General features: G+C 63.9%; 108 protein-coding genes and 4 pseudogenes. 62 read left to right on the forward strand and 50 right to left on the reverse strand.

Features of this window, described 5'->3' with window-relative positions; translation table 11 throughout:
• The 4 genes from NVV79_RS13495 to NVV79_RS13510 form a co-directional block, all read right to left on the reverse strand.
• Positions 1 to 707, reverse strand: a 707-nt coding sequence (locus tag NVV79_RS13495) for an ABC transporter ATP-binding protein (RefSeq protein ID WP_303990718.1), incomplete at its 3' end; no start/stop codon positions are given.
• A gap of 12 nt (positions 708 to 719) precedes the next feature.
• Positions 720 to 1,511 carry an ABC transporter permease gene (locus tag NVV79_RS13500; protein WP_303990477.1) on the reverse strand — a complete coding sequence of 264 codons (792 nt, stop codon included), beginning with the start codon at positions 1,509 to 1,511 and terminating at the stop codon, positions 720 to 722.
• The gene (locus NVV79_RS13505) at positions 1,508 to 2,374 is read right to left on the reverse strand and encodes an ABC transporter permease subunit (protein WP_303990479.1); all 867 of its coding nucleotides are present in this window, start codon (positions 2,372 to 2,374) and stop codon (positions 1,508 to 1,510) included. The genes NVV79_RS13500 and NVV79_RS13505 overlap by 4 nt, the downstream gene beginning before the upstream one ends.
• Positions 2,375 to 2,635: 261 nt before the next feature.
• Complete coding sequence (locus NVV79_RS13510; RefSeq protein ID WP_303990481.1) at positions 2,636 to 3,745, reverse strand: ABC transporter substrate-binding protein; 1,110 nt, start codon at positions 3,743 to 3,745, stop codon at positions 2,636 to 2,638.
• Between the two features lie 613 nt (positions 3,746 to 4,358).
• On the opposite strand from NVV79_RS13510, the gene NVV79_RS13515 reads away from it, so the two are divergent.
• From NVV79_RS13515 to NVV79_RS13550, 8 genes are all read left to right on the forward strand, one after another.
• The gene (locus NVV79_RS13515) at positions 4,359 to 5,621 is read left to right on the forward strand and encodes an imelysin family protein (RefSeq protein ID WP_303990484.1); all 1,263 of its coding nucleotides are present in this window, start codon (positions 4,359 to 4,361) and stop codon (positions 5,619 to 5,621) included.
• Positions 5,622 to 5,802: 181 nt separating this feature from the next.
• Positions 5,803 to 7,269, forward strand: a complete 1,467-nt coding sequence (locus NVV79_RS13520) for a di-heme oxidoredictase family protein (protein ID WP_303990487.1) — start codon at positions 5,803 to 5,805, stop codon at positions 7,267 to 7,269.
• Entirely contained in the window at positions 7,269 to 8,336 is a 1,068-nt protein-coding gene (locus NVV79_RS13525) for an imelysin family protein (protein WP_303990490.1), read from the forward strand. The genes NVV79_RS13520 and NVV79_RS13525 overlap by 1 nt, the downstream gene beginning before the upstream one ends.
• 2 nt (positions 8,337 to 8,338) lie before the next feature.
• A complete protein-coding gene (locus NVV79_RS13530; RefSeq protein ID WP_303990492.1) occupies positions 8,339 to 9,430 on the forward strand; it encodes a DUF1513 domain-containing protein in 1,092 nt (363 codons plus the stop codon).
• Positions 9,431 to 9,586: 156 nt separating this feature from the next.
• Entirely contained in the window at positions 9,587 to 10,486 is a 900-nt protein-coding gene (locus NVV79_RS13535; protein WP_303990495.1) for an alpha/beta fold hydrolase, read from the forward strand.
• Positions 10,487 to 10,650: 164 nt separating this feature from the next.
• Positions 10,651 to 11,040, forward strand: coding sequence for a nuclear transport factor 2 family protein (locus tag NVV79_RS13540; RefSeq protein WP_303990498.1), 390 nt, complete (start codon positions 10,651 to 10,653; stop codon positions 11,038 to 11,040).
• A gap of 9 nt (positions 11,041 to 11,049) precedes the next feature.
• A complete protein-coding gene (locus NVV79_RS13545; RefSeq protein ID WP_303990501.1) occupies positions 11,050 to 11,337 on the forward strand; it encodes a putative quinol monooxygenase in 288 nt (95 codons plus the stop codon).
• An 87-nt stretch (positions 11,338 to 11,424) separates the two neighbouring features.
• Positions 11,425 to 12,297, forward strand: a complete 873-nt coding sequence (locus NVV79_RS13550) for a sugar phosphate isomerase/epimerase (RefSeq protein ID WP_303990503.1) — start codon at positions 11,425 to 11,427, stop codon at positions 12,295 to 12,297.
• Here the strand turns inward: NVV79_RS13550 and NVV79_RS13555 are convergent.
• Positions 12,294 to 13,184: a LysR family transcriptional regulator gene (locus tag NVV79_RS13555; RefSeq protein WP_303990506.1), complete on the reverse strand. Its 891-nt coding sequence runs from the start codon at positions 13,182 to 13,184 to the stop codon at positions 12,294 to 12,296. The genes NVV79_RS13550 and NVV79_RS13555 overlap by 4 nt on opposite strands.
• Before the next feature lie 102 nt (positions 13,185 to 13,286).
• Between NVV79_RS13555 and NVV79_RS13560 the strand changes: the two genes are divergently transcribed.
• From NVV79_RS13560 to fabV, 3 genes are all read left to right on the forward strand, one after another.
• Positions 13,287 to 14,168: an aldo/keto reductase gene (locus NVV79_RS13560; RefSeq protein WP_303990509.1), complete on the forward strand. Its 882-nt coding sequence runs from the start codon at positions 13,287 to 13,289 to the stop codon at positions 14,166 to 14,168.
• Between the two features lie 9 nt (positions 14,169 to 14,177).
• Entirely contained in the window at positions 14,178 to 15,164 is a 987-nt protein-coding gene (locus tag NVV79_RS13565; RefSeq protein ID WP_303990512.1) for an aldo/keto reductase, read from the forward strand.
• Positions 15,165 to 15,308: 144 nt separating this feature from the next.
• Positions 15,309 to 16,478, forward strand: a complete 1,170-nt coding sequence (fabV, locus tag NVV79_RS13570; RefSeq protein ID WP_303990515.1) for an enoyl-ACP reductase FabV — start codon at positions 15,309 to 15,311, stop codon at positions 16,476 to 16,478.
• Here fabV and NVV79_RS13575 read toward each other — a convergent pair.
• Positions 16,475 to 17,884: an aminotransferase class V-fold PLP-dependent enzyme gene (locus NVV79_RS13575; RefSeq protein ID WP_303990518.1), complete on the reverse strand. Its 1,410-nt coding sequence runs from the start codon at positions 17,882 to 17,884 to the stop codon at positions 16,475 to 16,477. The genes fabV and NVV79_RS13575 overlap by 4 nt on opposite strands.
• A 44-nt stretch (positions 17,885 to 17,928) precedes the next feature.
• Positions 17,929 to 18,951, reverse strand: a complete 1,023-nt coding sequence (locus NVV79_RS13580) for a substrate-binding domain-containing protein (protein WP_303990521.1) — start codon at positions 18,949 to 18,951, stop codon at positions 17,929 to 17,931.
• A gap of 500 nt (positions 18,952 to 19,451) precedes the next feature.
• Between NVV79_RS13580 and NVV79_RS13585 the strand changes: the two genes are divergently transcribed.
• From NVV79_RS13585 to NVV79_RS13610, 6 genes are all read left to right on the forward strand, one after another.
• Positions 19,452 to 20,720, forward strand: a complete 1,269-nt coding sequence (locus NVV79_RS13585; protein WP_303990523.1) for an ABC transporter substrate-binding protein — start codon at positions 19,452 to 19,454, stop codon at positions 20,718 to 20,720.
• A gap of 90 nt (positions 20,721 to 20,810) precedes the next feature.
• The gene (locus tag NVV79_RS13590) at positions 20,811 to 21,791 is read left to right on the forward strand and encodes a carbohydrate ABC transporter permease (protein ID WP_303990525.1); all 981 of its coding nucleotides are present in this window, start codon (positions 20,811 to 20,813) and stop codon (positions 21,789 to 21,791) included.
• Positions 21,791 to 22,636: a carbohydrate ABC transporter permease gene (locus NVV79_RS13595; RefSeq protein ID WP_303990527.1), complete on the forward strand. Its 846-nt coding sequence runs from the start codon at positions 21,791 to 21,793 to the stop codon at positions 22,634 to 22,636. Before NVV79_RS13590 ends, NVV79_RS13595 begins: the two co-directional genes overlap by 1 nt.
• 11 nt (positions 22,637 to 22,647) lie before the next feature.
• Positions 22,648 to 23,655 (forward strand): ABC transporter ATP-binding protein, encoded by a 1,008-nt coding sequence (locus NVV79_RS13600; RefSeq protein WP_303990528.1) that lies wholly within the window; start codon positions 22,648 to 22,650, stop codon positions 23,653 to 23,655.
• 177 nt (positions 23,656 to 23,832) lie between these two features.
• Entirely contained in the window at positions 23,833 to 24,615 is a 783-nt protein-coding gene (locus tag NVV79_RS13605; protein ID WP_303990530.1) for a ThuA domain-containing protein, read from the forward strand.
• A gap of 190 nt (positions 24,616 to 24,805) precedes the next feature.
• A complete protein-coding gene (locus tag NVV79_RS13610; RefSeq protein ID WP_303990533.1) occupies positions 24,806 to 25,849 on the forward strand; it encodes a Gfo/Idh/MocA family protein in 1,044 nt (347 codons plus the stop codon).
• Positions 25,850 to 26,074: 225 nt separating this feature from the next.
• On the opposite strand, the gene NVV79_RS13615 is transcribed toward NVV79_RS13610, so the two are convergent.
• Entirely contained in the window at positions 26,075 to 26,545 is a 471-nt protein-coding gene (locus NVV79_RS13615; RefSeq protein WP_303990536.1) for a hypothetical protein, read from the reverse strand.
• 185 nt (positions 26,546 to 26,730) lie between these two features.
• On the opposite strand from NVV79_RS13615, the gene NVV79_RS13620 reads away from it, so the two are divergent.
• Positions 26,731 to 26,982: a GlsB/YeaQ/YmgE family stress response membrane protein gene (locus NVV79_RS13620; protein WP_303990539.1), complete on the forward strand. Its 252-nt coding sequence runs from the start codon at positions 26,731 to 26,733 to the stop codon at positions 26,980 to 26,982.
• 161 nt (positions 26,983 to 27,143) lie between these two features.
• On the opposite strand, the gene NVV79_RS13625 is transcribed toward NVV79_RS13620, so the two are convergent.
• The gene (locus tag NVV79_RS13625) at positions 27,144 to 28,748 is read right to left on the reverse strand and encodes a bifunctional UDP-sugar hydrolase/5'-nucleotidase (protein ID WP_303990541.1); all 1,605 of its coding nucleotides are present in this window, start codon (positions 28,746 to 28,748) and stop codon (positions 27,144 to 27,146) included.
• A gap of 313 nt (positions 28,749 to 29,061) precedes the next feature.
• Between NVV79_RS13625 and NVV79_RS13630 the strand changes: the two genes are divergently transcribed.
• Genes NVV79_RS13630 through NVV79_RS13640 form a run of 3 tightly spaced genes read left to right on the forward strand, consistent with a single transcriptional unit; the run spans position 29,062 to position 30,846 of the window.
• Complete coding sequence (locus tag NVV79_RS13630; RefSeq protein ID WP_303990544.1) at positions 29,062 to 29,523, forward strand: GtrA family protein; 462 nt, start codon at positions 29,062 to 29,064, stop codon at positions 29,521 to 29,523.
• A complete protein-coding gene (locus NVV79_RS13635) occupies positions 29,520 to 30,149 on the forward strand; it encodes a class I SAM-dependent methyltransferase (protein WP_303990547.1) in 630 nt (209 codons plus the stop codon). The genes NVV79_RS13630 and NVV79_RS13635 overlap by 4 nt, the downstream gene beginning before the upstream one ends.
• A 49-nt stretch (positions 30,150 to 30,198) precedes the next feature.
• Positions 30,199 to 30,846 carry a ThuA domain-containing protein gene (locus NVV79_RS13640; RefSeq protein WP_303990549.1) on the forward strand — a complete coding sequence of 216 codons (648 nt, stop codon included), beginning with the start codon at positions 30,199 to 30,201 and terminating at the stop codon, positions 30,844 to 30,846.
• A gap of 145 nt (positions 30,847 to 30,991) precedes the next feature.
• On the opposite strand, the gene NVV79_RS13645 is transcribed toward NVV79_RS13640, so the two are convergent.
• Positions 30,992 to 31,624: a DUF1109 domain-containing protein gene (locus tag NVV79_RS13645; RefSeq protein WP_303990551.1), complete on the reverse strand. Its 633-nt coding sequence runs from the start codon at positions 31,622 to 31,624 to the stop codon at positions 30,992 to 30,994.
• Positions 31,621 to 32,172 carry a sigma-70 family RNA polymerase sigma factor gene (locus tag NVV79_RS13650; protein WP_303990554.1) on the reverse strand — a complete coding sequence of 184 codons (552 nt, stop codon included), beginning with the start codon at positions 32,170 to 32,172 and terminating at the stop codon, positions 31,621 to 31,623. The genes NVV79_RS13645 and NVV79_RS13650 overlap by 4 nt, the downstream gene beginning before the upstream one ends.
• 165 nt (positions 32,173 to 32,337) lie before the next feature.
• Here NVV79_RS13650 and NVV79_RS13655 point away from each other — a divergent pair, with 165 nt between their 5' ends.
• The 3 genes from NVV79_RS13655 to NVV79_RS13665 all read left to right on the forward strand — a co-directional run bounded on the left by NVV79_RS13655 (position 32,338) and on the right by NVV79_RS13665 (position 34,411).
• Positions 32,338 to 32,694 carry a hypothetical protein gene (locus NVV79_RS13655; protein ID WP_303990556.1) on the forward strand — a complete coding sequence of 119 codons (357 nt, stop codon included), beginning with the start codon at positions 32,338 to 32,340 and terminating at the stop codon, positions 32,692 to 32,694.
• Positions 32,695 to 32,777: 83 nt separating this feature from the next.
• Complete coding sequence (locus NVV79_RS13660; RefSeq protein WP_303990558.1) at positions 32,778 to 33,626, forward strand: cytochrome b/b6 domain-containing protein; 849 nt, start codon at positions 32,778 to 32,780, stop codon at positions 33,624 to 33,626.
• On the forward strand, positions 33,623 to 34,411 hold the full coding sequence (locus NVV79_RS13665) for a molybdopterin-dependent oxidoreductase (RefSeq protein WP_303990560.1): 789 nt from the start codon (positions 33,623 to 33,625) through the stop codon (positions 34,409 to 34,411). The genes NVV79_RS13660 and NVV79_RS13665 overlap by 4 nt, the downstream gene beginning before the upstream one ends.
• Before the next feature lie 139 nt (positions 34,412 to 34,550).
• Here the strand turns inward: NVV79_RS13665 and NVV79_RS13670 are convergent, their stop codons facing one another.
• Positions 34,551 to 35,492 (reverse strand): ABC transporter substrate-binding protein, encoded by a 942-nt coding sequence (locus tag NVV79_RS13670; RefSeq protein ID WP_303990563.1) that lies wholly within the window; start codon positions 35,490 to 35,492, stop codon positions 34,551 to 34,553.
• A 561-nt stretch (positions 35,493 to 36,053) separates the two neighbouring features.
• Between NVV79_RS13670 and NVV79_RS13675 the strand changes: the two genes are divergently transcribed.
• The gene (locus NVV79_RS13675) at positions 36,054 to 37,565 is read left to right on the forward strand and encodes a DEAD/DEAH box helicase (protein ID WP_303990567.1); all 1,512 of its coding nucleotides are present in this window, start codon (positions 36,054 to 36,056) and stop codon (positions 37,563 to 37,565) included.
• Between the two features lie 90 nt (positions 37,566 to 37,655).
• Entirely contained in the window at positions 37,656 to 38,546 is an 891-nt protein-coding gene (locus NVV79_RS13680; RefSeq protein WP_303990568.1) for a 2-dehydropantoate 2-reductase, read from the forward strand.
• 160 nt (positions 38,547 to 38,706) lie between these two features.
• Here NVV79_RS13680 and NVV79_RS13685 read toward each other — a convergent pair whose 3' ends face one another.
• The 7 genes from NVV79_RS13685 to NVV79_RS13715 form a co-directional block, all read right to left on the reverse strand.
• Complete coding sequence (locus tag NVV79_RS13685) at positions 38,707 to 40,119, reverse strand: trehalose-6-phosphate synthase (protein ID WP_303990570.1); 1,413 nt, start codon at positions 40,117 to 40,119, stop codon at positions 38,707 to 38,709.
• Between the two features lie 22 nt (positions 40,120 to 40,141).
• Positions 40,142 to 40,912 carry a trehalose-phosphatase gene (gene otsB / locus NVV79_RS13690; protein WP_303990573.1) on the reverse strand — a complete coding sequence of 257 codons (771 nt, stop codon included), beginning with the start codon at positions 40,910 to 40,912 and terminating at the stop codon, positions 40,142 to 40,144.
• A gap of 259 nt (positions 40,913 to 41,171) precedes the next feature.
• Complete coding sequence (locus NVV79_RS13695; protein WP_303990575.1) at positions 41,172 to 41,948, reverse strand: META domain-containing protein; 777 nt, start codon at positions 41,946 to 41,948, stop codon at positions 41,172 to 41,174.
• Positions 41,949 to 42,123: 175 nt separating this feature from the next.
• Positions 42,124 to 42,612: an ureidoglycolate lyase gene (locus NVV79_RS13700; RefSeq protein ID WP_303990578.1), complete on the reverse strand. Its 489-nt coding sequence runs from the start codon at positions 42,610 to 42,612 to the stop codon at positions 42,124 to 42,126.
• A gap of 2 nt (positions 42,613 to 42,614) precedes the next feature.
• A complete protein-coding gene (locus tag NVV79_RS13705) occupies positions 42,615 to 43,436 on the reverse strand; it encodes a bifunctional allantoicase/(S)-ureidoglycine aminohydrolase (protein ID WP_303990581.1) in 822 nt (273 codons plus the stop codon).
• Positions 43,437 to 43,451: 15 nt separating this feature from the next.
• Complete coding sequence (locus NVV79_RS13710) at positions 43,452 to 44,135, reverse strand: glutathione S-transferase family protein (protein WP_303990583.1); 684 nt, start codon at positions 44,133 to 44,135, stop codon at positions 43,452 to 43,454.
• Positions 44,136 to 44,186: 51 nt separating this feature from the next.
• Positions 44,187 to 44,522, reverse strand: a complete 336-nt coding sequence (locus NVV79_RS13715) for a helix-turn-helix transcriptional regulator (protein ID WP_303990584.1) — start codon at positions 44,520 to 44,522, stop codon at positions 44,187 to 44,189.
• 50 nt (positions 44,523 to 44,572) lie between these two features.
• On the opposite strand from NVV79_RS13715, the gene NVV79_RS13720 reads away from it, so the two are divergent.
• Genes NVV79_RS13720 through NVV79_RS13730 form a run of 3 tightly spaced genes read left to right on the forward strand, consistent with a single transcriptional unit; the run spans position 44,573 to position 45,615 of the window.
• Entirely contained in the window at positions 44,573 to 45,043 is a 471-nt protein-coding gene (locus NVV79_RS13720; RefSeq protein ID WP_303990586.1) for an SRPBCC family protein, read from the forward strand.
• A gap of 6 nt (positions 45,044 to 45,049) precedes the next feature.
• Positions 45,050 to 45,412, forward strand: coding sequence for a VOC family protein (locus NVV79_RS13725; RefSeq protein WP_146289958.1), 363 nt, complete (start codon positions 45,050 to 45,052; stop codon positions 45,410 to 45,412).
• Between the two features lie 56 nt (positions 45,413 to 45,468).
• Positions 45,469 to 45,615: a hypothetical protein gene (locus NVV79_RS13730; RefSeq protein WP_303990589.1), complete on the forward strand. Its 147-nt coding sequence runs from the start codon at positions 45,469 to 45,471 to the stop codon at positions 45,613 to 45,615.
• Here NVV79_RS13730 and puuE read toward each other — a convergent pair.
• A complete protein-coding gene (gene puuE / locus NVV79_RS13735; protein WP_303990592.1) occupies positions 45,612 to 47,027 on the reverse strand; it encodes an allantoinase PuuE in 1,416 nt (471 codons plus the stop codon). The genes NVV79_RS13730 and puuE overlap by 4 nt on opposite strands.
• A gap of 151 nt (positions 47,028 to 47,178) precedes the next feature.
• Here puuE and uraH point away from each other — a divergent pair, with 151 nt between their 5' ends.
• From uraH to NVV79_RS13795, 12 genes are all read left to right on the forward strand, one after another.
• Positions 47,179 to 47,535, forward strand: a complete 357-nt coding sequence (gene uraH, locus NVV79_RS13740) for a hydroxyisourate hydrolase (RefSeq protein ID WP_303990595.1) — start codon at positions 47,179 to 47,181, stop codon at positions 47,533 to 47,535.
• Position 47,536: 1 nt separating this feature from the next.
• Positions 47,537 to 49,003, forward strand: coding sequence for a xanthine dehydrogenase small subunit (gene xdhA / locus NVV79_RS13745; protein WP_303990597.1), 1,467 nt, complete (start codon positions 47,537 to 47,539; stop codon positions 49,001 to 49,003).
• Complete coding sequence (gene xdhB, locus NVV79_RS13750; RefSeq protein ID WP_303990598.1) at positions 49,000 to 51,330, forward strand: xanthine dehydrogenase molybdopterin binding subunit; 2,331 nt, start codon at positions 49,000 to 49,002, stop codon at positions 51,328 to 51,330. The genes xdhA and xdhB overlap by 4 nt, the downstream gene beginning before the upstream one ends.
• A 184-nt stretch (positions 51,331 to 51,514) precedes the next feature.
• Complete coding sequence (gene xdhC, locus NVV79_RS13755) at positions 51,515 to 52,375, forward strand: xanthine dehydrogenase accessory protein XdhC (protein ID WP_303990601.1); 861 nt, start codon at positions 51,515 to 51,517, stop codon at positions 52,373 to 52,375.
• Between the two features lies 1 nt (position 52,376).
• Complete coding sequence (locus NVV79_RS13760; protein ID WP_303990603.1) at positions 52,377 to 53,909, forward strand: ABC transporter ATP-binding protein; 1,533 nt, start codon at positions 52,377 to 52,379, stop codon at positions 53,907 to 53,909.
• Positions 53,893 to 54,225 (forward strand): hypothetical protein, encoded by a 333-nt coding sequence (locus NVV79_RS13765; protein ID WP_303990605.1) that lies wholly within the window; start codon positions 53,893 to 53,895, stop codon positions 54,223 to 54,225. Before NVV79_RS13760 ends, NVV79_RS13765 begins: the two co-directional genes overlap by 17 nt.
• Positions 54,222 to 54,974 carry an ABC transporter permease gene (locus NVV79_RS13770; protein WP_303990608.1) on the forward strand — a complete coding sequence of 251 codons (753 nt, stop codon included), beginning with the start codon at positions 54,222 to 54,224 and terminating at the stop codon, positions 54,972 to 54,974. Before NVV79_RS13765 ends, NVV79_RS13770 begins: the two co-directional genes overlap by 4 nt.
• Positions 54,975 to 55,898, forward strand: coding sequence for an ABC transporter permease (locus tag NVV79_RS13775; protein WP_303990609.1), 924 nt, complete (start codon positions 54,975 to 54,977; stop codon positions 55,896 to 55,898).
• A 99-nt stretch (positions 55,899 to 55,997) separates the two neighbouring features.
• Positions 55,998 to 57,038: a BMP family ABC transporter substrate-binding protein gene (locus tag NVV79_RS13780; RefSeq protein WP_303990721.1), complete on the forward strand. Its 1,041-nt coding sequence runs from the start codon at positions 55,998 to 56,000 to the stop codon at positions 57,036 to 57,038.
• Positions 57,039 to 57,202: 164 nt separating this feature from the next.
• Positions 57,203 to 58,429: a urate hydroxylase PuuD gene (locus NVV79_RS13785; protein WP_303990612.1), complete on the forward strand. Its 1,227-nt coding sequence runs from the start codon at positions 57,203 to 57,205 to the stop codon at positions 58,427 to 58,429.
• Entirely contained in the window at positions 58,426 to 59,721 is a 1,296-nt protein-coding gene (gene guaD, locus NVV79_RS13790) for a guanine deaminase (protein ID WP_303990614.1), read from the forward strand. The genes NVV79_RS13785 and guaD overlap by 4 nt, the downstream gene beginning before the upstream one ends.
• Positions 59,722 to 59,784: 63 nt before the next feature.
• Positions 59,785 to 61,944: a malate synthase G gene (locus NVV79_RS13795; protein WP_303990723.1), complete on the forward strand. Its 2,160-nt coding sequence runs from the start codon at positions 59,785 to 59,787 to the stop codon at positions 61,942 to 61,944.
• A gap of 140 nt (positions 61,945 to 62,084) precedes the next feature.
• Here the strand turns inward: NVV79_RS13795 and NVV79_RS13800 are convergent, their stop codons facing one another.
• Both NVV79_RS13800 and ade read right to left on the reverse strand, forming a co-directional pair.
• Positions 62,085 to 63,707 carry a CocE/NonD family hydrolase gene (locus tag NVV79_RS13800; RefSeq protein WP_303990617.1) on the reverse strand — a complete coding sequence of 541 codons (1,623 nt, stop codon included), beginning with the start codon at positions 63,705 to 63,707 and terminating at the stop codon, positions 62,085 to 62,087.
• A 3-nt stretch (positions 63,708 to 63,710) separates the two neighbouring features.
• A pseudogene (gene ade / locus NVV79_RS13805) lies at positions 63,711 to 65,421 on the reverse strand (adenine deaminase).
• A gap of 120 nt (positions 65,422 to 65,541) precedes the next feature.
• Between ade and NVV79_RS13810 the strand changes: the two are divergent.
• Together NVV79_RS13810 and NVV79_RS13815 are read left to right on the forward strand one after the other, a co-directional pair.
• On the forward strand, positions 65,542 to 65,700 hold the full coding sequence (locus NVV79_RS13810; RefSeq protein ID WP_303990620.1) for a hypothetical protein: 159 nt from the start codon (positions 65,542 to 65,544) through the stop codon (positions 65,698 to 65,700).
• Positions 65,700 to 66,695 (forward strand): DNA topoisomerase IB, encoded by a 996-nt coding sequence (locus tag NVV79_RS13815; RefSeq protein WP_303990623.1) that lies wholly within the window; start codon positions 65,700 to 65,702, stop codon positions 66,693 to 66,695. The genes NVV79_RS13810 and NVV79_RS13815 overlap by 1 nt, the downstream gene beginning before the upstream one ends.
• A 3-nt stretch (positions 66,696 to 66,698) precedes the next feature.
• Here NVV79_RS13815 and NVV79_RS13820 read toward each other — a convergent pair whose 3' ends face one another.
• Positions 66,699 to 68,915, reverse strand: a complete 2,217-nt coding sequence (locus NVV79_RS13820; protein WP_303990625.1) for a bifunctional diguanylate cyclase/phosphodiesterase — start codon at positions 68,913 to 68,915, stop codon at positions 66,699 to 66,701.
• Between the two features lie 189 nt (positions 68,916 to 69,104).
• Between NVV79_RS13820 and NVV79_RS13825 the strand changes: the two genes are divergently transcribed.
• Both NVV79_RS13825 and NVV79_RS13830 read left to right on the forward strand, forming a co-directional pair.
• Positions 69,105 to 70,151, forward strand: a complete 1,047-nt coding sequence (locus NVV79_RS13825) for an NAD(P)-dependent alcohol dehydrogenase (protein WP_303990627.1) — start codon at positions 69,105 to 69,107, stop codon at positions 70,149 to 70,151.
• A gap of 147 nt (positions 70,152 to 70,298) precedes the next feature.
• Entirely contained in the window at positions 70,299 to 70,781 is a 483-nt protein-coding gene (locus tag NVV79_RS13830) for an MgtC/SapB family protein (protein WP_303990630.1), read from the forward strand.
• A gap of 324 nt (positions 70,782 to 71,105) precedes the next feature.
• On the opposite strand, the gene NVV79_RS13835 is transcribed toward NVV79_RS13830, so the two are convergent.
• Positions 71,106 to 71,552, reverse strand: coding sequence for a hypothetical protein (locus tag NVV79_RS13835; protein WP_303990633.1), 447 nt, complete (start codon positions 71,550 to 71,552; stop codon positions 71,106 to 71,108).
• A gap of 281 nt (positions 71,553 to 71,833) precedes the next feature.
• On the opposite strand from NVV79_RS13835, the gene NVV79_RS13840 reads away from it, so the two are divergent.
• Together NVV79_RS13840 and NVV79_RS13845 are read left to right on the forward strand one after the other, a co-directional pair.
• Positions 71,834 to 72,592: a hypothetical protein gene (locus NVV79_RS13840; RefSeq protein ID WP_303990635.1), complete on the forward strand. Its 759-nt coding sequence runs from the start codon at positions 71,834 to 71,836 to the stop codon at positions 72,590 to 72,592.
• Positions 72,489 to 73,562 (forward strand): lipopolysaccharide assembly protein LapB, encoded by a 1,074-nt coding sequence (locus NVV79_RS13845; protein WP_303990638.1) that lies wholly within the window; start codon positions 72,489 to 72,491, stop codon positions 73,560 to 73,562. Before NVV79_RS13840 ends, NVV79_RS13845 begins: the two co-directional genes overlap by 104 nt.
• Here NVV79_RS13845 and NVV79_RS13850 read toward each other — a convergent pair.
• From NVV79_RS13850 to NVV79_RS13865, 4 genes are all read right to left on the reverse strand, one after another.
• Positions 73,559 to 73,891 (reverse strand): SMR family transporter, encoded by a 333-nt coding sequence (locus tag NVV79_RS13850; protein ID WP_303990639.1) that lies wholly within the window; start codon positions 73,889 to 73,891, stop codon positions 73,559 to 73,561. The two genes, NVV79_RS13845 and NVV79_RS13850, sit on opposite strands and share 4 nt — an antisense overlap.
• 79 nt (positions 73,892 to 73,970) lie before the next feature.
• Entirely contained in the window at positions 73,971 to 75,260 is a 1,290-nt protein-coding gene (gene murD, locus NVV79_RS13855) for a UDP-N-acetylmuramoyl-L-alanine--D-glutamate ligase (protein WP_303990640.1), read from the reverse strand.
• The gene (locus NVV79_RS13860; RefSeq protein ID WP_303990641.1) at positions 75,250 to 75,579 is read right to left on the reverse strand and encodes a hypothetical protein; all 330 of its coding nucleotides are present in this window, start codon (positions 75,577 to 75,579) and stop codon (positions 75,250 to 75,252) included. The genes murD and NVV79_RS13860 overlap by 11 nt, the downstream gene beginning before the upstream one ends.
• A 14-nt stretch (positions 75,580 to 75,593) precedes the next feature.
• The gene (locus NVV79_RS13865) at positions 75,594 to 76,580 is read right to left on the reverse strand and encodes a hypothetical protein (RefSeq protein WP_303990642.1); all 987 of its coding nucleotides are present in this window, start codon (positions 76,578 to 76,580) and stop codon (positions 75,594 to 75,596) included.
• Positions 76,581 to 76,727: 147 nt separating this feature from the next.
• Here NVV79_RS13865 and NVV79_RS13870 point away from each other — a divergent pair, with 147 nt between their 5' ends.
• Entirely contained in the window at positions 76,728 to 77,150 is a 423-nt protein-coding gene (locus tag NVV79_RS13870; RefSeq protein ID WP_303990643.1) for a YciI family protein, read from the forward strand.
• A gap of 19 nt (positions 77,151 to 77,169) precedes the next feature.
• Entirely contained in the window at positions 77,170 to 77,592 is a 423-nt protein-coding gene (locus tag NVV79_RS13875) for a YciI family protein (RefSeq protein WP_303990644.1), read from the forward strand.
• Between the two features lie 4 nt (positions 77,593 to 77,596).
• On the opposite strand, the gene NVV79_RS13880 is transcribed toward NVV79_RS13875, so the two are convergent.
• Complete coding sequence (locus NVV79_RS13880) at positions 77,597 to 78,490, reverse strand: metallophosphoesterase (RefSeq protein WP_303990645.1); 894 nt, start codon at positions 78,488 to 78,490, stop codon at positions 77,597 to 77,599.
• Between the two features lie 111 nt (positions 78,491 to 78,601).
• Here NVV79_RS13880 and NVV79_RS13885 point away from each other — a divergent pair, with 111 nt between their 5' ends.
• Positions 78,602 to 79,078, forward strand: coding sequence for an NUDIX domain-containing protein (locus NVV79_RS13885; RefSeq protein ID WP_303990656.1), 477 nt, complete (start codon positions 78,602 to 78,604; stop codon positions 79,076 to 79,078).
• 197 nt (positions 79,079 to 79,275) lie between these two features.
• Here the strand turns inward: NVV79_RS13885 and NVV79_RS13890 are convergent, their stop codons facing one another.
• Positions 79,276 to 80,235, reverse strand: a complete 960-nt coding sequence (locus tag NVV79_RS13890; RefSeq protein ID WP_303990658.1) for a glutathione S-transferase family protein — start codon at positions 80,233 to 80,235, stop codon at positions 79,276 to 79,278.
• A 350-nt stretch (positions 80,236 to 80,585) separates the two neighbouring features.
• On the opposite strand from NVV79_RS13890, the gene NVV79_RS13895 reads away from it, so the two are divergent.
• The 3 genes and pseudogenes from NVV79_RS13895 (at position 80,586) to NVV79_RS13905 (ending at position 83,152) form a co-directional block, all read left to right on the forward strand.
• Positions 80,586 to 81,143: a GNAT family N-acetyltransferase gene (locus NVV79_RS13895; protein ID WP_303990660.1), complete on the forward strand. Its 558-nt coding sequence runs from the start codon at positions 80,586 to 80,588 to the stop codon at positions 81,141 to 81,143.
• A gap of 375 nt (positions 81,144 to 81,518) precedes the next feature.
• Positions 81,519 to 81,971: pseudogene (locus tag NVV79_RS13900) on the forward strand (CoA pyrophosphatase); the annotation flags it as partial.
• Positions 81,968 to 83,152 (forward strand): CCA tRNA nucleotidyltransferase, encoded by a 1,185-nt coding sequence (locus NVV79_RS13905; RefSeq protein ID WP_303990662.1) that lies wholly within the window; start codon positions 81,968 to 81,970, stop codon positions 83,150 to 83,152. The pseudogene NVV79_RS13900 and the gene NVV79_RS13905, both read left to right, overlap by 4 nt.
• Before the next feature lie 115 nt (positions 83,153 to 83,267).
• On the opposite strand, the gene NVV79_RS13910 is transcribed toward NVV79_RS13905, so the two are convergent.
• The 4 genes from NVV79_RS13910 to hemF are packed head-to-tail and all read right to left on the reverse strand — an operon-like array spanning position 83,268 to position 85,587.
• Entirely contained in the window at positions 83,268 to 83,465 is a 198-nt protein-coding gene (locus NVV79_RS13910) for a DUF1059 domain-containing protein (protein ID WP_303990664.1), read from the reverse strand.
• 55 nt (positions 83,466 to 83,520) lie between these two features.
• Positions 83,521 to 84,030 carry an AAA family ATPase gene (locus tag NVV79_RS22655; protein ID WP_369684732.1) on the reverse strand — a complete coding sequence of 170 codons (510 nt, stop codon included), beginning with the start codon at positions 84,028 to 84,030 and terminating at the stop codon, positions 83,521 to 83,523.
• Positions 84,027 to 84,692, reverse strand: a complete 666-nt coding sequence (locus NVV79_RS22660; RefSeq protein WP_369684733.1) for an AAA family ATPase — start codon at positions 84,690 to 84,692, stop codon at positions 84,027 to 84,029. The genes NVV79_RS22655 and NVV79_RS22660 overlap by 4 nt, the downstream gene beginning before the upstream one ends.
• Position 84,693: 1 nt before the next feature.
• Positions 84,694 to 85,587 (reverse strand): oxygen-dependent coproporphyrinogen oxidase, encoded by an 894-nt coding sequence (gene hemF / locus NVV79_RS13920; protein WP_303990666.1) that lies wholly within the window; start codon positions 85,585 to 85,587, stop codon positions 84,694 to 84,696.
• Positions 85,588 to 85,751: 164 nt separating this feature from the next.
• Here hemF and NVV79_RS13925 point away from each other — a divergent pair, with 164 nt between their 5' ends.
• Positions 85,752 to 86,636: an alpha/beta fold hydrolase gene (locus tag NVV79_RS13925; RefSeq protein WP_303990668.1), complete on the forward strand. Its 885-nt coding sequence runs from the start codon at positions 85,752 to 85,754 to the stop codon at positions 86,634 to 86,636.
• A 5-nt stretch (positions 86,637 to 86,641) separates the two neighbouring features.
• On the opposite strand, the gene NVV79_RS13930 is transcribed toward NVV79_RS13925, so the two are convergent.
• Positions 86,642 to 87,112 (reverse strand): tRNA (cytidine(34)-2'-O)-methyltransferase, encoded by a 471-nt coding sequence (locus NVV79_RS13930; RefSeq protein WP_303990670.1) that lies wholly within the window; start codon positions 87,110 to 87,112, stop codon positions 86,642 to 86,644.
• 244 nt (positions 87,113 to 87,356) lie between these two features.
• Here NVV79_RS13930 and petA point away from each other — a divergent pair, with 244 nt between their 5' ends.
• The 5 genes from petA to apt all read left to right on the forward strand — a co-directional run bounded on the left by petA (position 87,357) and on the right by apt (position 90,911).
• Positions 87,357 to 87,881, forward strand: coding sequence for a ubiquinol-cytochrome c reductase iron-sulfur subunit (petA, locus tag NVV79_RS13935; protein WP_303990682.1), 525 nt, complete (start codon positions 87,357 to 87,359; stop codon positions 87,879 to 87,881).
• 14 nt (positions 87,882 to 87,895) lie between these two features.
• On the forward strand, positions 87,896 to 89,146 hold the full coding sequence (locus tag NVV79_RS13940) for a cytochrome b N-terminal domain-containing protein (RefSeq protein WP_303990685.1): 1,251 nt from the start codon (positions 87,896 to 87,898) through the stop codon (positions 89,144 to 89,146).
• Between the two features lie 80 nt (positions 89,147 to 89,226).
• Positions 89,227 to 90,006: a cytochrome c1 gene (locus NVV79_RS13945; RefSeq protein WP_303990726.1), complete on the forward strand. Its 780-nt coding sequence runs from the start codon at positions 89,227 to 89,229 to the stop codon at positions 90,004 to 90,006.
• Positions 90,007 to 90,149: 143 nt separating this feature from the next.
• On the forward strand, positions 90,150 to 90,344 hold the full coding sequence (locus NVV79_RS13950) for a hypothetical protein (RefSeq protein ID WP_303990688.1): 195 nt from the start codon (positions 90,150 to 90,152) through the stop codon (positions 90,342 to 90,344).
• A 33-nt stretch (positions 90,345 to 90,377) separates the two neighbouring features.
• Positions 90,378 to 90,911: an adenine phosphoribosyltransferase gene (gene apt / locus NVV79_RS13955; protein WP_303990689.1), complete on the forward strand. Its 534-nt coding sequence runs from the start codon at positions 90,378 to 90,380 to the stop codon at positions 90,909 to 90,911.
• A 277-nt stretch (positions 90,912 to 91,188) separates the two neighbouring features.
• Here apt and NVV79_RS13960 read toward each other — a convergent pair whose 3' ends face one another.
• The 9 genes from NVV79_RS13960 to NVV79_RS14000 all read right to left on the reverse strand — a co-directional run bounded on the left by NVV79_RS13960 (position 91,189) and on the right by NVV79_RS14000 (position 96,899).
• Complete coding sequence (locus NVV79_RS13960) at positions 91,189 to 91,593, reverse strand: GFA family protein (protein WP_303990692.1); 405 nt, start codon at positions 91,591 to 91,593, stop codon at positions 91,189 to 91,191.
• 89 nt (positions 91,594 to 91,682) lie between these two features.
• On the reverse strand, positions 91,683 to 92,075 hold the full coding sequence (locus tag NVV79_RS13965) for a VOC family protein (RefSeq protein WP_303990727.1): 393 nt from the start codon (positions 92,073 to 92,075) through the stop codon (positions 91,683 to 91,685).
• Positions 92,076 to 92,163: 88 nt separating this feature from the next.
• The gene (locus NVV79_RS13970) at positions 92,164 to 92,427 is read right to left on the reverse strand and encodes a hypothetical protein (RefSeq protein ID WP_303990695.1); all 264 of its coding nucleotides are present in this window, start codon (positions 92,425 to 92,427) and stop codon (positions 92,164 to 92,166) included.
• 160 nt (positions 92,428 to 92,587) lie between these two features.
• On the reverse strand, positions 92,588 to 92,758 hold the full coding sequence (locus NVV79_RS13975; protein ID WP_303990698.1) for a hypothetical protein: 171 nt from the start codon (positions 92,756 to 92,758) through the stop codon (positions 92,588 to 92,590).
• 354 nt (positions 92,759 to 93,112) lie between these two features.
• On the reverse strand, positions 93,113 to 94,132 hold the full coding sequence (locus NVV79_RS13980) for a TerC family protein (protein WP_303990700.1): 1,020 nt from the start codon (positions 94,130 to 94,132) through the stop codon (positions 93,113 to 93,115).
• Positions 94,133 to 94,413: 281 nt separating this feature from the next.
• Entirely contained in the window at positions 94,414 to 94,794 is a 381-nt protein-coding gene (locus tag NVV79_RS13985) for a hypothetical protein (protein WP_303990702.1), read from the reverse strand.
• Entirely contained in the window at positions 94,791 to 95,348 is a 558-nt protein-coding gene (locus tag NVV79_RS13990; protein WP_303990704.1) for a MaoC family dehydratase, read from the reverse strand. Before NVV79_RS13990 ends, NVV79_RS13985 begins: the two co-directional genes overlap by 4 nt.
• The gene (locus tag NVV79_RS13995; RefSeq protein ID WP_303990705.1) at positions 95,345 to 95,824 is read right to left on the reverse strand and encodes a MaoC family dehydratase; all 480 of its coding nucleotides are present in this window, start codon (positions 95,822 to 95,824) and stop codon (positions 95,345 to 95,347) included. Before NVV79_RS13995 ends, NVV79_RS13990 begins: the two co-directional genes overlap by 4 nt.
• A 202-nt stretch (positions 95,825 to 96,026) precedes the next feature.
• Positions 96,027 to 96,899 (reverse strand): AraC family transcriptional regulator, encoded by an 873-nt coding sequence (locus NVV79_RS14000; RefSeq protein ID WP_303990707.1) that lies wholly within the window; start codon positions 96,897 to 96,899, stop codon positions 96,027 to 96,029.
• 103 nt (positions 96,900 to 97,002) lie between these two features.
• Between NVV79_RS14000 and NVV79_RS14005 the strand changes: the two genes are divergently transcribed.
• From NVV79_RS14005 to NVV79_RS14015, 3 genes are all read left to right on the forward strand, one after another.
• A complete protein-coding gene (locus NVV79_RS14005) occupies positions 97,003 to 98,457 on the forward strand; it encodes an alpha-glucosidase/alpha-galactosidase (RefSeq protein ID WP_303990708.1) in 1,455 nt (484 codons plus the stop codon).
• Positions 98,458 to 98,520: 63 nt separating this feature from the next.
• Positions 98,521 to 98,802: a type II toxin-antitoxin system RelE/ParE family toxin gene (locus NVV79_RS14010; RefSeq protein WP_303990710.1), complete on the forward strand. Its 282-nt coding sequence runs from the start codon at positions 98,521 to 98,523 to the stop codon at positions 98,800 to 98,802.
• Positions 98,803 to 98,810: 8 nt separating this feature from the next.
• Positions 98,811 to 99,104 carry a HigA family addiction module antitoxin gene (locus NVV79_RS14015; RefSeq protein WP_303990711.1) on the forward strand — a complete coding sequence of 98 codons (294 nt, stop codon included), beginning with the start codon at positions 98,811 to 98,813 and terminating at the stop codon, positions 99,102 to 99,104.
• A 109-nt stretch (positions 99,105 to 99,213) separates the two neighbouring features.
• Here the strand turns inward: NVV79_RS14015 and NVV79_RS14020 are convergent, their stop codons facing one another.
• The 6 genes and pseudogenes from NVV79_RS14020 to NVV79_RS14045 all read right to left on the reverse strand — a co-directional run bounded on the left by NVV79_RS14020 (position 99,214) and on the right by NVV79_RS14045 (position 108,007).
• Positions 99,214 to 100,221, reverse strand: a complete 1,008-nt coding sequence (locus NVV79_RS14020) for an ABC transporter substrate-binding protein (RefSeq protein ID WP_303990713.1) — start codon at positions 100,219 to 100,221, stop codon at positions 99,214 to 99,216.
• A gap of 291 nt (positions 100,222 to 100,512) precedes the next feature.
• Positions 100,513 to 101,879, reverse strand: a pseudogene (locus NVV79_RS14025) (alpha-glucosidase/alpha-galactosidase).
• Positions 101,880 to 101,888: 9 nt separating this feature from the next.
• Positions 101,889 to 103,559 carry an ABC transporter ATP-binding protein gene (locus NVV79_RS14030; protein WP_303990715.1) on the reverse strand — a complete coding sequence of 557 codons (1,671 nt, stop codon included), beginning with the start codon at positions 103,557 to 103,559 and terminating at the stop codon, positions 101,889 to 101,891.
• Between the two features lie 11 nt (positions 103,560 to 103,570).
• Positions 103,571 to 104,692 carry an ABC transporter permease gene (locus NVV79_RS14035; protein ID WP_303990728.1) on the reverse strand — a complete coding sequence of 374 codons (1,122 nt, stop codon included), beginning with the start codon at positions 104,690 to 104,692 and terminating at the stop codon, positions 103,571 to 103,573.
• A gap of 56 nt (positions 104,693 to 104,748) precedes the next feature.
• Positions 104,749 to 105,759, reverse strand: coding sequence for an ABC transporter permease (locus tag NVV79_RS14040; RefSeq protein WP_303990717.1), 1,011 nt, complete (start codon positions 105,757 to 105,759; stop codon positions 104,749 to 104,751).
• A gap of 216 nt (positions 105,760 to 105,975) precedes the next feature.
• Positions 105,976 to 108,007 (reverse strand): annotated as a pseudogene (locus tag NVV79_RS14045) (ABC transporter substrate-binding protein).
• Positions 108,008 to 108,240 lie beyond the last annotated feature (233 nt).

The raw sequence follows: 108,240 nt of genomic DNA on the forward strand, positions 1-108,240 counted from the left end.
TGGCCGACGAAGGTGGCGACGAAACGGGTGGCGGGCTGGTTGTAGATTTCATGCGGCGCGCCGAGCTGTTCGATATTGCCGGCATTCATCACCACGATGCGATCGGAGATGGAGAGGGCCTCTTCCTGATCGTGGGTGACGAAGACGGTGGTGATGCCGAGGTCGAGCTGGATGGCGCGGATTTCCTCGCGGAGGGAGACGCGAATCTTGGCGTCGAGGGCGGAGAGGGGTTCATCGAGCAGCAGCATGCGGGGGCGGGGGGCGATGGCACGGGCCAGGGCGACGCGCTGCTGCTGGCCGCCACTCAGTTCATAGGGGTAGCGCTTCTCGAAGCCGGGTAGGCCGATGAGCTTGAGCATCTCGTCGGTCCGAGCGCGGCGCTCCTCGGTCGGCATGCCCGCAATCTTGAGGCCGAAGGCGATATTGTCGCCGACATTGAGATTGGGGAACAGGGCATAGGCCTGGAACACCATGCCGAGCTGGCGCTGGTTGGGCTTGAGATGGGTGATGTCCTGGCCATCGACCTCGATGCTGCCGGATGTGGGTTTTTCGAAGCCGGCGATCATGCGGAGGATGGTGGTCTTGCCGCAGCCGGAGGGGCCGAGCAGGGAAATGAACTCGCCCTTGTCGAAGGAAAAGCTCACACCCTTGACCACGGTGGTCTGGCCGAAGGTCTTGGTGAGGTTCTGGACGTCGAGGAATGCCATGGTCAATCGGCCTCAGTCAGTTCTGGCGGAGGTGCGGGGGGCGAAGCGGCTGAGCACGTTGATCATGCCCATGGCGCCCCAGGTGATGATGAAGGAGATGATGGCGAGCGCCGCCGGCTCATAGGCGCGGTTGGTGCCGATGCCGACGAGATAGGGGCCGAAGGCCGGGCGGTTGAGCAGGCTGGCTATGGTGAACTCGCCGATGACGATGGCGAAGGTCAAAAAGGCGCCGGAGAGAATGGCGACGAGGATGTTGGGCAGGATGATGCGGGAGATGATCTGGGCCTGATTGGCCCCCATGATCTGGGCGGCCTCGGTGAGGGTGGCGATATCGATGGTGCGCATGCCGTTGTCGACGGCGCGATACATGTAGGGGAGGGCCAGGGTCACGTAGGCGCCGGTGAGGAGAATGTCGGTGCCGAGCGCGCTGCCGGTGAAGGGGATGATCGAAGAGGAATTGTAGAGGCGGATATAGCCATAGACCAGCACCAGCGCCGGGATGACCAGCGGCAGCAGTGTGATGAATTCCATGAAGGGGCGCAGCCAGGGCATGCGCAGGCGGACGAAATAGACCGCCGGAACGACCACGAGCACGCCGACGACGATGGTGAACAGGCCGATGATGACGGAATAGCCGAAGCTGGACGCGAAATAGGGATCAGCAAAGACCGAGGCATAGGCATCGAAGCTGTATTCGCCGCGGCGCATGCGCAGGGAGAATTCGAAAGTGGCGAGCAGCGGCACGATGAAATAGGCGGCGCCGAGGATGAAGGTGAGCCAGGCCCAGAAGCGGTTGGTCTTCATTTCATCCACCTCTCGGCGCGGGCGGCGACGACCAGATAGATGACATTGGCCAGCGAGGTGATGACGATCATGCCCAGGGCCAGGGCGGCGCCGAGGCCAGGATTCTGCAGGGCATCGCCACGGATCTGGTTGTAGAGCAGGACCGTCACGATGTTGAGGTTGGAGCCCGTGAGGGCCCAGGCGGTGGCGATGGCGCCGAAGGCATTGGCGAAAAGCAGGCTGAGCGTGCCGAGGACTGATGGCCAGAGGATGGGGAAGCCGACATAGCGCCAGAATTGCCACTGGCTGGCGCCGAGCATCTGAGCGGCTTCGTTCCACTCCTTCTTGAGGCCGTCCACTGCCGGGGCGATGGTCAGCATCATCAGCGGAATCTGGAAATACAGATAGGTAAGGGTGAGGCCCCAGAAACTCAGCAGGTTGAAGCCCGAGCGGTAGATGTCGAGGCCGAAGACGGTGCGCAGGATGATGGTGACGAGACCCAGGCGTCCGAGCGTGGCGATGAAGGCGAAGGCCAGCGGCACGCCGGCGAAATTACTGGCGACGCCGGAAAAGGTCATGACGGCGGAGCGCAGGGGCGCGGGCAGGCGGCCCCTGATGATGGCGAGCACGATGGCGAGGCCGATCAGTGCGCCGAAGAAGGCCGAAGCACCGGAAATGCGGATGGAAATCCAGTAGGCGGCGAGAATCTGGTCGGTGAAGAGGCCGAAGATGTTGTCGAAGGTGAAATTGCCCGCGCGGTCGGTAAAGGCGGCGCCGATAATGCCGAGCGTGGGCAGGAAGAGGAACATCACCGCGAAGATGATGAAGGGGGCGACGGCAAGGGCGTCCCAGGGGATGCGGCGGGGTGATGCAGTGTCGGTCATGGTGACGTGGGATACCCCCTCCTAGCCTCCCCCTGACAGGGGGAGGAACAGATCGCGTGTTGGGCACTCGCTTGCCCAGAGCAACTGCGCGGTTCCTCCCCCTGTCAGGGGGAGGTTAGGAGAGGGGTATAGCCGCGCACATGGAGCGTGCGGAACCATACCCCCACCCTGCTCGATTTAACGGACTTAGCAAACGCTAAGTCCTATCTCGCTTCCCTCCCCACAAGGGGGAGAGTGGGCTCCGGTGGGTGGGCTATGCCCTTACTGCACGCTGGCGCCGACCGTGGTGTCCCAGCCGGTGGTGATGGTGGTCTTGTTGGCGTTCTGCTCTTCGATGCTCGGGAACACGGCCTTGGCGTAGTTCTCGGCGGCGGGGAGCTTGGCCATCAGGTCATCGGGCAGCACGCCGGCATCGGCCATGGCGCTGAAGCGGATGGGGTGGCAATAGCCGGCGAGCCAGCCGAGCTGGCCTTCGTCGGAATAGAGATATTCCATCCACAGCTTGGCAGCGTTGGGGTGTGGCGCATGGGCCGAGATGGCCTGGACATAGACGCCGGCCACGACGCCATCGGACGGCACGACGACGTCGATCGGCGGGTTGCCGTTGAGGTTGTCGCGGGCGGCCAGCAGGTTGTAGTCCCAGTTGATGGCGATGGGCGTGGTGCCCTGGGCAATGGCGGCGGCTTCGGCGTCGACGGGGACGAAATTGCCCTTGTCGTTGAGGGCCTTGAAATATTCGAGGCCCGCCTGGGCGGCGGCATCCTGCGCGGCGCCGGTGGAGAGGCCGGCGGCGAAGACCGACATGATGGCATTGTTGGCGGTGCGCGGATCACCGGCCAGGGCCACCGAATTGGCGAATTCGTCCTTGTTCAGATCGGCCCAGGAGGCCGGGTTGTCGCCCGTGATGATGTCCTTGTTGATGCCGAAGGCGAGCACGCCGTAATAGTCGCCATACCAGAAGCCGTCGGCATCCTTGGCGTCGTCGGGGATTTCGTCCCAGGTGGAGACCTTGTAGGCCTGCAGCAGGCCTTCATCCTTGGCCTGCGGGCCGAAGGCGAGGCCAATATCGAGCACGTCGGGGGCCTGCGGGCCGGTATTGCCGATATTGGCGCGGACGGCTTCGAGCTCGTCGGCGGAGCCGGCATCGGGGTTCAGTTCATTGACGGTGATGCCCGGATACTTGGCCTTGAAGCTCTCGATCACGCCACCGTAATTGCACCAGGAGTGGGGCAGGGCGATGGTGGTGAGCTGGCCTTCGGCCTTGGCGGCTTCATAAAGCGCGTCGAGATCGGCCTGGGCGAAGACGGGTGCAGAAACGGCGAGCACGGCAAGCATCGAGACGGATGCGCCGAGGGTCTTCTTGATGGACATGTTCAGTCTCCCTGAAAAGTCGTTCGTGAGCGCCCGTCTGGGGGCGATCCGGCGAACTTAGGAGGCAAGTAGTGTGGTGGTGTGACAGCGCGATGACGGCGGGCCGGCCGGCGCATGACGGCCGGGAATGCCCGCTGTTCAACCGTTTGCGCGCCATCCTCCGCCCAAGCCGCATCCTCCCAGTTGCGGATATGACAGTGCCCCTTTGTGACAGTTTAGTCCAGATGGTCAAAAATTGGAGGATGTCTCAGTCTGCTCACCCTCCCACAAGGAGCAGGGTGAGTCCGGTGGAACGGGTGAAAAGAGTGCCACAGGCACGGAGCCCCCCTTCTCCCCTTGTGGGAGAAGGTGCCCGAAGGGCGGATGAGGGGGCGCCGATGCATCCACTCGCTTTGAAGCAGGGGATAGCGCAGGACCCCTCACCCGCAATTTCCTCTGAACGAGGAAATTGCACCCTCTCCCACAAGGGGCGAGGGGTGGCTCCACTCTTGAGGCCCCTTCGTGCCATTCGACGAGAAGTACTTTAGACCCTTTCCAAACTATTGAATTCCATTTGATTTTCTAACTTGAGAGGCGTAGTCCGGTTTTGAAAAATCATCCTGGAGGGTCGGCCATGATCTCGCTCGGCAGGCGCACATTGCGCAATTTCGTCATTGCTCTCACCCTGTCGGTGGCGCCGGTCGCCGCCTATGCGCAGGCGCCCGCTGAGGCCGATGTGCTGGCGACTTATGCCGATATCGCGCTGGCCGGCTATGAGGATGCGCTGGCGACGGCGAAACTGCTGGATGCGGCGGTGGATGCACTGATCGCCGATCCGAGCGAAACGACGTTGCAGGCGGCCAAGGATGCCTGGAAGGCGGCGCGCATTCCCTATCAGCAGACCGAGGCTTTCCGCTTCGGCAACCCGATCGTCGACGAATGGGAAGGGCGGGTGAATGCCTGGCCGCTGGATGAAGGGCTGATCGACTATGTCGATGCCAGCTATGGCAGCGAGAGCGACAGCAATGCGCTCTACGTGGCCAATGTCATCGCCAATCCGAAGATCGTCATCGACGGGGTGGAGCTGGATGCGACGGAGATCACCCCTGCGCTGCTGCAGGACAGCCTGCAGGAAGCGGCGGGGGTCGAGTCCAATGTGGCGACGGGCTACCACGCCGTGGAATTCCTGCTCTGGGGACAGGATCTGAACGGGACCGGGCCGGGCGCCGGGGCGCGCGAATTTACCGATTATTCGACGGCCGAGCATGCCGATCGCCGGGCGGCCTATCTGAAGGCAGCGTCATCGCTGCTGGTGAGCGATCTCGAAGAGATGGTGGGCAACTGGACGGCTGACGGCGCGGCGCGGGCAGCGCTGCCGACGCTGGGGATTTCGGCCATTCTCACCGGTATGGGTTCGCTGAGCTTTGGTGAAGTGGCGGGCGAGCGGATGAAGCTGGGCCTGTTGCTGCACGATCCGGAGGAGGAGCATGACTGCTTCTCCGACAATACGCATGTGTCGCACCTCAACGATGCCGTGGGCGTGCAGAATGTCTATCTCGGCAAATATGTGCGGGTGGATGGTTCGGTGGTCGAGGGACCGTCGCTGTCCGACGTGATCGCGGCCAAGGATGTTGATCTCGATACCGAGATCAAGGGGCTGCTGGACGACACGATCGCCAAGATGCATGTGATGGCGGAGCGGGCCGAGGCCGGCGAGGCTTATGACCAGCAGATCGGCGAGGGCAATGAAGAAGGCAATGCCGTGGTACAGGCGGCGATCGACGGGCTGATCGCGCAGACGCGGGGCATCGAACGGGCCGTGGCGCTGCTGGAGCTGGATAATGTGACGATCGAGGACAGTGACTCGCTCAGCAATCCGGATGCGGTGTTCCAGTAGGGTTTTAGGGGGATACCCCCTCCTGGCCTCCCCCTGATAGGGGGAGGAACAGATCGAGCTTGTGGCACTATATTGCCACGAGCACTGCGCGGCTCCTCCCCCTGTCAGGGGGAGGTTGGGAGGGGGTATCCTCCGCAAGAATGGATTTCTGTTTTCGCCGGAATGACGTCGTGGATTGATCATGCAACTCCGCCTCACCCTTATCCTTGTCGCGCTGCTGGCCGGCGGGCTGGCTGTTGCGCAGGATGGGGCAGTGCGCGGTGACCTGACGGCGGAGGATCTGGCGCGGGTGCGCGCGGTGACCGCGCCGACGACTGATTTTTCGCGGGCGGAGAATTTCGAGGGCAAGCCGGCGGGGGCGGGGACGACGACATTTGCCGCCAATGCCGACTCGTTCAGCCATTTCCTCGATAATCTGAGCTTCGAGCAGGAAGAGCAGTTCAAGCTCGGCAATGCGCTGTTCCGCAAGATCTGGGTGAGTTCGCCGAGCTCGACGCAGGCGTCGGATGGGCTGGGGCCGCTGTTCAATGCGCGGGGCTGCCAGAGCTGCCATATCAAGGATGGGCGCGGGCATCCGCCCTTCGAGGGGCAGGCGGAGAATGTGTCGATGTTCCTGCGGCTGTCGGTGCCCGGCGGGGCGGGTGACCCGGTCTATGGCACGCAATTGCAGGATTTCGCCGTGCCTGGGCTGATGGCCGAGGGGCGGATGGTGATCGACTATGTCGAAGTGCCGGTGACGCTGGATGATGGCACGGTGGTGAGCCTGCGCCAGCCGAGCTATGCGGTGGCTGACCTCAGTTACGGGCCGCTGGCCGAGGATGTGATGCTGTCGCCGCGAGTGGCCAATCCGATGATCGGGCTGGGGCTGGTGGAGCAGATACCGGCCGAGGACATATTGGCGCTGGCCGATCCTGACGATGCCGATGGTGACGGGATTTCGGGGCGGGCGAACTGGGTGGTTGCGCCGGAAACCGGGACGGAAATGCTGGGGCGGTTCGGCTGGAAGGCGGGGATGGCAAGCGTGCGCAGCCAGTCGGCTTCGGCCTTTGCCGGCGATATCGGGATTTCGACGCCGCTGGTGAATCGGCCGTTTGGGGATTGCACCGAGGGGCAGGCGGCATGCCTGGCAATGCCGACCGGGGAGCAGGAGCGGCTGGGCGTGTCGGAGGCGCCGGACCCGGTGCTGGACCTGGTGACGTTCTATGCGCAGACGCTGGGTGTGCCGGAGCGGCGGGATGTGGATGAGCCGGCGGTGTTGCGGGGCAAGGCGGCCTTTTACGGGGCGGGTTGCGCGAGCTGCCACACGCCGAAATTCGTCACCAGCCGCAATGCGGAGAATCCGGCTCATCGCTTCCAACTGATCTGGCCCTATGCGGATTTCCTGCTGCATGACATGGGCGAGGGGCTGGCCGATCACCGGCCGGAAGAGCAGGCGGATGGCTTTGAATGGCGCACGCCGCCGCTCTGGGGCATCGGGCTGACCGAGACTGTATCGGGGCACACATTTTTCCTGCATGATGGGCGGGCCCGCAATCTCGTCGAGGCCATTCTTTGGCATGGCGGGGAAGCGCAGGCCGCGCGCGACGCGTTCGCGGCGATGTCCCAAACCACGCGCGACGATCTCGTCGCCTTTCTGGAATCGCTGTGATGCGGATTGTGCTTGTTGCTTTGACGCTGCTGCTGGCCGCTCCGGTCATGGCGCAGACCACCACGCCGGGACAGGTGTTGCAGGCGGCGGTGAGCCAGGCGATCCGGCCGGGCGTGCTGGAATTCACCAGCCGGGCGAGCGGGCTATCCATTGCCATGAATGCGCTGTGCCGGGCGCCGTCGGAGGGGACGCTGGCTCTCGTCAAGGGGCAGTTCCGGCAGGCGGCCCTGGCCTATGGGCGGGTGGAATTCCTGCGCATCGGGCCGCTGATGGAGGATAACAGGGCCGACCGCCTGCTGTTCTGGCCGGACCGGCGCGGCATCGGGCTGCGGCAGGTACAGGCCATCCTGGCCGAAGAGGATGCGAGCGCCACGGCGCTGGACACTTTGCGCGCCAAGAGTGTGGCGGTGCAGGGGTTCGGGGCGCTGGAATTCGTGCTCTATGGCACGGGGGCGGAGGTGCTGCCGGCGCCGGAGGGGGCGTTCCGCTGTGCCTATGGGCGGGCGGTGGCCGCCAATATCGCCGGAATTGCCAGGGAGTTGGCCAATGGCTGGTTCGCGCCATCAGGCATTGCCGACCATCTGACGGCGCCGCGGGCGGACTATGCCGATTATCGCACCGGAACCGAGGCTCTGGAGGCGCTGGTGGGGCTGGTGTCGCATGGCATGGAAGCGGTGCGCGACACGCGGATAAACCCGTTCCTGCCGACGGAAGAAAGGGCGGCGCGGCCGAAGGAGGCATTGTTCTGGCGCTCGGAACTGAGCTTCGAGATGATCGGCGCCAATATGGAGGGCATGCAGCGGCTGCTGGACCAGTCCGGCATTGCCGGCGCGGTGGATGCCGACCATAGCGGGCTGGGCGCTTCGATCGATTTCGAATTCCGCAATGCAGCGCGGGCCCTGGCGTTGGTGACGCCGCCGATGGAGCAGGCGCTGGCGGACGAGAAGCAGGTCAATGCGCTGAACTATCTGGTGATTGTGACCGGTTCGCTGCAGGCGATGGTCGGGGAGCAATTGTCGGCGGCCCTGGGGCTGTCGGTGGGCTTTTCTTCGCTGGACGGAGATTGACCATGTGGCAGCGGCGCGCATTCCTCAAGGCGGCCGGTGCAGGGTTTGCGGCGAGCCTGTTGCCGCGACAGGTGCTGGCGCTGGAGCGGAACGAGCTGGTGTTTGCCAGCGCGGTGCAGACGGCCAGCGGCGGCTATGGCGCGGTATTGCTGGGGGAGCGGGGGGACCTGATCGCCAGCATCGACCTGCCGGACCGGGGGCATGACATCACCATCAGCCGCGAGGCCGGGCGGGGCGTGGTGTTTGCGCGCCAGCCAGGGACATTCGCGCTGGTGTTCGACCCTGACGGACGCGAGGCGCCTGTGACGCTGACCAGCGTTGCGGGGCGGCATTTCTATGGGCATGGCGTGTTCTCGCCGGATGGCAGGTTGCTCTATGCCACCGAGAGCGATTTCGAGGCGGCGCAGGGCGTCATCGGCATTTATGACGCGACGGATGGCTATAAGCGGGTGGGGGAATTTCCCACCTATGGCACCGGCCCGCATGAAATGCTGCTGATGCCTGATGGCGTGACCTTCGTGGTCGCCAATGGCGGGATCGAGACGCATCCCGATTTCGGGCGTGCCGAGCTCAATATCGAAACCATGGACCCTTCGGTGGTGTTCGTGGATCGGCGCGACGGGCGGTTGGTGGGGCAATTGCGGCTGGAAGCGGGGCTACACCAGCTCTCCATCCGGCACATGGCGATCGACGGGCGCGGACGGGTGTGGTTCGGCTGCCAGTACAAGGGCGCGCCAAGCGACAGCCCGCAACTGGTGGGCTATGCGACCATGGATGGCGCGATCGAGCTGGTGGAACTGCCGGCTGGTACGCTGGCCGACCTGCGCAATTATGTGGGTTCGGTGGCGGCCTCGGGTGATGGGGGCATGGTAGCAGTGTCATCGCCGGAGGGCGACCTGCTGGTGGCCATCGATACTGAGGGGAAGCGGCCGGTGCTGGTCGACACGTTGCGCAATGGCTGCGGGCTGGCGGCCGACGATGCCGGGTTCGTGGCGACCAGTGGCAATGGCGAAATGGTCGGTATTGCCGGGGCCGAACGGGAGGCGCGCAAGTTCGACTTCCTGTTCGACAATCATATGCTGCGGGTGGGGTAGGCGGCTGCCTTCGGCATGTCCGGGGTGGCGAGTGCCCCCTGACTGCCACCAAAAATCCAAGTTCATGTCGAACCGGCAGGGGTTCGTTCGTCGTGTTTGCGAGGGTCAATGATTGACCAGCGAATGCGACGCGCGTCGCCGCCAGGGAGACACAGGATGCGCAGAAGAACTTTGCTCGCCGCAGCCGCTGCAACGCTTGCAGCGCCGGCCATGGCCCAGGCCGAAACCGGCAGTCAGGACAATACCGCCCCGACTACGCCGCAGACCGGCTATGTCGAGGTGAATGGCCTCAGCATGTATTACGAGCGCCATGGCAGCGGCGGCGTGCCGCTGGGGCTCCTGCATGGGGCGTTTGCCTCGATCCACAATTCGTTCGGCCCGCTGCTGCCGGCGCTGAGCGCTGGGCGCGAAGTCATCGGCTTTGATCTGCAGGCGCATGGCCGCACGGCCGATATCGAGCGGCCGCTACGGCTGGAAAGCCTCGCCGATGACGTGGTGGCAGCAATGGATGCGTTCGGCATCGAGCAGATCGACCTGCTGGGCTATTCGACCGGAGCGGCGATAGCGCTGCTGATCGCCGTGCAGCACCCCGAGCGCGTGCGCAAGCTGATACCGATGTCGGCCACATATCGGCTGGACGGGGTGCGGGCCGGGCTGATGGATGGCATGGGCGAAATGCAGCCTGCGATGCTGTATGGCACGCCATGGCATAGCGAATATCTGGCACTCAACCCCAGGCCGGATTTCGACGCGATGTTCTGGAAGAAGGCCGAGATGGACAAGAATATCAAGGACCTGAGCGATGAGCAGGTACAGGGGCTGACCCAGCCGGTGCTGATCATTGCTGGGGATTCGGACCTGCCGGCGCTCGACCACCTGGCGCGGTTCTTCCGCCCGGTGGGCGGGGACGTGTTTGGCGATACGCCGGCCGGCTTGCCGCGCTCTCAACTGGCGATCCTGCCGGGCGCCTCGCATATCACGACACCATACCAGGCCGAGGTGCTCGGGGTGATGGTCCCGGCCTTCCTGGACAAGGAAGCGGCACCGGCGGCTTGATTGCGGCGAAGCGGGGACCTTCGTTTTTCTCCATTGCAAACAGGGATTCCCGCTTTCGCGGGAGTGACATCGGGGTGCGGGGAGGCTGGTTTTCTCATGGCTTGACTCTGGTAGACAGATCTGTATGTTATATAGACAGACCTGTCTACCTAGAGGAGAAGATCATGCAGGTGAATGACACGACTGAAATCATGCGCCGCTATAATCAGGCGTTTCTCGAACATGATCCCGCGATCCTCGAAGAGGTGATCGGGCCGGATTGCGTGATGGAGTCGATCCAGCCGGCGCCCGATGGCACGCGATATGAAGGCCATGACGCGTGCCTCGCCTTCTGGGCGGCGATCATCGCGGACCCCGTGGCCTATTTCGATGTCGAGGACACGATGGTGGCGGGGGACCGTGCCGTGATCCGCTGGCGGTTCAATTTCGGCGATGGTGGCTCGGTGCGCGGGGTCAACCTGATGCGGGTTCGCGACGGCAGGATCGTCGAAGCACTGGGCTATGCGAAATCACCGGGCCAGGCGGCGCCGCTGCCTGATGTGGCCACGTCATAGGAGGAGACCATGATCATCATTGCGGGCTACTCACGCTACAAGGACGCTATCGAGCGCGACGCGGCGGTGGCGGCGTTTGCGGACATGGTGGGAAGGGCACGGCAGGCCGATGGCTGCATCGACATGGCGATCAGCGCCGACGCACTCGATCCGGAACGCTCTAACATTCTCGAATGCTGGCGCGATGAGCCGGCATGGAAGGCCTGGCGCAAGATAGCCAAAGCGCCGGGACTGAAGGTGCGAGCCACGGAAAACCAGGTGAATCTCTACCGGAGCGACGGGGCCGAGAGGCTGTGAAAAATGGTCTTCACCGGCGGGTCGACATGGCGGTGAAGACGGCCAATTGTATGGAGGCGCCGGAATCGGGGCGTGAGGAGATTGCGAATGACGTTCCGGCTCGGCGGCTATGGCATCGACTATCAGGGTGACCCCGACGCCTATGTGCGGGCGCATGTGGCTTTCGGCTACAATGCCGCCTACATGCCCAATATCAGCCTCGACAACCGGGCGGAGATTGCCGGGCTCATCAAGGCCATGGCGGATGCCGATGTGGTCATCGCCGAGGGTGGCGCCTGGAAGAATCTCATCGCGCATGACGAAACGGTGCGGCAGGCCAATCTCGATTATGCCGTGCATCAACTGGCGCTGGCCGATGAACTGGGCGCGCGGGCCTGCGTGGCCTTTCACGGCACGGTCGGCCATGCGGGCGATCCATGGCAGTTGAGCGACAATTACGATTACGGGCCGCATCCGGACAATCAGAGCGAGGCGGGATTTCAGCGCGCGGTGGATACGGCGCGCTATGTCATCGACGCGGTGAAGCCGAAGCGGGCCAAGTTCTCGCTGGAAATGGTGCCGTGGCTGGTGACCGACACGCCGGAAAACTATCTCAAGCTGCTCAAGGCAATCGACCGGCCGCAATTCGGCGCCCATATCGATGCGGTCAACATGGTGATCACGCCGCGGTTCTATTTCAACAGTGGGCGCATGATCCGCGAGGCCTTTGCGCTGCTCGGGCCGTGGGTGGTCTCGTGCCATGCCAAGGATATCGTGCTGCAGGGTGGGCCAGGGACGATCTCGTTCCATCTCGACGAAGTGCCGCCCGGGGAGGGCAATCTCGATTACGCCGCCTATGTCACCGAGATTGCCCGGCTGGGGCGCGAGGTGCCGCTGATGCTCGAGCATTTCGACGTGCCGGGCTACCGGCGCGGGCTGGCGCATATCAAGAGCGTGCTGCGGGATACCGGGGTGGTCTAGGCGCGGTAGCGCAGGGCGTCGAGCAGGGCGGTGAAGGCCGGGGAGGACTGGCGGCGGCTGGGATAATAGAGGTGGTAGCCGGTAAACAGCGGGCAGAATTCGGCCAGGGTTTCGACCAGTTCGCCGCTGTCCAGATAGGGCCGGGCCATGTCCTCGGGCACGCAGCCCAGGCCGTGGCCGGCCAGGGCGGCGGTGAGGATGGGGCGGGTGCTGTTGAAGGTGAGCTGGCCATCGACCCGGACATTGAGGCGCTGGCCGTCCTTGTCGAATTCCCAGGCATAGTGGCCGCCGGAGCTGGTGAGGCGCAGGTTGATACAATTATGCGCCGGCAGGTCCTGCGGGATGCGGGGCGCCGGATGGGTGGCGAAATAGGCCGGTGAGGCGACGACGGCCATGCGCCAGTCGGGACCGATACGGACGGCGATCATGTCACGGGCGACCAGTTCGCCGAGGCGGATGCCGGCATCGAAGCGGCCGGCGACGATGTCGGTGAGGGCGTTTTCGAGGCTGACTTCGACCCTGATATCGGGGAAATCGCGCAGGAAGCCATCGAGTCGGGGCCAGAGCACGGTGCGGAAGGCGTGTTCGGCGGCGTTGAGGCGGATGGTGCCGGCCGGCTTGTCGCGCAGCTCGGTGAGGGCTTCGAGCTCGGCCGCCACTTCGTCGAAGCGCGGGGCGACCGAGAGCAGCAGACGCTCGCCGGCCTCGGTGGGCGCGACGCTGCGAGTGCTGCGGGCGAGGAGGCGGATGTCCAGGCGTTCCTCGAGCTTGCTGATGGTGCGGCTGAGGGCGGATTGGGAAACGCCCAGGCGGGCCGCGGCCCGGGTGAAGCTGCGATCCCGCGCGACGGCGATGAAGGCGAGCAGGTCGCTGATGTTGTCGCGCATGGATTATTGCTTCCTGTGCATAAGCTCATGTCAATTCTGCCGTCTAATCATAAGCGGGAAGGCGCTTTAGGTTAAGGGCACGATTGCACAAGGAGACTGCCCGTGGCCGTGCCGAACCTTACTCTCAACAATGGGGTGGAGATGCCGGCCCTGGGGCTGGGCGTGTTCCAGACGCCGCCCGAGGCCACGACCGAGGCGGTGCAGGAAGCGCTGAAGCGGGGCTATCGCCATATCGATACCGCTGCCGGCTATGGCAATGAGCGCGAGGTGGGCGAAGGCATTCGCCGCTCGGGCATTGCGCGGGGCGAGATCTTCATCGAGACGAAAATCTGGATCAGCGACTATGGCTATGACGCCACGCTGCATGCCTTCGACAAGAGCACGCGCAAGCTGGGCGTGGAGCAGCTCGACCTGTTGCTGCTGCACCAGCCGCTGCCATCGGCATTCGAGCGGACGCTGGGGGCGTATCGGGCGCTGGAGACGCTGCTGGCGGACGGCAAAGTGCGGGCCATCGGGATCAGCAATTTCATGCCCGAGCATATCGAGCGCTTCCTGCCAGAGGTGGCGGTCACGCCGGCTGTCAACCAGATCGAGGTTCACCCCTATTTCCAGCAGAAGGCGTTGCAGCGATTGAATGCGCAGCATGGTATCCTGACCCAGGCGTGGTCGCCGATCGGAGGGATCACCTTCTACAGGGGCAATGGCAGGAGCACGCTGGAAGATCCTGTGCTGCTCGACATCGCGCGGGCGCATGGGAAATCGGCGGCGCAGGTGATGCTGCGCTGGCATCTGCAGGAGGGGCGCTCGGTGATCCCGAAATCGGTCAGGGCCGAGCGTATCGCCGAGAATTTCGACGTGTTCGACTTCGCTCTGACCGACGAGCAGGTGGCCGCGATCGATGCGCTCGATACCGGGGTTCGCAGCGGGCCGGAGCCCGACAGCATCACCCTCGAGACCTATGGCAAGACGATTCCCGAAGCGTGAGGACACAGCATGGAAAAGCGTAAACTTGGTAATGGCGGGCTGGAGGTTTCAGCCATCGGGCTGGGCTGCATGGGGATCAGCCAGTCCTATGGACTGCCGATGGAGAACAAGGACGCGGTGGCACTGATCCGGGCGGCATTCGAGCGGGGTGTGACCTTTTTCGATACGGCCGAGGTCTATGGCCCGTTCAAGAATGAGGAAGTGGTCGGGGAGGCATTGGTGCCGATCCGCGACGAGGTGGTGCTGGCGACCAAGTTCGGCATCGATATCGGCGCGACGAGTGGTTTTGGCGTCAACAGCCGGCCCGAGCATATTCGCGCGGTGGCCGAGGCCTCGCTGAAGCGGCTGCGGACCGACCATATCGACCTGTTCTACCAGCACCGGGTGGACCCCAATGTGCCGATGGAAGACGTGGCCGGGACGGTCAAGGACCTGATCGCCGAAGGCAAGGTCGGCCATTTCGGGCTGTCGGAAGCGGGGGTGGCCAATATCAGGCGGGCGCATGCGGTGCAGCCGGTGGCGGCGTTGCAGAGCGAATATTCGCTGTGGTGGCGTGAACCGGAAGACGAAATTATACCCGTGCTGGAAGAGCTGGGCATCGGCTTCGTGCCGTTCAGCCCGCTGGGCAAGGGGTTCCTCACCGGCGCGATCGACCAGTCGACGACGTTCGTGGCCAGCGATTTCCGCAATACCGTGCCGCGCTTCGCGCCGGAGGCGCGCGCGGCGAACCAGGCCATGGTGGATGCGATCGTGGCGATTGCCGCGGCCAGGCAGGTGACGCCGGCCCAGGTGGCGCTGGCGTGGCTGCTGGCGCAGAAGCCGTGGATCGTGCCGATTCCGGGCACGACCAAGCTGCATCGCGTCGAGGAGAATATCGCGGCGGCCGGCGTCGTGCTGACAGCGGAAGACCTGGGCAATATCGAGGCGGCGACTGCCGGTATCGATGTGCAGGGGGAACGCTATTCCCCGCAGCACGCGGCGCGGATCGACCGCTGAAATCCGGCACTGCGCGGGTGAAAACTCCGCGCAGTGCCTGTTGGCATTGCTTTTGATCCCTCGCATTTGGTGGCGCGCCGCATTAAAAGGCGGACTAATTGACCCTTCGGGGCGGACACCGACGCTGAGTGGAGCTGAAAGCGAATGATCATCGAACCCAAAATCCGCGGCTTCATCTGCACCACGGCGCATCCGACGGGCTGTGCCGCCAATGTGCAGCGGCAGATCGACCATGTCGTGGTGAAGGGGCCGGTGGAATCGGGGCGCAAGCGCGTGCTGGTGCTGGGTTGTTCGACAGGCTACGGGCTGGCCTCGCGCATCGTCACGACGTTTGGCGCCGGGGCCGATACGGTCGGTGTGTCGTTCGAAAAGGAACCGACCGAGATCAAGACCGCTTCGGCCGGCTGGTACAATAACCGAGCCTTCGAGAAGCGCGCCCGGGCGGCCGGCCGCATTGCGGTGACGGTCGAGGGGGATGCTTTTTCCGACGCGATCAAGGCCGAGACGGTGGGGCAGATTCGCGAGCATCTGGGGCAGGTGGACCTGGTGGTCTATAGCCTGGCCTCGCCTGTGCGTACCGACCCCAAGACTGGCGAAGTCTATCGCTCGGCGATCAAGCCGATGAATGCGGCGGTGAAGTCCAAGACGCTCAATACCGGCACGGGCGAAGTGTCCGAGGTGGAAATCCAGCCGGCAATGGCGGAAGAGGCCGAGGCCACCGTCAAGGTGATGGGCGGCGAGGACTGGGAGCTGTGGATCGCGGCGCTGGCGGAAGCGGGCGTGCTGGCGGACGGGTTCACGACGCTGAACTACACCTATCTCGGCAGTGAGCTGACCTGGCCGATCTACCACAAGGGTACACTGGGCAGCGCCAAGGCGGATCTCGACCGGGCGGCCGGCGCCATCCGCGCACAATTCGGCGATGCGAGCGCCTATGTCGTGGCGCTCAAGGCCGTGGTGACGCAGGCCAGTTCGGCCATTCCCGTCGTGCCGCTCTATGGCACGATGCTGCTGCAGGTGATGGACGATATGGGGCTGGGCGAGGGCTGCATCGAGCAGATCGACCGGCTGTTCCGCGTCAAGCTGCAGGCGCCGGTGGCGCTGGACGAGGCGCATCGCCTGCGGGTGGATGACTGGGAGCTGTCCAAGGCGGTGCAGGACGAGATGACACGGCGCTGGCCGCTGCTGTCCACCGAAACGCTGGGCAATTTGGCAGACCTGGAGAAGTACCGGGCCGAATTCCTGCGGCTGTTCGGCTTCGGGCTGAGCGGGGTGGATTATGGCGCGGACGTGGACCCGCGCGATATCGGCTAGGGCTGTTCGCGGACCTGGCGCCAGGCGGCGATGATGGCGTCGGCGGAGCGGTCGATATCGGCTTCGGTGGTTTCCACCGAGGTGACCGAGATGCGCATGACCCAATCGCCGCGCCAGGAGGCGCCGGCGAGGTAGCAGGTGCCGCCCTCGACGGTACGGGCGATGACGGCCTCGGTCTGGGCTTTGCGGGCTGCGCTGTCGCCGGAGCCGAAACTGACGATGAGCTGGTTGATAACAGGTTCGGCGATGACCTTTATGCCCGGCTCGGCGGTCAGGCGGGTGGCGAAAAGCCGGGCGAGGCGACAATGGCGCTCGATCAGCTCGGCCATGCCCTGGCGGCCGAAAGCGCGCAGCAGCGCATAGACCGGAATGCCGCGGGCGCGGCGGGAGAGTTCGGGAACATAGTTGGAGGGAACGCGGTCACCCTGTGCGATGGCGGGGAGGTAGCTGGCCCATTGCGACATGGCGCCGAGCAGGATGTTCTTGTCTCGAACGATGGCGAAGCCGCAATCATAGGGGGCCTGCAGCCATTTGTGGCCGTCGGTGACCCAACTGTCGCAGAGTTCGATGCCTGTTGTCAGCGCCTTATGGGACGGGGTGGCGCGGGCCCAGAGGCCGAAGGCGCCGTCGACATGGATCCAGGCATCGTGCGCCTTGCCGATGGCGACGATGTCGGCGAAGGGGTCGAAGGCGCCGGTATTGATCTGGCCGGCCTGGGCGATGACGATTTTGGGGCCGGTGAGGCCCGAGATCGCAGCTTCGAGGGCGGCGGGACGCATGCGGCCCAACTCATCGGTCTCGATGGTGATGACGCGCTTGCGGCCGAAGCCGATCAGTTGCAGGGACGAATAGAGCGAGGAATGGGCGTCGGCGCCGATCAGGACATGGACCGGCGGCGCGCCGAACAGGCCATCTTCGTCGGGGTCCCAGCCAGCGGCACGCAGGGTGCCGGTGCGGGCGGCGGCGAGGCAGGTGCCATTGGCGACCGTCGCGCCGGTGGTAAAGCCGATCCCGCTGTCGCGGGGCAGGTCGAGCATGTCGAGCAGCCAGGTTTCGGCCACTTCCTCGATGGCCGCCGCGGCTGGCGAGGTGGACTGGTAGCCGGCATTCTGGCCCCAGGCGCTGACCAGCAGATCGGCCGCCACGCCGACGGGGTGGGAGGCGCCCATGACCCAGGCGAAGAAACGCGGGCCGGTCGTGGGCATCAGTCCGGGTTCGGCCAGGGTGGCCAATTCGTCGAGGATGGCGGCAGGGTCGGAGCCGGCTTCCGGCAGTGGCGCGGCAAAGCGTTCGCGCATGGCATGGTAGTCGAGCAGCGGCCGGGCGGGCGCGCCGTCCAGACCCGATCTGTAGCGGGTGGCGCTGGCGACGGCGCGTGTGAGCAGATGCTCGATATCGAGACTCATTGAACCCTCCCGGCTGGTGCCGGGTCTATAGCCGATTTGTCCGTTCAGCGGGTATCGAGAAGCGGCCCGGAGCTTTCGCGCAGGACCAGTTCGACGGGCCAGAGCTCGTGAATATCGGCCGGAGGCTTGCCGGCGAGCAATTGCAGGATGAGTTCGCCGATGCGCATGCCGGCCTGCCGGATCGAGGAGCGGGTGGTGGACATGGACGGATACATGTTGTCGGCATTGAGATAGGGGAAGACGTCGTCATGGGCGATCATGGAGACGTCGCGGCCCAGTTCCAGGCCGGCCTGGCGGATGGCGCGGAAGACGCCTAAAGCGGTCATCATCGAGCCGGCCAGGAAGGCAGTGGGGCGGGGGCGCATTTCGAGCATGGCCTGGGCCAGGCGGAAGGCGACTTCGTCGGTAAAGACCGAATTGCCCATCAATGCCGGATCGAAAGGCACGCCGCGCGCCGAGAGGGCGGCGAGATAGCCGATCTCGCGATGTTCGGCAAAGGTGCGGCCCTTGAGTCCGTTGAGTAGCACGATGCGGCGATGGCCGAGATCGAGCAGATGGCTGGTGGCGCGCTCGACGGCGCCGGTATTGTCGATATCGAGCCAGGCGACGGGTTTGTCGATATTGGTGCGGCCATGCAGCACGAAGGGTATCTTGAGGTCGAGCAGCATTTCGGCCCGTTCATCCCGCAAGGTGGGGGAGTGGAGCACGATGGCATCGACCTTCTGGCTGGCGGCGATGCGGCGATAGGCGGCCACTTCCTCGGCATAGGAATCGACCGTGGTGACGATGATGTCGATTTCCTCGGTACCCATGCGACCGCTCATGCCGGCGAGGAATTCGCTCATGTGCGGACCCAGTTCCTCGGCGCCGCGCAGCACGAGGCCGACCGCGCCGGAGCGGCCGGTGGCGAGGCGCAAAGCACTGGCATTGGGGCGATAGCCCAGGCGTGCCGCCGTTTCGGCCACGCGCCGGCGGGTCGCCTCGTTGACCTCTGGATAGCCATTGAGCGCGCGGCTGACAGTGGTTTGCGACAGGCCGAGATGCTCGGCCAGATCCTTCAGTCTCATGGCTGCAACTGGCCCCACGGCACGACATGACCAACGCTTATGGGCGTGCGCCACAAGGGCGCATACCCGGTCCCGCTTGCCTTTAGGGCACACAGGCCGCCTTGAACAGCGGTTCCTGCTTCCTCCTCCGCGGGTTATTCAAAGCGATTTCAAATTTTGATGCAAGAGCCGAAATCAGCGGCAATTTTCTGAGGTGCGTACCTCAGTCGGAATGGTGACATTGTTTACGAATGTCGCGACGGCGCTTCGGTAAGTCATTGTGGTGTAATGGATAAATGATCTGGTGCGGCAAATTCGTTAAAATTGCCGCGACGAGGCGCTTGACAGAAATAGCCCGCTCTGGTTCCTTTTCATTCAAAGCGCTTTGGGAATGGAGGCGGAACAGCCGCCGAAACCAGCGCTTTTGTGGGGAGGAGAAGCTTGATCCGGGACCGGCGCGACCTGCGCAGGTCCGGGCAGGCATGCCTTCCCGACATTTGGTTCATTCGGGAGGATATCTAATGAAAATCAACACGCTGCTCGTTGGTCTGTTGACGAGCGTGACGCTGGTGGTGGGATCCGCGCAGGCGGCCGAGCTGTCGATCGTGTCGGGTGACACAGGCAATGGCCTGGCCTTCCTGCGCAGCCAGCTCGACAAGTTCGAAGCCGATACCGGCCACACCGTGACCGTTGTGCCGATGCCGTCCTCGACCACCGACCAGTTCGGCCAGTACCGCCTGTGGCTCGCCGCCGGCAATACCGATATCGACGTGTACCAGACCGACGTGATCTGGGCGCCGCAGCTCGCTGACCAGTTCCTCGACCTCACCGAGGCCGCCAAGGACGTCGTGGGCGACCACTTCCCCTCGATCATCGAGTCGCAGACCGTGGACGGCAAGCTCGTCGCCCTGCCGGCCTTCACCGATGCTCCCGCGCTCTACTACCGCAAGGACCTCTTGGAAAAGTACGGCAAGACGCCGCCGACCACCTGGGCCGAAATGGAAGCGACCGCCAAGGAAATCATGGATGGCGAACGCGCCGACGGTAACCCCGAAATGTGGGGCTTCGTGTTCCAGGGCAATGCCTATGAAGGCCTGACCTGCGATGCCCTGGAATGGGTCATGTCCAATGGCGGCGGCCAGATCGTGGAAGCCGACGGCACCATCTCGATCAACAACGAGAATGCCGCGGCTGCCATCGACCGCGCTGCCGGTTGGATCGGCACGATCTCGCCCGAAGGCAACCTGGCCTATATGGAAGAGGAAAGCCGTGGCGTCTGGCAGCTCGGCAATTCGGTGTTCCACCGCAACTGGCCCTATGCCTATTCGCTCGGCAATGGCGACGACAGCCCGATCAAGGGCCTGTTCGACGTGGTTCCGCTGCCGGCCGGTGACGGCGAAGGCGCCCGTTCGGCGGCAACGCTGGGTGGCTGGAATGTCGCCGTTTCCAAGTACTCGCCCGATCCGGAAGCCGCGATCGAACTCGCGCTCTTCCTGAGCTCGGCCGAAGTGCAGAAGGAACGCGCCATCAACCAGTCGAACCTGCCGACGATCGAGGCGCTCTACGACGACGCCGATATCGCCGCCGCACAGCCGATCATCCCGGCCTGGAAGGAAATCTTCCAGAATGCCGTGCCGCGTCCTTCGGCCCCGACCAAGACCGACTATAACGAAGTCTCGTCGATGTTCTGGAGCGCCGTGCATAACACCCTGTCGGGCAACGGCACCGCTGCGGAAAACCTCGAACTGCTCGAGGCCGACCTGACCGAACTCAAGGGCGACGCCTGGTAAGTCCTCCCAGCGCCCAACAGAGCGGACGGCGGGCTTTTCCCGCCGCCCGCTTTGCGCAATGATCGGTCAACAACAGGGGAGGAAACGAGAATGGCGACGGAAGCGTTGGCGCCACCGGCGGCGGGAGCCGGTCCCAGGATCAAGTCAGAACTGACGCAGCAGCGCCTTCGGGCCGCGCGCTGGTTCCTCGTTCCCATGCTGATCGCGCTGGCGGTGGTGGCCGGGTGGCCGCTGCTCCGCTCGATCTGGTTCTCCTTCACCGACGCTTCGCTGAACAATCTCTATGGCGCCGAGTGGATCGGCTTCGGCAATTACCTGCGCTGGCAGGTGCTGGAGAGCGGCACGGTGCGCTGGCGCGGCCTGCTGGTCGACGGGGCGTGGTGGAATGCGGTGTGGAACACCGTGCGCTTCGCCTTCACCTCGGTGTTCTTCGAAACCATTTTCGGCATGATCGTGGCCCTGGTGCTCAATGCCGAATTCCGCGGGCGCGGCATCGTGCGCGCCGCCATCCTCATTCCGTGGGCCATCCCCACCATCGTCTCGGCCAAGATGTGGGCCTGGATGCTCAATGACCAGTTCGGCATTCTCAACGACCTGGGTATGCGGCTGGGCCTGCTGAGCCAGAAGGTGGCCTGGACGGCACAGGCCGAAACGGCGATGACCGCGGTGCTGGTGGTCGATATCTGGAAGACGACGCCCTTCATGGCGCTGCTGATCCTGGCGGGTCTGCAGATGATCCCCAAGGATATCTATGAAGCGGCCGATATCGACGGGGTGCATCCGGTCAAGCAGTTCTTCCGCATCACGCTGCCGCTGGTACGGCCGGCGCTGATGGTGGCGATCATCTTCCGCCTGCTCGATGCGCTGCGCATCTTCGACCTGATCTATGTGCTGACGCCCAACAGCGTGGCCACCAAGACCATGTCGGTGCTGGCGCGCGAAAACCTGTTCGATTTCGACAACTTCGCCTATGGCTCGGCGCAATCGACGCTGCTGTTCCTGCTCATCGCCGTGCTGACCATGCTCTATATCTGGCTCGGCAAGGTGCGCTTCGACGGGGGAGACCGCTGATGACCGCCACCTTCGATCTGTGGAAGTTCACCAAATCGGTGCTGTTCTATGCGCTGGTCGTGTTCATCGTCGTGGTGAGCGTGTTCCCGTTCTACTATGCGATCCTGACCAGCCTCAAATCGGGCACGGACCTGTTCCGCATCACCTATTGGCCGACCTCGTTCGACCTGGGCAATTATGCCTCGGTGCTGAACCAGGGCAGCTTCCCGCGCAACCTGCTGAATTCGGTCTTCGTATCGGCGGTGACTGTCATCGGGGCGCTGTTCATCGCAGTGACGGCCTCGTTCGCGCTCAGCCGCGTGCGGTTCCGCGGGCGCGGACTGCTGCTGATGACGATCCTGGCCGTGTCGATGTTTCCGCAGATGGCGGTGCTGGCCGGGCTGTTCGAGGTGATCAGGGCGCTGGGTATCTACAATACGCCCTGGGCGCTGATCTTCTCCTATACCATCTTCACGCTGCCCTTCACCGTGTGGGTGTTGACCACGTTCATGCGCGAGCTGCCGGTGGAGATCGAGGAAGCGGCGATCGTGGACGGGGCCAGTCCCTGGGTCATCATCACCCGCGTGTTCCTGCCGCTGATGTGGCCGGCGTTGGTGACGACGGGCCTCCTGGCCTTCATCGCGGCGTGGAACGAGTTTCTGTTCGCGCTGACCTTCACCTCATCGAACGACACGCGCACCGTGCCGGTGGCCATCGCGCTGCTGTCGGGCGGTAGCCAGTTCGAAATTCCATGGGGCATCATCATGGCCGCGTCCGTCATCGTGACGGTGCCGCTGGTGGTGCTGGTGCTGATCTTCCAGCGTAAAATCGTCAGCGGCCTGACCGCCGGCGGCGTCAAGGGTTAAGGAGCTAAACAATGGCTAGCATAGAGCTTCGCAACGTCCGCAAGGCCTTTGGCGCGGTGGAAGTCATCAAGGGGGTGGACCTGGAGGTCCGCAAGGGCGAGTTCATGGTGTTTGTCGGCCCGTCGGGTTGCGGCAAATCCACCCTGTTGCGGCTGATTTCGGGGCTGGAGGACATCACTTCGGGCGAGATGCTGTTCGACGGCAAGGTGGTCAATGCCCTGGCGCCGAGCAAACGCGGCATCGCCATGGTGTTCCAGAGCTATGCGCTCTACCCGCATATGACCGTGTATGAAAACATGGCGTTCGGGCTGACGCTCGAAAAGGGGCAGAGCAAGGAAGAGATCCAGCGGCGCGTGGAAAAGGCCGCCGACATGCTGCAAATCCGGCAGTATCTCGACCGGTTGCCCAAGCAGCTCTCGGGCGGGCAGCGCCAGCGCGTCGCCATCGGCCGCGCCATTACCCGCGACCCCAAAGTGTTCCTGTTCGACGAGCCGCTGAGCAACCTCGATGCCGCCCTGCGCGTGGCGACCCGTATCGAGATCGCCAAGCTGCACGAAGAAATGAACCAGGTCACCATGATCTACGTGACGCATGACCAGGTGGAGGCCATGACGCTGGCCGATCGTATCTGCGTGCTGCGCGACGGGCTGGTGGAGCAGGTGGGCTCGCCCATGGAGCTTTACGAGCACCCCAATTCGGTATTCGTGGCCGGCTTTATCGGCAGCCCCAAGATGAACTTCATCTCGGGCGAAAAGGCCGCGGCCTTCAATGCCGAGACGGTGGGCATTCGCGGCGAGCACATCGCCATCGTGCCTGACAATGGCACCTGGAGCGGCACTGTGATCCATACCGAAAACCTGGGCGCCGATTCCTATGTGTATCTGGAAATGGGCACCGAGGAGCCGGTGGTGGTGCGCCTCGACGGCGCCAATGACTACAAGAGCGGTGATGTGGTGCATATCGCCCCGATGGAAGACAAGATTCACCGCTTCGACGGAGCCGGCAAACCGATCCGCTAGGCGGTCAATTCAGGGCGGTGGCCACATAGCCGCCGCCGAAATCATCCACCGTGTCATTCCCGCGCCAGCGGGAACCTCCGTTGTCGCGACTGGGGTTCCCGTTTTCGTGGGTGCGACACGGAGAACCACGGAATGGCCGGTGCCTCCCCACCGGGCAGCCAATTTAGGAGACTATCCATGCCGATCCGTACCCTGATCTGGGGCGAGAACGTCCACGAACAGAAGAACAAGATCGTTGCCGACAATTACCCCACCGGCATGCACAACCAGATTGCCAAGCTGCTGAGCAGCGACAGCAATATCGTCACGAAGACCACGACCCTGCAGGAGCCCGAGCATGGCTGCACGGTCGAGGCACTGGCCGAGACCGACGTGCTGGTCTGGTGGGGCCATGCCGCCCATGGCGAGGTGCAGGACGAAATCGTTGAGCGCATCGCCAAGCGCGTGTGGGAAGGCATGGGGCTGATCGTGCTCCATTCGGGACATTTCTCGAAGATTTTCAAGCGGTTGATGGGCTCGCCCTGTGCGCTGCACTGGCGCGAGGCGGGCGAGCGCGAGCGGCTGTGGGTGACCAATCCGGGCCATCCGATCGCCAAGGGCCTGCCGGCCTATTTCGAGCTTAAAATGGAAGAGATGTATGGCGAGCCCTTCAGCGTGCCCGAGCCGCTGGAAACGGTATTCGTGAGCTGGTTCCAGGGCGGGGAAGTGTTCCGCTCGGGCCTGACCTATCGCCGCGGCGCCGGTAATATCTTCTATTTCCGCCCCGGCCACGAAACCTATCCGACCTATCACGACGATACGGTCGGGCTGGTGCTGCGCAATGCGGTCAACTGGGCCTACAACGCCAACCAGTTCCCGCAATTGCTGGATGCGCCGAATACGCCGGTGGATGAGGCGATCGAGAAGATCGTGGAGCGCGGGCCGAAACTGCATCACGGCCGGGAAGAGGGGTTCCGGTAGAAGGCGACGCTATCTGCGGGGCGCCATTCCCCTGAGACCTCATGGTGAGCTTGTCGAACCACGAGGTCGGGCACCTGGCGCCCTGCCACGACCTCTTCCTTCGACAGGCTCAGGATGAGGTCCACTGAACCATCGAGCTTGATCTAACGTAGCGCGGATCGTCTGGGACGCCGCATAGGGAAGTACGAATATGCGGATCCTCATTCTGGGAACCGGCGGCATGGCCAATCAGCATGCCAAGCATTTTGCGGCGATCGAGGGCGTGACCCTGGCGGGTGGCGTGGACGTCGATCCGGCGCGGGTCGAGGCGTTTTGCACGACGCATAATATCGAGCGGGGCTTCGGCTCGCTGGATGCGGCGCTCGCCTGGGGCGAGTTCGATGCGGTGGCCAATGTGACGCCGGACAGCGTACACTATCCCACGACCATGGCGGCGCTGGCGGCGGGCAAGCATGTGTTCTGCGAAAAGCCGCTGGCGACCGACCATGCCAAGGCCATGGAAATGACCGAGACGGCCGAGCGACTGGGCCTGGTCAACATGGTCAACCTGACCTATCGCAATGTGAGCCAGTTGCAGAAGGCGCGCGAAATCGTGCAGTCGGGCGCGGTGGGGAAGGTCAAGCATTTCGAGGCGAGCTACCTGCAATCCTGGCTTGTCTCCAAGGCCTGGGGCGACTGGCGCACGGAAAGCCAGTGGCTGTGGCGGCTGTCCAAGAAGCACGGTTCCAATGGCGTCCTGGGCGATATCGGGGTGCATATTCTCGACTTTGCCGCCTATGGCGCGGGCAGCGATTTCTCCAAGGTGTTCTGCCGGCTGGAGACATTCGACAAGGCCGAGAACAACCAGATCGGTGAATACGATCTCGACGCCAATGACAGCTTTGCCATGACGGCGCAGTTGGAGAATGGCGCGCTGGGCGTGATCCATGCCACGCGCTGGGCGACGGGGCATTTCAACGAATTGCGGCTGCGCGTCTATGGCGAGCTGGGGTCGGTGGAAATCCAGCATCGGCACGACTGGAGCAAGCTGTTCACCTGCCTGGGCGACGACGCCGAGACGGGCACCTGGACGGAAGTGGCCGTCGATGCCGTGCCGACCAACTATATGCGTTTTGCCGATGCGGTGAAGGCCGGCAAGACGCTGGAACCCAGCTTCCGCCACGCCACCAATATCCAGAAAGTGCTGGATCTGGCCACGATTACGGATCGGGACCGGATGGAACATTCGGTCTGATTTTGGTCCCGTAATGAAGTGCAGGCATGGTGGTTATGCTCATCGCCTCCTCACCCTTGTGGGGAGGGATTGGGTGGGGGTGAGCCGCGGGCACTGAGCTTGCGGAACCATACCCCCACCCGGCTCGATCACGGACTTAGCAAGCTAAGTCCTATCTCGCTGTGCCTCCCCACAAGGGGGAGGGAGGTCCGGTGGATGTGGTGAGATCACCACTGCAAGCAAGTCTCAGGCGCGGTCGTCCACGTAGACCGTGACCGAGCCGTCGGCATTGGTTTTGACGGCGACGACGTCGCTGGGCATGTGGCCTTCGGCTTCGAGCTTGGCCTTGATCGTGGCATTGCTGTCGATATTGCCCTGCAGAGTGGTCATGCTTTCGGCATTGGCCGACAGGGCCTCATCGAGCGCCGTGCCGCCGGCTGCAGCATCGCCTTCGAGCGAGGACAGCAGCACGATGGTCACCTGGGTCTCCTCGGTGACGCCGGACAGATCGGCTGTGGCCGAGCCGGCAATCGAGGCGGTGACTGAGTCATAGGTATCGGCCGTGGCATCAACGGCGGCATCGACAGCCGCATCGACCGCCGGGGCTTCGACGGAGACGCCGGCGCCGGCATCGACGCCAACATCCTGCGCCAGAGCGGGCAGGGCGGTCGCGGCCAGAAGGGCGGCAATGGTTGTGCTGATAATGGTCTTTTTCATTTTTGAAACTCCTTGGTGGGTTGTGCTCCCCACATGAACAGCGACCCAACGGGCGCAGCAGCGAAGGGTTGCGCGCAATCTGATCACAATCGGAATTTAATCGCCGGGATCCGGCAACCGTGTGCTGCTTGCAACCCAACCCGAGGATGCCGACTTATCCCTGTGACCAAACACGGAGCGTCATCATGGGTATCATCTGGGCCATCATCATCGGGTTTCTTGCGGGCGTCATCGCCAAGTGGATCACGCCGGGCGACAAGAAGCCCAGCGGCTTCATCCTCACCACGGTGCTGGGCATTGTCGGCGCGGTGCTGGCCACCTGGCTAGGCCAGGCCATCGGCTGGTACGGGCCGGGCGACGGGGCCGGGTTCATCGCCTCCATCGTGGGCGCGGTGATCATCCTGCTGGCCTGGGGGCAGATCGCGCGGCGGGCTTGAGGGCCTGCCTTGGGTTCCGCCAGCGGGCCGAATTCACCAGCGGTCACCCTCGGGTCAAGCCCGAGGGTGAGGATCGAGTTGGGGGATAGCTTGTCCTCAACGTTGGCAAAGCAAGAAAAGGGCGCCCGGTGGGCGCCCTTCGTGTTTCGGGACTGCCGGGATCACTTGATTTCGGTGATGCGGCCGTCGGTATAGGGGGTGTAGGTGCCGCCCTGCTTGGCGATGAAGTCGGCCAGGACCTGCTCCAGCGGGGGGCCGAAATCATAGGGGTTGTCGCCTTCGGCGAAGGTGGCGTAGCCGTCGCCGCCGGCGCGGTTGAAGTTGTTGGTGACGATGGTGTAGGTGGCTTCCTCGTCGATCGGGGCCCAGTCGTCACCACTGCCGACCAGAACGTCGCTGACGCGGCTGCCCGGAGGCTGGCTGATGTCGAAGGAGAATTTGAGGCCGGCGACCTGCGGGAAGCGGCCGGCGCCGTTCTCGATGTCGCTGACGCCGTTCTCCAGCGATTCGATCACGTCGGCACCCGACAGATCGACGGTGGCCAGTGTGTTGGAGAAGGGCAGCACGGTGATGGCTTCGCCCATGGTGATTTCGCCGGCATCGATGGAAGCGCGCAGACCGCCGCCATTCTGGATGGCGATGGAGACGCCCTGGTCCTTGACGCGGTCGAGCATGGCGTCGGCGACGAGGTTGCCCATCTGGCATTCGACGGCGCGGCAGGTTTCGCGGGAGCCGTCGATGGGGCCGGTGGTGGTGCCGATGACGACATTCATGGCTTCGTTGATCGGACCGGCGAGTTCGGCCAACTGGCCGGCAAAATCCTCGTTGCCGACGACCGAGGCATCGATCAGGAAGGGTTCGCCTTCGGCCTTGGTGACGACGCCATTGTCATCCCAGGTGATGGCGATATCGCCGAGATATTTGCCATACTGGTTGGCCTGCACCACCGGCACTTCGACGCCATCCGGGTTGGTCACCATGGTCGGGTAGGGACCGGCGGCGCCTTCGGCGGTGTTGGAGAGCAGGGTGTGGCTGTGGCCGCCGACGATGACGTCGACCAGCGGCAGGGCCGCGGCCACGTCCATGTCGACCGTGTAGCCGATATGGCTGAGCAGGATGATCTTGTTGACGCCGGCCGCGTCGAGCGCTTCGGAGGCGCCGCGGACATACTGGATGACATCGGTGAATTCGACATTGTCGCCGGGCGAGGCGATTTCGGGCGTATCCTCGGTGGTGGCGCCGATGATGCCGATCTTTTCGCCGCCCACTTCGATGACGATGGAGCCCTTGATCTTGCCGGCCAGGTTCGGATCGCGTGTGACGTCGAAATTGCCGCCGATGATGGGGAATTCGGCCGATTCGATGAATTTCATGAATTCTTCGGGGCCGTCATCGAATTCGTGGTTGCCGGTGGCGACCACGTCGAAGCCCATCTGGTTGAAGAAGTCGGACACGACCTTGGACTTGTAGGTGGTGTAATAGAGTGAGCCCTGGAAATTGTCGCCGGCCGAGAGCAGCAGCGAATTGCCGCCTTCATACTTGGCGCGGGTGTCGTCGATGATGGTCTTGAGGCGGGCAATGCCGCCGAAGCATTCGCCGGCCGCGTCGGTCTCGGCATCGCAGTTGGAATCGGTGCCGGTGATCGGGTCGAAGCGGGAGTGGAAGTCGTTGATATGCAGGATGTTGAGCGTGAAATCTGCGTAGGCGGCGCCGGAAAATCCGGCGCAGAGGGTGAGCGCCGAGGCGCCGAGAAGTAATCTTTTCATCCCTGTATCCTTTTGATTGCTTGACTTCAGACCAGTTCCCGCGCGGCCGTCAGATGTTTCTCATCCGGTGCTTCCGGCCAGCCACGGCTGACAATGAGTTAACCAGTCTTTTGTGACAGTGAAAAGTGGACCTTTTGGTCAATTTTCGCGTTGGTCATGCTGTGGTCATGGTCGGCATGCGCCTATGGCGGTTCAACATCCGTCAACCATGGTGCAAAACAGTTCGGCACCCTGGCGTGGATAAACAAGCGGGAAAGGCGCCGGTGCTATGGTTGGCGTCCTGTCAGCCGCCCCCAAGAGGATCGAACCGGCCATGAGCGCAGCCTTGCAGAGCCTGATGCGTGACGTGCCGCCGGCGCGGCCCGGAGCGCCGCTATTCGGCGGGCTCATTGCCTTTATCGGCATCGGGGCGGCGGGCGCGGCCGCCTTCGTCGTGCTGTCGACCGCCTTGATCTGGCTCGGTACGGGCTTTGCCGACTGGATCGTCAATGCGGCCTGCTATGCCGGGCTGATCGTGCCGATCTATCTGTTGCATCGGCGTTATTCGTTCGATTCCGACGCTCCGCATGGGCAGGCCTTGCCGCGCTATATGGCGGTGCAGGGCATGGCACTGGTGTTGGCGGCGCTGTTTTCCTTCGTGGTGCATGGCGTATTGGACATGCCTACGCTACCGGCTTCGATGCTGGTGATCGCCCTGACATCGGGGGTCAATTTCATGGTGCTGCGCAGTTGGGCCTTTGCCCGATCGCATTGGGGCCAGACCGTTCCGGCATGATCGCGCAGTCAGCCAAGGGCCTGCTCAACCGGGTGCATGACAGCGTGGTCTTCGGGCGGCGCGTGAAAGTGTTGTCGGAAGCGCTGGCGGCGGCCATTCCCGAGGGCGGAACGGTGCTCGATCTCGGTTGCGGCGACGGGCAGGTGGCGCTCGGCCTGATGGCGCTGCGGCCCGACCTTGCGGTGGAGGGCGTCGATGTGCTGCGCCGGAAGGTGACGCATATTCCGGTGACGCTGTATGACGGCGTGACGCTGCCCTTCGGCGATGACAGCTTCGACTATGTCACCATTGTCGATGTGCTGCATCACACCGACGATCCGGCGGCTGTATTGGCCGAGGCGGGTCGTGTGGCGCGGCGTGGGGTTGTCATCAAGGATCACCTACGTGAGGGCCTGCTGGCCGGTTCGACGCTGCGGCTGATGGACTGGGTAGGCAATCGCGGCCACGACGTGCGGCTGCCCTATAATTATCTCGATAGCGATCAGTGGAACGCGACCTTCGCACGGTCCGGACTGGTGCGGGAGAGCTGGACCGACAGGGTCGGGCTCTATGGCGCGCCGCTTAGCTGGTGGTTCGAGCGGCGGCTGCACTTCGTGGCGCTGCTGCGGCCGATGGGGTTTCAATAGCGATCCAGTCGGGTATTCTCCGCGCCAATCGATTTGCGGAGTCTGCGGCATGAAAAGTGCATTGATCGTCTATGGTGGCTGGTCCGGGCATGACCCGGAGGAATGCGCCGCCATCTATCGCCGGTGGCTGCACGAGGACGGCTTTTCGGTGCGCACGGCGACCGAGACCAAGGCCTTTGCCGACCCGGCCATCCACGACCTGAGCCTCATCATCCCCATCTTCACGATGAGCCAGATCGAGAAGGATGAGGTGGAGAACCTGACCAAGGCCGTCGAGGGCGGGGTGGGGCTGGCCGGGCACCATGGCGGCATGAGCGACGCCTTTCGCGACGCGGTGGATTACCAGTTCATGGTGGGCGGGCAGTGGGTGGCCCATCCGGGCGGGATCATCGACTACACCGTGGACGTGGCCGATCCGCTCGACCCCATCATGGCGGGGATCAAGTCGTTCGCCTATACGTCAGAGCAATATTACATGCATGTCGACCCCTCCAACCATGTGCTGGCAACGACGACGTTCAGCGGGGAGCATGCGCCATGGATCAAGGGCGTGAAAATGCCGGTGGCGTGGAAGCGCATGCATGGCAAGGGCAAGGTGTTCCACTCGACACTGGGGCACCAGGCCAAGGAATTCGACGTGCTGGAAATGGCCACGATCATGCGGCGCGGGATGAACTGGGCGGCAAGAGAGGAGTAGGGGGCGAAGGGGCGTTTTTGTTGGATACCCCCTCCTAGCCTCCCCCTGATAGGGGGAGGAATCCGGCCGGTGAAATAGGCAATATTGTGCCGCAAGCTCGATGTGCTCCTCCCCTATCAGGGGGAGGTTGGGAGGGGGTATCCCCTTACCAGCGCAGCAAAAACCGCCCCAGCACCGCGCCCAATCCGCCCACGATGACGATCCCCAGCGTGTACCAGAGCGCCAGGAACATCATGCCCGTCTCCATGCAGGCGAAGGTGTAGATCCAGGCGCCGGTGCCGCCGGCCATGATGCCGGCGGCGAAGCCGGCTATTGTCGGGTTGGCGGGCGCCATGCGGCGCAAGGCGAGCAGGGCGGCGAGCAGGACCGGCAAGGCAAAAACCGGAATATAGGTGAGCGCACGCAGGATGGACGAGCCCATGATGAGGGGCATCATGTCATCGGCGCGGGCAAGCTGGACCACGGCGATCACCAGCAGCACGTCGAGCAGGCCGAAACCGGCCAGCCAGGGCCAGCGGGCATGGCCATCGGGACGGGCCAGCACGAGCGTGGCGGCAAGGCCGAGCAGGGTAACGGCCAGCGTGTAGCCGAATTTGGTCCAGTACATCATGGTCGTGGTGGCCACTTCCATGTCGGGCCGCATGCCGAGCAGCGCCAGCATGGCGATGACGGCGACCACGCCGCTAACCAGCAGCGCGCCGAACAGCAGGCGCTGCATGGCCATGCGGCGCACGGGCTTGAGATCGGCGGAGAGGCGGGCGATCAGGTCGTCGGTCATTTCGAGCCTCCCGCAAAGCGCGCGGCCAGCGACTTGAGCCCGCGATGGATGGAGACCTTGGCGGCGGTTTCGCTGATGCCATGGGCGGCAGCGGCCTCGGCGACGGAGGCGCCCTGGATTTTCGTGCGGCGGATCAGATCGCCGGTGCGGGCGGGGATGGTGTCGAGCACCACATCGAGATCGCGCCGGGCGAGGGCATCGGCATTGTCGTCATGGGCGAAAATGGGGGCATCGTCCTCGAGTGGCACGGTCAGGCGGATGGACTGGCGGCGGACGTGATCGACAAATTTATGATGCGCCACGGCATGCAGCCAGGCGGTGAAGGGGCGGTTGCGGTCATAAGTCATGCGTTTGACATGGATGGCCAGCAGGGTCTCCTGCACGAGATCCTCCGCGTGCGAAGCAAAGGCGGGGGTAAGCCGCCGGGTGAAATAGGCGCGCAGGTGGCGGCCGAGTTCCGACAGCAGCGTGCGATAGGCAGCCGCATCGCCGGCGAGCGAGGCGAGCATCAATTCCCGCAATCGCGTCTCGGTCGGGTCAGGCTGCATTGCTCATCCATTCGCTCCGCATGGGGACATGGTTACATGGGCCAAGCGTAGCAGGGAATGGGCAATTGCCCATCACGTCGGCGTGAGGAAATAACGCATGGAACCATGCCGGCGAATGGCGAAGCATGATCCGCTCACCGGCGGGATCGATCCAGGGAGTACATCATGACCAATAGACTGCGCGGCATTGCGCTTGCCGCCACAATCTCGCTCGCCCTCGTTCCCGCCGCGCTGGCGCAGGATGCCATGACGCCCGCGCCGGACGCGATGGCGCCGGCAGCCGGCGCCATGATGGCGGGTGAACCGACGCTGCCGCCGATCAGCGACGAAGACTACACGCTGTGCATGAAGCAGGCTGGCGGCATCACCTTCCCCGCCGCCATGCAGGCCGCCGCCGCTGCCTGCCACGGGCTGCATATGGGCATGGATGTGATGGGCGCCATGCAGGCGATGGGCGTGGGAACCAACGCGATGGGCAGCGATGCGATGGCCACCGATGCCATGGCGCCCGCCACCAAATAAATATCCGTGCTATGAAACATTTGCTTCGCGCGGCATCGTTACTGCCGGTGCGGGGCAGATGGCCTCGATGCTCGGGGGAGACGATGAGCCAAGCCACTGAATTGCCGGTCACCAAGGGCCCGCTGATCTATCGCCAGTCGATCTGGACGCGGGTGACCCATTGGGTCTGGGCGATCTGCCTGTTCTTCCTGCTGCTGACCGGGCTGCAGATCTTCAATGCGCATCCGGCGCTCTATATCGGGAATGAATCGGGCTTCGAATACGAGAATGCCATTCTAGAAATCGGGGCGATCAACAGTGCGGCAGGGCCGCGCGGGCGGACCATCCTGTTCGGCAACAGCTTCGATACGACGGGCGTATTAGGCATGAGCGGGGATGTGGCGCGGCCGACATTCACGGCATTTCCGGGGGCCGTGACCATTCCCTCCTATCGCGACCTGGCGACCGGGCGCGTGGTGCATTTCTTCTTCGGCTGGGTGTTTGTCGGGACGATGCTGATCTGGTTCGTCGCCAGTTTCATCAACGGGCATATCAGGCGGGATATCGTGCCGAAGCCGGGTGATCTGGCTGGCATTCCACGGGATGTGGCGGAACATGCGACTTTGCGCTTCAAGCACGGGCGCAGCTATGGGCCGCTGCAGAAGCTCAGCTATTTCACGGTATTCTTCATCCTGTTCCCGCTGATCGTCGCCACGGGCCTGACGATGAGCCCGGGCATGGATACGGCCTGGCCATGGCTGCTCGATATTTTCGGCGGGCGGCAGACGGCGCGGACCATCCATTTCACCGTCATGCTGCTGCTGGTGGCGTTCTTCATAATCCACATCATCATGGTTTTCGCGGCCGGGCCGATCAACGAACTGCGCTCGATGGTATCGGGCTGGTACCGCGCCAGCCCCGGTACGCCGAAAGCCGAAGGAGACAGGCCATGAGCAGGCTGATCACGCGGCGCAATTTCCTGCGCAGTTCGGCGCTGGCCGGGTCGGGGCTGGTGCTGGCCGGATGCGACCAGTTCGATTTTCTCGGCGACAAGTCCAACCCCGTCCGTCACGTCATGGAGCAGGCCAATGTGCTGACCTATAATGTGCAGCGCACGCTGATCGGCGACCAGGCGCTGGCGCGGGAATATTCGGCCAGCGAAATCCGGCAGGGCATGAAGCCCAATGGTTCGGTGGAGCCGTCGACGCCGGAATACATGTTCCTCAAGATGCAGAATTTCGAGCCCTACCGGCTGACGGTGAAGGGCATGGTGGAGCGCGAGGTGAGCTTTTCGCTGGCGGAACTGCGCAACATGCCTGCCCGCAGCCAGATCACGCGGCATGACTGCGTCGAGGGCTGGAGCTGCATCGCCAAATGGACCGGGACGCCGCTCGGACCCATTCTCGACATGGCGGGGGTAAAGCCGCAGGCGCGGTTCTGCGTCTATCACTGCTACGACAATATCCAGCGGACGCTGACCGGGGACATTCTCTATTACGAGAGCTCGGACCTGGTGGATGCCTATCACCCGCAGACGATCTTGAGTTACGGGCTGAACGATCAGGTGTTGCCGGTCAGCAATGGTGCGCCGATCCGGCTGCGCATCGAGCGGGCGCTGGGCTACAAGCAGCCGAAATATCTGCACACGGTGGAACTGGTGGATGACCTCAGCCCGTTTGGGCGGGGCAAGGGCGGCTATTGGCCGGATAATGGCTATGACTGGTATGGCGGGATTTGAGCGTTAACGCACGCGCTGGAGTGACCTGTCAGTAGCCCTCATGGTGAGCCCGTCGAACCATGCGGGCGTGGCACGATGGCTCCACGCGTTCGACCTCGTGGTTCGACAAGCTCACCATGAGGTCTTGGAGAGGCAGGCGCTAGTCCACCAGTCCCGCATCGCTGCGCTCGATCAGATCAGTCAGCTCATCCAATTGCTCGGCATAGACGCGATAGCTCCTGATCCAGCCCGCGGGCCAGTCGCCGATTTGCCCGGCGGCGACGGCGGGGAGGCGGCTGGCCAGGGGCTGGCCGGCGAGGGTTTCGGCGGTGCGGGTGCCCCAGCGGTCGTCGAGCAGGATGATGTCGGCGGGGTAGAGATTGGCGTTTTCCCAGCTCAGGGTCTGGTAGCTGCTGTCGGCGTCGGTGACGGGGGTGACGATATCGAGGCCCCAGGCGGCGAAGTCGGACAGTTCGGCGAATTCGGATGGCGCGGCGATGGAGAGGCCGGTCGCGCCGGGCGAGGCGGCCATGACGGTGAGGCCGGGATGGGCCGCGACGGCAGCCTGGAAGCGGGCGCGGGCGGCTGCGAATGCCGCCTTGTCGGCCAGCAGTGATGGCGCCTCGGGATCGGCGCCGAGGCTTTCGGCCAGCGCGGCGAAATCATCGAGCATGGTGAGGATGGATTTGCCCTGGGCGGGGCCGACAATGGGGGCGATGGATTCGATCTGAGCGGTGATACCGGCATCGCCGACAGCGCCGCCGTAAAAGCCTTCGCGCGGCCAGTATTCGGTGATGATGAGATCGGGATCGAGGGCGAGGATGGCTTCGGCATCGAGCTCATACCAGCCGCGGCCGACGATGGCGACGCCGGTGAGATCGAGGCCCTCCATGGCGCGATCGACCGAGGGCGGGCCATCGAGGAAGACGCCTGATGGCGTTATGCCGAGGGGGATCAGCGCGGCGGCGGCGTTGATATGGGCGATGATGCGGGTCGGCGGTTCGGGCAGGGTGACGGGCTTGCCGGCGCCGTCGGTGTAGGTCCACTCGGCGGCGAGGGTGGGGGTGACGAGGAGGACGAGGAAAACAAGACTTTTGAACATGGCTCGTCTTACCACAATGTCATTCCGGCGCAGGCCGGAATCCATCCTGAGGCACCTCCGCCTGTTGTGAATGTTCGGTCATCTCAGGATGGATCCCGGCCTACGCCGGGATGACATCGAAGGTGTGGGGACATGGTGCGCAACCCCGCCATGCGCGGCGGAATCCCGAATTTCCTTGCTATTTCAGGCGCCTTGCCCCATATCAGCCCCATCGTCGCAGCCGGACATAAGTCCGGCACCAATATATCGCGACGGACTTCTCTTCTTATCCAATGCGGTGAGCGGCGAAGTCAGCCCGGAAACAATCTGTCCGGGTTCGAGCCAGCACCCGCGCGATATCTCCCTTTTATCGCCCGATTGCACCTGGATTGGTCATCGTTTCTCCGAAACGCTGAACAATCTGCGGCTTTGTTAGCCGCGCTTTCGAACCGGAAAAGTGGTGACCACTTTTCCTGAAAGCGCTGTGTATTGACCCGCCGACGCATGTGCGTTCGGCGACAAGCGCGCTGCATTGTTCTGCGCGCCTGCAAGCGCCCTATCGGCGCAGAAAGACGTGTTCACTTGAACGACTTCATTTCCCTCGGACTGCCGACCATTCTCACCGACAGCCTGACTGCCGGCGGCTTTACCGAGCCCACCAAAATCCAGACCCAGGCCATTCCCAAGCTCCTCGAGGGCAAGGACATGATGGGCATTGCCCAGACCGGTTCGGGCAAGACGGCGGCTTTCGGCCTGCCCATCCTGGCCGGGCTGCTGACCCTCAACGGCCGTCCGCGGCCGCTGACCACCCGTGCCCTCATCCTGGCGCCGACGCGTGAACTGGCCGTGCAGATCGACGAAGCCATCCGCAAGTTCGCAGGCTCCAAGATGAAGCTCGATACCGTGCTGCTGCTGGGCGGTGTGTCGCGCTACCACCAGGTCAAGCGCCTGGAGCGCGGCGTCGACATCACCGTCGCTACGCCCGGCCGCCTCAAGGACCTGATGGATGACGGCAAGATCCGGCTCAACGAGACGCGCTGGTTCGTGCTCGATGAGGCCGACCGCATGCTCGACATGGGCTTCATCGCCCCGGTGCGCGCCGTGGCCAAGGCCATCGGCATCAAGCGCCACACCATGATGTTCTCGGCCACGATGGCGCCTGAAGTGGCGGACCTGGCCAAGAGCCTGTTGCAGGACCCGGTGCGGGTCGATGCTTCGGTGGCCGGTTCCACCGTGGTCAAGATCGACCAGCGCGTGATCCTTTCCGGTGCCAAGGCCAAGCGTGGCGTGCTCAACGAACTGCTGGCCAGCGAAACCGAGAATATGGAACGCGTGATCATCTTCTCGCGCACCAAGCATGGCGCCGACCGCGTGGCCAAGAATCTCGAGATCGACGGACACAAGGCTGCGGCCATCCATGGTAACAAGAGCCAGAATGCCCGCCAGGCGGCGCTCAAGGGCTTTGCCACGGGTGAGGTGCGCATTCTGGTCGCCACCGATATCGCGGCACGCGGCATCGATGTGCCCGGCATCACCCATGTGGTGAATTACGAACTGCCTGACGATCCGGAGAATTATGTGCACCGTATCGGCCGCACCGGCCGCAACGGGGCTTCGGGCGTGGCCATCACCCTCTGCGACGGCACCGAGCGCGGCAAGCTGCGCGATGTCGAGCGCCTGATCCGCCGGACCTTGCCCTATACGGGCGATCTGCATACCGGCAACGACACCGGCGTGGTGGAAGCACCGCGCTCGGCCTACAAGAAGCCTGGTGGTGGCCGTCCGGGTCCGCGTTCGGCCAGGAATCCGCGCCAGCCGCAGGCTGATCGCCGTTCGCCGGCCGAGCGTCGGCCCTTCGCCGATTTCGCCAAGGAACTGGGTGGCAAGAGCCAGCCGCAGCCGCATCACCAGCCGTCCGAGGCGCCGCGGGCGCGCAATGATGGGCAGGTGAACCGGGTGCGCCGTGACAGCGAAACCGGCAAGCCGGTGGCCAAGCGCGCGGATGGCAAGCCGGCCGCTGCAGCCAACAACAAGCAACGCTGGGGCAAGGCCCGCAAGGAAGCCTCGAAGACCCGGCGCAGCGCGAGCGCGTAAGGCTCTTCTCCTTCAGGGAGAGGCGCAGAGGGAATCAGATAGAAAAAGGGCGGTCCTGGTGGCCGCCCTTTTTGTTTTGGAGTTTTCAGCATGACGACAATTGCGGTCATCGGACCCGGCGCGATCGGGGGCACGGTTGCGGCGTGGCTGGCGCAAAGGCCGGATTTTTCGATCACGCTCTGCGCGCGGACGCCGCTGGATGACCTGCGGGTCGAGACGCCCGAGGGCGTGATCACGGCGCAGCCCGAAGTGCTGACCGACGCCGGCAAGGCTCGCCCGGTCGACTGGGTGCTGGTGGCGACCAAGACCTATGACGTGGACTCGACCAAGCCGTGGCTCGACCGGCTGGTGGGGGCGGATACGCGCGTTGCCATCATCCAGAACGGGGTGGAGCATGTGCAACTGTTTTCCCACCTGGTGCCGGCAGAGCGCCTGGTGCCCGTCATGATCAACCTGCCGGCGGTGCGCAGCGCGCCGGGGCGGATTGCGCAGCGCGGGCACGGCATCATCGCGGTGCCGGCGGGGCGCAATGGCGATGAACTGGTGGGCTTGTTCGCGCATACGGAAATCGAGGCGGCGGCGCATGAGGATTTCCTGTCGCAGGCCTGGATCAAGCTGGCCGGCAATTGCGGGGCCATCGTGCCGGCGCTGACGCTGCGGGCGACGGGGCCGGTATGGAGCGACGGGCTAGAAGCCATCGTGCGCGGACTGGTGGAGGAATGCGTGGCGGTGGGGCGGGCCGAAGGGGCCAATATTCCGTCCAGCGTGGTGGAGACCACCGTCGCCAATGCGCGGAATTCGCAGGAGGGATCGATTGCCGGCTCCATCCATGCGGACCGGCTGGCGGGGCATCCGATGGAAGTGGATGCGCGTAACGGAGTGATCGTGCGACGGGGCGAGAAGCACGGGATTGCGACGCCGATGAACCGCGTGCTGGTGACGCTGCTGGGGGCGGTGGGGAGTCCGTGGGTTCAGCACTGAACTCTTCCCTTCTCCTCTGAGGGAGAGACCGAGGGTGGGGGGTGTCAGTGGTCCACAGAACTACTCCCGCCCAAGCTCTGCTACGGTCCTTCGGACCTAGCGACGCTGCCCCCCTCAAGGGGGAGGGTGGGCCGAGTGCCATCCACAAGTGGCGGTGAGTTTAAGCCACCGAGGCCAGATAGAGGATGTCTCGCGTCCCGGTACCGGCGGTCGAGGCCGGGGCCAGCCTGTCGAGAAAGGCTTTCGACCAGTCTTCGACATTGTGTTTCTTGGCGGCTTTCATCAGGCGCTGCCAGCGGCGCTGGCGTTCGACCAGGTCCATATCCAGCGCCATGCGCAGGGCTTCGGCGGTTTCATCGGTATCGAAGGGATTGACCAGGATGGCATCCTCGAAAATCTCGGCGGCGCCGGCGAAGCGCGAGAGGATCAGCACGCCTGGATCCTCGGGGTCCTGGGCGCCGATATATTCGTGGGCGACGAGATTCATGCCGTCGCGCAGGGGGGTGACGAGGCCGACGCGGGCGAGGCGGTAGAGACCGGCTAGGCTCGGCTGGCCATAGGCGCGCTTCACATAGGTCAGGGGTTGCCAATCGGGTTCGGCAAAGCGTCCCATGACGCGGCCGCAAATGGCGTCCAGTTCGTCGCTGGTCTGCTTGTATTCCTTGATGGTGTCGCGCGAGGGCGGGGCGACCTGCAGCATATGCACCTGGCGGCGGAAGCGGCTGTCATTGGCGAGCAGTTTTTCGTAGGCCTCGACGCGCTGCGGCAGCCCCTTGGAATAATCGAGCCGGTCGACGCCCAGGATCAGTTGCTGGTCGCCCAGCGAGCGCTCCATGCGCCGGTTCATCTTGATGGCGGCGGGGCTGGTGGCGAGGCGGGCAAAGGCGTCGGGGTCCGAGCCGATGGGGAAGGCAGCGACTTCGGTACGGCCGAAATCCACCGATTTGAGGGGCGAACCGGCGAGGGTGGAGGGCGCCTGATGCTCGGCGAATTCGGTGAAGGCCGTCACGTCCCTATTCGCCTGCATGCCGACCAGATCGTAGCGCGACAGGTCGCGCATCAATTCCTGATGGTGGGGAATGGCGTAAAGCGCGTCGGTGGTTGGGAAGGGAATGTGCAGGTAGAAGCCGATGCGGTTGCGGGCGCCGAGCTGGCGCAATTCGCTGGCCAGCGGGATCAGGTGATAGTCATGCACCCAGATGATGTCGTCGGGCTTGAGCAAAGGCAGCAAGGCGCGGGCGAACTGCGTGTTGACCCGGCGATAGCCCTCATACCAATGGGCCTCGATGGTGGCGAGGTCGAGCCGCAGGTGGAAGCTGGGCCAGAGGATGGAATTAGAAAAGCCGGCGTAATAGGCCTGATAATCCTCGCGGGTCAGGTCGATCTGGGCCACGGAGAGCCCGTCGATGGAATCAAATTTCGCCTTGGGGGATGGCTCATCCACCAACCGGCCGGACCAGCCGAACCAGAAACCTTCGCGGGCGGCCAGCGTGTCGCGCAGGGCGACGGCCAGGCCGCCAGCCGCCGGGCCCTTGCCCGGCGTTCGGTTGGATACAATGATGATACGGCTCATGCGGTGCCCCCGGTCAGTCCAGTCAATTGGTCAAGGTACGGTCTCGCGCCGCGATATCGCCCAGACCCTGGATGAGGGCGTGGACGGAGGCCACATTGGCGATGCGCATGCGCGCAGCGGTGTCGCCTTCGCCCAGCTTGATGCCGACGCCACCCAGGTCCTGGGCCGCGATGAAGGCATCCTCGTCGGTCGTGTCGTCGCCGATGAAAATCGGCGTGCGGCCGAGAAAGGGTTCCTCGCGCATGAAGGCGCGCAGGGCCTGGCCCTTGCTGGCGGCGCGCGGCCGCGCCTCGATCACCATCTTGCCGGGCACGAGGGTGAAATCGGTAACGCTGTGTACCGCTTCTTCCATGGCGATGCGCACGGCGGCTTCGAGTTCGGGCGCCTGGCGATAATGCAGGGCGACGGCGCCTTCCTTGGTTTCCAGCAGCAGGGCCGGATTGGCCACGACCAGCGGCGAGACGGCTTGGGCGATCTCCTCGGCGCCGATAATGGCGGCGGGGTCGACGGTTTCCACCACACCATCGGCACGGCGGCGCTGGGTGCCGTGGGCGCCGGCTATGGGCAGATGCAGCGGCGCGAGATAGCGATCGATATCGGCGATCTCGCGGCCTGTCAGCACGGCAAAGGCGCTGTCGAGCTCGCGCACGGCGCGTTCGAGCTGGTTCGCCAGGGTGTCGGGCACCTCGACGGCATCGGGGGTTTCGGCGATCTCGACCAGCGTGCCGTCGAAATCGGTGAAGATAGCCAATTGGGGAATGGCATGGGGGGCAACGGCATCGATCTGCGCCATCGGGGGGACCTTTTGCGGAACATGACCCTGATGCAACGCGCAGCGTCCGGTTTGGTTCGACCGGGCATGGCTGGCATGCAGCAGCGCCGGCTGAATGGTGGATTAACGAGGCATTCCCGCGGCGTTCAACGTGTGGCGGGTAGGTGGCGATCCAGCGTCAACTCATGCGGATCGAAACCCGATGTCCCAGCTTGTTCTCACCGCGCTTTTCGCGCTTGCCCTTAGCTTCCTGACCGTCGCGGCCTCGTTCGCCTAGGCGTCAGGGCGTCTGGACCAGTCCGGCCAGCGCGACGCCGGCGGCATCGACGAGCTTGAGGCCGTTGCCGGCCAGTTCATAGCCCCTGGTAGCGGTGAGCGCCGCGAAGAAGCGCGCCTCCTGCGCCATGATGGCGGGGGCGCAGGCCCGGCGGGTGCCGGCGACGGGGCCGAAGCTCAGCGGCGGGTCCTCGAAGCTGGCTTCGGTGAAATAGTTGTTGCAGCCGCCATTGCCGCCGGCGCGATGATCGGCGGCGATGGAGAAGGTGACCGCGGTATCGGCGAGGACGGGGTCGCCACCGATGCTGGTCAGCGTCCAGACCACATCGAGCAGCGGATTGGGCGCCTCGACCGGCGGCAGCACCTGTTCGGGCGGATCATGCGGCGGAGGCGGAGAGAATTCCACCGGGATCAGGATGCCCGACGGCATCAGCGCATCGACCGGCACCGGCTGCCAGTTGCGGAAGATAACATAGCCCCGGCTGCGGATTTCGGCGACGAGGCCAAAGCTGCCGCCATTGGCCAGAACGTCGCTGCGCACATTGAGCGTGAACTGGATGGGCGAGCCGGCCTTGCCGCCGAGACCGGCATGGGCGCCGGTGACGCGTTGCTGGCCCGGCATGGTGACCAGGTTGACCGTCAGCGCCGCATCGGATGGCAGCGCCATGCGCTCGCGCCAACTGACCAGGCCGGTGAAGGTGACATCTTCGGCAAAGGCGGGGGCGGCCATGAGCAAAGCGAGCAGGGCCAGGGCAAAGCGAGTGAGCCTCATGGGCAACATGGCGATCTCCATCCTTTGGCAGCTAAACTAGCGCATGGCTGTGTCGGTTGCGAGGCGGGTAGCGGATATCTCCTGAGACCTCATGGTGAGCTTGTCGAACCACGAGGTCGAGAGAGTGGAGCCATAGTGCCACGCCCTCGTGGTTCGACAAGCTCACCATGAGGGCTACTGGGGGCTACCGCGTCACGGTCCAAGGCTCATCGAAATGATGCTCTTCGAGGTTGTTCCCCTCGCCGCCACGATCCACGACCAGGAAGTCGCTTTCGGCCTCCAACGGGGTGAGGACGCCGTGCCAGGTGTTCATGGCGATGTTGACGCCCTGGCCGGTTGCGGGCTGGAAGGCGCGGAGGCGGACCGGGGTGCCGGCGTTGTCTTCGGCCACGATGACCAGCCAGGGATTGGCCGAGAGCGGATAGAAGGCCTGGCTGCCGAGGGGGTGGCGCTCGACCAGCTTGAGCGTCAGCGGCAGGGCATAGGGCTGGCCGCGAAACAGCGAGATGAGCGGGCGGGGCTCGGGGCCGCCCAGCTCGATCCGCGCCAGGTCGTGGTAGCGCTCGGTCATGCCGTTATTGATGGGATAATGCTGCGCGCCATCCGTTTCGATCACCTGGCCGAAAGGGGCGAAGGCGGCGGCGGAGAGGGGCTCGATGACCAGGCTGGCCATGGCTAGAGATCCAGCCGGGCGTGGCGGTTCACGTCCTTGTAGAGCAGGTAGCGGAAGCGGTTGGGGCCGGCATAGCAGGCCTGCGGGCAAAAGGCGCGCAGCCACATGAAATCGCCGGCTTCGACCTCGACCCAATCGCGGTTGAGGCGATAGACGGCCTTGCCTTCGAGCACGTAGAGGCCGTGCTCCATGACATGGGTTTCCTCGAAGGGAATGACGGCGCCCGGCTGCAGGGTCACGATGTTGACATGCATGTCGTGGCGCAAATCGGTCGGATCGACGAAACGCGTCGTGCCCCAGGTGTCCCTGGTGTCGGGCATCCAGCGGATGGGCTCGTCCTGTTCGTTGGTGACGAAGGCGGTGGGCTTGTCGACGTCCTCGACTGCTTCGTAGCGCTTGCGGATCCAGTGGAGGCGGACAGGAGCGGCGCCGGTATTGGACAGGGACCAGTTGCAGCCCGGCGGCAGGAAGGCGTAGCCGCCGGGGCGCAGGAGGTGCGGCTTGCTCTCGATGGTGACATTGGCTTCGCCCTCGACCACGAAGAGCACGCCTTCGGCTGCCGGATTGGGTTCGGGCCGGGTGCTGCCGCCGCCGGGCGCCACTTCCATGATGTATTGCGAGAAGGTCTCGGAGAAACCGGTCATGGGCCGGGCGATGATCCAGGCCCGGGTCTTGTCCCAATGGGGCAGGGCGCTGGCGACGATGTCGCGCATCACGCCATGGGGGATGACGGCATAGGCCTCGGTAAAGACGGCGCGGCCGGTATGGAGCGCAGCCTGCTTGGGCAGGCCGGCTGACGGCGTGGCGTAAGGTGTGTCGGCCATGGTGTCCCCGGAACGTCAGGCGGTCTGGCGATAATCGGCGACGATATGGCCGGCTGCAAGGGCCTCGTTTTCATAGACCTGCTTGCGCCAGGTTTCCCTGAGCGCGGCCTCGTACCAGTCCTGCATAGCGGGCAAGTCGAGCAGGCGCCTGGCATAGGCGGCGGCCGGGGCGCCGAGCTTGAGATCGTAGGTCTGTACGCGGAAGGCGACGGGGCAGAAAAAGGCATCGACGGCGGTGAAGCTGTCGCCGGCAAGGAAGGGGCCGCCGAAGCGGGTGAGGCCTTCGGTCCAGAGCGTGTCGAGGCGGGCGATATCGGTGGCAAGGCCTGCCGGGATTTCCTTCAGCTCGACGCGGATGCCGACATTCATGCCGCAGATATTGCGCAGGCTCGGGAAGCTCGAATGCATTTCCGATGCGGCCGAGCGGGCAAAAGCGCGGGCGTGCCTGTCGGCGGGCCAGACCTTGGGATGGGTTTCGGCCAGGTATTCGGCAATGGCCAGGGAATCCCAGACCACGGTTTCGCCATCGACCAGGCACGGGAAGCGGCCGCTGGGCGAGACATCGCCAAAGGCCAAAGCCGGGCCATCGGTGAAGGGGCGGACCTGCTCGTCAAAGGGGATACCGAGTTCGCGCATCAGTATCCAGGGGCGCAGCGACCAGGACGAATAGTTCTTGTTGGCGACGTAGAGTGTGACCATGGGAGCCCTCCGATAGTCACGCGCATAGCGCCTTGCCGGGCGCGCCGCAAGTCAGGCGCCGGTCGGGTCTTCCACCTGGCGCTTGAGCTTGCCCAGCATGGATGTGGCATAGGCGGCATAGGGGCCGATCCAGCGCTCGTGGATGGCGTGGATGGGCAGGGCGTCGAGATGGTTCCAGCGCTCGCGGCCGCGCCGCTCGGCCACGACGAGCCCGGCTTCTTCGAGCACGCCCAGATGCTGCATGACCGTGCAGCGATCAAGCTCGGGCAGCAGGTCGCACAACATGCCGGTCGTGCGCGGTTCGCTTTTCAGCAGATCGCAAATCTGCCGCCGCGTGCGGTGGCTCAAGGCCTTGAAAATCTGGTCGTTTTCGTCTTCCGTTGACATGTTATGTTTTTATAACATATTATGGCCTCAGTCAAGCAAGGAGTAGAGAGATGGCCTACGAATTCACGGTCAGCGGACGCATCAGCAAGCCGGTGCATGAAGTGTTCGAGGCGGTGGCGGACCCCAAGGAACTCTCGGGCTACTTCACCACGGGCGGCGCCAGGGGGCGGCTGGAAACCGGGGCCACGGTCACCTGGGATTTCCATGATTTCCCCGGTGCCTTTCCGGTCGAAGTGGTCGAAGTCGAGCAGGACAGGAAGATCGTGCTGCGCTGGGATGCCGCCGAGGACGGGACGGCCGACGATCCGGTAAAGCCCGGCTACAAGACCACCGTGACCATGACTTTTGCGCCGCTCGATGACGGGCGAACCCTGGTGACCATCACCGAAGGCGGCTGGCGGGAAACGGCCGGCGCGCAGAAGGCGGCCTTCGGCAATTGCGAGGGCTGGACCGGGATGCTCTGTGCGCTCAAGGTCTATATCGAGCACGGCATCAACCTGCGCGACGGCTTCTACAAGTAGAGCAGGGTGACCCGATCGATCGAAGGTGGCATCAACATCGCCATGAAGGTGCCGGCGCACCAGTATGAGGCGACGGTCGCGTTTTATCGCGATACGCTCGGCCTCGAACCGTTCACGGAAAAGCCGGGCAATATCGGTTTCATCCACGGACCGAACCGGCTGTGGCTCGACAAGGTGGAGAATTACAGCCAGGCGGAGCTGTGGCTGGAACTGTTCACGCCGGACTTTGCCGCGACCGCCGACAGGCTCGGCGCTGCCGGCGTGGTGCGCAATGACGCCATCGAGGACCTCGGTGAGGGTTTTCGCGGCGGCTGGTTCATCAATCCGGCAGGTATCGTGCATATGGTGCGCGAACCCGACGCATGGTGATCCTAAGGCCCTGTTAGGGTTACCAAATCTTCAACCTTTGGCGCGATGCTCGGAGGATGGACCAGTTTAACGCCCATAGCGGGGTCGCGCCCCATGCCTGGCTGCAGCACCATCTGCCGTGGCTGGGCTTGCTGGCGCTGATGCTCGGCCTGTTCCGCGAAAGCCCCGATGCGGCTTTGGAGCGGGACGAGCTGAACGGCTAATCCAAAACCGCCTGCAACCGCAGCAGGGCAATCCGCTCCACCTGGGCGCAGGCCGTCTCGAATTCCTCCCCAGCGCTGTTGTCGATGCGCTTTTCGAAGGCCGCCAGGATTGACGCCTTGGTGTTGTCGCGCACGGCGATGATGAAGGGGAAACCGAATTTTTCGACATAGTGTTCGTTGAGCGTGGTGAAGCGCGCGCGCTCGGTATCGGTGAGGGCATCGAGTCCGGCGGAGGCCTGTTCGGCAGTGGACGCCTCGGTGAGGCGCTGGGCGGCGGCGAGCTTGCCGGCCAGATCGGGATGGGCGCGCAGCACGGCGAGGCGCTCTTCCGGCGTCGCCATGCGGAACTGGCTGCGCAATGCGAAATGCAGGCCAATTGCCGTGTCATTGGCGGGAGCCATCTCACTCTCCCAGGCGCGCTCGGCGATCCAGGGAGAATGCTCGAAGATCGAGCCGTAGCGGGCGACGAAGTCGGCTTTGTCGAGCTGCGAGGGAATGACCTCGGGCGCGATATAGGGATGTTCCTTGGCCCAATGTTCGGCAATGGCGAGGCGGGTGGGAATCCAGACCTTGTCGAAGGTCTTGATGTAATCGATGAACCTTTTGAGCCCTTGATAACGGCCAGGCTGGCCGACGAGGCGGCAGTGCAGGCCGATGGACATCATCTTGGGTGAGCCGGCCTGGCCCTCGGCATAGAGGCAGTCGAAACTGTCCTTCAAAAACTGGAAATAGTCCTCGCCATTGGCAAAGCCGGAGGCGGTGACGAAGCGCATGTCGTTGGCGGACAGCGTATAGGGAATGATGAGCTGCGGACGGCCCTGATGGACGCGCCAATAGGGCAGGTCGTCGTCATAGGTGTCCGATACATAGGCGAAGCCGCCGGCTTCGGAGACGAGATCGACGGTGTTGAGCGAGCAGCGGCCGGTATACCAGCCGCGCGGCCGTTCTCCGGTGGCGATGGTGTGGAGGTGGATAGCCTCGGCGATCTGCTCGCGTTCGACTTCGGGCGGCATATCCTTGTGCTCGACCCATTTATAGCCGTGGCTGGCGATTTCCCAGCCAGCCTCCTGCATGGCGGCAAGCTGGGCCGGCGCGCGCATCAGCGCGGTGGCGACGCCATAGACGGTGACGGGCAGCTCGGCCTCGGTGAACAGGCGATGCAGCCGCCAGAAGCCGGCGCGAGCGCCGTATTCGTACATGGACTCGATGTTCCAGTGGCGCTGGCCCGGCCAGGGCGCGGCGCCCACCACATCGGCGAGAAAGGCCTCGGAGCCGGCATCGCCGTGCAGGATATTGTTCTCGCCGCTCTCTTCGTAATTGAGCACGAATTGCACCGCCACATGGGCGCCGCCGGGCCAGTTGGCCTGGGGCGGATTGGGGCCATAGCCGTGCATGTCGCGGGGGTAGCGCATGGGTCTCTCTCGTCTTGTTGCGGGCGAATAGTACGAGTCTGGTGCCGTGGAACAAGATGCACAAAAATGGACCAGATGGTAAAAAATGAGCATTGCGCATCGGGCCTGATGCGATAGTCTCATTCTCCGGGGACGATAGACGGAGCAGCAAATGGCGGGGAGTGGACGCCTTACGACGCACGTGCTGGACACGATGCATGGCAAGCCGGCACGCGGCATGCGGCTCGAACTGCTGTATGTGCATGGCGACCACAATCACCACATTGCCGACAGCTATACCAACGAAGATGGGCGGGTAGATCAGCCGCTGCTCGATGAAGAGCAGTTCCAGCATGGCGAATTCGAAATCCATTTCCATGTCGGGCAGTATTTCGCGCGGCTGGGCGTGGAGGTCGAAAACCCGTTTCTCGACGTGGTGCCTGTTCGTTTCACCATCTCCGAAGACCGGCACTATCATGTGCCGCTGCTGGTAAGCCCCTTTGCCTATTCGACCTATCGGGGGAGCTGAGATGGTCGAGGTAACCAACGCCATCCGCTTCATCCTCAATGACGAGGAAGTCACCCTCACCGATGTGAGGCCGGATGCGACCCTGCTCGACTGGCTGCGGCTGGAGCGCCGCCTGCGCGGCTCCAAGGAAGGCTGCGCCGAGGGCGATTGCGGGGCCTGTACCGTGCTGGTCGGGCGGTTGATGGATGACGAGATCATCTATGACTCGGTCACATCCTGCATCCGCTTCGTGGGCAGCCTGCATGGCACGCATGTCGTGACCATCGAGCATCTGCGGGGCAAGGATGGCAATCTGCATCCGGTGCAGCAGGCCATGGTGGATCACCATGGCAGCCAATGCGGCTTCTGCACCCCGGGCTTCGTGATGAGCCTCTATGGCCTGTGGATGCGCGACCCCGATCCCAGCCAGGCGGCCATCGAGAAGGCCTTGCAGGGCAATCTCTGCCGCTGCACGGGCTATGCGCCGATCATCCGCGCCGGCAAGGCGATTTCGAGCTATGGCCGGCCCGAGGGCGATCCGCTGCGGGCCGAACGCATTGCGCTCAAGCAGAAGATCAGGGCGATCAATGATGATCGCCGGGTCGAGCTGGGCGCAGGCGCGGACCGCATCATCGTTCCCGGCAGCCTCGACGATTTCGCCGCCGTCTATGAGGCCAATCCCACGGCGACCATTGTCAATGGCTCGACCGATGTCGGGCTGTGGGTCACCAAGTTCATGCGATCAATCGGGCCGGTGATCTTCATCAATCACCTCGAAGAGTTGAAGCGCATCGCCGAGACGGATAGCGAAGTGCGTTTCCATGCCGGAGTGAGCTATTCAGAGGCCCTGCCTGTCATAGCCGCCAGGTTCCCCGACATGGCGGAGCTGTGGCATCGCATCGCCGGCGAGCAGATCCGCAATATGGGGACCATCGGCGGCAATATCGCCAATGGCTCGCCCATCGGCGACACGCCGCCGCCCTTCATCGCGCTGGGGGCCAGGCTCAGCCTGCGCAAGGGTGCGCAGCGGCGCGAAATCGCGCTGGAGGATTACTTCCTGGCCTATGGCAAGCAGGACCGCCAGCCGGGCGAATTTGTCGAGAGCGTGACCATTCCGCTGCTGCCCGATGGCGAAAAATTCGCGGTCTACAAGATTTCCAAGCGGCGCGAGGAAGATATTTCGGCTTTGTGCGGGGCGTTCCGGGCGTTGGTCAGGGATGACGGCACGGTCGGCATGGTGCGCATCGCTTTTGGCGGCATGGCGGCGACGCCCAAACGCGCCAAAGCGGTCGAGGCGGCCTTGGTGGGCAAGCCGTGGACGCAAGCGACGATTGATGCCGCAATCGCGGCATTTGCCGAGGATTATCAGCCGATTTCGGACATGCGCGCCAGCGCGGACTATCGCCTGCTGACGGCGCAGAACCTGCTGCTGCGGTTCTTCCTCGACAGCACCGGGCAGGGGCAGAGGCTCCGGCGGGAGGTGGCATGAACAAGCACGAAACCCCCATCGCCATTGCTTCGCTCCATACGCCCACCCGCCATGACAGCGGGCCCAAGCATGTCAGCGGCACGGCCGAATATATCGACGACATGATCGAGCCCGAAGGCACTGTTCATGCCTATCTGGCGCTGTCGACGCGGGCGCATGCCGAGATCGTTGCGGTGGATATCGAAGCCGTGAAGGCGGCGCCGGGGGTGATCGGCGTGCTCACATCAGAGGATATTCCGGGCGAAAACGATGTGTCGCCCAGCCACAAGCATGACGAGCCGGTGTTTGCCGAGGGCAAGGTGCAGTTCTGGGGGCAGCCGCTGTTTGCGGTGGTGGCCGAAACGCGCGATCAGGCGCGGCGGGCGGCGCATCTGGCCAAGATCGAATACCGTGATCTGCCCCATGCGCTCGATGTGCGCGCGGCGCAGGCGGCGGGCGGGGCGATGGTCACCGAGCCACTGAAGCTCGAACGGGGCGACGTGGCCGCCGGGCTGGCCGGGGCGAAGCATCGCGTCAAGGGCAGCATCGCCATTGGCGGGCAGGACCATTTCTATCTCGAAGGCCAGATCGCCATGGCGGTTCCGGGCGAGGACGAGGACGTGACCGTCTTTGCCTCGACGCAGCATCCGAGCGAAGTGCAGTTGATGGTCGCGGCCGTGCTGGGCATCCGGCATCATGCCGTGACGGTCAATGTGCGGCGCATGGGCGGCGGCTTTGGCGGCAAGGAAACGCAGGGCAACCTGTTCGCCGCAGTGGCGGCCCTGGCGGCCAAGAAATGGAACCGCGCCTGCAAGATTCGCCCCGACCGCGACGACGACATGACGGCCACCGGCAAGCGCCACGATTTCGTGGTCGACTACGAGGTCGGCTATGACGACGCGGGGAAAATCCAGGCGGTGGATGCCGTCTATGGCGCGCGCGCCGGCTTCTCCTCGGACCTGTCAGGGCCGGTGACCGACCGGGCGCTATTCCATGCTGACAATGCCTATTGGTATCCCGCGGTGCGGGTGCGCAGCGAGCCGCTTTATACCAATACGGTCAGCAACACGGCCTTCCGCGGCTTCGGTGGCCCGCAGGGCATGATGGCGGCGGAGCGCTGGGTGGAAGACATCGCCTATGCGCTGGGCAAGGACCCGCTCGATATCCGCAAGGCCAATTTCTACGGCCCCGAGACCGACAACGTGACGCCTTACCACCAGGTGGTGGAGGACAATATCATCCATCGCGTGGTGGATGAGCTGGAAGCTTCGGCCGACTATCAGGCGCGGCGGGCGGCGATAGTAAAATACAATGCCGGCAGCGACGTGCTCAAAAAGGGCATTGCGCTGACCCCTGTCAAGTTCGGCATTTCCTTCACCGCCACCTGGTATAATCAGGCCGGTGCGCTGGTGCATGTCTACAAGGACGGTTCCATCCATCTCAGCCATGGCGGCACCGAGATGGGTCAGGGGCTGCATATCAAGGTGGCGCAGGTTTTGGCCGATGCCTTCGGCGTCGGGCTCGACATCGTCAAGATCATGGCGACGAGCACGGGCAAGGTGCCCAATACCTCGGCCACGGCCGCCTCTTCGGGTTCCGACCTCAACGGCATGGCGGCCTGGGACGCGGCGCGGCAGATCAAGGAACGGCTGGTCAGGCATGCGGCCAAGCTGCATCAGGTCAGCGAAGCTGCTGTGGAGTGGGTGCAGGGCGGCATCCAGGCGGGGCCGAAATTCGTGCCCTTCGCCGAACTGGTGGCCTCGGCCTATCTCAACCGCGTGCAGCTTTCGGCCGCCGGTTTCTACGAGACACCGAAGATTCACTGGGATCGCGCCACCGGGCGCGGGCATCCATTCTACTATTTCGCCTATGGCGCCTCGGTCAGCGAGGTGACCATCGACACGCTGACCGGCGAATATACGGTGGACCGGGTGGACATCCTCCATGATGTCGGCCGCTCGCTCAATCCGGCGGTGGATATTGGCCAGGTCGAGGGCGGCTTCGTGCAGGGCATGGGGTGGCTGACGACGGAAGAGCTGGTGTGGGACGACAAGGGGCAGTTGCGCACCAAGGCGCCGTCCACCTACAAAATCCCGCTGGCCAGTGACGTGCCGCCGGTCTTCAACGTCAAGCTGGCCGAATGGTCGGTCAACAAGGAGCCGACCATCGGACGCTCCAAAGCGGTGGGCGAGCCGCCGCTGATGCTGGCCATGAGCGTCGTCGAGGCGCTGAGCATGGCGGTGGCATCGGTAGCGGATTACGCAATCGCGCCAAGGCTCGATACGCCGGTGACGCCCGAGCGGGTGCTGATGGGCGTCGAGCGGATGAAACGGGAGGCGCGGGGGTGAGGATGGTGGTCGTCTTGGCCGCAGTACCCCCACCCTCGCTCCCTCCCCACAAGGAGGAGGGAAGCCCGCTCCGTGCTGTGATGCCACATTGTGCCACGGAACGAGCGTTCATCGTCTCCCTCCCCCTTGTGGGGAGGGATCAAGGGTGGGGGTGGTTTGGCCCCGATCTTGAGGTGGACCTGCCATGACCCGCTCCACCGACCTAACCATCTTCCTTGCCGCCAATCCCGACGCCATCATGTGCGAGCTGACCTCTGTCCGTGGCTCCTCCCCGCGCGAGCAGGGCACGTTCATGCTGGTAGGCGCCGCGGGCCTGTTCGGTACCATCGGCGGCGGCGCCCTCGAATATATGGTGATCGAGCATGCCCGCAGGCTGATCGCCAATGGGCAGGCCGAGGAGGCGATGGATGTGCCGCTGGGGCCGGAAATCGGCCAGTGCTGCGGCGGTCGGGTCGCGGTCGGGCTACGCTATGCCGATGCGGCCATTCGAGAGCGGCTGGCGGCGCGGGTCGCTGACGAAGACGCGGCGCTGCCTGACGTCTATGTGTTCGGCGCCGGGCATGTCGGGCGGGCGCTGGCGAAAATGCTGGCTTTGCTGCCGGTGCGCCTGCAGGTCATCGATACGCGGCGGGAGGAGCTGGACCTGCTGCCCGCGGGTATAGTGGCCCATGCCGTGGCCATGCCCGAGGCCGTCGTACGCTCGGCGCCCGAGGGCAGTTCCTATGTGATCCTGACGCATGACCATGCGCTGGATTTCCTCATCGCGCAGGAAGCGCTGGCGCGGACCGACGCGCCCTATATCGGCATGGTCGGCTCACGGACCAAACGCGCGAGGTTCGCCAGTTGGTTCAAGGGCGAGGGTGGTGATGACAAGGCATTGCAGCGGCTGGTGCTGCCGATCGGCCAGCAGGGGCTTGGGGATAAGCGTCCCGAGGTGATTGCGGCACTGGCGGCAGCTGAGATTATGGTTCACATTGGGCAGCGGGAAGCTGAGATTGCGCGGGCACGCGCCCCCAGGGCAAAGGGGGTGATGATTGGACGCTAGTATGCCGTATCGGCTGGAATTGACCGGTATCACCAAACGCTTCCCGGGCGTGCTCGCCAATGACAATGTGAGTTTTGCCGTCAAGCCGGGCGAAATCCATGCCCTGCTGGGCGAGAACGGGGCGGGCAAATCCACCCTGGTCAAGATGATCTATGGCATCATGCAGCCCGATGCCGGCGAAATTCGCTGGAACGGGCAGCCCGTCGTGGTACCCAATCCCAAGGCGGCGCGCCGGCTCGGTATCGGCATGGTGTTCCAGCATTTTTCGCTGTTCGAGGCGCTGACCGTGCTCGAGAATATCGCGCTGGGCATGGATGCCAAGATTCCGGCGCGGGAGCTCGAGGCGCGTATCCGCGCAGTGATGACGCAATATGGGCTGCTGCTCGATCCGCATCGCACCGTGGCGACCCTGTCGGTGGGTGAGCGCCAGCGTATCGAGATCGTGCGGGCGCTGTTGCTCGACCCCAAGCTGCTGATCATGGACGAGCCGACTTCGGTGCTGACGCCGCAGGAGGTGGAGCAATTGTTCGAAGTGCTGCGCAAGCTGGCGGCGCAGGGCTGTTCCATCCTCTACATTTCGCATAAGCTGCATGAAATCAAAGCTCTATGCGACACGGCGACCATCCTGCGCGGCGGCAAGCTGGTCGATACCTGCGATCCGAAGCAGGAAACATCGCGCTCCATGGCCGAGAAGATGATCGGCGCCGGCCTCAAGGACATTACCCGCGCCGAGGGGCGCAGTTTCGGCCAGCCCAAGCTCGTCGTGTCGCATCTGTCGACGCAGAAGGCCGGGCATTTCGATGTGCCGGTGGATGATGTCAGCTTTGCCGTGCGGGCGGGCGAAATCTTCGGCATTGCCGGGGTAGCCGGCAATGGCCAGAACGACCTGCTCGATGCGCTCAGTGGCGAAATCCGCAGCCATGACAAGGATGCCATCACCATAGACGGCCATCCATTGGGCCTGCTCGACACGACGGGGCGGCGCAAGCGCGGCCTCTGCGCCGTGCCGGAAGAGCGCAACGGGCATGCCGCTGTGGGCGATTTCACGCTGAGCGACAATTCCGTGCTGACCGCCCGCGACAGGCTGGGCATGGTGGTGATGGGGCTGATCAACTCCGGCGCCGCGCGGACCTATACCGGCAAGGTGATCGCCGATTTCGCCGTCAAGGCGCTGGGGCCGGCTTCCACAGCGGGATCGCTGTCGGGCGGGAACCTGCAGAAATACATCATGGGCCGGGAAATCCTGCAAAAGCCCAGCGTGCTGGTAGTAAGCCAGCCAACCTGGGGCGTCGATGCCGGTGCGGCGGCGGCGATCCATCAGGCTCTGGTGGACCTGGCGGCCGCCGGCTCGGCTATCGTGGTCATCAGCCAGGATCTCGACGAACTCCGGGCGCTTTGCGACACGCTGGCTGTCATCAATATGGGGCGCCTGTCACCGGCGCGGCCGACGAAAGAGGTGAGCGTGGAGGAGATCGGCTTGCTGATGGGCGGAGTGCATGGATTGACGGAGGCGCAGGATGCAATTCCGGCTTGAGAAACGGCGCGAGCCCTCGCAATTCATGCTCTATGCCACTCCGGTCGCGGCGGTTGCCCTCACCATGATCGTGGGCGCCATCATCTTTTCGCTGATCGGATATAATGGTGTCGGCGCGGTGCGGGAAATCTTTCTCACGCCGCTGACCAATGCCTATAAATGGCAGGACCTCGGGGTGAAGGCGGCGCCGCTGATCATTATCGGCGTGGGCCTTTCCATCGCCTATCGCGCCAATGTGTGGAATATCGGCGCCGAGGGGCAATATATCATGGGGGGCTGGCCGGGACCGGCATTGCGCTCCTCACCTATGGCATGACTGGCTGGTGGGTATTGCCGCTGATGGTGCTGGCTGGCGTGCTGGGCGGCATGGCCTATGCGGCCATTCCGGCCCTGCTCAAGACAAGGCTCAACGTCAACGAAATCCTCACCAGCCTGATGCTGACCTATGCGTCGGTGCAGTTGATCTATTACCTCATCCGCGCGCCGTGGAAGGACCCAATGGGGATGGGTTTTCCGCAGACGCGGCTGTTTTCCGAAGCGGCGCGCCTGCCCACCATCATTCCGGGCACGATCGTGCATCTGGGCGTGCCCATCGCCGTGCTGGTGGGGCTGGTCGCCTGGTTCATCATGACCAAGTCGGTCTTCGGCTATCGCATGCGCGTGGTCGGCGCCGCACCGCATGCTGCGCGCTATGGCGGCTTTTCCGAGCACAAGACGATCTGGCTGGCCATGCTGGTCAGCGGCGCGCTGGCGGGGCTGGCGGGCGTGCTTGAAGTGGCCGGGCCGTTCCAGCGCATGGTGCCGGGCTTTCCGACCAATTACGGATTCACCGCCATCATCGTGGCCTTTCTCGGCCGGCTCAATCCGCTCGGCGTCATCATTGCCGGCGTGGTGCTGGCCATCACCTTCGTGGGCGGGGAAGTGGCGCAGACCACGATCGGCCTGCCTAATGCGGCGACCGGCATTTTCCAGGCGATGATGCTGTTCTTCCTGCTGGCCGGCGATATCCTCATCAAATACCGGCTGCGGCGGGTGGTGCCGCAGCCCTCGGCGGAGGCGGCGTAGATGGAGCTGACGCTTGCCATAATCATCACCGTGGTGGGGGCTTCGACTCCCATCCTCATCGCTGCCCTGGGGGAGCTGGTGGTGGAGCGCTCCGGGGTGCTGAATCTGGGCGTCGAGGGCATGATGCTGATCGGCGCCATTGCCGGCTTCGTGGTGCAGTTCCACACCGGCAATCCCTATCTGGCCTTGCTCTCGGGCGCGGCTGCCGGCATGGCCGCCTCGCTGATCTTCGGTTTCCTGACCCTGTCGCTGTCGGCCAACCAGACGGCGACCGGCCTGGCGCTGACCATTTTCGGCACCGGCTTTTCGGCTTTGGCCGGCTCGTCCTATTCGGCCCGGCCGGTGACGCTGATGCAGCCTTTGCTGCCGGCCGAGATTGCGACCCATCCGATCGGCAAGGTGCTGTTCGGCTATTCCTTCCCGATCTACTTCGCTTTCGTCATGGTGGTGGTGATCTGGTATTTCCTGCACAAGACCCGCGCCGGGCTGATCCTGCGGGCCGTGGGCGAAAATGACCAGTCGGCCCATTCCATCGGCTATTCGGTGCTGGGGGTGCGTTATCTCGCCGTGATGTTCGGCGGCGCCATGGCCGGCATTGCCGGGGCCTGTTTTCCGCTGCTGCTGACCCCGCAATGGGCCGAGCGCATGACGGCCGGGCGGGGCTGGATCGCGGTGGCGCTGGTGGTCTTTGCCAGTTGGAAGCCGTTCCGCCTGCTGGCCGGGGCCTATCTCTTCGGCCTGGTCATGACCATGGAGCTCTATGCCAAGGCCGGCGGCGGCGTGCTGAGCGTCATTCCCTCCGAGCTATGGGCCGCTTTGCCCTATATCGCAACCGTCGTCGTGCTGGTGCTGATCTCGCTCCGCCGCGACGCGTCCACCAATGCTCCGGCCTGCCTCGGCAAGCCGTTCTTGCCTGCCAATTGAGACGGCGCAGCAAATGATCGTCTCAAGCCAACGACCGTCAATCAGGAGAAACAGATGACACTTTCGCGTCGTACATTCGTAAAAGTCGGCGGTGCCGCCATGGCCCTGCCGCTGCTGGGCTCACGCGCCTTCGCCCAGCTCGAAAAGGTCAAGATCGGCTTTATCTATGTCGGCTCGATCAACGACAACGGCTATAACTATGCCCACAATCAGGGCCGGCTCTATGTCGAGGAGCATCTCGGCGACAAGGTCGAGACCATCTATGTCGAGAACGTGCCCGAGGGTCCGGACTGCGAGCGCGTGCTGCGCGAACTGGCCCAGCAGGGCTGCAACCTTATCTTCGCCACCAGCTTCGGCTTCGGCGACTCGGTGGTCAAGGTTGCCCCGCAATTCCCCGATATCGCCTTCGAGCATGCCACCGGCTATATGAGCGGACCGAATGTGGGCCTCTACAATGCCCGCTTCTATGAAGGCCGCGCCGTATGCGGCACCATTGCCGGCCATATGTCCGAGACCGGCAAATACGGCTATATCGGCTCCTTCCCGATCCCCGAAGTGGTGATGGGCATCAATGCCTTCGTGCTCGCCGCCCGCAAGGTCAATCCCGATGCCACCATCAAGCCGGTCTATATCTCGACCTGGAACGATCCGGCCAAGGAGGCTGACGCGGCCCGCGCCATGATCGACCAGGGCATCGACATCATTGCCCAGCACACGGACGGCCCGGCCGCCCTGCAGGTGGCTGCCGAGCGCGGCATCGTGGGCGGCTTCGGCCAGGGCGCCGATATGAGCGCCTTTGCCCCCGACACCCAGCTCACCGCCATCATCGACCATTGGGGCCCGCATTACCTGGCCTCGGCCGAGGCCGTTTTGGCCGGCACCTGGGCGCCTGGCGACACCTGGGAAGGCCTCAAGGAAGACGTGGTGCAGATGGGACCCTATGGCGCCAAGGTGCCGGAAGACGTGGTCGCCGCCGCCGAGGCGGTGCGCACCGGCCAGATCGATGGCTCGTTCCACATCTTCACCGGCCCGATCAACGACAATACCGGCGCCGAGCGAGTCGCAGCCGGCGTCACCATGACCGATGCCGAACTGCTCAGCATGGACTGGTATGTCGAAGGCGTCGAACAGCCGGCTTAAGACCGGCGAATAATATGTTGAAGGGGCGGGTCTCGGCCCGCCTCTTTTCATGACCAGCAGTAGACCTCATCCTGAGCCTGTCGAAGGACGAGGTCGTGGCATGGTCGGCGGCACGACTTCGTGGTTCGACAGGCTCACCATGAGGTCTACTGAGGGGATGAACGATGCCCGATTATGCGATTGCTTATGAATGGCTGATGTTTGCCGTGCGCTGGCTGCATGTCATCACGGCCATCGCCTGGATCGGCTCGTCCTTCTATTTCATCGCGCTCGACCTGGGCCTGCGCAAGACGCCGAGCCTGCCGCCATTGGCGCATGGCGAGGAGTGGCAGGTGCATGGCGGGGGCTTCTACCACATCCAGAAATACCTGGTGGCGCCGGAATTTTTGCCCGAGCACCTGACCTGGTTCAAATGGGAAAGCTACTGGACCTGGCTATCAGGCGTCATGCTGATGGCGCTGATCTATTATGTCGGCGCCGATATCTACCTCATCGACCGCAACGTGCTCGACGTGCCCGCCTGGCAGGCGATCCTGTTGTCGCTGGGCTCCATCGTGCTGGGCTGGGTGCTCTATGACAGTCTGTGCAAGTCACCCATCGGCGAGTCCACAACGGGCCTGATGCTGGTGCTGTTCGCCATCCTGGTGGCGATGAGCTGGGGCTATACGCAGTTGTTCACCGGCCGCGCGGCCATGCTGCATATGGGCGCGTTCACGGCGACGATCATGGCAGCCAATGTGGCCATGATCATCATACCCAACCAGAAGGTGGTGGTGGGTGACCTCAAGGCGGGCAAGGTGCCCGATGCCAAATATGGCAAGATCGCCAAGCAGCGGAGCCTGCATAACAACTACCTGACTCTGCCGGTCATCTTCTTCATGCTGTCGAGCCACTATCCGCTGGCCTTCGCCACGCAGTGGAACTGGATCATCGCCTCGCTGATCTTCCTCGTTGGCGTCGTCATCCGGCACTATTTCAACACGCGCCATGCGCGGAAGGGCAATCCGCACTGGACCTGGGCGGTGGCCGTGATCCTGTTCATAACAATCGCCTGGCTGTCTACCGGGCCGAAGATTGCCGGTTCCGCGGGAGAGGAGGTGGCGTCTCGTGCGGCCGAACCCTTTCTCAGCGCAGAGCATTTCGCTGCCGCAAGCCTGACGGTGCAGACGCGCTGCGCCATGTGCCACACGGCAGAGCCAGTCTGGCCCGGCGTGTTCGAGGCGCCCAAAAATGTGATCCTCGACAATGACATTGCCATCGCCAACCACGCCCGGGACATCGCCATGCAGGCCGGCTATGCCCATGCCATGCCGCCGGGCAATGCCACGGAAATGACCGATGAAGAGCGGGCGCTGCTCGTTGCCTGGTTCCGCGAGGGCTCGGGGCAATGAGAAGAACGATTCTGCGCGGGCGTGTGCTGACTTTCGTCAGTGAGCCGCATTCCATCGATGACGCGGCGAGCTATCGTTATATCGAGGACGGCGCGGTCACCATCGAAGGCGGCAAGATCGTCGCGGTGGGCGATTTCACGCCCGATGACTCGGCTGACGTGATCGACCACCGCCCCCATCTCATCCTGCCCGGCTTCATCGATACGCATCTGCATTATGTGCAGAGCCAGATGATCGCCTCCTATGCCGGCTCGCTGCTCGAATGGCTCAATACCTACACTTTCGTGGAAGAGCAGAAATTCAGCCAGCAGGGCCATGCCGGCGCGGTCTCGGCGGCCTTCTATGATGAGCTGATCCGCAATGGCACGACCACGGCTGTGGCCTATTGCTCCAGCCATCCGCGCTCGGTGGATGCCTATTTCGCCGAGGCCGAGAAGCGCAACATGCTCATGGTCGGTGGCAAGGTGATGATGGATCGCAACGCCCCCGAGGCCCTGTGTGACACGGCCCAGTCCGGCTATGACGACAGCAAGATGCTGATCGAGCGCTGGCACGGCAAGGGCAGGGCGCTCTATGCCATCTCGCCGCGCTTTGCCATCACCTCGACCCCGGAACAGCTCGAGGCCTCCCGCGCGCTGGTGGCCGAGCATCCCGATTGCTACGTGCAGACCCATCTCAGCGAGAACGACGCCGAGATCACCTATTCCATGGAGCTCTATCCTGATGCCCCCGATTATACCGGCATCTATGAGGATTATGGCCTGCTGGGTCCGAAAACCCTGCTCGGCCACTGCATTCATCTCAACCACCGCGAGACCATGGTGCTGGCCGAAACCGGTTCGGTGGCGGTGTTCTGCCCCACCTCCAATCTCTTCCTCGGCTCGGGCCTGTTCGACCGCGAGCGGCTGAGCAAGCACGGGGTGCGGATCGGCGTGGCCACCGACATTGGCGGCGGCACCAGCTATGGCATGCTCGAAACCATGGCCGAGGGCTACAAGGTGCTGCAATTGCGCGGCCAACGGCTCAATCCCCTCGCGTCGTTCTACATGATGACGCTGGGCAATGCCCGCGCGCTCTCGCTGGAAGGAACCATCGGCGCCATCGCACCAGGCAACGCGGCGGACCTCGTCGTGCTCGACGCCGCAGCCACGCCCGCCATGGCCTTGCGCATGGCCACGGTCGAGACGCTGGCCGAAGAACTGTTCCTGCTGCAGACCCTGGGCGACGACCGCGCCATAGCAGAAGTCTATGTCGCCGGGGCCAAAGCAAAGTCGACTTTAGGCGGCTTGTGACAGCGGTAGGCTTGGCCTAGTTTGCCCGCGCGGCGCCGCGACGACATGAAAGAAAGCACAGACATGACGAGCTACCAGACGAAATCCGGCCTTTCGGTTCATCCCCTGCTGGTCGATTTCGTCGAGAAGGAAGCGCTGCCGGGGTTGGCCGTGACGGCCGAGCAGTTCTGGAGCGGCTTTGCCGCTTTGGTGGCCGAACACGCGCCGACCAATGCACGCCTGCTGGCCAGGCGCGACGATTTGCAGGCGCAGATCGATGAGTGGCACCACAAATACGGCCCCGTCGCCAGCAATCCGCAGGGCTACGAATTCTTCCTGCGCGATATCGGCTATCTGGTGCCCGAGCCGGATGATTTCACCATCGAAACTGATGGCCTCGACCCCGAAATCACCACGCTATGCGGGCCGCAGCTCGTCGTGCCGGTGTCGAATGCCCGCTATGCCCTCAATGCCGCCAATGCCCGCTGGGGCAGCCTCTATGATGCCCTCTATGGCACCGACATCATCGGCCGCGACGGCGCGCTGGCGCCGGGCAAGGGCTATAATGCGGCGCGCGGCGCGGCCGTGGTCGACAAGGCCGCGAGCTTCCTCGACGAGACTTTCCCGCTGGCATCGGGCAGCCACCGCGATGTCACCGGCTATCATGTGGTCAAGGACGGCGATGTCCGTCACCTCGAAGTGGACACGACCAATGGCCGCACCGGCCTCAAGGACCCCGCAGCCTTTGTTGGCTATGGCGGCACCGAGGCCAGCGGCGAGCTGGTGCTGCGCCATCACGGCATCCATGTCATCCTGGTCATCGAGCCGGGCAGCGTCATCGGCGGTACGCATAAAGCGGGGCTCAGCGATATCATCGTCGAAGCGGCGCTGACGACGATCCAGGATTGCGAGGATTCGGTCGCGGCGGTCGATGCCGAGGACAAGGTCGGCGTCTATCGCAACTGGCTGGGCCTGATGAATGGCACGCTACAGGACACGTTCGACAAGGGCGGCCGCAGCATTACCCGCAAGCTCAAGGCGGACCGGACCTACAAGGACATCAACGGCGCGCCGCTGGTGCTCAAGGGCCGCTCGCTGCTGCTGGTGCGCAATGTCGGCCATCTGATGACCACCGATGCCGTGCTGCTCGACGGCAAGCCCATCGGGGAGGGGCTGATGGATGCCGCCGTGACCGTGCTCTGCGCCATGCAGGACAAGGTCAACAGCACGACCGGCGCCATCTATATCGTCAAGCCCAAGATGCACGGACCCGAGGAAGTGGCCTTTGCCTGCGCCATTTTCGCCTCGGTCGAGCAGATGCTGGGCCTCGAACCCAACACGATCAAGATCGGCATCATGGACGAGGAGCGCCGCACCTCGGCCAATCTCAAGGCCGCCATCTATGAGGCCCGGAGCCGCGTCTTCTTCATCAATACCGGTTTCCTCGACCGGACGGGCGACGAAATCCATACCTCGATGGAAGCCGGCCCGGTTTTGCGCAAGGACGAGATCAAGTCCGAGAAATGGATCGCTTCCTATGAGGATCGCAATGTGCTGATCGGGCTGGCCTGCGGCCTGTCCGGCAAGGCGCAGATCGGCAAGGGCATGTGGGCGCGGCCCGACGACATGGCGGCGATGATGGCGAGCAAGGCTGCCCATCCCCAGGCCGGCGCCAATACCGCCTGGGTGCCGTCGCCGACCGCAGCGACCTTGCATGCGCTGCACTATCATCAGGTCGATGTGTTCGAGGCGCAGAAGCGCCGCCACAATCAGGCCGTGCCGCCCCTGGTCGACCTGTTCTCCATGCCGGTGCAGGTGTCATCAGCGCTCAGCCGCGAGGAGATCACCCGCGAGCTGGAAAACAATGCGCAGGGCATTCTGGGCTATGTGGTGCGCTGGGTGCAGCAGGGCGTGGGCTGTTCCAAAGTGCCCGACATCAACAATGTTGGCCTGATGGAAGACCGTGCCACCTGCCGCATTTCCTCGCAGGCCGTGGCCAACTGGCTGCGCCACGGGCTGGTCAGCCGCGATGAGGTGACCTCCACCTTCGAGCGCATGGCATCGGTGGTGGACGAACAGAATGCGGATGATCCGCTCTACCGGCCCATGGCCGAAAATTTCCAGTCGGTGGCCTTCCGGGCGGCGCTGGACCTGGCCCTCTATGGAGCCGACCAGCCGAGCGGCTATACCGAACCCCTGCTGCATGCCGCGCGGCGCAAGGTGAAGGCGCGGGACGGGAAGTAGGTTTTTGTGGGATGCCCCCTCCTTACCTCCCCCTGATAGGGGAGGAACAGATCGGGGCTTTGGCAGCATCGCGCCACACTCACCAGCCGGATTCCTCCCCCTATCAGGGGGAGGTTAGGAGGGGGTACTCCGATGCCGGGCTATATCGCATAGCCCGGCAGCGTCACCCCCGTCCCCTCGTGGAATATCTCCACGTCATTGACTGCCATCGCCATCGCTGTCCCCACCGGCTCATCCGTCCCCAGGTTCCGCGCATAGCGCGGATGTGCTCCCGAGGTGATCAGCAGGCGCAGCCGGTGGCCGGGACGAAAGCTGTGGGCGGTGGCATGCAGTGGAAACGACAATCGCCAGCTCCCATCAGGTTCCTGGGGCGTTTCCGGCGTCACGCGGATCAATCCGTCGCAGATATTGATCGATCGACCATCGGGGCCGACATCGTTGAGCCGCACGAAGAAGTCGGTATGGCCAAGGCTGGAACGGGCATGCAGCGCCATGCGGCACTGGCCGATGATCGTGACCGGGCTGGTCAGCACCGGCCCGGTATAAACAAGCACATCGTTCCGCGCTTCGAGCGGGGCATTGTCGACCGCGCCGGCCCCGGTAAAGGCGAAGATGGCTCCGCCCAGATTGGGTGTCGGATCGGCGGGGTCGTAGCGATAGATGTCGCTGCCCGTGCCTGTCCGAGCCTGGGCCAGGGTCGAGCCGGGGCCGATATGCCAGGTTACCGGGTCTGGCGGACCGGGCGGATAGCGGTCGAATTCATGCCATTCGTCGAGGCCGGAAATATGGATGCGCACCGGGCGGCGACGCAGGCCGGTCTCGTCGCCCAGCAGTTTGGCGCGCATCCAGATCAGGGTTTCGCGCAGGTTGTCGCGCTGCAATTCCTCGGCAATGTGGAACCAGGTACCCACGGTGAGATAGGGCTGGTGGCCCAGTTCGACCAGGCGCCGGTAATCGGCCAGCAGGGGATCGAGCATGAAATCGTACCAGCCGGAAATGAAATGCACCGGCGGCGTGGTTTCGCTCAGGCGGTTTCTGTGGTCGAGTGCGGCCCAGAAGGCGTCATTGCCGATAGCGTGCTCGAACCAGTAGCGCCAGAACGGCACCTTGTGGCCCACTGCCACCTTGTCGGCCTCCACCAGCGGCAATATGGCGGCGGCCCGGTCGGTGCGGCGCTCGATATCGCCGGAAAACATGCGGGCGGCGGTGGCGAGCGGACGATCGCGCAGGCCCTCGATCACCTGCACCCAGGACAGCCAGAGATTGAGGTGGAAGGCGCCTGATGGAAACACCACCGGGCGGAAATTGGCCGTCGTCACCTTGGTCGCCATCGCCGCGACCGGGGGCAGGGCATCGCTGATGGCCCATTGGGCATAGCCCAGATAGCTGGGGCCGGTGAGGCCAATCCGGCCATCGAACCAGGACTGGGCCTTGATCCAGTCGAGCGTGGCGAGGCCATCGGCCCGTTCATTGGTGAAAGGGTCGAATTCGCCCCCTGAGCGCTCGGTGCCCCGGCAGGCCTGGATCACGACGTGAAAGCCGCGCTCGGCATAGGCTTCGGCAATGGGGGCGAAGCCCCGCCGCCCATAGGGCAGGCGCATCAGAATGGTCGGGTGCGGGCCGATGCTGTCAGGCGCGTAATGGTCGGTCTTGAGCGTGACGCCGTCTGGCATGGTCAATGCAATGCCGCGGGTCCGCTTCACGCCGTTGAGCCGCGGCGGCAGGTCTTCGACCCAGGCCAGGTAAAGCGAGGAGAGGCTCACGCGTCAGTCCACAAAATCGAATTTGTCGACGTCGAACAGGCCGCGATCGGTCATCTTGAGATGAGGGATGACCGGCAGCGCCAGGAAGGCAACCTGCAGGAAAGGCTCGGGCAAGACGCAGTCCAGCTCATAGGCCGCCTGCCTGAGGGCATGCAGGTCATGCGTCACCGCCTCGAATGGCTTGGGGCTCATCAGGCCGGCAATGGGCAGAGCCAGTTCGGCCGTCACCTTGCCGCCATTGGCCACCACGAACCCGCCGCGCAGCTCGATCAGCCGGTTGACGGCCACCGCCATGTCTTCGTCGGTGGCGCCGATGACCGTAATATTATGGCTGTCATGGCCCACGGACGAGGCGATGGCGCCGCGCTTGAGGCCGAAGCCGCGCACGAAGCTGCGGCCGATATTGCCGTTCTTGCCGTGCCGCTCGATGACCGCCACTTTCAGCACGTCGGCGGCTAGATCGGGCTGCAATCCGCCTTCGGTCACCTCCAGCGTCGCGGCATCGCGGAAGGTCAGGATCAGGCCGGGCCGGACGCCGATGACCGGCGTGCTGTTGCGGCCCGGCTTGGGCTGGGTGATGAAGTCGTCTCGATGATACGGGCCTCGCCTTCATCGAAGCCAGGCCCACCGGCTCAACCGGCTTGCGGGCGGCGAAGAGGTCGGGGCCAACCAGCCTGCCGCCGATCACCACGTCGCTGACGCGGCAGTCTTCCAGGCTGTCGAGCAGGGCGATATCGGCGCGCCAGCCGGGGGCGACGAGGCCGCGGTCGTGCAGCCCGAAAATGCGGGCGGCCGAGTGGCTGGCGGCGCGATAGACGTGGTGCAGCGGCCGCCCCATGGCAATCAGCCGGCGGATAGAGCTGTCCAAGTGCCCTTCCTCGGCAATGTCGAGCGGATTGCGGTCATCGGTGCAGAGCGCGACGAAGCTGGACGTATTCTCGTCCAGCACTTCGGCCAGGGCCTTGAGGTCCTTGGACACCGAGCCTTCGCGGATCAGGATGGCCATGCCCTTGCTGAGCTTTTCACGCGCCTCGGCGGCCGACGTGGCTTCGTGGTCGGTGCGGATGGCGGCGGCGAGATAGCCGTTGAGCGCCGTGCCGGCCAGCAGCGGCGCATGGCCGTCGATATGGCCGCCCTGGAAAGCCGTCAGCTTGGCAATGATGCCGGGATCGGCATTGAGCACGCCGGGAAAGTTCATCATTTCGGCCAGGCCGATGACCTTGGGATGGGATCGGAACGGTTCGAGGTCGCCGATTTCCAGCGCCGCGCCCGAGGTCTCGAAGCCGGTGGCCGGTACGCAGGATGAGAGATTGACCCTGACATCCATCACCGTCTGCTCGGCGCAATCGAGGAAATAGCTTATGCCCTCGGCGCCCAGCACATTGGCGATTTCATGCGGGTCGCAGATAACCGTGGTGACGCCATGCGGCAGCACGCAGCGGTCGAATTCGAATGGGGTGACCAGCGAGGATTCGATATGCAGATGGGTATCGATGAAGCCGGGCACGGCGAAGCGTCCCGCGCCATCGATCACCGCCTTGCCCTCGTAGCTGGCATGGGTGCCGACGATCCGGTCGCCGACAATGGCGATGTCGGTCTGGGTTACCGCGCCGGTGATGACATCGAGCAGTTGCACGTTCCTGATGACCAGATCCGCTGGCTCCTTGCCCTGTCCGGCCATGATCATGCGGGTGAGGGTGGCGGCGTCACTCATGGGGCGGTCCTGGCGTGTGGTCATGGTCGAAGGTCGGCTGCGGCGGCGGCCGCGTCAAGGGCCGGGGCGGAACCTCGGCGCCGCCCCGCCGTTGCAATCCGACAACCACAGGAGAGCGTCATGGAAACCTATGACCCGCACAAGAGCACGACCGAAGTGCGACAGGCCAATCCGCGCAAGATGAACATGCGGGTACTGCTCATGTCGATGCTCGGCATCATCGTGCTGTTCGTCATTGTCTACCTCATCTACACCCTCGCCCAGCCCAATCCGACCTGATGCGGCTGGTCAGGATCGGGCGGGACGAGCTGACACTGACCCGCCAGCGGCGTGGCAAGGGGTTCTGCTATCGCGATGCCAAGGGCGTGCTGGTCAGCGATGCGGCGACGCGTGACCGCATCAAGGCGCTCGGCATTCCACCGGCCTGGACCGATGTGCGCATCGCCCCGAGCCCCAAGGCGCATATTCAGGCGCTGGGCGTCGATGAGGCGGGGCGCGACCAATATATCTATCACCCCGATTGGGAATTGCGCCGCGACGGCAAGAAGCAGCGCCGGCTGACCGCGCTGACCTCGGTGCTGCCGCGCCTGCGGCGGAAGATCGCCGCGGCTCTGGACGCAGAAACGGGCAGCCGCGAACTGGCGCTGGCCATCGCCGCGACGCTGATCGACAAGACGGCGATGCGGGTGGGGCGCGAGAAATATCTCGAAAGCAACGGCACGCGCGGCGCGGGCACGCTCTATGCCCGCGATGTGACGGTGGCGGGCGATGAAGTCTGCATGACATTCGATGCCAAGGGCGGCAAGCGGACCGAATATTGCCTCACCGATATCAGGCTGGCCGAGGCCGTCAGCCGCATCAAGACCCTGAGCGGCAAGCGCCTGCTGGTCTGGCGCGACGAGGCCGGCAAGGTGCGGCCGATCAAGACGGGCGCCATCAATGAATGGCTGCGGGAGCTGGCCGGGGTCGAGGTTTCCGCCAAGGACTTCCGCACCCTGCATGCCAGCGCCATGGCGGGCGAGGCGCTGGCGCAGATGGAGGTGGGCGGCTCCGAGACCATGCGCCGCCGCCAGATGGCGCAGGTCGCCAGGCAGGTGGCGGACGTTTTGCGCAATACGCCGGTCATCTGTCGCAAGTCCTATATCGCGCCGTGCCTGTTCAAGCTGTTCAGCGAGGGCAAGCTCACGGCGATGTGGGAAGCGGCTGGCCCCGGACGGACCGGCCTGTTGCAGCGCGAGAAGCGGCTGGGCGTGGTGCTGGCGGCAGTGGCGTGAGGCTCACGCCGCCCGGGTGCGGCGGCGATCCGGCGTATTGGCCTTGTCGGCGAAGATGGCGGTGATCCGCTCGGCGGGGACGCCGCCGGAAAACAGGAACCCCTGCAAGGTGTTGCAGCCGAGCCGGCCCAGAATGGTCGCCTGGGCTTCGGTTTCGACGCCCTCGGCCGTCACCTCGATTTCCATGGCATGGGCCAGGGTGACGATAGCCTGGGTGATGGCGACCGACACATGGCCCTCGGCCAACTGGCTCACGAAGGAGCGGTCGATCTTGATGCGGTCCACCGGGTAGCGCTTGAGGTAGCTGAGCGAGGAATAGCCGGTGCCGAAATCGTCGAGCGCGATGTGGATGCCTGCCGCCCGGAAGGTGCGCAGGTTCTGCGCCGAGATGTGTTCGTCGTCGAGCAGGATGGATTCGGTGATTTCCAGCTCGAGATCGGTCGGCCGCATGCCGGTCTCGCGCAGGATGTCGAAGACCTGTTCCGAAAAGCGCGGATTGCGCAACTGGGTGGGCGAGATATTGACGGCGATGGTGCGGCCCGGCGCGGTGGCGCCCAGTTCGCAGGCCCGGCGCAGCACGACTTCGCCCAGGCTTTCGATCAGGCCGGTATTCTCGGCCACCGGAATGAAGCGGGCGGGCGAGATCTGCCCGTATTTGGGGTGGTGCCAGCGCGCTAGTGCCTCGGCGCCGATGACCTTGCGGCTGCGCTGGTCGATCAGCGGCTGGAACACCACCGATAGCTGGTCGCTGCGTTGCAGCGCCTCGCGCAATTCGCCCTCGATGGTGTGCTGGAGCTGCAGCAGCTCGTTCATATGCTCTTCGTAGACCACCGAGCGGTTACGGCCGCCGGCCTTGGCCTCGTAGAGCGCGATATCGGCCTTGCGCACCAGTTCGCGCGGCTCGGCATCGCCGCTTGCGGTGTTGACGATGCCGATGCTGACGCCGACATGGGCCTTGAAATGGTTGAGGTCGAAGGCATGGCCCACGGCTTCGATGATGGCGCTGGCCATGGAGGTCACATCCTGCTGGCGGTCGCGCACCAGAATGGCGAATTCGTCGCCGCCCAGCCGGGCGATCATCACGTCGGGGCCGACGACGCCGCGGATGCGCCGGCCGACGGCGCAGATCAGCTCGTCACCGGCCTGGTGGCCCAGCGTGTCATTGACCTGCTTGAAGCGGTCGAGGTCGAGCATCAGCAGCGACAGTTGCGCATTCGCGCCCTGCCGGTCCGTCAGCACATGCGCCAGATGGGTATCGAAGCTCATGCGGTTGGGCAGGCCGGTCAGCCGGTCATGGGCAGCCTGGTATTCGGCGTGGCGCCGGCCGGCTTCGAGCGCGGCTGAAGAGCGGCGCAACTGGCTCAGCAGCAGGAAGACCAGGATGGCGGCGACGGCAAAGGCGGCGGCAAGGGCAGGGCCGGTCTGGCGCAGCAGCATCAGGCCGGGGCGATCGCGCTCCCAGTCGAAAAAGGCCACGAAGCGGCCGGCATCGTTGAGAATGGGATGGGTGGCCCGATCGGGCCTGGCGGTGCGGACCAGGCTGAAATGGCCGTCGGCGAACAGATATTCGTTGTTGAAGCGGCTGGCGGTGGAATCGTCGAGAAACTGCACGGCGGCAATCAGCGGCTCGGTGCCGGGCGCCTGCATGACGGCGCCGGTATCGGACACGATCGTCATGACGCTGACAATGGCCGGCTGGCCTTCCACCAGGGCGAAATCGGAAACCGAAATCGGCCGTGGCTGCGTGCCGGGAACCACGGTGCGGGGCGGCACCGCGCGGACGCGATTGACCAGTTGCTGCACGGGGCTGGCAATGCGGCGATAGGTCCGCGGCTCTACGGCCACGCCGTCCTGCATCATATAGAGCGGCTGGGCGGCGGTATCGAGCACGACGATCCGGTTGTGGCCGAAGAATTCGTGCATCCACCTGCCGATATTGCGGTCGACCCAGTTGAAATTGAACATCAGCCGCGTGTTGACCACGGTGTCGTCGCGCACGGCGACGCTGGCCAGTTCGTGTTCGAGCTGGTCACGGCGGGCATCGATGACCTGCCCGAACATGGCGCTTTGCCGATCGAGGGCGCGTTCGTCGATATTGGCGGTGGACCAGAAGACAAAGCCCAGCACAGCCGCCGCGGTGATCACCAGCGCCAGAACCACGGGCAGCAGAACGGCGGCAGAGAATTGCCAGCGTTCGAGTGTCGATGTCTTTGGCTGCATCAGACGACCGGTTTGAGCCTTGCGAGGCGCGACCATAGAACAGGTGAAATTGCGGACTGGTTACCAAAAGTCAGGTTAAGTCCGGGATGAAACCGGCAAATAGGGGCTGCGAAGCACGCGTCCGGTGCGCTAGAAATGCTCACCTGCTGGGCGATTGCCCGGATGCAGGTGTCCAGGAGAGATTGCACCATGACCAAAGCCCGCGCCCTCGTTCTCGAACGCCAGCACGAACTGGCCCTGCGCGATATCGACCTGCCGCTCGATGTGGGGCCGGGCATGGTCAAGATCGCCATCCACACGGTGGGCGTCTGCGGCTCGGATGTGCATTACTACACCCATGGCCGCATCGGGCCTTTCGTGGTCAATGCGCCCATGGTGCTGGGGCACGAGGCGGCTGGCACGGTGACCGCGGTGGGCGAGGGGGTGACCCATCTCAAGGTGGGCGACCGCGTCTGCATGGAGCCGGGCATTCCCGATCCCAATTCGCGAGCCAGCCGGCTGGGCCTGTATAATGTCGATCCGGCGGTGCAGTTCTGGGCCACGCCGCCGGTGCATGGCGTGCTGACCGCAGAGGTGGTGCATCCGGCCAATTACACCTTCAAGCTGCCCGACAATGTGAGCTTTGCCGAAGGCGCCATGGTGGAACCCTTTGCCGTCGGCATGCAGGCGGCCAGCAAGGCCAGGATCGTGCCCGGCGACACGGCTCTGGTGCTGGGCGCCGGCCCCATCGGCACCATGGTGGCGCTGGCCGCCCTGGCCGGCGGCTGCGCGCGGGTCATCGTGGCCGACCTGGCCCAGCCCAAGCTCGATATATCAGCTCAGTATCAGGGGATCATCCCGGTCAATATCCGCGAGCAGAACCTCGTCGAGGAAGTCGGCCGTCTCACCGATGGCTGGGGCGTCGACCTGGTGTTCGAATGCTCGGGTTCGCCCCATGCCTGGAAGACCATCATGGACCTGCCGCGGCCCGGCGGCGCCATCGTGGTGGTCGGCCTGCCGGTCGAGGCAACGATGATCGATATTGCCGGGATGTCGGTCAAGGAACTGCGCATCGAGAGCGTGTTCCGCTATGCCCACCAATATGACCGCGCCATTGCGCTGATCGCCTCGGGCAAGGTGGATCTCAAGCCGCTGATCTCGGAAACCTTCGCCTTCGAGGATTCCAAGGCGGCCTTCGATCGGGCGGTGGAAGCGCGGCCGAGTGATGTGAAACTGCAGATCAGGGTGGCGGATTAGACCCAAGCGTCAATGGTTCGTGGCGCTGAAGAAGCGCACCTCACCAAGAGGGCGTGGCAAGAAAAGTCGCTGCCGCGCGCCCGGCCTGCCGGAACCCAAGCGACACAAGCCGTGTTGTGATCCCAGCGTCACAACAGGGAACTCCTCATGGATGTCGGCAACGAATTCGGCTTCGTCCAGACCTATCTTCCCCAGCATATCATCGCCATCCGCCTGCTGATCGCGGCCGTGCTCGGCGCGATGATCGGGTTCGAACGGGAATGGCATACGGCCGAGGCGGGCCTGCGTACGCATATCCTGGTCTCGGTCGCGGCGGCCCTGTTCACCATTCTGGCCTTCGAGATTTTCCACACGATCGAGGGCGGCGAGTCGCGGGCCGATCCGATCCGCGCGGTGGAAGCCGTCACCGCCGGAATTGCCTTTCTCGGCGCTGGGGCGATCTTCAAGAGTGGTGGCAATGTCCAGGGGATCACCACCGGCGCCGGCATGTGGCTGGCCGGGGCGGTCGGGCTGGCAACGGCGCTGGGCTATTACCTCATCGCCTTCGGCGTGGCGCTGCTGGCCGTGCTGGTGCTGGCGGCCCTGCGCGTCCTGGCCCACCGGGTGATCCGGGGCAATGATCAAAGCTGATTTTGACTACGCCATCGGCGGCGCTTGTGGCCCAAGGAGAGAAAGGGGGCCGCGGGGAGAAGCGCTCGTCATCGGTAGCGGCGCTGAGGGACGAGCGCGCTGCCGAAATGCTTCTCCCCCCGTGCGGAACGCGACCGGGAGGTGTCGCATCCGCGCCCACGCGCCGGACCCCTTGGAGTGAGGCCGGCGGCCTCCCCGGCCGCGATGCAAGCGGGTCGGGGAGGGTTGGAGTGGCCGGAGGGACGCTTGGGAATGCAGGAGCGGTTCGGAAACCGTCATGCAGCGCCCCTCCCGACCGAGGCATGCAACCTGTGGACGCAGGAGCTACATGCCAACCGCATCGAGGCGCTGACTGCGCGCCCAGAAACTGACAATGCCCGCCGCCTCGCGCCGGTAGGCGTCGAGTTCGGCATGGCGGAAGAAGACGGCCGAAGCGCCGGCATCGTGCAGGGCCTCGCGGCCCTGGCGGTCGAGCGGCGGCGCCATGACCACCACTGGCACGCCCTTCTGGCGGGCCAGTGACTGGATGGAGGCTACAAATTCGAGGTTGGCCCCGCTATGGGCCTTTAGGTCTACAATGAGCAGGCCGGGCCAGTTGGCTTCGGCGTCGGCCAGCACATTGCCCAGCGCCAGGCGGCCCTCGGCCGCCCCGCCATACCAGCTCACATCGGGCGAACCATGGGCGAGCAGCATGCGCGTCAGCAGATGCGCCGAGTGCTGGTCGTCATCGACAAGCGCCACGAAGGGCAGGTTTTCCACAATATCGTTCAACGCACACCTCGTTGTTTCGCCGGCGAGCGAAACAATGCCGAATAAGAAAACACTCGCCTGCACACCGCTGTTGGCGGCGGGCGTTACTGTTCGAAACTGGGTGGTCAAGAGGTTCGGCCGGGGCCTGACCGGACGAAGCAGCGTCGCGTATCGAACGTCGACTGGCGCCCTATGATCCATTCATCGCCCGCGCAGAAGGCAAAGTCAGGTAAAGTCAACGTAACATCCGCTTGTGTTTTACATGTAAACCGTCACAATCGCCGGGTTCCTGGGAGGGGCGGTTGACCGATCCTGCGCCGCAGCGCGAGGCGATCCTGGCGGCACTCGAGCGGCTGCTCGCGTGGCCGGAAATCTCGCGCTCCCCGCAGCTTGGCCGCTTCCTCGACTATATCGTGCAGCGCACGCTCGAGGGGAGCGAACAGTCCATCAAGGCCTATTCCATCGCCGTGGACGTGTTCGGCCGCTCGGCCGATTTCGATCCGCAGGCCGATCCGATCGTGCGGGTACAGGCGCGCAGGCTGCGCAGCCTGCTGGGCGATTACTATCGCGGGCCGGGCCTGGGCGAGGCCGTGCGCATCCAGTTGCCGGTCGGCCGCTATGTGCCCGATTTTGCCGTAGTGGAGCCGGGCCAGCCCGAAAGCGAACCTGATACGCTGCCGCCGGCACGAGCCCCATGGTTCGGCGCATGGAGTTTCGGCGCGTCATGGTTTGCGCTGGCGGTCATTGCGCTGGGCCTGGCCATGGCGGCCTATGCCTTGTCGGCCTGGGGGCCGCGGGGCGGGACGGACGACGCTGCCGGAGCGATGCAGCGGCCCACCATCACCATTGTCGAATTCCAGAATCTGGCGGCCGCCGCCGCATCGCCGCCGCAGGCGGCCGGGCTGGCCATCGAGCTGGTGACCGATCTCGGGCAGTTCGGCAATATCGGCGTGCGCTATGGTGGGGGCGGGGGAGGCCAATGTCGCGGTGGCCGGCCTGCCGACCAGCGATTATGTGTTGACCGGTATTGTCCGGCCCGATGGCGAAGTGGTGCAATATAGCGCCATCCTGACCGACAGCCTCACCAGCACCGTGGTGTGGAACCAGACCTTTGCCGTGCCGACCGCCGAGGCGCTGCAGCCGGGCGTGCTCGACAGGGTGTCGAAGTCGCTGAGCCTGGTGCTGGGCAGCCCGCGCGGCCCGTTGCATGCCGCGGCGCGGCAGATGCTGGCATCGGCCCAGCCGATCGAAGGGCGGTTCAGCCCCTATCTCTGCCGCGTGCTGTTCGATCTCTACCGCGAAACCGGCGGGACGGGCGAAGCGGCGCGCGCCAATGCCTGCTATGCGGCGCTGTCCGAGGACGACAGGGCCAGCCCGCCCGTGCTGGCCGCCATGGCCAGCCTGCTGGCCGAACAGGCCGGCCCGGTGGGTGAAGCGGCGCCGGAAGACCGCTTCACCCGGGCGGCAGAAGACGTCCGGCGCGCCATCGGAATGGACGCGATCAGCAGTTTCGTCTGGGAACAGCAGGCGCGCCTGCATGAGACGCTGGGCGAGCGGGCCGCGGCCCGTGCCGAGTTCAGCTCGGCGGTGCAGCTCAACGGTGCCAATGTCGATGCGCTGGCCGCCTATGCGCGGCTGCTCGCCCTGGGCGGCAATCTGGCCGATGCGGAAGCCATGGCGCGCGACGCGGCCGAGGCGTCGCCCAGCCCGCCGCCTTGGTATCTGGGCGTGCCGGCTTTGCTGGCCCTGCGTGACGGCGATTTTGACCGGGCCATCGCCTGTGCCGAACTCTATGCCCAGGCCGACCACGAGCTGGGGCCGATCCTGGCCATCATGGCGGCGCAGCGCGCGGGGGACAGCGCTGTGGTCAATCGCTACCTGCCGCAGGTGCTGGATGTCACCGCCTTCCGCGCCAAGGGCGTGCTGCCGCGGCTGCGCGAACGCGTCGGCGACGACCAATTGCTGGATTCGATCCGTACCGCCCTGATTCAGGCCGGCGTTCCGCCCATGGCCCTGGTGCGCGGCTTCTAATGCGCCGATGACTGCGAGAAGAGGTTGATCACCAGCACGCCGGCCAGGATCAGCCCGATGCCGACAAGCGCCGGCAGGTCCAGCGTCTGGCCATAGGCGAAATAGGCAATGATCGAGACCAGCACGATGCCCACGCCCGACCAGATGGCATAGCCGATGCCGACCGGAATGGTCTGCAGCGCCAGCGAGAAGAAATAGAAGGTGACGCCATAGCCCACCACCACGACGATGGAGGGCACCAATTGGGTGAACCCCGCCGAGGCGCGCAGGAAGGAGGTGGCGATCACCTCGCCGACAATGGCAATGCCGAGATAGATGGCGCCGTTCATGACAGGTCCCGCCTGGTTGAGCTTGCCGCTGATCTAGCGCCGGAAAGCGGCTTCAGGCACTATCCTTATTTGCTTCGCATCAGCCAAAAATGGCTTGCGCCAGTTCGACAAATCGTCGCCCGCGTTCCTCGAAATTCTTGAACTGGTTATAGCTCGGCGCGCCCGGCGACAGGATTACCACGTCAAAGTCCTGGCGGCGCCGATGCAGCGCCTGCATGGCCGCTTCGAGGTCGGGCGCTTCGAGCACGGCGATCTGCGGCGCGGCTTCCCGTGTCGCCGCCGCTAGCCGTGTCCCGGTCACCGGCAGGCAGGCCAGCGTCGTGACGCCATAGCCGGCCAGCAGGCTCGCCAGTTCGACATAATCCTGCTGCCGCTCGTGCCCGCCGGCGATCAGCGCCAGCCTGTGGCCCTGATAGGCGGCCAAAGCCGCCTTGGTGGCCTCGGGCGTGGTCGAAATCGAGTCATTGACGAAGGTCCTGCCGCCGAAGCGGTGTTCTTCCAGTCGGTGGGGCAGGGGCACGAAGGCGGCAATGCCGGCGACCACGCCTTCCAGCGTGCCGCCCGCCGCCAGCGCGATCTGCGCCGCCAGCCTTGCATTGTCGAGATTATGCGCCCCCTTGAGGCGCGAGCGGGCGACGGCGGTGTCGATCGCCCTGGATTCTTCCGTCGTCAGGTCGCGGATCAGTCGGCGATGGTCGCGCACGGCCCTGGCTACCAACGCATTGCCCTTCGCCGCCGCGCCCAAGGCCACGGCAAAGCTGCCATCGCGGTCGATCAGGTGCAGCTTGTCCCGGTAATAGCGCTCCACCGAGCCATGCCAGTCGACATGTTCGGGGTAGAGATTGGTCAGTGCAGCGATATCGGGCAGGAAGCTCATATCCGATGTCTGGTAGCTCGACAGTTCGAACACCACGACCTTGTGACGGTCGGCGATTTCTAGCGGCGCCAGCCCCACATTGCCGGCCAGCCCGGCATCGACGCCCGAGCGCGTCAGCATCAGGTGGACCAGCGTCGCCGTGGTCGATTTGCCCTTGGTGCCGGTAATGGCGATCACGGTGTGGCCGGGGCCATAGGCGGCGCCCCAGAGGTTGAGGTTGGACGTCACCGGAATGCCGGCATCGCGGGCAATGTCGAACACGTCCTTGTAGCGCGATACACCGGGGCTCTTGACGATCAGCCCGAAGCGATGGGCGCGGATGGCAGCGGGCAGGTCGGCGGGCGCGATAACTTCGGTGTCCGGGATATCGGCCGTGCCGCTATCGACGGTAACGAAGACCTTGAGGTCCGGTTGGCGGGCTTTGAGGAAAGCGCGGGTCGAAATGGCCTCGCGGCCGGCGCCATAGAGCAGGACCGGCTCTTCAAACCGCATATTCGGCCACCCTCATGGCAAGCGCCGGCGGAATGTGGTGGTCGTGGCTGTCAGTCAGGCATTCGGCCATGGCCAGTTGCAGCTTGGGCTCGCCATATTGCGCCAGGAGGTCGGCCTTGACCGCCCGCACCACGGCATTCTCGTGCCAGTCGGCGTGGCGCGTGAGCGTATAGAGGCAGGCCGCCGCTTCGAGGATTTCGCCCACGCATTCCCATGGCTTCTGCCCGGCGAGGCCAGCCAGTTCGCGGAACGAGCCTTCATTGGCAGCGATATCGAGCAGGTCCTTGCCGAAGATGGAGAGCAGCCGATCCTTGGCCATGAAGGGCGCAAAGATCAGGAAAACGAAGTGACATTTCGGGCATTCCCCGCACCACAGCGGGCCGTCATTGCCATCAAGCCGGAAATTGCGGTTGCAGCTCGAAAACACGTGGTCGAACTTGGTCTCATGGGTGAAGAGCGAAGCGATCCGCGCTTCCGAATAGGGCCGCAGCAGCGAGAAATATTTGAGCGCTCCCCGGTAGCGTCGCTGAGGATCGAAGCGATCAGCAGCTCGAAGCCGAGGGATTTGGAGTATTGGTGATTGGTCTCGCGCCCGTCGAAGGTGACATTGCCCTCGCTGGCCGAGCGCTCATTGCTGAGCACGATCTGGTTATAGCCGTAGAGCAGTGCACACAGCGCCGCGATCATCGAATTGATCGCCGTGGAGGGCACATGGCCGTTGTAATAGCCCGGCTCCTTGCCCAGCCGGATCATCTCGGCATCGAGCGTTCTGGTGACATAGACCGGCTGCGTGCCGATCTTCTCCACCGATGTCAAAATCGGTCCCTTGGGATTGACCGCGAAGGGGGTGAATTCCACCCCGGCATGGACAAGCAGGTCCACGCTGACCAGCGAATCCTTGCCGCCGCCAATGGGCAGCAGCGTCCGGTTGGGCAGGGCGGGGGCCGGTTTGGTCGCCTCGGCATCGTCAGGAGCAGAAATCGTCAGCTTGCCGAAGCGCATCAGGTTGTTGCGGGCATAGAATTCGCCCAGCCCGTTCTCGTAGACATCGATGGCAAAGGCCCGCTCGGCCTCGGTCAGCGGAATGGCCGGAGCGGCGATCTCGAAGGGGGCCCTGAGCTTGAAATAGCTCACGCCCAGCACCACCGCCGTCAAATCCAGCAGCTTGCGGAAAGCCGGGCTCTGTGCTGCCGTCGCATCGGCGCCATCAGGCAGGCCCAGCGTTTCGGTGAAGTTGAGGCCATCGAGGCCATAGCTGAAGCGGGCCATGCCCGTCGCCGGGTCGAAAATGGGGCGCTCGATGCGGAATTGTTCGGTCACAGCCTGGATCACTCGCGGGTTTGATTGACCATATAGGTGATTTGCCGCCGTGGCGGGAGTGGGGCATTTTTTATGTCGAAATTGGCCCGCCTCATTCGTCGCCCTATCATCAGGCCCCATCCGGGACCCAAACGAGGAGTTGGAACCATGCGCGTAGTCGTTTTCGTCAAGGCAACCGAGGATAGCGAAGCCGGCATATTGCCGCCCGGCGACCTGCTGGAGCAGATGGGCAAATACAATGAGGAACTGGTCGATGCCGGCATCATGCTGGGCGGCGACGGCCTCAAGCCGAGTTCGCAGGCCAAGCGCGTCGCTTTCGACGGCCTGGGCCGGACGGTGATCGATGGGCCGTTCACCGAGACCAAGGAACTGGTGGCCGGCTACTGGATCTGGGAAGTGCGGGACATGGACGAGGCCGTGGCCTGGGTCAAGCGTTGCCCCAATCCGATGCTGGGCAAAAGCGAGATCGAAATCCGGCCGGTCTTCGAAATGAGCGATTTCGCCGAAACCATGACGCCGGAAGCCGAAGAGATTCACAACCGGGTGCGGGAAAAGGAACAGCGGCGCTGAGCAGAACAAGGAACCAGACATGCGCGTGATGGTGTTCGTGAAGGCCACGCCAGAGAGCGAGGCCGACGTCATGCCGGGCAGCGAGCTGCTCGAGGCCATGGGCAAATACAATGAAGAACTGGTCGATGCCGGCATCATGCAGAGTGGCGGCGGTCTCAAGCCGAGTTCGCAGGCCAAGCGGGTCGCCTTTGACGGCATGGCAAGAACGGTGATCGATGGCCCCTTCGCCGAAACCAAGGAACTGGTGGCCGGCTATGCGATCTGGGAGGTGCGCGACATGGACGAGGCCGTGGCCTGGGTCAAGCGCAGCCCCGATCCGATGTTCGGAGAAAGCGTGATCGAAATCCGCCCGATCTTCGAGATGAGCGACTTCGCCGAGACGATGACCCCGGAAGCCGAAGCGATCCACAACCGGGTGCGGGACAAGGAAGAGGGGCGGTAGAACCTCAGCAGATCCGCATCTGCAGGCGCATGACGATATCGCTGCCCAGGCGCTGGAAGCCGTATTCGCGCATGGTGCAGCTCCAGTTGCCGTCGCCCGTCCGCTCGATGCGGAACAGGTTATAGCGCGCCGGGTCGTCCAGCGTGCCGCCCTGCGCCGCGCTGGCGGCGGCGACGCCGACCACGGGCACTTCCTTGTCCTTGCCGGGAATGGAATGGATCGAGGAGCGGTGCGTGTGGCCGTGCAGGATCAGTTCGGCCCCATGCTCGGCAATGACCTGGCGGAACAGCTTGTGTCCCTTGAGGCCGAAGGAGGGGTGCTGCAGTTCCGGGTTGGGCGGGTGGTGGATCAGCACGGTGCGGAAGTAACCGGCCTCGCCCATCAGCCGCAAAATCCGGCCCAGCCGTTCGGCCTGCTTCTCGTCGAACCGCCCGATGGCCAGGAAGGGCCGCGTCGGCACGGCGCTCGAACAGGAGATGACGGCCAGTTCCCCCACGCGGCGCACGAAGGGGAAGGCGGCATCGTCAAGCGTCTCGCCCTGCAGGTATTCGCCCCAGCTGCGCTGCGCCGATTCCAGCGCGCCGGGCACATAGGCATCGTGATTGCCGGGGCAGGCGGCCACCCGGTCCGAACCGCCAAGCGCCTTGAGCCACTGGCCGGCGCGGTCGATCTCGAAGGGCAAAGCCAGGTTCACCAGGTCGCCGGTGACGGCGATGAAATCGGCATTCTGCGCCCGCAGATGCGCCACCAGGCTCGTCAGCGTCTCGCTGTTGAGCTCGTCATGGCGGCGCAGTTTCCAGTTGAGATATCCGGTGAGCCGCTTGCCCAGGAGGTCGCGCCAACCGACTTCAGGCATGGGCGACAGGTGAATGTCGGAAATGTGGGCGAGGGTGATCATCGGGGGCGTAATGCCAGAAGGAAACGGGCAAGAAAACGGTCAATCGCCGCAACACTCAATTTTGTCGTCATCAAGTCTCTGCTACCGGTAGGTCCAGAAGGAGTATTTCCGATGCAGATGAATGGCAGGCAGCGGCTGTTGGCCAAGGTGTTCCTGACCCTCAAGGGCTTCTGGCACCGCCTGACGCTGGGCGCCCGCGTCATGGTGGTCGATGGCGACAAGGTGCTGCTGATCCGGCACACCTATGTGCCGGGCTGGCAATTTCCCGGCGGCGGCGTCAGCCCGGGGGAAACGCTCGAACATGCCGGCGCCCGCGAAACGCTGGAGGAAACCGGCTATCGCGTCACCGGCCCGATGGAACTGTTCGGCATCTATCACAATGCCAGCACGGTGACCGATCGCGACCATGTGGCCTTCTATGTGGCGAAGAGTTTCGAAAAGGCCTTCGAGCGCAAGCCCGACCGGGAGATCGCCGAAGTCGGCTGGTTCGACCGCCGCACCCTGCCCGAAAAGGTCACCCCTGCCACCAGCCAGCGGATCGACGAATATTTCGACGGCGTGGCGAAGCGGGATATCTGGGGCTATTGAGGCACGCCATGCGCCGGCTCCCCTTCTCCCCTCGTGGGAGAAGGTGCCCGAAGGGCGGATGAGGGGCACCGCGCTATCCGTCGGCATTGAAGCACAGGATAGCGCAGAACCCCTCACCCGGTTTCCGCTGAACGCGGAAAACCACCCTCTCCCACAAGGGGAGAGGGGAAGAGAGGTGGGAGGAAGCCTGGTGGCCCCTACCTCAAGAACGGCAGATCCGGCCCGATCGGGATGATCCGCGTCGGATTGATCGTAATGTGGCTCCAGTAATAATGCGTCGTGATGTGGTCGAGATCGACTGTCTCCTTCACGCCGGGCACCTCGTAGAGCGCCTTGAGGTAATGGCTGATATTCTTGTAGTCGGCGATGCGCTGCCGGTTGCACTTGAAGTGGCCGACATAGACGGCGTCGAACCGCACCAAAGTGGTGAAGAGCCGCCAGTCCGCCTCGGTAATGCTGTTGCCGGTGAGATAGGGCGTTTCGCCCAATAGGCCCTCGACCCAGTCCAGCGCCTCGAACAGTTTTGCCACCGCACCGTCATAGGCCTGCTGCGTCGTGGCGAAGCCGGCCTTGTAGACGCCATTGTTGATGTCGTCATAGACGCGGGCATTGATCGGATCGATCTGGCTACGCAAGTCCTCGGGGTAATAGTCATCCGTGTTCCCGGTCAGCTCGTTGAAGGCCGAGTTGAACATGCGGATGATTTCCGAGCTTTCGTTGGAAACGATCTGCCCGGTTTGCTTGTCCCACAGCACCGGCACGGTGACGCGGCCGGTATAGTCCGGCTGAGCCTGGGTATAGACCTGCCAGAGGTAATCCTTGCCGAAGAGCGCGTCGCCGGTCGAACCTTCGTCCTGCCGGAAGCTCCAGCCGGTCTCATCGGGCATTTTCGGCGAGACGACGGAAACCGAGATCAGGCCTTCCAGCTCCTTGAGCTTGCGGAAGATCAGCGTACGATGCGCCCAGGGGCAGGCCAATGACACATAGAGGTGGTAGCGCCCCGCTTCGGCCTTGAAGCCGCCTGTGCCCGAAGGGCCGGCACTGCCATCGGCGGTGATCCAGTTGCGGAAGCCGGCCTGGCTGCGCTTGAATTCGCCGCCGGTCTTCTTGGTGTCATACCACTGGGTGGACCATTTTCCGTCGATCAATTGTCCCATGATCGCGCCCTTTCCGTCATGTTGTCGACTCGTTGTCGGGGTCAAAATCCCCCAATGTCGGTTGCGTTGCCTGACACATAGTCCTTGCCGGCGCGAGCGATAAGGCGGTTCCGCGATAACGAACCGTTGTGCATTTCAGACACAGGCGCCTGCGCCTCTTGAAAATCGGGGTGCCTGCCATGACTTTTCGTTTTACGCGAAGCCCCTGTGGTGCTAAGCGAATTTCAGGCGTGGAGGCGCCCAGGATGGTGAAGGTTCTGCTGGTGACACGACGACCGTAAGCGGTCTTTCGAAGCGGTACCCATAGGGGTGCCGGTCTCACTTACGCATCCTCATTCTGGATCATCGTCATGACCCTCGATTCTGCGCCCTCGGCCGCAACTGCTGCTGTCTCCGCTTCGCCCCTGCGCATCCCCACCGTTCGCCCCGCGACTTCTGCCGATGATTCCTTCATCGAGGAATTGCAGGCCATTGCCTTCGGTCCGGGCCGGTTTTCGAAAACCGCCTATCGCATCCGCGAGCGCTTTCCCATCGATCCGAGCCTCAGCCTCGTCGCCGAAGTCGACGGCACGGCCTGCGGCTCGGTATGGATGACCCCGGTTTCCATCGGCGGCATCAATGGCTGGATGCTCGGCCCCCTGGCCACCCACCCCAATTTCCGCAAGCTCGGCGCCGGCAAGCTGCTGGCCCGCGAAGTCACCAAGCGCGCTCTGGCACGCGGCGACGGGCAATTCGTCATGCTGGTGGGCGACCGCGACTATTACTGCCCGCTCGGCTGGGAGCCGACCGCATTGGGCAATATCGAATTCCCCGGCCCGGTCGACCCCACCCGCGTGCTGCTCTTTGCCGAAGACAAGAGCCTGGCGACGACGCTCAGCGGCCCGATCGCGGCGTGGAAGCAGGGGTGATTTTTAGCGGATACCCCCTCCCAACCTCCCCCTGATAGGGGGAGGAGCGGCGTGGTGGTGGTCCCGATATTGTGCCACAAGCTCGATCTGTTCCTCCCCCTATCAGGGGGAGGTTGGGAGGGGGTATCCCCTTCGGGTAGCCATTTCCTCCCGAACTGCACTATCCCTCCCCCCTCCCCGAACCCTTTTCCGGTGCCTCCTTGTCGTCCGACGACGCCATCATCACTCGTCTCAGTGCGCGCCTGCTGACCGCTCCACCGCCCTGGCCGGCGGCGGAAGCGCTCGTGCCGGATTGGGCGCCGGAGGAGCCGTTCAGCCGGCCGCCCGTGCCGGCAGCGGTGCTGATCGCGCTGATCTCGGCGGCCCGAGGGCCATACCGTGCTCTATACCGAGCGCTCGCCGGACCTGCGGGCCCATTCCGGCCAGGTGGCCTTTCCCGGCGGCAAGGTGGATGCCGGCGATACGGATGTCGCAGCCGCCGCCCTGCGCGAGGCCTTCGAGGAAGTGGGGATGGAGCGCGCGGACGCGACTGTGCTCGGCTTCATGCCGACCTATTTTACCGGCACCAATTATCTCATCACCCCTGTCGTCGCCACGGTCGAGCCCAGCGGCCCCTTCGTGCCCAATCCGGGCGAAGTGCATTCGGTGTTCGAAGTGCCGCTGCAGCGCATTCTCGCCAACGAGGCCTATGGCCAGTTCCGCATCAAGCGCAACGGCCAGGAGCACCGCACCTGGCAGATCGACCATGATGGCCACCGCATCTGGGGTATCACCGCCAATCTCACCCGTCGCTTCCGCGAACTGGCGCTGAGCAAGGCCGTGCCATGAGCGATCTGTTGCAGCAGGCCGAATGGCTCAACCGTCCCGAAGTGCAGGCCATTTTTGCCGCGCTCGATGGCAACCGGCGCCGCACCCGCGCCGTGGGCGGGGTGGTGCGCGACACAATCATGGGCCGGCCGCATAGCGGCGATATCGACATGGCGACGGAGCTCCTGCCCGACGAGGTCATGGCGCGGGCCAAAGCCGCTGACATCGCCTGCTACCCCACCGGCATCGACCACGGCACGGTGACGCTGCGAATGGGCGAAACCCTGGCCGAAGTCACCACTTTGCGCCGCGATGTCGAGACCGACGGCCGCCATGCCGTGGTGGCCTTCGGCACCGATTGGGTCGAGGATGCCGGCCGCCGCGACTTCACCCTCAACGCGCTCTATTGCGCCGCTGATGGCACGCTTTACGATCCGCTTGGTGGCATCGAGGATGCGCGCAACGGCGTCATCCGCTTCATCGGTGACCCGGCCCAGCGCATCGCCGAAGACGGGCTGCGCGTCTATCGCTTCTTCCGCCTGTCAGCCAGCCATGGCGGCGAACGGCTGGACCCCGATGGCCTCACCGCCTGCGCTGCCGCCGTGGGCCAACTCGCCCATCTGTCGCGGGAGCGCGTCGGCAGCGAGATGCTGCGCATGCTGGCTTTGCCGAAAATCGCGCTGACGCTGGCGGTGATGTCGGAAATTCGCCTGCTGCCGCTGGAGGACGCCACGCAGCGCGCGCTGGTCGCCTATGAAAGCATTGGCGGGCAAAGCCCCGCCACACGGCTCGCGCTGATCGGCGGCGATGACCTGGGCACGCTGCAATCGGCCTGGCGCCTCTCCAACGAAATCGTGGCCAGCGCCCGCTCCATCATGCGCGCTGCGAACCTGCTGGCCGACGACAGGATCGCCGAAGCCGCCTATCGCCATGGCGAACAGGCCGTCGAAGGTCTCGCGGCCGCTGCTGCGCTCAACCAGTGGGGACCGGCCCGATTGGCCGAAACCGCCCGCGTGCTCGGGGCGACCGTCGTGCCGCCCTTTCCGGTCACTGGACACGATCTGGCCGGCCTCGGCATGGCGCCGGGACCGGCCCTTGGTCAGGAACTGGCCCGTCTCGAAGGGGCCTGGATCGACAGCGGCTTCACGCTGGGCAAGGTCAAGCTGCTGGCGCTGGTCAATACGGGATCGAAATCCCGGTAACCGAAGCTCCAGAAGCCCTCATGGTGAGCCTGTCGAACCACGAGGGCGTGGCATTGCATCCTCCACTCGCTCGACCTCGTGGTTCGACAAGCTCACCATGAGGTCTTTGAGAGGCCTAGTGCTTGGTGGTCTTGCCCGTATCGACATCGACGATGCGCTCCTTGATGCGCTCGATCATATCGGGCCGCACCTCGGTTTCGCCGTGATAGGTCCTGAGGTTTTCCACCGCGCGGCGAACCACTTCAGCCTCGCTTTCAGCCTCGGCATGCCAGGTGGCGCCAGGAATGAGCGAACCGGATTCAAAGCGTTTCATGTCTTTCCCTCCTTGTGCCAAGGCACAACGCCTGCGGCAGGGCAGGGGTTCCCCCTCACTCGTCGTCAAACTCACCGAACTGGCTCAAGCCTTCCAGCCAGGTGCCGTCATCGTCGCGCACCACCTCGCGGGGCAGCACGCCGCTCTCGGCGGCGATGGCATCGGCCAGGTCGCGGGCATGGGTGACCACCCAGACCTGGCTGCGCTCGGCCGCCTTGACGATCAGCCGCGCCAGCATGGGCAACAGGCTGGGATGCAGGCTGTTTTCCGGCTCGTTGAGCGCGATGAAGGGCGGCAGCCGATAGGAGAGCAGCGCTCCGGCCAGCGCCAGGAATTGCAGCGTGCCGTCGGAAAGCTCGTGCGGTTCGAAGACCCGCTTGGGCATTTCGGCATAGCGCATGCCGAAGCCGGCAAATTCGCCGACATCAGGGATGACCAGTTCCGCGCCGGGAAAGGCATCCGCTATCGCCCGGTCGAGATCGATCCGGTCGCCCCTGATATGGTGCAGCGTCGCCAGCACGGCGCCCAGATTGCTGCCGTCGGAGGCGAGCGAAGGCGCCGTCACCGCCCGCGATGGCCGGCGCAGGGCGGATTCGGCATCGGTACGGAAGCCATGAAAGAACCGCCAGGCAACCAGGAATCGCGGACCAGGGCGATTTCCGAGCGACCGGACAAAGCGGCCAAAGCCGTTTCGCTGGCCAGCATGTCGTCATTGGCCACTTCGCGCAGGCCAGCCGCATCGCGGGCCCAGGCCGTGCCGCCCTTGCGTTCCATCAGGCTGACCGTCTTGCCGCGCTGCTGCCAGCCCAGGCTTTCCGCCTTGATCTGTGCCTCATTGGGAAAGGCCGCGTCCGTCTTGGTGGGAAAGCCCACCTCGAGCCGGTAGGTCGGGTCGAAACTGCCATCGCCCAGGTCGGCGAAGCTGGCGGCCAGCCGCAGGCTGTGGCCCTCGCCCTTGCGATAGCCGTCGGTGCGGTACATCGGGTCGAAACTGCCATCGGGCGAGAGGTTCTTGCCGCCCGCCCAGAAGATCGAGGCGAGGCCCCCTTCGCGGGCGATCTCGTCGGCCAGCGTGCCGCGCGCCGCAGCCTGCAGCAGTTCCAGCGACCGATAGAGGTTGGTCTTGCCCACGCCATTGCCGCCCACCAGCACCGTCAGTTGCCGCACCGGAAACCGGATCTTGCGGATCGAGCGATAGCCGATGATCTCGATGGCGCTGAGCGTCATGTCACGGCCAGCGTACTTCCGGCGGCATGGAGGAGAGGATCGAGTTCACATTGCCCCCCGTCTTGAGCCCGAAAGTGGTGCCCCGGTCATAGAGCAGGTTGAATTCGACATAGCGCCCCCGGCGCACCAACTGCTCATGCCGGTCGGCTTCCCTCCATTCTGTCTCGAAATTGCGCCGCACCAAATCGGGATAAATCCCAAGGAAAGCCTCGCCCACCGCCTTGGTGAAGTCGAAATCGGCGTCCCAGTCGCCCGAATTGTGGTGGTCGTAGAAAATCCCGCCCGTGCCGCGATGCTCGTTGCGATGGGGCAGGAAGAAATATTCGTCGCACCAGTCCTTGTAGCGCTGGTAATCCACGCCCGGCCGGTTTTCGCAGGCGGCGCGCATGGCGGCGTGGAAATCCACCGTATCGCGATCCTCCTGCACCCGGCGGCGATCCAGCACCGGGGTCAGGTCGGCGCCGCCGCCGAACCACTGCTTGCCGGTCACGATCATGCGCGTGTTCATATGCACCGCCGGCACATGCGGGTTCCAGGGATGCACGATCAGCGAAATGCCCGAGCTCCAGAATTTGGCGCCCTCTTCGGTGCCCGGCATCTGCTTGGCGAAATCGGCCGAGAATTCGCCATGCACGGTCGAGATATGCACGCCCGCCTTCTCGAATACGCGGCCATGCAGCATGCCCATTTCCCCGCCGCCACCGGCGGCGCGATCCCATGGGGTGATTTCGAATTTGCCTGCCGGCATATGGGTGTTCGGCCCCTGCACATCGGCTTCGATTCTCTCGAAGGCGGCGAAAATCCGGTCGCGCAAGGCGCGGAACCAGGTCTGGGCGGTGGCCTGCTTGGCCTCGATATCGTCTGGAAGTGTCATGGTGGTGAAATGAACCGTCATTTGAGCCCTGTAAAGCTGTTGCTCGGCGTTTTTCTGTCCCCAGCATAGCCGTCACCGCGTCCAGCGCCTTGATCCAGCGCAAGAGGATTTCGGATCTGCGCACAAACCCCTTGACCATAACTAAAAGGTTATATAGCTATTTAGTTACTAACGAGGAGCCAATCATGTTCAGGCAATTGCTGACCACCCTTTCCTTCGTCGCGACCCTGGCCGTTGCGACCCCATCCATCGCCCAGGGAGAAACCTCGATGAGCACCCCCACGACCACCGATCGCGTCGCTGTCAACGGCGTCGAACTGTATTACGAAATCCACGGCGAAGGTTCGCCGCTGGTCATGCTGCATGGCGGCGTCAACCCGTCCGACATGTTCGGCGCGCCGCTGGCCGAAATGGCCAAGACCCACAAGGTCATCGCCATCCATATGCGCGGGCACGGTTTCAGCACCGATAGCGACGCCCCCTGGAGCTATGAGCAGATGGCCGACGACGTCGATGCCCTGCTGGGCACACTTGGCATCGACACGATCGATGTCATGGGCTGGTCGCTGGGCGGGGGCGTCGCCTATCAACTGGCCATCCGCCATCCCGAGCGGGTGGGCAAGCTCATCGCCATCTCGATGAATGTACGGAGTGACGGCAACTTCCCCGAGGTCGAGGCGGCGTTCGAGGCCATGCCTGATATGGCGGCCCAGATCGCGCAGGGTGTCGCCCAGTCGCCGCTGGGCGCGCTCTATCCCGATGCCGATTGGGAGGCCATCTTCCGCAAGACCGGCGAGATGAACCAGCATGGCTATGACTGGTCCACCGATATCGCGGGGATCACGGCCCCGACGCTGCTGATCTTTTCGGATGCCGACATGATGCATCCCGAGCATATCGTGGAAATCTACAAGCTGTTCGGTGGCGGCACGCGTGATGCCGGTGTCGATGGTGCGCTGCGCCCCACGCCCAACCAGCTCGCGATCATTCCCGACACCACCCATTATGACCTGATGCTCAAGGCGACCAACAGCGCCACGGACTATGCCAACGCCTTCCTCGCGAAATAGGCCCGTCAGCGCAGGCCGGCGAATCCGCCGGTCTGCCGCTTGGCCTCGCCCAGCACCAGCGTCGCGGCCAGCGCGACATTGATCGAGCGCATTCCCTCGCGCATGGGAATGCGCACCCGCACATCGCAGGCTTCCGCCACCGTGCCCGGCACGCCGGCGCTTTCGCGACCCACCATCAGGATGTCCTCGTCGCGGTACTCCACGGCATAGGCCGAGGTTTCCGCCCTGGTCGTCAGCAGCACCAGCCGCCGGCCCTGCTCCTGCTGCCAGGCATTGAAGGCGGTCCAGCTCACATGCTCATGCACGCTGGCATGGTCGACATAATCGAGCCCCGCCCGGGCCAGCGCCTTGGGCGAAAACGGGAAGCCGGTGGGGTGGATGAGATGGATGGTCGTGCCCAGGCAGGCGCCCAGCCGGATCAGCGTACCGGTATTGTTGGCAATGTCGGGCTGGTAGAGGGCGAGATCGACCGGCATGGCGGAATCCATCAATTGTCGGGGATTTGCCGGCCCCTCGCACAGGCGCGGGCCGGGCAGGGTTGGGTATAGTGTCGCACTTCTCGGGTGTCACCCTTGGGCGCACTGGACAAGTTCCTGTGACAGTGCAAAAAGAACCGCAACTGACGGGCCGCTTGAGGGCGGACGGCTGCCGATTCTGCCTATGCGTGAAACGGTTTGCCACGCCGGCCGCGTCTGAAGTGATTGTACGGGGATACGGACCTTGGCCACGCAAGCTCATCATTCAACGACACGGCGGGATTTCATCTTTGTCGCAACCGGGGCCGTGGCTGGCGTCGGCGCTGCTGCCACTGTCTGGCCACTGATCAACCAGCTCAATCCCGATGCCTCGACGCTGGCGCTGGCCAGCATCGAATTCGATATTTCCGCCATCCCCGAGGGGCAGTCGGTCACCATCATGTGGCGCGGCCTGCCGGTTTTCGTGCGTCACCGCACCCAGGCCGAGATCGACGAGGCCAAGGCGGTTCCACTTGCCGACCTCAAGGATCCCGAGACCGACGAGCAGCGCACCAAGGAAGGCCACGAACAGTGGCTGATCATGATCGCCAACTGCACCCATCTCGGCTGCGTGCCGGTGGGCGAATCGGGCGATTTCGACGGCTGGTTCTGCCCCTGCCATGGCTCGCACTACGATAGCGCCGGCCGCATCCGCAAAGGCCCCGCACCGAAGAATCTGGTGCTGCCGCCTTATGAATTCCTCAGCGATACGCTGGTCCAGATCGGTTAGTGGGGGCTTTTCCGATGTCAGAACATTCGACTTACACGCCCGGGAACGCCGTCGAGAAGTGGCTCGATGACCGCCTGCCGATCATCCGGTTCTCCAAAGAGCACCTGATGGACTTCCCGACGCCGAAGAACCTCAATTACTGGTGGACCTTCGGCGCGATCCTCGTGATGTGCCTGGTGATCCAGATCGTCACCGGCGTTATCCTGGCCATGCACTATACGCCGCATGTCTCGATGGCCTTCGACTCGGTCGAGCATATCCGCCGCGACATCAATGGCGGCCGCATGATCCAGTCGTTCCACGCCGTGGGCGCCTCGATGTTCTTCGCGGCGGTCTATATCCACATCTTCCGCGGCATGTATTTCGGCTCCTACAAGGCGCCCCGCGAGATCCTGTGGATCCTGGGCGTGCTGATCTTCCTGCTGATGATGGCGACCGCCTTCATGGGCTATGTGCTGCCCTGGGGCCAGATGTCCGGCTGGGCTGCCACCGTGATCACCAATATCTTCGCGGCCATCCCGGTCATCGGCAATCCGCTGCTCGAACTGCTGCGCGGCGGCTTCTCGGTCGGCAATCCGACGCTGAACCGCTTCTTCTCGCTGCACTATCTGCTGCCCTTCATCATCGCCGCCATCGTGGTGCTGCATATCTGGGCCCTGCATGTGCCGGGCAACAACAACCCCGTCGGCGTCGACGTGAAGGATACCAAGCGCGACACGCTGCCCTTCCATCCGTACTACACGATGAAGGACGCGTTCGGCATGGTGCTGTTCCTGATCCCGTTTGCCTGGTTCGCGTTCTTCGCGCCCGACATCCTGGGTCACCCGGACAACTATATCGAGTTCAACGCCCAGGTGACGCCGGCCCATATCGTGCCCGAATGGTACTTCCTGCCATTCTACGCGATCCTGCGCGCCATCGACTTCAACATCCTGTTCATCGACTCCAAGCTCGGTGGCGTGATCTTCTTCGGCGGCTCGATCCTGATCCTGTTCTTCCTGCCCTGGCTGGATACGTCCAAGGTTCGCTCGGGCAATTTCCGCCCGATGTTCAAGTGGTTCTACTGGCTGTTCGTGGTCAACTTCGTGGCGCTCACCTATCTGGGCGCGGCGCCGGCCGAAGGCATCTACGTGGTTCTCGCCAAGATCTGCACCGCCTACTACTTCATCCACTTCCTCGTCATCCTGCCACTGCTTGGCCGCATAGAGACGCCTCGGCCATTGCCGACCAGCATCTCCGAAAGCGTCCTGGGCAAGGCACATTGAGGCAAGGGGCAGGAACCATGTTGAACACCAAGACTATCCTTGCCGCTCTGGCGCTGGTTGCCGGTCTCGCAGCGCCCGCCATGGCGCAGGACCATTCGACCCCGCATATCGAAAAGCAGAGCTGGTCGTTTGCCGGCATTTTCGGCACCTATGACCAGAACCAGTTGCAGCGCGGCTTCCAGGTTTTCCGCGAAGTCTGCTCCAGTTGCCACGGCGCCCGTCTGCTGGCCTTCCGCAACCTTGCCGAAGCGGGTGGCCCCGGCTTCTCCGAAGCGCAGGTCAAGGCGCTGGCGGCCGAATATGAAGTGGCCGATGCCACGGCCGATGGCGGTGTGCGCGCTGCCGTGGCGGCCGACCGCTGGCCGTCGCCCTTCGAGACCGAACAGGATGCCCGCGATGCGAATGGCGGCGCGTTGCCGCCGGACTTCTCGGTGCTGGCCAAGGCCCGTGGCGTCACCGACGCCTTCCCGTTCTGGGTATTCAACTACTTCACCGGTTATTCGGAAGGCGGCCCGGACTATATCCACGCGCTGCTCAACGGCTATCACGAGGAAGCCCCCGAAGGGTTCGAACTGGCGGACGGCAAGTATTACAACGACTACTTCCCCGGCCATGCCATCGGCATGGGCCCGCCGCTGATGGACGAGCTGGTGGGTTACGAGGTCGCCGAAGGCGAAGCCGAAGTGCCGCTGACCGTGGAGCAGTATTCCACCGACGTAGCCGCCTTCATGATGTGGATGGCCGAGCCGCACCTGGCTGGCCGCAAGCAGACCGGTTTCGTCGTGCTGCTGTTCCTCGTGCTGTTCGCCGGCCTGATGTACGCCACCAAGCGCCGCATCTGGCAGGGCATCGAGCACTAAGGTCCCAGCATCGGATTGATTTGAAAGGGCCCTCTCGCAGGGCCCTTTCTGTTTCAACGCTCACAGCCGCTTCAACCCCTTGCCAATCGGCCGGCAGACCGCAATATTCCAGACAAGCCGTCCGCGTTGCCGAGGGAGCCGACATGTCCGCCATTCGCATTGCCGTCACTGTCGTCAGCACCGCCATTGCCGTGAGCCGCCATCCGGCAATCCGCGCCGGCATCAATGCCGTGGCCGCCAATCCCAAGGCGCGCGAAACCGCGATCAGCGTCACCCGCAGCGCCGCCTACAATGCCGGGGTCATCGCCCGCCATATCGTCGGCCGCCGGTCGAACTGAACCACCCTATTTCCATCCTCTGACAGGTTTGCCATGCCGCTCGACCTCAAGGCCCTCGTGCGCACGATTCCGGACTATCCCAAGAAGGGCATCCTGTTCCGGGACATCACCACGCTGATCGAGCACCCCGAGGGCTTCAAGGAAAGCATCGAGCGCATTGCCGGGCTTTATCGCGGCCAGGGCATTACCCATGTCGCCGGCATCGAGGCGCGCGGCTTCATCTTCGGGGCAGGCGTCGCCATCGCGCTGGGCGTGGGTTTCATCCCCATCCGCAAGAAGGGCAAGCTGCCCGGCGAAACGATCGGGCAGAATTACGCGCTGGAATATGGCGTCGACACGATCGAGATCCATGCCGACGTGCTTGACGGCAATGACAAGGTGCTGCTGGTTGATGACCTCATCGCCACGGGCGGCACCGCTATCGCCGCTGTCGGCCTGCTGCGCCGCACTGGCGCCACGGTGGAAGACGCCGCCTTCGTCATCGACCTGCCCGATCTCGGCGGCGCGGCCAAGCTCAAGGCCGAAGGCGTTGATGTGACCGCGCTGATCGCGTTCGAGGGGCACTAAGGGGTCTGCAATTTCGTCCCAAGAGTGGAGCCACCCCTCGCCCCCTGTGGGAGAGGGGGTAATTTCTTCGTTCAGAAGAAATTACGGGTGAGGGGGCTGCGCTCACCCATGCCTCAATGCCGGCGGGAAACTCGGTACCCCCTCATCCGCCCTTCGGGCACCTTCTCCCACGAGGGGAGAAGGGGTAACTCAGTGGGAAGGCAACATGGCGCCACATCCCCGATCTGTTCCTCCCCCTATCAGGGGAGGTCAGGAGGGGGTATCCCACTTAAATCCCCTACCAGCTATTCCGCCCATCCACCTTCTCGACGGCAATCCCCGACCAGTCGAGGTCATCCACCAGCCGCAGGTTCACCGCATAGCTCCGCTGTGCCGGCATGCTGCCGGGGGTGAACCCTTCCTTAGGCGTGCCGTCATTGTTGTAGACAGAGGCCCAGTCGGGCGAGTCGCCCCAGGTCTGCATGCCGCAATTGCCGCAGAAATGGTGCTGGTTCATGCCATCGCTGGCCGAATAGGTCTTCTCGCCCTCCTGCGACAGGAACGTCATCTCGCCGGCGCCATAATAGCCCCAGACCGCGCCGGTGCGGGCGCAGTAGCTGCAATTGCATTCCTTGGCATGGGCGGGGGGATAGGGCAGTTCGATCCGGGTGGCGCCGCAATGGCAGGAGGCGATGAGGGACATGGCAAAAGCTCCGTTCTGGTGAACAGCACCATGGATCGGGCGTGCTGACAGGCCCTGTCAGCAACCTGCTGCGGCGGCGTATAGCGTTTTCAGGCCGCCATGGCCTCGCGCCGGTCGACCAGGCAGAACTGGTTGCCCTCGGGGTCGCGCATCACCGTATAGGTGGGCAGCACGCGCACCGTCTCGGCGCCGGTCTCGCGCAGGTGCTCCACCGTGCCGGAGCGGTCATCGACCTCGATGTCGAAATGCACGCGATTGTTGTCGTAGCGCCGGCCTTCGACATTCTGGAAGCAGATGGACGGGCCGGGGCCATCGACCATCACGGTGGGGTCGGTCTCGGGCGTCAGGCCCAGGGCGGCCAGCCGGGCAATCTCGGCATCGTCATAGGCGCGGATGGCATAGCCATCGAGCAGGCCCACCCAGAAGGCGGCCAGTTTCGCCGGCTTGTCGCAGTCGAACACGATCTCGTGGATTTTCCCCATCATCGTCTCCTTCTTGTCCTTGCGTCTTGGCTAGACCGCAATTGCGGCAAGACTGGCGCAGGGCAGGCGGAGAGGCAATGGGCCGAGGTCAGGCGTCGACCGGCTTCAGTGTAACGGGGTCGAAATACTGCATGATCAACTGGCCGTCGACCTGCAGATAGGCGCGGAGCAGGCCGTTCCATTGCTCCACCGCGGTGGCGTCTATGCCCCGGTCCTGCAATTGGCGCAGCGTGCGGTCGGCGTCGAAATCCAGGCGATCCTCGTGGTGATCCATTGCCATCGCGCCCATGGTTGGCAGTGCGGTCACGGCGCCGATGGTCGCCAGCAGAACCAGTACGGTTTTCGAGTTCATCTTGTTGCTCCTTCCTTGCACAGGAAGAAGTCGTGTGCGCCCCCAAGGGTTGCAAGGCGCTGCCGGTGCAAAGAATTCGTGCAATCTTGCAAAAGGGCCCGACGCAACCGGTGGATGACCCGGCGCCACCGGTGAACCACCTGTAGCGCCGGGCCGGATATCAGTGCCGCTTGCCGAGCAGGGCTTCCAGCGTCGGGAGCGGCAGTGTCTGCTCCTTGGGCTGGACGACCTTTTTGGCCTCCACCTTGCGCATCGGGATCGGCGCGCCGTGGCGCGGCACATTGTGGGTGCGGGCGACCTGTTGTGGCCGCTGGAAGATGTTCTTGGGCATGAGCAAAGCCTTTCACTCTCCCCGCCCGGCATTCGCGACGCAGCGGGGTTGCAACAGAAGAAGCGCAGCGCAAGCGAAAACGCCGCGCGATGAAGCGTGGTTTTGGTCGGACGCGGGGATGTCGTTAAGGAGGGGGCGGGTCGGCTGTCGTCAGGGACAGACGCGCCTCGGACCTGATCTCGCTCTGAACGGTATCCATGACCAGCCGGTCACGCGCAGGCGCGGAACGGCGGAATCTCGGGCGTCCGGGGCAAGTTCTCAGATCATTTCGGCGCTGGACCTCATCTTGGAAACGGGCGGACCATAGAAAAAGGACGGGCCGACGTCAACCGCCGGCCCGCCAGTTCTCCTCCCTCAGGGTTCTAGACGCCCTGTTTGCGGGGCCTGTTCGGCCCCGATATTGGTCTCGTTGCGGGTCTTCCACAGCGAGAAGATCACCCCGCCCGCCAGGATCGTCAGCGTCACGATCAGGCTCAGCAGCGTGTCGATATGGACATGCAGCGGCACGAGGAAGATCTTGATGCCGACCAGCACGAGGATGATGGCCAGCGATACCTGCAGATAGCGGAAGCGGTTCATCGCCGCCGCCAGCGCGAAGTACAGCGCCCGCAGGCCGAGAATGGCGAAGATGTTGGAGGTGTAGACGATGAACGTGTCCTGCGTCACCGCGAAGACGGCCGGCACCGAATCCACGGCGAAGATCAGGTCGACCACCTCCACCATGATCAGCGCCACCGCCAGCGGGGTCAGCCAGGTCACCAGCTTGCCGGTTTTCGGGTCGGGCTGCTTCACCATGAAATTGCGGCCATGCAGTTCCTTGGTCACGCGGAAGCGCTTGGTCAGGAATTTGAAGACCGGATTGTTCTCGATATCGGGCGCTTCGTCCTTGTGGCTGAACATGCGAATGCCGGTGAAGACGAGGAAGGCGCCGAAGCCGAACAGGATCCAGTTGAACTCGTTGACCAAAGCCGCGCCCAGCCCGATCAGGATGGCGCGGAAGGCGATGACGCCCAGAATGCCCCAGAACAGCACGCGGTGCTGGTAGATGCGGGGAATGGCCAGGAAGCCGAAAATGGTGGCGATGACGAACATGTTGTCCATCGCCAGGCTCTGCTCGATCAAATAGCCGGTATAGAATTCGAGCCCGGCCTCGGCCCCGCGCTGCCACCATACCCAGCCGCCGAAGGCGAGCGCTATAGCGACGTAGAAGCCGTAGAGCGACAGGCTTTCACGCGCACCGATCTCGTGCTCGTCGCGGTGCAATATGCCCAGGTCGAAGACCAGCAGGCCAATGACGATCGCGACGAACGCGACCCAGAAATAGACGGGAGTACCCAGAAAATCGCCCATAAGGGCGCCAAGAAGCGATTCCATCGCCGGACCTTTCTCCATGAAGTTTGGAGCAGCTCCGACATCACGAGGATATAGATCATCCTCGCCAGAGGGGCCCGGCGCCGCATGACCAAAATGCCTGATCGGCGAAAAAGTTCAAGCGGGGCGTGGCGGAATGTCGCTTTTTGGGCGGATACCCCTCCTGGCCTCCCCCTGACAGGGGGAGGAACAGATCGGGGCTTTGGCAGCATCGTGCCACACCCACCAGCCAGATTCCTCCCCCTATCGGGGGAGGCTAGGAGGGGGTATCCGCTAGAAAGCCCCTATCGTGGCGTGCACAGCATCACGATCGTATCGGCCGTTTCCAACTGGATCGCCGTGCCATAGGTCGGGTCGGGGATCATGCGCCCCACCTGGATGCCCCGCGTCGCGCGCAGCCCGCCATCGTTGATTGTCACCCCGTCCTGATAGGCGGTGATGGTGCCGGTGCCCGAGCTGGCATCGCCCACGCTGGTCGAGGCGAAGCCATAGACCGAGCCATAAATGGTGAGGATTCCCGCCTTGCTGGCAGTGGCATCGCGGCAGGCCCAGTTGCCCGTGAAATTCTGGGCAAGAGCCGGCGTGGCTGACAGGGCGGTGACGACGGCTATGAGGGCGATTCGGCGCATGTCCAGCACAGTGCCGGTGCGTCGGTCCGCTTTCAAGAGCCGCGCTTCAGCAGCGGGCCGATGAGTGGCATTTTGGTGAGCGCGAGCAACAGTCTGAGCCGCAGCGGCATCACATAATCCCGCAGCTTGGAAAAGCCCACCAGGTCGGCGCGATAGACCAGTTCGCCCCGCTGGTTGGTGGCCGTCAGCTTGTTGAACAGCAGGCCCCAGCCGGGAATGGAGTTGGATGCCCGCTTGCCGGTCACCACCAGTTCATAGCTTACCGTGTCGCCGGGGCGCACCGGCACCTTGAATTCCATGGCATTGACCCCGGGGGAGGGGCCGGACACGCCCGGTTCCCTTCCCTCGCCGCGCAGGCGTTCTTCCTCGGCAAACAGGGCATCGACCATCTTGCGGTGGCCCACGCTCACCGTATGCCAGCCACTGGCCACCAGCCCGCCGAAATGGCTGTGCTGGGCCGCCGCTGCGTCGAGGTGGAAATATTGTGGGTCGTAGAGCGTGGCGAAGCGGATGATCTCGTCGGCATTGAAGGTGTGGCTGCCGAGCGAAAACACTTCGTCGATGACGATATCCTCGAACCAGCGGGTCATGCCTGATCTCCGGGCTCACGCGTTTCGACCAGGTTGGCCAGCCGCATGGTCAGCACCGGCTGCTCCTTCTGGTTCCGCACGTCGAAATCGAGGCTCATGATGCCCCATTGAGGGTGGCTTTCCGAGCGGCGCAGGTCGGCAATGGTCACCGTGCCGCCGATCGTGTCGCCCACCATGACCGGATTCTTCCATTTGAGATCGGTAAAGCCCAGCCCGCCGGCCGAGGCGACCTTGTTGAGGAAGCTGTCCACCAGCATGCGCAGGCTCAGCCCGCCGGTCTGCCAGCCGCTCGAGGCCAGCCCGCCCAACAGGCTCGCCTTGGCGGCCGCCTCATCGAGATGGAAGGGGAAGGGATCGAATTCGCGGGCGAAGGTGACGATCATCTCGCGGGTGACGCGGATATGCCCCAGATCGATGACTTCGCCGATATGCAGATCCTCGAAATGCCGCCGATCTCTAGTGACAGGATTGGTCATTCACTTTCCCTATACGTCAAGCAAGGTTTGGCATGGAGAGCGGTAGGAGGCAACCTGGAAATACTTTGCTCCGAGTGGGATAATCGGAAATGGAAGTTCGGAGACCTCATGGTGAGCCTGTCGAACCAGGAGGTCGAGCGCGCGGGGGCTGGGTGCCACGACCTCGTCCTTCGACAGGCTCAGGATGAGGTCTACTGATGGCTCAAGCCCCCACGGCCAGCCGCCCCTGCGCGCGAAATTCCAGCGGCGCCAGCCCGCGTTTCCGCCGGAACGCCTTGGCCAGGTAATTCGCATCGGCAAAGCCCGTCGCCCTTGATATCGCCACCACGCTCATATCCGTCGCCAGCAGCAAGCGCTCGATGCGCTCGATCCGCCGTTCCAGCACGAAATCCGATGGCGGTGTGCCCACGCTCGCACCGAACTGCCGGACGAAGTGACCCCGGCTCATTTCGGCGATGGCGGCCAGCCGCTCGACCGGCAGGGGCTTTGCCAGATTGGCCTCGATATGGGCGATGACCCGGCTGATCGCTGCCGGCAGCGCGCGTTCGGGCGCGGCGTCCGCGCCGAATACGCCGTCATGCAAGGCCGCCATGGCGGCATAGGCCGCGCTCGAGGCCTCGCCGGGCGTGATATCGGGCTTGCTGACCAGCGTGTCGCAGGCGCCGGCCAGCCGGTCCACCACCCCCGCCGGCAGGCTGACCACCGGCCCGGCCGCATCGATGATCTCCCGCACCAGCCGCAAGGCCTCGCGGCCATTGAGCACCATCCAGAAATATTCCCAGCGCCCGCCCCGCTCCAGCCAGTAGCGATGGGCATGGGGCAGGCTGAGCACCATGGTCTGGCCCGGCGTCAGGCGATATTGCGTGCCGGCGAAGTCCAGCCGCCCCTCGCCGACCAATGTGTGCTGGATGACGAGGAAAGGCGCCGTGCCGCGCTGCAATCCGTCCCAGGAATAGACCTCGTTGAGCCGCTGCTCATAGCCGGCGCTGATCGCCATGCAATGCAGCGGCGTGGCGCTGCGCGGCAGCGTCAGCACGCGCAGGTTATGGCCGTGGTCGATGAGCTGATTAAGCACAAAATTACCCGGAATGGCACAAGCTTTCTCTAGCAGGCCAGGCCCGTCAACGCTAGCAGTGTGCTAACCAATTCGCCCCATCGGTGAATCCGCGGAGGAACACATGTCATTCAAAGTCACGGTCATCGGCGCCGGCTCGATCGGCTTCACCAAGACGCTGATTTCCGACCTGCTCAAGGTGCCGGAATTCGTTGATTGCGAATTCGCCCTGACCGACATCAATCCGCACAATCTGGATATGGTGAAGCAGGTCATCGAGACCATCGTCTCGGTCAACAAGCTCCCCGCCAGGGTCACCGCCACCACCGATCGCCGCGCCGCAATATCAGGCGCGCGCTACATTATGAGCTGTGTTCGTGTCGGCGGCCTCGAGGCCTTCTCGACCGATATTTCCATTCCGCTCAAATACGGCGTCGACCAGTGCGTCGGCGACACGATCTGCGCCGGCGGCATTCTCTACGGCCAGCGCAACATCCCGGTCATCCTCGATTTCTGCAAGGATATCAGGGAGGTAGCCGAGCCCGGCGCGCTGTTCCTCAACTATGCCAATCCCATGGCGATGAACACCTGGGCGGCCGACATGTATGGCGGGGTCAATGTCGTCGGCCTCTGCCACGGCGTGCAGCATGGCGCCCACCAGATCGCCAATGTGCTGGGTGTTGAAGACAGCGAACTGGACTATGTCTGTTCGGGCATCAACCACCAGACCTGGTATATCGACATCCGCGCCAGGGGCCGGAAAATCGAGGCTGACGAGCTGCTGGCCGGCTTCGAAAAGCACCCGGTCTATTCCAAACAGGAAAAGGTCCGCATCGACGTGCTGAAGCGCTTCGGCGTCTATTCCACCGAAAGCAACGGCCACCTTTCCGAATACCTGCCCTGGTATCGCAAGCGCCCGGACGAGATCGGCCGCTGGATCGACATGAGCGACTGGATTCATGGGGAAACCGGCGGTTACCTGCGCTATTCGACCGAGCGCCGCAACTGGTTCGAAACCGACTTCCCCATGTTCAAGGAGCAGGCCAACAAGCCGCTCAGCGAATACAAGCGGACCAGCGAGCATGCCAGTTACATCATCGAAGCGATGGAAACCGGCCGGGTCTATCGCGGCCATTTCAACCGCAGAAACAATGGCATCATCACCAACCTGCCCGACGACGCTATCATCGAAAGCCCCGGCTATGTCGACCGTTTCGGCATCAACATGATCGAGGGCATCACCCTGCCTACCGCCTGCGCCGCCACCTGCTCGGTGTCGGTCTCGGTGCAGCGCCTGTCGGTGGAAGCGGCCATGACGGGCAATATCGATACGCTCAAGCTCGCCGTGCTGCATGATCCACTGGTCGGCGCCATCTGTACGCCCGACGAAGTCTGGGCCATGGTCGACGAAATGGTGGTCGCCCAGGCCCAATGGCTACCCCAATATGCCGACGCCGTACCGGCTGCGAAGGAGCGCATCGCCAAATCCACCGTCAAGACCCGCGACTGGGACGGCGCCGCGCGCAAAAAGGTGCGGTCAGTCGAGGAATTGCGCGAGGTGGTGGGCGGACACCACTAGCCTGCGTGGTGTCTCAAGTACTATCGCCTTGCAATACTAAATGCGATACGATAGTATCGCGTCATGATAAAGTCGTTCGGAAACGAAGCTGCGCGGTCGGTCTGGGATCGGCGCTTTCGCAAAGGCGTTCCGAACGATGTCATGAAGGTCGCGCATCGCAAACTGACGCAGCTAAACAGTGCCGTCGACCTCAATGACCTCCGCATCCCGCCCGGAAACCGGCTGGAAGCGCTGTCCGGCGACCGGGCAGGGCAGCACAGCATTCGCGTCAATGACCAATGGCGCCTGTGCTTCCGCTGGTCCGAAGGGCAGGCCTTCGACGTTGAACTTGTTGACTATCACTGAGGGTTGCCATGGCTGATTTTGCACCGACACATCCTGGCGAAGTCCTGCGTGAGGACTTCCTCAAGGAGATGGGGCTGACCCAGTACGCCTTGGCCAAGGCCCTGGGCGTGCCACAGATACGCATCAGCGAAATTGTCAACGGCAAGCGGGCGATCTCGCCGGATACGGCCCTGCGGCTATCGCGCTATTTCGGCACCAGTGCCGAGTTCTGGCTGGGCATGCAGGCAACCTACGACCTCGAGCGGGCGCGGGATCAGCATGGCGCGGCCATTGCGAGCCAGGTGCACCCGCGCGCGGCATAGGTAAGCACGCGCCAGGGGCTTCCCGCGGATCAAGTCCGCGAGAAGCGATCGTAAAATGAGACCTCATGGTGAGCTTGTCGAACCACGAGGTCGGCAAGTGGAGCGCCGCCTATTCAGCCTGTGGCACCACGACCTCAGTGCTCACATTGCCATCCACCGCCGCGGCCAAAGCCGGTGGTAGGATATCCAGCAGATAGCCCAACGATAGCGGCGTCTGCCAGCTCATTGCCGCATAGGCCAGGCCCTTGCCGTCATCGAGCCAGAGCGAGCGGCCTTCCTTGGCGAGATCGAGATTCTGGTAGAGCGGCATGGCCTCCACCTTGGCCTGTTCGCCAGTCGCGGCATCCTCGATCGGCCAGATGGCGACATCCATGTCCAGCAGCCGCATATTCTCTTCGCTGATATCGATGCGGTTGTCGGCCTGGGCCAGCGCCTGCAGTTCGGGCGGGAAGGCCAGGCCAAGATCGATGAGGAACTTGCTGGCCAGGTCGTCCTGGCTCCACACGGTGAAGCCGCCTTCCTCACGCACATAGATATTGGTGCCGGTCTTGCCGGCCAGTTGCGGGAATTCGGCGCGGGCGGCGGCATAGCGGGCGTCGAAGCCGGCGATGATGGCGTCGGATTTGTCGGTATTGCCCGCGGTTGCCTGGTCGATGATGGCAAGTTCGGCCTGCCACGGGGCGCCCCAGGGCTGGTAGCCGGCCGGGGTCACGATGGTCGGCGCGATCTTGGACAGTTCGGCATAGCGCGCTTCGTCCATGGTCACATAGATGGCGATGATCAGGTCGGGGTCCTGCGCCAGCACCCATTCGAGATTGACCCCGTCGGTATCCATCACTTCGGGCTCGGCGCCCACGGCCTGACGGGCTGCTTCGGCCCAGGGCCAGGTGGCATAGGGATGGTCGCCCCACCATTCCTTGACGCCGACCGGCGCAATGCCGAGCGCATAGAGGAAATCCTGCTCATGCATGCCCACCGACACTACCCGCTTGGGCGCCGCCGGGATCGTGGTGGTGCCGTAGACATGCTCCACGGTGACGGGGAAGGACTGCGCCGCGGCCGGTGCAACCAGGCCGGCGGCCAGTGCCAGGGCGATGAAAAGACGACGTGTGAACATGATGCTCCCTCAAGCTAGGTGAGGGAGGTTCTATATTGATGACTATAAAAGTCAACTTAAGTTGATGGTCCGACGCGTGTGACCTACCCCCACCCTTGATTCCCTCCCCACAAGGGGGAGGGAGACGATGAACACTGGCGCCTCAGCCTGCGCCTCCCTCCCCTTGATGGGGAGGGATTGAGGGGTGGGGTGGAGCAACGCGCACTGAAGTCGCGTCCGACAAACCCAAACGGCCCCAACGCTTTCGCATCGGGGCCGTCCTTGGAAGCAGGGAGGACTTTGCGCCGCGAATTACGCCACGCGCTGCTTCGGGGAAGTGCGGGCCCATTCGGGCAGCATGCTGCCATGGGCCGCTGTCAGGTCATCGACGAGGTTCCAGATCTGCTCCAGATCCAGCTCGGCTGATGTATGGGGGTCCATCATGGCGGCATGATAGACGTGTTCGCGGTTTTCTTCCATCAGCGCCCGCACGGTCAGCTCCTGCACGTTGATATTGGTGCGGATCAGCGCGGTGAGCTGTGGCGGCAGGTCGCCGATATAGGTGGGCTGCAACCCGTTATCGTCGACCAGGCACGGCACTTCCACGGCAGCATTATGCGGCAGGTTGGTGATGACGCCGTTATTGCGCAGGTTGCCGTAGATCACCGAAGGCTCGCCGGTCCACACCGAATTGACGATGGAAGAGGCATATTCCTTGGACTGCTTGACCTCGATACGGTCGGCCTTGCGATACTCTTCCGAAGTCTGCTTCCAGCGGGCGATCTGCTCGACGCAGCGCTTGGGATATTCGTCCAGCGGAATGCCGAATTTCTCGATCAGGTCCTCGCGCCCCTCCTTGATGAAATAGGGGTATATTCGGCGAAGTGCTCGCTGCTTTCGGTGACGAAATAGCCCAGTCTTGTGAGCATTTCGTAGCGCACCTTGTTGGGGCAGCGCGGGTTCCAGGTCGGCTTGGGCGCGCGGCCTTCGCGATAGGCGCGGACGAGGTCGGGATAGAGGTCGCGATAGGAGCCGTCGGCCTGGCGATGCTCGAATTTGAGGTAGAAGGCCATGTGGTTGATGCCGGCCGAGCGGTAGCGGATTTCGTCGTAGGGAATGCCGAGATCGTTGGCCAGCTCCATCGCCGTGCCCTGCACCGAATGGCACAGGCCGACCTGCTTGATGGTGGGGTATTTCTCGGCAATGGCCCAGGTGTTGATGGCCATCGGGTTCACATATTGCAGCATGATGGCGTCGGGCGCGACGGCCAGCATGTCCTCGCAGATGCTCCACAGATGCGGCACCGTGCGCAACCCGCGCATGATGCCGCCCACGCCCAGCGTATCGGCAATGGTCTGGCGCAGGTTGTATTTCTTGGGCACGTCGAAATCGATCACCGTCGAGGGCTCGTAGCCGCCGATCTGGAAGCAGACGACGACGAAATTGGTGCCGTCGAGCGCCTTTTTCTGGTCGAGATAGGTCTCCACCGTCGCCGAGACACCCAGCGTGGCGATCAGCTTGCGGGCGATGACCTCGCTCTCCTCCAGCCGCGTCGGATTGATGTCCATCAGCCGTATCGTGGCCCCTGACAAAGCGGGGCGCTGCAGGATGTCGCCGACGATGTTCTTCATGAACACCGCCGAGCCGGCGCCGATGAAAGTGATCTTGGGGTTTGCCATAAAGTGCTCCTAGGCGGCTATTTCGAACGCGGCGCGGACCAGCCTTGCCGTATATTCGGTCTGGGGATTGGTGAGGACATCGGCCACCGGCCCCTGCTCGACGACCTTGCCATGCTGCATGACCATGACACGATGGCAGAGGGCGCGCACGACCTTGAGGTCGTGGCTGATGAAGAGATAGGACAGGCCCTTTTCGTCCTGCAGCTTGCGCAGCAGGTCGATGATCTGGGCCTGCACGGAAAGGTCGAGCGCCGAGGTCGGCTCGTCCAGCAGGATGAATTCCGGCTCGAGCGCGATGGCCCGGGCGATGGCGATGCGCTGCCGCTGCCCGCCGGAGAATTCATGCGGAAAGCGCTGCAGGATATTGTCCTGCATGCCGGCATCGGCTAGCGCCTGCCGCACCCGGTCGACGCGCTCGCGGCCATTGGCCCCGATCCCGTTGACGATCAGTCCTTCCTCGATGATCTGGCGGATCGACATGCGTGGATTCAGACTCGCAAACGGGTCCTGGAACACGATCTGCATGCGGCTCCGCAGCGGGCGCATGGCGGCGCGGTCCTTGGTGTCGATGCGTTCGCCATCGAAGAAAATCTGCCCGCCCTGATTGCCGATCAGCCGGATCAGCGCCTGCCCGAACGTGGTCTTGCCCGAACCGGATTCCCCCACGATGCCAAGGGTTTCGTGGCGCGAGAGCTTGATATCGAGATTGTCTACGGCCTTGAGTTCGAAGAAATCGGGCTTGAAGAAGCCGCCCCGCTTGAGCGTGAAACTGACCTTGACGTCCTTGCCTTCAAGCACCGTCTCGTGGACGCCATCTTCCAGCGGCAGAGCCGTGCCCTTGGGCTCGGAGGCCAGCAGGTGCCGCGTATAGGCGTGCTGCGGATTGGCGAACAGAGCCTCGGTGGCATTGTGCTCCTGCACCCGCCCGTTCTGCATCACATAGACATATTCGGAAAACTGCCGGACGATGGTCAGGTCATGGGTGATCAGGATCACCGCCATGCCGTATTTGTCCTTCAAATCCTTGATCAGGTTAAGGATTTGCGCCTGCACGGTCACGTCGAGCGCGGTAGTCGGCTCGTCGGCGATCAGCACGTCCGGCCGGTTGGCCAGGGCCATGGCGATCATCACGCGCTGGCGTTGCCCGCCCGACAACTGGTGCGGATATTGCCGCAGCCTGGCGCCGGGGTCGGGGATCTGCACTTCGGCCAGCAGCGCCTCGGCCTTCTCCATCGCCGCCTTGCGGCTCATGCGATTGTGCAGGTGCAGGATTTCGCAGAGCTGCTGGCCGATCGTGTAGACCGGGTTCAGCGAACTCATCGGCTCCTGGAAGATCATGGCGATGTCGTTGCCGCGCAGCTTGCGCATATCGCGGTCGGTCATCGTCACGATGTTCTTGCCCGAAAGGGTGATGCTGGTCTCCGGCAGGATGGTCGCCCGCTTGGTCAGGAGCTTCATCAGCGTGCGGGCGGTCACGGATTTACCCGACCCGCTTTCGCCTACCAGGGCAATGGTCTCGCCCTTGTGGAGCTGGAAGGAGACATCGCGCACGGCGTTGACCACGCCGCCCTCGACCTTGAAATTCACCCCGATATTGCGGGCATCGAGGATCAATTCGCGATCATGGTCGCCCAGGTCGTGGCGGGTGTCGGAAACAGGCGTCTGGCTCGGTTCACTCATCGTCCTGCCCCTCAATACGGATCGACGGCGTCGCGCAGGCCGTCACCCAGCGCATTGAAAGCGAAAACGGTGATCAGCACGAAGACGACGGGGCTGAGAATCCACGGATAGGAGCCGATCACCGAGAAGGTGCCGGTATCCTGCAGCAGCAGCCCCCAGGAGATCAGCGGCGGCTTCACGGCAAAGCCGAGGAAACCGAGGAAGCTCTCGAGCAGCACCACTGACGGCACGGCCAGCGTCACCGCCACGATGACGTGGCTGAGCACGTTGGGCAGGATGTGGCGGGTGATGATGCGGCTATCGGTGGCGCCTACGGCAATGGCCGCGCGCACATAATCGATGCGGGCCAGCGCCAGCGTCTTGGAGCGCACTTCGCGGCTCAACTGCGCCCAGCCCAGCACCGCCATCACGGCGATGACGAATGTCAGGAACACATTGGATGGTGCCGTCACCGGAATGAGCGAGGTGAGCGCCAGGTAGAGCGGCAATTGCGGAAAGGCCAGCACGAATTCCACGAAGCGCTGCACCCAGGCGTCGAGCCGTCCGCCGATATAGCCCGACGTGATGCCCACCAGCGTGCCGACGATCGTGGTCAGCGTCACCACGGCCAGGGCGATCATCAGGGAGATGCGCGAGCCGATAATGCCACGCGAGAGAATATCGCGCCCGAACTTGTCGGTGCCCAGCAGTTGGATCGGTCGCCCGTCGGTCGAGCCGAAGAAGTGGACATTGGCCGGGATGAACCAGAGCAGGTGGTAGCTGTAGCCGGTGACGAAGAAGCCTGTCGGCGTCGGGTTGTCCTTGATCAGGCCGGTCAGCGGCTGAAAGGTCACGGGGTCGAATTCGCCGGTGTCGCCGATCGGGTAGACATAGGGGATGAGGCTGAAATTGCCGTCCTGGTCCTCGAAGGCGATCATATCCGGCGGGGCAAAGGGCAGGTTGGCTGCCTTGGGGTCCATCGGCGCGAAGAAATCGGCAAAGACCGAGACCACCAGCAGCAGGGTCACCAGAACCAGCCCGATCATGCCCATGGTCGAGCGGCGGAAGCGCCGCCAGACCAGGGTCGCATAGCCCTCATTGCCGCTGCCGAAGCGAGTTACTGCCGGGGCGGCTTCGTCGGCGCCTGTCGGCATCGGGCCGCCGGCGGGGTCTGATGGCAGGGGGATGGCGGAACGCGTATCGAGGTCGGTCATTCGCTGCCTCCCCCCAGCCGGATGCGGGGGTCGAGCGCCACCAGCAGAAGGTCTGAAATGATGTTGCCGACGATCAGCGTGGCGGCCAGCACCAGCATGAAGGTGGCGGTGACATAGACATCGCCCACGCCCATGGAGCCGACAATGGCCGGGCCGACCGTGGCGAGGCCGAAGACGATGGCCACCTCGATTTCGCCGGTCAGCATATAGGGCAGCACCACGCCCTGATAGGCGACCAGCGGGTGCAGCGCATTGGGCACGGCATGCTTCATGATCACGGCGCCTTCCGGCAGGCCCTTGGCGCGTGCGGTCTCGACATATTGGCTGTTGAGCACGTCGAGCAGGTTGGCCCGCATGACGCGCATATTATAGGCCAGCCCGCCAAAGGTGGCGATGAAGACCACGGGCCAGACATGCTGGACGAGGTTGACGAACTTGTCCCAGCTCCAGGGCGCGCCGCCATAGCGGGCCGAAAAGAACATACCCACCTCGCTGACATTGAGCCGGAAGACTAGGAAATAGAGGATGATAATGGCCAGCAGGAACCGCGGAATGGTCATGCCGAGGAAGGAGATGATGCCTAGCCCGGTATCGACCCAGGAATATTGCCTTGTGGCCGCCAGGATGCCCAGGCCAATGCCCAGCAGCGACGCGAGCAGGTGGCAGGTCAGCGCCAGGGCGATGGTGGCCGGCAGACGCTCGGCCACGACGATGCCGACATCCTTGTTGTAGAAGAACGAGTGGCCGAAATCGAAGCGGGTGACGATGCCCCCGATCCAGCGGAAATACTGCACGATGATAGGGTCATTGAGGCCGTGGGCCTCGCGATACAGCTCGGCCTGCGCTTCGGCCACGGTGGGGGCAGCGCCGCCCTGATTGATCAGCATGGAGCGGATCGTGTCGCCATAGTCGCCCGGCGGCGCCTGGATGATGGCGAAGGTCACCACGCTGAGCAGCAGGAGCAGCGGGATCGCGCCCAATATGCGCATGATCAGAAATCGAAGCATGGCGGCCTCTTAATAGCTTGGGGCGTTTGGCCCCGGCGCCTCAGTCGTCTCCCTCCCCCTTGTGGGGAGGGATCAAGGGTGGGGGTGGGCCACTTGCACCGCGTTTGCGTGACCATACCCCCACCCTGCTCGATCACGGACCTAGCGAAGGGCTAAGTCCTATCTCGCTCTCCCTCCCCACAAGGGGGAGGGAGACAGGAGCTCAAGCGCCGGTGGTCACACCGGACCCGCGCCGCCCGGTTCGCCCGGAAGCGTCTCGGGGTGCAGTTCGTAGTCGCCCTGCGTGTCGGCCGGAACGTAGACGCGTTCGCGGATAATGTTGTCTTCCGCCCAGTTGAACATGAAGATCGGGGCGCCGGCCGGGATATTGGCAAAGCGCTTGTTGATGATCAGCGCACCCGGATATTGGGTGAGCCCCACCGAATAGACGTTCTCGGTGAAGGTGTGCTGGAAGGTCTTCATCAGCTCGACGCGTTCGGCATTGTCGCTGGTGGCGACAAAGGCGTTCACCGCATCGACCAGTTCCTGCTCGAAGGGCAGGAGATCCACTGTTCCGTCCGTGCCGGCGCGGTGGAAATAGCTCGTCTGCGGACCTGTGGGGGCGAGGAAGGTCGTGCCCTGCACCACCGAGACCACTTCGGCGCCCTGGCGGCGGACATGCCAGTCGAACTGGCCGGCCTGCTGCATGTCGTCACGCGAGGTTCCCGCCTGGAAATTGGCGATGACGCGCAGGCCGAGCGGTTCCATCATGGCGATAACGCCTTCGGCCAGGTTGGTGTCGGTCGCATAATCCGTATTGGCGAGCAGGGTGATTTCCACATCCGCGCCGCCATCGGGCAGGTTGCGCACGCCATTGCCGTCGGTATCGATCAGGCCGATGCCGTCGAGCAGGGCGTTGGCCGCCTCCAGGTTATAGGGGTAGTAGACCGTCGAGGCCTTGTCATAATAGGCCGTGCCGGCATAGAGGCCGCCCGGATAGATGGCGGTGAACGGACCGCGGACCAGCGAGTCGCCCAGCCGCTGCCGGTCGATGGCGATCGAGACGGCCTTGCGGAAATCGAGGTTCCGGTTCAGTTCGTGGATGGCCTGGCCGCGGGCATCGGGTTCGCCCCAGCCATTGGCCGAGAGGTTGAATTCCAGCGCATAGCCGATGGTGCGGGCGCCGAATTGCAGACGGGCAGGGGCGGTGTCTTCAGCCGAGCGGCGCAGGGCTTCGACATAGCTTTCGGCCTGTTCGAGGTTGGAGAAGTCGCCCGAACCGGCAACGGCCTGCACGTCGCGGTCGGCCCAGGTGCTGAGCCGGTAGTGCATTTCGTTCAGATAGGGCAACTGGTTGCCGTTCTCGTCGACCTTCCAGTAATAGGGGTTGCGGCGCATCACCACGATGTCGTCCGGCCGGTATTCCACCGGCACCCAGGCGCCCATGACCGGCATGTTCATATATTCCGGCGGGAAGGCGTTTTTGAACTGCTCGTAGGTGTTGTCGGAATATTTGGGGTGCTGGGGCTTCAGGATATGGCTCGGGCCGGGGCAGAAGGTGCCATAGGCCATGGCATAGAGATATTGCGTCGGCCGGACTTCCTTGAAGGTCCATTTGATCGTGTAGGGATCGAGCGCTTCCAGCGTGGTGCCGACGCCGAAGGTCTCGGGTGTGCCGCCATTGAGCGGGGACACATTGGAATCCATGATGGCGTCGTCCCAGTAGAACATCACGTCATCGGCGTCGAAGGGGTCGCCGTCGGACCATTTGGCGCCTTCGATCAGGTGCATGGTCAGCTCGTGCCCGTCTTCGGACCATTCCCAGCTCTTGGCCAGGTTGGGCAGCGGCTCGAGTTCGTCGGCCTTGACCTCGAAGAGCGGCCCGGTGCGCGTCAGGCATTCGCTGAGGCCGATATCGATGCCGCCCCAGCCCCTGGTTCTGGCCGGCGGTATAGTTCCAGTCTTCCGGCCGGCCGCCGATCACATGACGCATCGTGTCGCCATAGACGCCGACGCCGTCGGGCATGTCGCCGGTCTTGAACACCAGGGGTTCCTTGGGCAGGCGCTCGGCGACGGGCGGCAATGTGCCCGCCTCGACATATTTCGCGGTGACCCAGTCGGGTTCATGATATTCGGGCAGCGCCTTGTATTCCTGGATATCGGAAACGCTGACGAAGTTGGGCTCGCTCTGCGCGGCGAATTCCGGCGGATCCGGAAGTTCGCCCGTCAAATCCTGGGCCTGCACGGCAAGCAGCGAGACACCCAGCATCAGTCCTGCCCCGCCAAGGGCAATCGCTTGTTTTCTCAATAAAACCTCCCATGGCAACGGATCGGCATTGCTTGCCGTAACCGGATACTCCCTTCCGGCTTCATTCCGTGCTCTGGCCAAAAGCCTACGCCTTGCCTTGGGTGAAGCAATCCGGAATGATAGAGACTTGTTCCGGGTTTCAAAGAAATCGGGGGATAAGGACGATTGTTGAGAGCCTCGTTCAGCCGCGCCGC

It is taken from the genome of Devosia ginsengisoli, assembly GCF_024707105.1.
GTDB classification, from domain to species: domain Bacteria; phylum Pseudomonadota; class Alphaproteobacteria; order Rhizobiales; family Devosiaceae; genus Devosia; species Devosia ginsengisoli_A.

Excerpts from the sequence above, each read along its gene's own strand:
- NVV79_RS13820 (WP_303990625.1), bottom strand. The coding sequence starts at position 68,915 with ATGCAGCCAAAGACATCGACACTCGAACGCTGGCAATTCTCTGCCGCC.
- NVV79_RS13765 (WP_303990605.1), top strand. The coding sequence starts at position 53,893 with ATGCAATTCCGGCTTGAGAAACGGCGCGAGCCCTCGCAATTCATGCTC.
- NVV79_RS13635 (WP_303990547.1), top strand. The coding sequence starts at position 29,520 with ATGATCGCGCAGTCAGCCAAGGGCCTGCTCAACCGGGTGCATGACAGC.
- NVV79_RS13510 (WP_303990481.1), bottom strand. The coding sequence starts at position 3,745 with ATGTCCATCAAGAAGACCCTCGGCGCATCCGTCTCGATGCTTGCCGTG.
- hemF (WP_303990666.1), bottom strand. The coding sequence starts at position 85,587 with ATGACGGTTCATTTCACCACCATGACACTTCCAGACGATATCGAGGCC.
- NVV79_RS13575 (WP_303990518.1), bottom strand. The coding sequence starts at position 17,884 with ATGAGTCTCGATATCGAGCATCTGCTCACACGCGCCGTCGCCAGCGCC.
- NVV79_RS13960 (WP_303990692.1), bottom strand. The coding sequence starts at position 91,593 with ATGTCCCTCATCGCCTCCTGCCATTGCGGCGCCACCCGGATCGAACTG.
- NVV79_RS14015 (WP_303990711.1), top strand. The coding sequence starts at position 98,811 with ATGGCTGATTTTGCACCGACACATCCTGGCGAAGTCCTGCGTGAGGAC.
- NVV79_RS14020 (WP_303990713.1), bottom strand. The coding sequence starts at position 100,221 with ATGTTCACACGTCGTCTTTTCATCGCCCTGGCACTGGCCGCCGGCCTG.
- NVV79_RS13555 (WP_303990506.1), bottom strand. The coding sequence starts at position 13,184 with ATGCGCGACAACATCAGCGACCTGCTCGCCTTCATCGCCGTCGCGCGG.
- NVV79_RS13780 (WP_303990721.1), top strand. The coding sequence starts at position 55,998 with ATGGCCCTGCCGCTGCTGGGCTCACGCGCCTTCGCCCAGCTCGAAAAG.
- NVV79_RS13860 (WP_303990641.1), bottom strand. The coding sequence starts at position 75,579 with ATGGCCAAGGATCGGCTGCTCTCCATCTTCGGCAAGGACCTGCTCGAT.
- NVV79_RS13730 (WP_303990589.1), top strand. The coding sequence starts at position 45,469 with ATGGACCAGTTTAACGCCCATAGCGGGGTCGCGCCCCATGCCTGGCTG.
- NVV79_RS13565 (WP_303990512.1), top strand. The coding sequence starts at position 14,178 with ATGGAAAAGCGTAAACTTGGTAATGGCGGGCTGGAGGTTTCAGCCATC.
- NVV79_RS13630 (WP_303990544.1), top strand. The coding sequence starts at position 29,062 with ATGAGCGCAGCCTTGCAGAGCCTGATGCGTGACGTGCCGCCGGCGCGG.
- NVV79_RS13585 (WP_303990523.1), top strand. The coding sequence starts at position 19,452 with ATGAAAATCAACACGCTGCTCGTTGGTCTGTTGACGAGCGTGACGCTG.
- NVV79_RS14005 (WP_303990708.1), top strand. The coding sequence starts at position 97,003 with ATGTCATTCAAAGTCACGGTCATCGGCGCCGGCTCGATCGGCTTCACC.
- NVV79_RS13695 (WP_303990575.1), bottom strand. The coding sequence starts at position 41,948 with ATGTTGCCCATGAGGCTCACTCGCTTTGCCCTGGCCCTGCTCGCTTTG.
- NVV79_RS13770 (WP_303990608.1), top strand. The coding sequence starts at position 54,222 with ATGACTGGCTGGTGGGTATTGCCGCTGATGGTGCTGGCTGGCGTGCTG.
- NVV79_RS13505 (WP_303990479.1), bottom strand. The coding sequence starts at position 2,374 with ATGACCGACACTGCATCACCCCGCCGCATCCCCTGGGACGCCCTTGCC.
- apt (WP_303990689.1), top strand. The coding sequence starts at position 90,378 with ATGCCGCTCGACCTCAAGGCCCTCGTGCGCACGATTCCGGACTATCCC.
- NVV79_RS13530 (WP_303990492.1), top strand. The coding sequence starts at position 8,339 with ATGTGGCAGCGGCGCGCATTCCTCAAGGCGGCCGGTGCAGGGTTTGCG.
- NVV79_RS13795 (WP_303990723.1), top strand. The coding sequence starts at position 59,785 with ATGACGAGCTACCAGACGAAATCCGGCCTTTCGGTTCATCCCCTGCTG.
- guaD (WP_303990614.1), top strand. The coding sequence starts at position 58,426 with ATGAGAAGAACGATTCTGCGCGGGCGTGTGCTGACTTTCGTCAGTGAG.
- NVV79_RS13940 (WP_303990685.1), top strand. The coding sequence starts at position 87,896 with ATGTCAGAACATTCGACTTACACGCCCGGGAACGCCGTCGAGAAGTGG.
- NVV79_RS13890 (WP_303990658.1), bottom strand. The coding sequence starts at position 80,235 with ATGGGACAATTGATCGACGGAAAATGGTCCACCCAGTGGTATGACACC.
- xdhB (WP_303990598.1), top strand. The coding sequence starts at position 49,000 with ATGAACAAGCACGAAACCCCCATCGCCATTGCTTCGCTCCATACGCCC.
- NVV79_RS13650 (WP_303990554.1), bottom strand. The coding sequence starts at position 32,172 with ATGCAGCCTGACCCGACCGAGACGCGATTGCGGGAATTGATGCTCGCC.
- NVV79_RS13595 (WP_303990527.1), top strand. The coding sequence starts at position 21,791 with ATGACCGCCACCTTCGATCTGTGGAAGTTCACCAAATCGGTGCTGTTC.
- NVV79_RS13850 (WP_303990639.1), bottom strand. The coding sequence starts at position 73,891 with ATGAACGGCGCCATCTATCTCGGCATTGCCATTGTCGGCGAGGTGATC.
- NVV79_RS13540 (WP_303990498.1), top strand. The coding sequence starts at position 10,651 with ATGCAGGTGAATGACACGACTGAAATCATGCGCCGCTATAATCAGGCG.
- NVV79_RS13760 (WP_303990603.1), top strand. The coding sequence starts at position 52,377 with ATGCCGTATCGGCTGGAATTGACCGGTATCACCAAACGCTTCCCGGGC.
- NVV79_RS14010 (WP_303990710.1), top strand. The coding sequence starts at position 98,521 with ATGATAAAGTCGTTCGGAAACGAAGCTGCGCGGTCGGTCTGGGATCGG.
- NVV79_RS13815 (WP_303990623.1), top strand. The coding sequence starts at position 65,700 with ATGCGGCTGGTCAGGATCGGGCGGGACGAGCTGACACTGACCCGCCAG.
- NVV79_RS13810 (WP_303990620.1), top strand. The coding sequence starts at position 65,542 with ATGGAAACCTATGACCCGCACAAGAGCACGACCGAAGTGCGACAGGCC.
- NVV79_RS13645 (WP_303990551.1), bottom strand. The coding sequence starts at position 31,624 with ATGACCGACGACCTGATCGCCCGCCTCTCCGCCGATCTCAAGCCCGTG.
- NVV79_RS13995 (WP_303990705.1), bottom strand. The coding sequence starts at position 95,824 with ATGACCAATCCTGTCACTAGAGATCGGCGGCATTTCGAGGATCTGCAT.
- otsB (WP_303990573.1), bottom strand. The coding sequence starts at position 40,912 with ATGGCGCAGATCGATGCCGTTGCCCCCCATGCCATTCCCCAATTGGCT.
- NVV79_RS13515 (WP_303990484.1), top strand. The coding sequence starts at position 4,359 with ATGATCTCGCTCGGCAGGCGCACATTGCGCAATTTCGTCATTGCTCTC.
- NVV79_RS13705 (WP_303990581.1), bottom strand. The coding sequence starts at position 43,436 with ATGGCCGACACACCTTACGCCACGCCGTCAGCCGGCCTGCCCAAGCAG.
- NVV79_RS13700 (WP_303990578.1), bottom strand. The coding sequence starts at position 42,612 with ATGGCCAGCCTGGTCATCGAGCCCCTCTCCGCCGCCGCCTTCGCCCCT.
- NVV79_RS13520 (WP_303990487.1), top strand. The coding sequence starts at position 5,803 with ATGCAACTCCGCCTCACCCTTATCCTTGTCGCGCTGCTGGCCGGCGGG.
- NVV79_RS13670 (WP_303990563.1), bottom strand. The coding sequence starts at position 35,492 with ATGTTCAAAAGTCTTGTTTTCCTCGTCCTCCTCGTCACCCCCACCCTC.
- NVV79_RS13680 (WP_303990568.1), top strand. The coding sequence starts at position 37,656 with ATGACGACAATTGCGGTCATCGGACCCGGCGCGATCGGGGGCACGGTT.
- NVV79_RS13845 (WP_303990638.1), top strand. The coding sequence starts at position 72,489 with ATGGTGGGGGCGGGGGAGGCCAATGTCGCGGTGGCCGGCCTGCCGACC.
- NVV79_RS13535 (WP_303990495.1), top strand. The coding sequence starts at position 9,587 with ATGCGCAGAAGAACTTTGCTCGCCGCAGCCGCTGCAACGCTTGCAGCG.
- NVV79_RS22660 (WP_369684733.1), bottom strand. The coding sequence starts at position 84,692 with ATGACGCTCAGCGCCATCGAGATCATCGGCTATCGCTCGATCCGCAAG.
- NVV79_RS13685 (WP_303990570.1), bottom strand. The coding sequence starts at position 40,119 with ATGAGCCGTATCATCATTGTATCCAACCGAACGCCGGGCAAGGGCCCG.
- NVV79_RS13875 (WP_303990644.1), top strand. The coding sequence starts at position 77,170 with ATGCGCGTGATGGTGTTCGTGAAGGCCACGCCAGAGAGCGAGGCCGAC.
- NVV79_RS13605 (WP_303990530.1), top strand. The coding sequence starts at position 23,833 with ATGCCGATCCGTACCCTGATCTGGGGCGAGAACGTCCACGAACAGAAG.
- NVV79_RS13590 (WP_303990525.1), top strand. The coding sequence starts at position 20,811 with ATGGCGACGGAAGCGTTGGCGCCACCGGCGGCGGGAGCCGGTCCCAGG.
- NVV79_RS13775 (WP_303990609.1), top strand. The coding sequence starts at position 54,975 with ATGGAGCTGACGCTTGCCATAATCATCACCGTGGTGGGGGCTTCGACT.
- NVV79_RS13720 (WP_303990586.1), top strand. The coding sequence starts at position 44,573 with ATGGCCTACGAATTCACGGTCAGCGGACGCATCAGCAAGCCGGTGCAT.
- NVV79_RS13640 (WP_303990549.1), top strand. The coding sequence starts at position 30,199 with ATGAAAAGTGCATTGATCGTCTATGGTGGCTGGTCCGGGCATGACCCG.
- NVV79_RS13580 (WP_303990521.1), bottom strand. The coding sequence starts at position 18,951 with ATGAGACTGAAGGATCTGGCCGAGCATCTCGGCCTGTCGCAAACCACT.
- NVV79_RS13715 (WP_303990584.1), bottom strand. The coding sequence starts at position 44,522 with ATGTCAACGGAAGACGAAAACGACCAGATTTTCAAGGCCTTGAGCCAC.
- murD (WP_303990640.1), bottom strand. The coding sequence starts at position 75,260 with ATGCGGTTTGAAGAGCCGGTCCTGCTCTATGGCGCCGGCCGCGAGGCC.
- xdhC (WP_303990601.1), top strand. The coding sequence starts at position 51,515 with ATGACCCGCTCCACCGACCTAACCATCTTCCTTGCCGCCAATCCCGAC.
- NVV79_RS13710 (WP_303990583.1), bottom strand. The coding sequence starts at position 44,135 with ATGGTCACACTCTACGTCGCCAACAAGAACTATTCGTCCTGGTCGCTG.
- NVV79_RS13615 (WP_303990536.1), bottom strand. The coding sequence starts at position 26,545 with ATGAAAAAGACCATTATCAGCACAACCATTGCCGCCCTTCTGGCCGCG.
- NVV79_RS13925 (WP_303990668.1), top strand. The coding sequence starts at position 85,752 with ATGTTCAGGCAATTGCTGACCACCCTTTCCTTCGTCGCGACCCTGGCC.
- NVV79_RS13965 (WP_303990727.1), bottom strand. The coding sequence starts at position 92,075 with ATGGGGAAAATCCACGAGATCGTGTTCGACTGCGACAAGCCGGCGAAA.
- NVV79_RS13825 (WP_303990627.1), top strand. The coding sequence starts at position 69,105 with ATGACCAAAGCCCGCGCCCTCGTTCTCGAACGCCAGCACGAACTGGCC.
- NVV79_RS13880 (WP_303990645.1), bottom strand. The coding sequence starts at position 78,490 with ATGATCACCCTCGCCCACATTTCCGACATTCACCTGTCGCCCATGCCT.
- NVV79_RS13905 (WP_303990662.1), top strand. The coding sequence starts at position 81,968 with ATGAGCGATCTGTTGCAGCAGGCCGAATGGCTCAACCGTCCCGAAGTG.
- NVV79_RS14035 (WP_303990728.1), bottom strand. The coding sequence starts at position 104,692 with ATGCCGACAGGCGCCGACGAAGCCGCCCCGGCAGTAACTCGCTTCGGC.
- NVV79_RS13525 (WP_303990490.1), top strand. The coding sequence starts at position 7,269 with ATGCGGATTGTGCTTGTTGCTTTGACGCTGCTGCTGGCCGCTCCGGTC.
- NVV79_RS14040 (WP_303990717.1), bottom strand. The coding sequence starts at position 105,759 with ATGCTTCGATTTCTGATCATGCGCATATTGGGCGCGATCCCGCTGCTC.
- NVV79_RS13950 (WP_303990688.1), top strand. The coding sequence starts at position 90,150 with ATGTCCGCCATTCGCATTGCCGTCACTGTCGTCAGCACCGCCATTGCC.
- NVV79_RS13545 (WP_303990501.1), top strand. The coding sequence starts at position 11,050 with ATGATCATCATTGCGGGCTACTCACGCTACAAGGACGCTATCGAGCGC.
- NVV79_RS13870 (WP_303990643.1), top strand. The coding sequence starts at position 76,728 with ATGCGCGTAGTCGTTTTCGTCAAGGCAACCGAGGATAGCGAAGCCGGC.
- NVV79_RS13500 (WP_303990477.1), bottom strand. The coding sequence starts at position 1,511 with ATGAAGACCAACCGCTTCTGGGCCTGGCTCACCTTCATCCTCGGCGCC.
- NVV79_RS13600 (WP_303990528.1), top strand. The coding sequence starts at position 22,648 with ATGGCTAGCATAGAGCTTCGCAACGTCCGCAAGGCCTTTGGCGCGGTG.
- uraH (WP_303990595.1), top strand. The coding sequence starts at position 47,179 with ATGGCGGGGAGTGGACGCCTTACGACGCACGTGCTGGACACGATGCAT.
- NVV79_RS13620 (WP_303990539.1), top strand. The coding sequence starts at position 26,731 with ATGGGTATCATCTGGGCCATCATCATCGGGTTTCTTGCGGGCGTCATC.
- NVV79_RS13895 (WP_303990660.1), top strand. The coding sequence starts at position 80,586 with ATGACCCTCGATTCTGCGCCCTCGGCCGCAACTGCTGCTGTCTCCGCT.
- NVV79_RS13945 (WP_303990726.1), top strand. The coding sequence starts at position 89,227 with ATGGCGCAGGACCATTCGACCCCGCATATCGAAAAGCAGAGCTGGTCG.
- NVV79_RS13910 (WP_303990664.1), bottom strand. The coding sequence starts at position 83,465 with ATGAAACGCTTTGAATCCGGTTCGCTCATTCCTGGCGCCACCTGGCAT.
- NVV79_RS13625 (WP_303990541.1), bottom strand. The coding sequence starts at position 28,748 with ATGAAAAGATTACTTCTCGGCGCCTCGGCGCTCACCCTCTGCGCCGGA.
- NVV79_RS13990 (WP_303990704.1), bottom strand. The coding sequence starts at position 95,348 with ATGACCCGCTGGTTCGAGGATATCGTCATCGACGAAGTGTTTTCGCTC.
- xdhA (WP_303990597.1), top strand. The coding sequence starts at position 47,537 with ATGGTCGAGGTAACCAACGCCATCCGCTTCATCCTCAATGACGAGGAA.
- NVV79_RS13980 (WP_303990700.1), bottom strand. The coding sequence starts at position 94,132 with ATGGAATCGCTTCTTGGCGCCCTTATGGGCGATTTTCTGGGTACTCCC.
- NVV79_RS13660 (WP_303990558.1), top strand. The coding sequence starts at position 32,778 with ATGAGCCAAGCCACTGAATTGCCGGTCACCAAGGGCCCGCTGATCTAT.
- NVV79_RS13665 (WP_303990560.1), top strand. The coding sequence starts at position 33,623 with ATGAGCAGGCTGATCACGCGGCGCAATTTCCTGCGCAGTTCGGCGCTG.
- NVV79_RS13830 (WP_303990630.1), top strand. The coding sequence starts at position 70,299 with ATGGATGTCGGCAACGAATTCGGCTTCGTCCAGACCTATCTTCCCCAG.
- NVV79_RS13885 (WP_303990656.1), top strand. The coding sequence starts at position 78,602 with ATGCAGATGAATGGCAGGCAGCGGCTGTTGGCCAAGGTGTTCCTGACC.
- NVV79_RS13550 (WP_303990503.1), top strand. The coding sequence starts at position 11,425 with ATGACGTTCCGGCTCGGCGGCTATGGCATCGACTATCAGGGTGACCCC.
- NVV79_RS13975 (WP_303990698.1), bottom strand. The coding sequence starts at position 92,758 with ATGCCCAAGAACATCTTCCAGCGGCCACAACAGGTCGCCCGCACCCAC.
- NVV79_RS13655 (WP_303990556.1), top strand. The coding sequence starts at position 32,338 with ATGACCAATAGACTGCGCGGCATTGCGCTTGCCGCCACAATCTCGCTC.
- NVV79_RS13785 (WP_303990612.1), top strand. The coding sequence starts at position 57,203 with ATGCCCGATTATGCGATTGCTTATGAATGGCTGATGTTTGCCGTGCGC.
- NVV79_RS14030 (WP_303990715.1), bottom strand. The coding sequence starts at position 103,559 with ATGAGTGAACCGAGCCAGACGCCTGTTTCCGACACCCGCCACGACCTG.
- NVV79_RS13970 (WP_303990695.1), bottom strand. The coding sequence starts at position 92,427 with ATGAACTCGAAAACCGTACTGGTTCTGCTGGCGACCATCGGCGCCGTG.
- NVV79_RS13930 (WP_303990670.1), bottom strand. The coding sequence starts at position 87,112 with ATGCCGGTCGATCTCGCCCTCTACCAGCCCGACATTGCCAACAATACC.
- NVV79_RS13610 (WP_303990533.1), top strand. The coding sequence starts at position 24,806 with ATGCGGATCCTCATTCTGGGAACCGGCGGCATGGCCAATCAGCATGCC.
- fabV (WP_303990515.1), top strand. The coding sequence starts at position 15,309 with ATGATCATCGAACCCAAAATCCGCGGCTTCATCTGCACCACGGCGCAT.
- puuE (WP_303990592.1), bottom strand. The coding sequence starts at position 47,027 with ATGCGCTACCCCCGCGACATGCACGGCTATGGCCCCAATCCGCCCCAG.